Source organism: Dactylosporangium sp. CA-139114, from assembly GCF_050955725.1.
GTDB lineage: Bacteria > Actinomycetota > Actinomycetes > Mycobacteriales > Micromonosporaceae > Dactylosporangium.
In genome coordinates this window covers 8852071-8965302 of sequence record NZ_CP192080.1, presented here as the reverse complement: position 1 = coordinate 8965302, position 113232 = coordinate 8852071, and the positions used below count along the sequence as shown (strand labels likewise).

The following is a 113232-nucleotide window of genomic DNA, read 5'->3' as shown; positions in this document are numbered from 1 at the left end:
GGCCTGGAGCTGGCGCTCGTGGTCAAGGGCGTGCCGGAGGTGACCGCAGCGGTGGGCGACGCCATGGCCGGGCTCATGTGGCAGCTGGCCGGGGGGCGCGAGGTGCCCGACGTCGTGGTCTACGGCGAGCCCGAGGGCCACGCCCTCCCCGCCCGGGCCCGCCTCGCCATGAGCGACGACCCGGCCGTCAACGCGCGCAGCCTGCTGACGCTGCCGGGCCCGGCCGCCGTACCGCCGCCGCCCCCCGCCGCACCCGAGCCCCCCGCGCCGCGCGGCGGGATGCGCGGCACCTATATCGGCCGCGGCCGGATGCTCGTCGACGCCGTCTACGGCGCGATGCTGGTGGTCCCGTCCGACGACTACAGCCTCATGCCGTCGCTGGTGACCTGGGGTGCGATCGAGCCCCCGCTGACCCGGTTCCTCGCCGCCGAGATCGGCCCCGGGCAGACCTTCGTCGACGTCGGGGCCAACATCGGCTACTTCACCGTCCTGGCCGCCCAGCGCGTCGGCGGCACCGGCCGGGTCGTCGCGTTCGAGGCCAACCCGGTCACGGCCGGCCTCCTGCGCGACAACCTCGCCGTCAACTGGCTCACCGAGCACGACGTGACGGTGCGCGGCGAGGCCGCGTTCTCCTCGGACACGACCATCACCTTCAACGCTTCGGCGAAGTGGGTCGGCGACTCCTCGATCCACGTGCGCCCCGGCAACCCGCACCGCGACGACCGGATCACGACGATGGAGGTGCCGGCGGTACGGCTGGACGACGCCCTGCGCGACGCCGGCCCGATCGACATCCTGAAGATCGACATCGAGGGCGGCGAGTACCACGCGTTCCTGGGCATGATGGGCCTCATCCGCGGCCGGCGCATCCGCCGGATCGTGTTCGAGTGGAACGCGATCATGCTCGGCGAGGACCGCGAGCGCTTCGCCGACCTGCTGGCCACGATCCGCGACGAGTGCGGGGGCCGCTTCTTCGTCCTCGACGCCGCGGCCCGCCCGGCCCCGGTGGCGCTGGGCGACCTGACCCGGCTCGACTTCTACCCCTTCGCCGTCATCGGCCTGTAGGCCATGGGACTCCGACTCAAGTCGACCGACCCGTCCTCCGTCGCCGGCGGCCTGCGTCCGGACCTGCCGGCGGCGGTGACGGCGGCCCGGCGCCGCGAGTTCGAGGCGCGGCGGGCGCTGCCCGACGTCGTGCCCGCCCGGGCGGCGGCCTCCATCGCGGGCCCCGGCGGCGCGCTGCGGCTGTGCTACCTGGCCCCGCGCACCGACGTCGGGGGCGGGGCCCGGGTGCTGTTCGAGCACGCGAACCGCCTCGCGGCGCGCGGGCACGAGGTCACTGTCCTCAGCCACTTCCCGCGGCCGGACTGGTTCGACCTGCGGGCCGCGTTCACCCAGGTCCCGTTCGGGGTGGAGCTGGCCGCCGGGGTGCCCGCGTGCGACGTGATCGTGTGCGGGTACTGGGACCAGGTGCCGGCCGCGCGCACGCTCGGCACGGCCCCGGTGGTCCACTTCGAGCAGGGCGACTTCCACCTGTTCGAGGATGTCGACGCGGCCACGCTCGCGGTCGCCTCGCGGTTCGTGGGCGCGGCCGACGCCACGATCACCGTCTCCGGGACGGTCGCGGCGGTGCTGCGCTCGCGCTACGGGGTGCCGGCGACCGTGGTGCACAACGCCGTCGACCGCGCCGTCTTCACGCCCTCGGGCCCGCCCGCCGCGGCCGACCGGCCCTACCTGCTCTTCGTGGGCTGGGACGGCAACGCCTTCAAGGGCATGGACGAGATGCGCCGGGTGTACCGCGCCCTCGCCGACGCGGTGGACCTGGTGTGGGTCTCGCCGCGCCCGCCGCTGGAGCCGCTCGGCCACGTCGTGGTGGCCCCGCCCCAGCCTACGCTGAGCGCCCTATTCCGCGGCGCCGCGGCCTACGTGTGCTGCTCGCGGTACGAGTCGTTCTCCCTGCCCTGCCTGGAGGCGATGGCCTCGGGCACGCCGGTGGTGGCCACGCGCAACACGGGCGTGCTGGAGTACGCCCGCGACGGGGAGAACGCGCTGCTGGCCGACGTGGGCGACGTGGCCGCCCTGACCGCCGCGGTCCGCCGGGTCCTCGCCGACCCCGCGCTGGCCGCGCGCCTGCGGGAGGCCGGGCTCGCCACCGCGGCCGGCTACTCGTGGGACGTGATCACGCAGCGCCTGGAGGAGGTGTACCGCACCACGGCCGCCGCCTGGACCCGGCCCACCACCCCCGCGGACTGGACCTTCGACGTGGCCGGCCTGCGCTTCACGGCGCCTGACGCGCTGACCCGCCTGCGCGAGCACGCGGCCGCCACGACGGCCGGCGCGCTCGCGGTCCCGGTGTCGTTCCCGGCCTTCGAGGGCCACCGCGCGGTCCGCTGGCGCGTGGTCGCCCGCCGTGGCCCCGCCCCCGCCCCGGATGCGGTCCGGGCCTACCTTCCGGCCGACTCGGATTCGGTACCCGCGGACCTGCCGTACGCCCGAGCCCTGACCGACTTCGCGACGGGCCGTATCGCCGAGGCCCTGGAGGGCTTCCAGGCGGTCTTCCGCCACCCGGGCCATCGTGCGGCGACGGGCCGCTGGGTCGTCCTGTCCCTGCTGGAACTGGGGCGCGACGTGGAGGCGGCGGAGCTGGTCTCGGGGGCGGTACGGGAGTTCGCGGACAACAGCGACTACCACTACCTGCAGGCGGTGGTGGGCCGGCTGACGGGCCGGCGGGTGGACCGCGACGCCTACGCGACGGCGATCGCGATGCTGGGGCCGGCCACGCACTACGAGGAATGGTTCGCCGACCCGGCCGGGCTGCTGCACTGACGGCGACCGGGCATCGCCGGGCCTCGACGATGGGCGATAGTGTGCGGCGTGATGTCCTCGGCCGGCGTCGATGCGCCAGACCACCGCCGGGACCGCCGGTTCCGGACGTTGCGCGCCGTCACCGTGACGACCGTCGTGGTCGCAGTCGCCGGGTGCGTCGGCTTTCTCTGGGTGGTCGGACAGACCCCGACCGGCGGTTCGCCCTGGAATGTGCTTGGTTTCGGCTCGTTCCGCACGATCGGCGCGGTGATGCTCAACCCGGGTCAGTACGGCCCCCGCTGGACCCGGTGGCCGGGCCGGGGCTGGAACTCAAGGAGTGCGTGGGCGACGGAGCATTCGCCGACCTGCGCGGCGGCACGCGAGTCGCCGTGCTCGACGCGGGTGGCACCGTGCTGGCGATGACCCAGCTGGACGCGGGTCGGCTCACGTCCTCGACATGCATGCTGTACTTCGAGCTGAAGGCTGTACCGGCCGGGCACGGCCGGTACGAGCTCCAGGTCGGGGACAGGCCGCCGTACGAGTACACCGAGGACTCCATGCACCGCCCGAAGGGCATCGGGGTCGAGTGAGCTCGAGGCCGAGTGGGCGACGCGAGCTGGAGGTCAGGCGTCGGCCAGCTCGATGCTCGCCGAGACGCGCGGGGCGAGGATGCGGATCTCCTCCAGCACGCCGGCCGACAGCTCGTCCGGCACCGCGGTCAGGGCGTCGTTGAGCAGCGGCAGCGCGGCCTCGTCGTGGAACATCTCCAGCGCGATGGCGGCGGCCAGGGTGCGCTCGCGCGGGGTACGGCGCTCGTCCGCCGACAGCGCCAGCAGGGTGCACTGGTCCGGGAAGCCGTGCTGGCGCAGGCGGGCCGACCACTCCATCGCGCGGATCAGCGGGACCCGCCGCCCGACCCGCGCGGCCAGGGTCAGCAGGGTCGGCTCGCCCGGGTAGCGGCGCCAGAGGGCCTCCAGCAGCTCGTCGGCCGCCTCCGGCGGGGCCTCCGCGATCGAGAACAGCAGGCCGCGCCGGTTCTCGTTCGGGACCAGCTCCGCCACCTCGGCCAGGCTGCCGTCGGCGGCGCCCAGGACCTGCGCCATCCGGGCCACCGGGATCGGGACGTGGCCCTGCTTGAGGGCTTGGCGCAGGTGGTACGCGGCCTCCTGGTGGCGGTCCAGCCGGCTCAGCGCGTCGATGTGCAGGCCGGCGAAGCGGCCGCGGCCGACGCCGTAGAGCAGGTCGTTCGCGCCGGACTCGGGCAGCTCGGCGATGATCTCCAGGGTGCGCTCGTAGTCGCCCTCGGCGAAGCGGAGTTTGACCTCGTGCTCGCCGACCGTGAACGCGGTATTCGCGATCTTGCGCAGCTCTTCGATCGTCTCGTTCGCCTCGGCCAGGCGGCCCACCCTGATGTACGCGTCGGCCAGGATCTTCAGGAACAGCACCTTGTGCGTGTGCTCCTGCGCCTCCTGCAGGCCGCGCCGGGCCGTGGCGATGGACTCCTCGAAGTGGCCCGAGCCGAGCTGGGAGCGGGCCAGGTTGCCGACCGCGGTCAGGCCGCTCACGTCATCGGCCGCCAGCGTGGCCAGGCGCAGGTTGCGCTCCGCCTTGTTCTTGAGCGTGCCGCGCAGCCGCGTGTACCCCGAGTGGTCCAGCACCAGGTCCGGCAGCAGCGAGCCCTGCAGCGAGCGGCCGGTGATGCGGTCCATGACCTGCTCGTGCAGGCGGCCGTAGATGCGGCCGCGGACCCGGCGGAACATGCGCGGGAAGTAGATGGTGCTCGAGCCGGAGCCGCCCTCGTGGCCCTCATGGTTGTCGATGGTCGCGAAGAAGGCGCTGTTCTCGCTGTACCGCAACGAGTCCCGCACGATCCGCGCGTTGCCCGTGAACGTCTCGTCGGCGTCGACCCACAGCACCCAGCGGCCGGAGCAGTGCGTGAGGCAGCGGCTGCGAGCGTCGCCGAAGTGGTCGTTCCAGAAGCCCTCGACGACCTTCGCGCCGTACTCCCGCGCGATCTGCATGCTGCGGTCCGTCGAGCCGGTGTCGTAGACGACGATCTCGTCGGCGAGCTCGCGCAGCGCGGCGAGGCAGCGCGGCAGCACGTCCTCCTCGTCCTTGACGATCAGGCTCGCGGTGAGCAGCGGGGCGTCGTCGGCCGGGTCGGGCTGGCGCAGGCCGCAGGCGGGTGAGCCGACGTGGGCCACGAGCGCGGCGTGCGCGACCACGATGCGGCCCTGGGCGCTCAGCTCGTCGTACGGCAGGTCGATGCTCGGCCCCCCGGCGATCATGAGCGCGTCGCGGCGGATCGCCACGCACACCGGGCCGAGGCGGTCGACGTCCATGAACTCGTCGCGGTGCTGCTGGCGCCACTCGCGCGCGTACGCCTTGAAGGCCGCGGCGCTGGTCATCGCGGTCTCCGGCGGGTCGGCCTGCTGCGGGCCGTAGCTGTGCTGCACGCGCGGGCCGGCCGCGACCACGGCCGGGTCGCCGAAGGCCTCGAGCACCGGGTCGAGCCAGTGCGCGGAGAGCACGACGTCGCCGTCGAGGAAGACCACGATCGGGTGCCGGGTGGCGTCGAGCCCGTCGCTCCAGGGCAGCGCGCCGGTCGAGTCCACGACCCGCAGCCACGTCTGCCCGCGCAGCTCGGCGCGCAGTTCCGGGCGGTCGTCGGGCATCACGCACACGACCTCGTCGCGCATGCCGAGGGTGGGGCGCAGCGACTCGAGGCAGGCGTGGAAGTCGTCGGGGCTGCCGCCGGCGGCGATGATCACGGACACCGGGATGTGGGTCATGCTGCCCGAATCGGCGCGTTCGGGCGCTTTTCAAGAGTTTCCGTTCGGGCGCTTTTCAAGAGTTTCTCGAGAGCAACTACGTGCGGTTGTCCAGGTACACGGGGGGAGGCGCCCCCATGCCGCCCTCGCGCTGCATCCGGTTCACCAGCCGCGCCTGCTGCCGGTTGCCGGCGATCGCGATGGACAGCTCCCGGGACAGGTCGAGCTGCCGCTGCACGAGCCGGCGGGCCCGTTCGGTCAGCTCCAGCGGCAGCGGCCCGATCCCCTCGGGCGGGGTGAACACCATCTGGGGCGGCAGCTCGCGGTGGCGCAGGAGCTGCTCGACGGCGTCCGCCTCCAGCTCCATCGCGTCCAGGGCGGCGGCCCACGCCGCCGCCCAGCCGTCGGGTCCCGCGCCGGATCCCGTCGCCGTCATGGCCCGGCGGCGGTCACCTGCGCGGCCGCTTCCCGCCACGCGTCGCGCAGCTGCTCGGCGAAGCCCTGCACGGCCTCGATCCGTGCCGGGTCGTTGGCGACGTTGGCCTGCACCAGCTCGTTGATCATGTAGCTGTAGAGCGAGGCGAGGCCGGGGCCGCCGCTCCACACCGAGGTGTCGAGCGTCGCCCGCAGCTCCATGAGGATCTCCTGGGCGTGGTACACCCGGCTCGAGCCCGTCGCCGTGTCACCGGCGCCGAGGGCCTGGCCGGCGATCATCAGGTCGAGCACGAGCCGGTCGTACAGCATCACCAGCAGCTGCGCCGGGGGAGCGGTGGCCACGCTGTCGGTCACGTACCGGTTGCGCAGGGCTTGTGTCGTCATTCAGTCTCCCGGGGACCTTCGGTGATCAGCCCAGCGAGGACAGCTGGCCGGCCAGCCAGCTCGACTGGTTCTTGAGCGAGCCCAGCGCGGTCTCCATCGCGGTGAACTGCTTCTGCAGCGTCGCCTGCCGCGCCTGCAGCCGGACGTCCCAGTCGCTGATGCGGTCGTTGAGGTCGGTGATGGCGCTGTTGCCGCTGGTGATCAGCTGCGACAGCGTGCCGGTGTTGACCTGGGTGGCCTTGTCGGCCATCGCGGCCATCTTGTCGACGAGGCCGTCCTTGCCACCGGTGGCGTTGGTGGTGGTGGCGTTGAAGTACGACTGCGTCTTGGCCGGGTCGGCGTTGATCGCCGAGGTGAACTTGGTCTTGTCGAAGGTCAGCGTGCCGTCACGGGTCAGCTCGATGCCGACGTCCTTGAGGCTGCCCAGCGAGCCGGCGCCGCCGGAGACGGTCTGCATGATCGAGCTCGCGAGCTGCTGCATCGAGGAGTTGCCGGCCAGGGGCCCGCCGGGGACGCTGCCGTTCTGGTTGCGGGTCTGGGTGTTGATCTCGCTCAGCGCCGAGTTGGCCGCGTCGACCATCGCCTGGACCTTGGTGGCGATGCCGTCGGTGTCGCTGGAGACGTCGACCGTGATCGGGGGCTCGGTGTCGGCCGTCTTCGCCTTGGCGGTGATCGTGAGGCCCTCCATGACGCCCTTGAACGTGTTCGAGGAGGAGGAGATCTCGAACGCGTTCGTGGTGCCGACGGTGAGGATCGCGTCGGAGCCCTCGGTCGCGGCCACGTCGGTGCCCAGGCCGTCGATGCCGTCGATGGTGAACGCGGACGCGGCGCCGGTCTGGGCCGAGGTGACCTGGAGGGTGTACTTCCCGGGGGCGGTCTGGATCGCGCTGGCCTTGACGCCGAGGTCGCTGGAGCCGTTGATCGCGTCGACCACGCCCTTGAGCGAGATGTCGGTGATCGGCAGGTTCTTGACCTCGCCGGTGGCCGTGTTCGTGATGCTGATGTTCGACGCGCTGGTGATGCTGTCGCTGGTCTCGGCCACCGAGCCGCCGGAGAAGACGCGCGACTCCGACGCGGCGAGCTGCTTGACCCGGAAGGACACCGAGCCGCTCTGGTTGCCGCCCGTGGCGCTCGTCGTCGCCAGCACGGAGGAGGAGCTCGAGGTGGCCGTCGCGGCCTTCCACGCGGTCGGGTCGGCGAGCGCCTTCGCGGCGGTCAGGAGCGAGCCCATCTTCGTGTTGATCGACTGGTACGAGCTCACGACCTGCTGCTGGACGGAGACCTTCTTCTTCAGCGCGGTCTGGGGCGCGGCCTCGACCTGCATCAGTGACGCGATGACGGACGAGGTCTGCATACCCGAGACCAGGCCGTCGACGCTTCCGCCGGTGACCATGCGGTACCTCCTCGAGGAAGGCGAGCGGGGAGGAGAACGAGTCCCCTCCCCGGACGGTTTGGTGGATTACCGCAGCAGCGACAGCACGTTCTGGGGTGCCTGGTTGGCCTGGGCCAGCATGCTGGTGCCGGCCTGGGTCAGGATCTGCGAGCGGGTGAACGACACCATCTCCTGCGCCATGTCCGTGTCTCTGATGCGGGACTCGGACGCGGACAGGTTCTCGACGGCGACGTTGAGGTTGTTGATGGTGTGCTCGAAGCGGTTCTGGTACGCACCGAGCGTCGCCCGGGCGGTCGAGACCCCCTTGATCGCGGTGTCGATGGCGTCGATCGCCGTGGTGCCGGCGGTCGACAGGTCCAGCGACCCCACGCCGAGGCCGGCCGAGTCGAACCCGGTCACCGAGGTGATGCTGCCGAACGCGGCGGTGCCGAGGTCGACGGAGATCTGGTCGGAGGCCGAGCCGTTCGCGCCGACCTGGAACGTCCCGGTGAACGGGGCGGCCGCGTCGAGCAGCTTCTGCCCGCCGAACGCCGTGGTGTTGGCGATGCGGTCCAGCTCCTGGCCCAGCTGCGAGAACTCGGTCTGCGCGGCGGCCCGCGCGTCGGAGTCCTGCGAACCGGTGGAGGCGGCCTGCACCGACAGGTCACGCATGCGCTGCAGGATCGAGTGGGTCTCGGTCAGCGCACCTTCAGCGGTCTGCACGACGGAGATGCCGTCCTGGGCGTTGCGCACGGCGACCTTGAGGCCGCCGATCTGCGAGCGCAGGCCCTCCGAGATGGACAGACCGGCCGCGTCGTCCGCGGCCCGGTTGATCCGGTAGCCCGACGACAGCTTCTCCAGTGACTTGCTCATCTGGCTGTCGGTGACCGACAGGTTCCGGTACGCGTTCTGCGCGGCGATGTTGTTGTTGATCCGTAGACCCATGGCACTCCTCCCTGAGTCCTCAAACCGGCCTTCCGCGGCCTTGGTCGCGTCTTCTGACGGTCCCATCGGATCGTGCGGGCACTGCTTGAGAGGAAAGGTGCGGCCGGGTTGTCCTTACGGAGCAACGGTCGCCGCTGATGTGACAGGGCACGGCGCCCTGGCTGGATGCCGTGCCCTGTCGGTGTCCTCGTTCAGGTCAAGCCCTCAGGTCCTAGCGCAGCAGCGAGAGGACGTTCTGCGGCGCCTGGTTGGCCTGGGCCAGCATGCTGGTGCCGGCCTGGGTCAGGATCTGCGAGCGGGTGAACGACACCATCTCCTGAGCCATGTCGGTGTCACGGATCCGCGACTCCGACGCCGAGAGGTTCTCGACCGCGACGTTCAGGTTGTTGATGGTGTGCTCGAACCGGTTCTGGTACGCACCCAGGGTGGCCCGAGCGGTCGAAACACCCTTGATAGCGGTGTCGATCGCGTCGATCGCCGCGGTTCCGGCGGTCGTCAGGTCCAACGAGCCGACGCCGAGGCCGGCCGAGTCGAACCCGGTCAGCGCAGAGCCACTGCCGAAGGCGGCGGTGCTCAGGTCGACCGCGATCTGGTCGGACGACGAACCGTTCGCACCGACCTGGAACGTGCCCGTGTAGGCACTACCACTGACGTCGAGCAGCTTCTGGCCGCCGAACGCCGTGGTGTTGGCGATGCGATCGAGTTCCTGACCCAGCTGGGAGAACTCGGTCTGCGCCGCCGAGCGCGCATCGGAGTCCTGGGAACCAGTGCTGGAGGCCTGAACGGACAGGTCACGCATGCGCTGCAGGATCGAGTGCGTCTCGGTGAGCGCACCTTCAGCGGTCTGCACGACCGAGATGCCGTCCTGAGCGTTGCGAACCGCGACCTTCAGACCACCGATCTGGGACCGGAGACCCTCGCTGATGGAGAGGCCCGCGGCGTCGTCGGCCGCACGGTTGATCCGGTAGCCCGACGACAGCTTCTCCAGCGACTTGCTCATCTGGCTGTCCGTCGCCGACAGGTTCCGGTAAGCGTTCTGAGCAGCGATGTTGTTGTTAATGCGAAGACCCACGATCTTCCTCCTTGAGTCGGGTCAGGCCGGCCCATCCGTGGTCCGGTCGTTCATCACATCGGCGCGAGGTCTTGCCACTGAAGGGTTTTGAGCAGGAGTTTTCTCAAAAAATCGCCGAGCCCGGCCCCTGCGCGGGACCGGGCTCGGACGGGGCGCGGCGGCCCGCGCGCCGGAGCCCGCGAGCCGGTGGGGGAGGCCCGCACCGGCAGGGCACGCGTGCGCCGCAGCCGGGCCGTTGCCGGCGAATCCGGGCACTTGTCAGAAGGTTCGCGGCACGCCCAGCGGGTTGGTGAGGTTCAGCCGCGCGCTCAGGTCGCCCTGGGCGGCGATGTTCGCGTAGTACGCCTCGCGCCGGCGCGCCACGCAGCCCTTGTCGCGCGCGGCCGCCACGAGGTGCGGGTCGAGGTGGTTGTTGAGCCCGTCGCGCAGCAGCATCAGGGCCTCGGCGCGCAGCTGGCTGACGCGGGACTCGGTGACGCCGAGCTCGGCGGCGATGTCGGTCATCGGGCGCTCGTCGAAGAAGTACGCGGTGACGACCGTGCGCAGGCGCTCCGGCAGGGCGTTGACGGCGTGGTGGAGGTACCCGATGCGCTCCCGGTGCAGGATCAGCTCCTCGGGGCCGGCGGCCCGCTCGGGCACCAGGTCCTCGGCCGAGCCCGCGCTGAAGCCCTGCAACGACAGGACGACCGCGCGCTGCACGTCGTCGTCGATGCTCTTGAGCTCGTCGACGGCCACGCCGAGGGCCTGCGCCAGCTCGGACCGGGTCGGGGTGCGCCCGAGCGACGCGGTGAGCTCCTGCTGGGCGGTCTCGACCCTTCTGGCCCGGGTACGCACGGATCGGCTGGCCCAGTCCAGCCCGCGCAGCTCGTCCAGCAGCGCGCCGCGGATCCGGGTGGTCGCGAAGCTGCCGAACGGGATGCCGCGGGCGGGGTCGAACGAGCGCGCCGCGCCGGCGAGTGCGGCCATGCCGGCCGAGACGAGGTCCTCGCGCGAGACGTGCGCGGGCAGGCGGCCGAGCATCTCGCGCACGAGATGGCCGACGAGCGGGAGGTGGGTGCGCACGAGCGCCTCTCGCTCGGCGCTGGTCGTCTTGATGGCGGTGCTGGTCACGGCAACCTCTTCGTGGCAGGAGTCGGTACTCGTGGCGGGCTGTGGTGATGGCCCGGCAAGATCCAGCTTCTGTCACTTTGGGTACACAACCGGTCTCTCTCGGTTGCGAACGGGTTGTTCTCGGGAGCGGCCCGGCCTCATCGCCGAGCCGCTCCCGAGTCCCATGTGGGAACCTCCGTGTTCCCGCGTCGTTCCGGCGTCCGTGCCACGCGGTGTCGGGGGCGTCCGTGCCCGGTGCGGGCCTCCATGCCCCGATCCCTCGAACCAGCCGTGCGTCCGTGCCTTGGGCGTCCGTGCCCGGGTGGTGCTCCTACCGCCCCCGAGTCCGTTCGGGCCGCGGCTTTGCAGCGAGTTCGTCCGTCGCCTCCGGAGCATCCGTGGCGACTCGCTGCGGGTCTCGGTGTGCGCCTCACGCGGCGCGGGGCATCCCCAGCGGGGTCGTGACGGCCAGGCGGGCGTTGAGGTCGCCCTGCGCGGCGATGTTGGCGTAGTACGCCTCGCGGCGGCGGGCCACGCAGCCGGTGCCGCCCGGGCCGCCCAGCATCTCGGGGTCGAGGTGGTTGTTGAGGCCGTCGCGCAGCAGCACCAGGGCCTCGGCGCGCAGCTGGCTGATGCGCGACTCGGTGACGCCGAGCTCGGCGGCGATGTCGGTCATCGGGCGCTCGTCGAAGAAGTACGCGGTGACGACCGTGCGCAGGCGCTCCGGGAGGGCGTTGATCGCCTGGTGGAGGTACCCGATGCGCTCCCGGTGCAGAATGAGGTCCTCGGGGCCGGCGGCCCGCTCGGGGACCAGCTCCTCGGCCGAGCCGGCGGTGAAGCCCTGCAGGGACAGCACGACCGCGCGCTGCACGTCCTCGTCGATCGTCTTGAGCTGGTCGACCCCGACGCCCATGGCCTCGGCCAGCTCCGCCTGCGTCGGCGTGCGGCCCAGCCGGCCGGTCAGCTCCTGCTGCATCGTCTCCACCTTGCGGGCCCGGGCGCGCACCGAGCGGCTGGCCCAGTCCAGGCCGCGCAGCTCGTCGAGCAGCGCGCCGCGGATGCGGCTGGTGGCGAAGCTGCCGAACGGGATGCCGCGGCTCGGGTCGAAGGAGCGCCCGGCGCCGGCGAGGGCCGCCATGCCCGCGGAGATGAGGTCCTCGCGCGACACGTGGGCCGGCAGCCGGCCGAGCATCTCGCGGACCAGGTGCCCGACGAGCGGGAGGTGGGCGCGCACGTGGGCGTCCAGCTCCGCGGGGCTCAGGGCGGTGGCGGCGGGGGCTTCGGCGGTGGTGGTCACGGCAACCTCTTCGTGGCAGGAGTTGGTTGGTCGAGAACCAGATTCGCCAGCCCCGGGTGCGGGCCCGGGTGACGCGAAGTTGCGAACCGGGAGTGCTCAAGCCGGACATGGACATGCCGAACTACCGGGCGAACAACGACGCGGATGTGCGACGCGCCGGCCGCCCGGCCGACCCGCCGCGCGAGGGAGAGGCGGAACGGATGACGCTGGCGGATCTCGCGAGCATCCTGTGGCGGGAGCGCGAGATGCTGGAGCTGTTGCTGTTCAAGCTGGAGGAGGAGCAGCTCGTGCTCGCCTCCGGCCGGACGCGCTGGCTCGCGCACGCCACCCGCGAGGTCGAGGTGGTGCTGGAGGAGATCCGGCGCACCGAGGTCGTGCGGGCCGCCGAGGTCGAGGCGATCGGCGCCGAGTTCGGGCTGGGCCCGAACCCGAGCCTGAGCAAACTCGCCGAGGCCGCCCCGGCGCCGTGGTCCGACCTGCTCAACCAGCACCGCAAGGCGTTCCTGACGATCACCGCCGAGGTGAGCGCGATCGCCGAGGCGAATCGCGACCTGCTCACCACGGGGGCCCGCGCGGCGCGCGAGACGATGCTCGCCGTCGTCGGGTCCGTCGAGACCTACGGGCGCAAGGGCGAGACCGTCGCGGCCGCCCCCCGCACCCGGCTGATTGACGAGGCGATGTAGATGAGCACGTTCTCCGGCCTGAACACGGCCCTGTCCGCCCTCTACGCCCAGCGTCGCGCCCTCGACCTCACCGGGCAGAACATCGCCAACGCGAACACCGAGGGGTACTCCCGCCAGCGCGTCGAGCTCTCGCCGGTCGAGAACCTCTCCACGCCGGCCCGCTGGTCGACCAGCCAAGGCGTCGGCGACGGCGTGCGCATCACCGACGTCACCCGGCTGCACGACGAGTTCATGACGAACCGGACCCGGGCCGAGCGGGGGCTCAACGAGTACCTGCAAGCGCACACCATGGTCTTCGGCAACATCGAGCAGGCCCTCGGCGAGCCCAGCGACAACGGCCTGCAGGCCCAGCTGGCGGACTACTGGTCGGCGTGGTCGGACGTGGCCAACCGGCCCGGCGACACCTCCGCCCGCACCCAGCTGCTCTCGCGCGCCAACACCGTCGCCGCGACGATGGGCACGACCCGCCAGAACCTCGACAACCTCTTCGGCGCGACCCGCGAGGCCCTCGACGCCGACGTCGCCGTGGTCAACCAGACCTCGGCCGGCATCGCCGACCTCAACGACCGCATCGCCTTGGCCAAGACGGCCAACATGCCGACGAACGAGCTGTCCGACCAGCGCGACCGGCTGGTGCTGAAGATCTCCGAGCTCACCGGCGCGACCGGCCGGCTCAACGACAACGGCACCGTCGACGTCTCGCTGGGCGGCAACCTGCTGGTGCAGGGCGACACCGTGCGGGAGCTCAAGGCGGTCGGCAGCACGACGGTCGACGGGATCGCGGTCAACCCGGTGCGGGTGGTGTACGCCGACAACAACACCTCGGCCGGCATCACCACGGGCAAGATGGCCTCGGGTCTGGAGGCGCTGACGTCGACCATCCCGAACACGGTGGCGGGCCTGGACAGCGTGGCCAACACCCTCATCCAGAAGGTGAACGCGCAGCACGCCCAGGGCTACGACATCAGCACCACGCCGCCGTCGAGCACGCCGACCCCGCAGCCGGGCGGCGCGTTCTTCACGGGCACGAGCGCCAAGGACATCCGGGTGGCGATCACCGACCCGACGAAGGTCGCCGCGTCGAGCACGGCGACGACGCCGTACCAGGGCGACAACGCCAACGCGCTGGCCGCGATCGCCCAGGACCCCCAGGGGCCCGACACGCAGTACCGCAACTTCGTGGTCGACGTCGGCATCCAGGCCCAGACGATCAACCGGCGCGCCCAGGCGCAGCAGGTCATCGCCGACGACGCCACGTCCGCCGAGCAGGCGGAGTCCGGCGTCAGCCTCGACGAGGAGATGACCAACCTGCTGCAGTTCCAGCGGGCGTACGAGGCGGCCGCGAAGGTGATCAGCGTCGTGGACACCACGATGGACACGCTGATCAACATGAAGAGGTAACAGGAGGAGGGAACGGATGCCCGGCTTCCGCGTCACCGAACGGTCGGTGGCCACGAACACCCTGGCCAACCTGCAGGTCAACCTGCAGAAGAACCAGGACCTGCAGAACCAGCTCTCCAGCGGCAAGCTCATCACCAAGGCGTCGGACTCGCCCGGTGGCGCGGTCATCGCGATGCAGACCCGCAGCGACATGGCGACACTGCAGCAGTACTCACGCAACGGCGATGACGGGATGGGCTGGTTGAACCAGGCCGACACGGCGCTGACCAGCGCCTCGACTCAGCTCAACCGGGTCCGCGAGCTCGTGCTGACCGGCATGTCCAGCGGCTCCGGCGGCAACTCCGAGGCCCGCGAGGCGATCGCCCTGGAGGTCGACAACCTGCGCGGCTCGATGCTCGACCTGGCCAACACCACCTACCTCGACCGCCCGATCTTCGGCGGCACCACCGCCGGCAGCATCGCCTACGACCAGAACGGCAACTACGTGGGCGACAACGGCTCGGTGAACCGCACGGTCGGGGCCAACGCCTCGGTGCGCGTCGACACCGACGCCGCGTCGGTGTTCGGCTCCGGCTCCGGCAACGTCTTCAACATGCTCCAGAAGATCGCCGACGACCTGCGCAACAAGCCCAGCGCGCTGCAGGGGGACCTCGCCAGCGTCGACACGGCGCAGAAACAGGTGCAGACGGGGCTTTCGGGCGTTGGATCCCGATATAATCAGGTTTCACAAATGCAGCAGGCCGCGGAGAACCGGGTGCTCGACCTGAGGACCCAGCTGTCCGACGTCGAGGACATCGACCTGCCGAAGACCATCACCGAGCTGTCCCTGCAGCAGACCGCATATCAGGCGGCGCTGGCCGCGACCGCGAAGGTCATCCAGCCGTCGCTGGTGGACTTCCTGCGGTAGGCCGCGAGGCGGCTCCAGTCATCGTGAGGAATCTATGAGCGTCGCGACCGTTGACAGTCCGGAGACGACCACGCTGCCGGTGATCGACTTCGTCGCGCCGATCCCGGGCTTCCCCGAGGACCGCCGCTTCGTGCTCGTGCGTCTCGACGACGCCGGGGTGCTGTTCTCGCTGAAGTCCGTGGACACCGACGGGCTGCGGTTCCTGGTCGTTCCCCCGGCGCAGTTCTTCCCCGACTACGAGGCCGAGATCGACGACGAGACCCTCGCCGCGCTCGGCGTCGCCGACCAGAGCGACCTGCTGGTGCTGCTCGTGGTCACCGCGGGCGAGGCCGGCGCCGAGGACGCCACCGCCAACCTGATGGCCCCGATCGTCCTCGACCAGCGCAGCCGCCGGGCGGTGCAGCTGATCCTGAGCCACAGTGGGCTTCCGGTGCGCCAGAAGCTCATGGTCGCCTGAACGGGGTGACGCCGGGCATTCCCGCCCGGCGATGCCGACAATTCGGGTACCGTTCGCCTATCGCCCAGCGAAGGAGCGGCTTGTGCTCGTCCTGACCCGACGTCCCGGAGAAAGCGTGATGGTCGGCGACGACGTCGTCGTCACAGTGCTCGACGTGCGCGGCGACGTGGTGCGGCTGGGCATCAAGGCGCCCCGCAGCATCCAGGTCCACCGCGAAGAGGTGTACCGCGAGCTGCAGAAGGCCAACCGTGAAGCCGCCTCGCCGAGTGACGTGGCCGTGAAGGCCCTCAGCAAGATGCTGCGCACCGAGCAGTAGGCCGGACAGCGACACCGGAACCCGGCCGCGACGCGTCGCGGCCGGGTTCCGCGCTCGTTCCGCGCTCGTTCCGGGCCCGTCTGCGGGCCGCCGCTCGCCAGGCCTTGACGGGCCGGGGCTCAGCCGAACAGCGTGACCGCGGCGACCAGCGTGATGCCGAGCAGGATGGCGCCCAGGCCGATGTCGAGCGTCGCCGCGCCACGGTCGCCGCGGGCGGTGCGTGCGATCAGCTTCGCGATGGCCCTCATGTGCGTCCCCCTCAACTCGGTGTGACTCAAGAATGACCGAGGGTGACAGAGTTGGTCTGTCCAGCGGCCGCGCCGATGGCCGCCGCCGTTCACCCGACGGGCCGGTGCGGGGTGGGTGTCGAGCAGGCGCAGGTGGGCAGTCAGCGAGCCATGGCGTCCCGGGCGCGTTTGCCGAAAGTCACCCCTGCGAGGGGTTGTGCGGCTCAGAATGGATTCGTGCCGAAGATCGACACTGGTCTGGCGGCGGTACTGCGGGCTCTGCTCCCGCTCGTACTCTGCGCGGCCTGGCTCGTGGGCGAACCACCCATGACCCTGCAGACCGCCCGGTTCGCCATCGTGATCCCCGGACCGCCGACCGGGCAGCCCGCCGAGGCCGCCATGGACGGCGGGCGCTGCGCGGACCCGGCCGGGACCTGGCTGGGGATGCGCTGGCGCAGCGAGCTCAAGTGGCGGGTCAACGACAAGACGATCCCCGCCTATCTCGGTGACCGCACCGCCGTCGTGAACTCGTTGCGCAGCGCGGCCTACACGGTCGACACGGGGCGCAACGACTGCGGCCTGCCCCAGAACCTCGGGATCTCCGAGTCGTACGCGGGCAAGACCGACCGCACCGCGGGCGTCACCTCCACGGGCGGGTGCGGCCAGCGCGACGGCTACAACGCGGTCTCGTTCGGCCCGCTCAACCAGGGGCTGCTCGCGGTCACGTGCATCTGGTGGTACGGCGGCAAGGAGAACGGCCGCAGCGTCGAGGCCGACATCCTCATCGACGACACCGAGGGCCTGTTCTTCCTGAACACCCCGCCGTCGTGCAGCAACCGCTGGGACCTCGAGGGCACCATCACGCACGAGTTCGGCCACGCATTCGGGCTCGGCCACGTCTCCTACGCCCAGCACGCGGCGCTCACCATGACCGACGGGCTGCCGGACTGCTCGACCGCGTACCGGGGCCTCGGCCTCGGCGACTACCTGGCGCTCAAGCAGCAGTACGGGACCAACTGAGCCGGCTCGCGCGGCGCGCGTTCGCGCCGTCACGACCTGCGCCGGGCGCGCTGACGCTGCGTGCCGCAGGGCTCGGGAGCGCTCGAGCGCCCGCGCGCCGCGGGCGTCCCGGTGGGCCCGGCAACGGCCTGGCACCCCGCGGGGAACGAGGCCCGCAACGCCCGTTGACGATCTTTGAGGGGTCTCGCCCACCCCTGCACCGGAGATCGTCTGATGCTGCGTTCGTTCACGAAGTTCGTATTCGCTCCGGCGCTGGCCCTTGCCGCGACCGCCACGACGCTCGTCGTGGCCGCTGCACCGGCCGACGCCGCCGTGGTCAGTGTTCGCGTCAAGGGCTCGCTCGCCGCTCGCAGTGGCGCCGCCAACTGGTTCGGCCAGACCCGGACCGTCAAGAACAAGCAGAAGCTCACGGTCACCTGCCGCGTGAGCGGGCAGTACCTGCGGGGCAACGTGCGCAGGACCGCGCAGTGGGACCGCACCGCTATCGGCGACTACGTCTCGCACGCGTACGTCTCCGGCAACCCGAAGCTCCCGGTCTGCGCCCCGCCCGCGGCCCCCGCCGCGCCGGCCGCCCCCGCCCCGGCCTCGCCGGTGGCCGCGGTGCCGATGGGCCCGACCGGCACCATGACCAACGAGCAGTTCCTGGCCGCGTCCATCCCCGCCGCCCAGGCGAGCCAGCGCGACACGAAGGTGCCCGCGTCGGTGACCCTGGCCCAGGCGATCCTGGAGTCGGGCTGGGGGCGCAGCTCGCTGTCGGCGAACGACAACAACTTCTTCGGCATGAAGTGCTTCAACAACGCGCCGGGCTCCTACGCGGCGGGCTGCAAGGCGTACTCCACGCAGGAGTGCAACGCCGCGGGCGCCTGCGTCACGACGGTGGCGACGTTCCGCACCTACCGCACGTCGGTGGACTCGTTCCGCGACCACGGGGCGAGCCTGAAGTCGCTGGCCCGGTACGCGGCCGCGTTCAACTACACGACGGACCCGAACCAGTTCATCGCCGAGGTCCACAAGGGCGGCTACGCTACGGACCCGCTGTACACGACGAAGGTCGTCGCGCTGATGACGAAGTACAACCTGTACCAGTACGACCTGAAGATCTGACCCCACGGTCTCGGCGGCGGCCGGCGCTCGGTACACCCGGGCTCCGGCCGCCGCCGCTGCATGCGCGGGTCGCGGAGGGCTCGCGGCCGTGAGGGATGCGCAGCCGTGCGGACAGTAAACAAAGTTCAACAAATCGCTCTTGGGCATTGTTCTGTGGCGATTTAGTAGGACACACTGGGCGTTCCTGACCCCTCCGCCAGTGAGAGATGCCCATGTTTCGATTGCAGTTCAGGCCGCGGCCCAAGGTCCTTGCCATGGTGGCGGGGGCTTTGCTGGTCGTGGGGATCGGTACGGCGCCCGCGTGGGCGCAGCAGCAGCGGCAGGGGCCGCCGGACCCGACGATTCCGGCGAATGACCATGCGCGGGGTCTCGTGTACGACGGGTTCAAGGTCGGGACGGGGCGGTGCAAGGGGCTGTTCGAGCTCAAGAACGTCGCGGGGGCGTGTACGCACGGGCCGGATGCGGCGTTCGCGGGCACCGATGTGACGCGGTCGGTGGCGCCGCTCGCGGAGTCCAAGAGTGCGGTGCAGGCCGCGGGTGCGGCGAGCATCGTGTGTGACGGGGACGGGCAGTCGGGGAACCGGGTGCAGGTGCTCTACATCCACGGTTCGGGCAACGCGGATCGGTACAGCCAGTATGTGGCGTCGATCCGGACCTGGACGCAGGGTGTGGACGACATCTACAGTGCCAGCGCGGCGCAGACCGGCGGGGTGCGGCACATCCGGTTCGTGACCGACGGTTCGTGCAACATCTCGGTCACCGACGTGGCCATCGACAACGGGTCGCTGTCGGACTTCGGCAACTCCGTCAACGCGATCAAGGCGCAGGGGTACAACCGGGCCGACCGGAAGTACCTAATGTACGTCGACGCGACCGCGCTGTGCGGGGTGGCGTACGTGACGCTGGACGACCGGCCGGGGCAGGACAACGCCAACAACTCCGGGGCGAGTTTCAGCCGGGTCGACTCCGGGTGCTGGGGTTCGGGGCCGGCGGCGCACGAGCTCACGCACGCGATGGGTGCGGTGATGAGCAGTTCGCCGAACCACACCGCCTACGGCCACTGCACGGACGACTACGACATCATGTGCTACAACGACGGGCCGGGCACGGTCCTGCGGGTCGTGTGCGCGGACCAGGCCCAGGACAATCGGCTGGACTGCAACAAGGACGACTACTTCAACACCAACCCGCCGGCCGGGTCCTACCTGGCCACGCACTGGAACACGGCCAACAACCGCTTCCTGCTCACCACCGGCGGCTCGGGCGGAGGGTCGAAGACGGGCCCGGTGACGCTCGTGCAGCTCGGCAAGTGCGTGGACGTGAACAACTCGGGCACGGCCAACGGCACGAAGATCCAGGTCTGGGGCTGCAACGGCACGGGCGCCCAGCAGTGGACGCTTCCGGGTGACGGTACCGTGCGGGCGCTCGGCAAGTGCCTCGACGTGACGTCGGCCGGCACCGGCAACGGCACGAAGCTCCAGCTGTGGGACTGCAACGGCACGGGCGCCCAGCAGTGGACGTACGTGTCCGGCACGCAGGCGCTGCGCAACCCGGCTTCGGGCCGCTGCCTCGACGACCCGAACAGCAGCACCGCCGACGGCACCCAGGTGCAGATCTGGGACTGCAACGCCACCAACGCCCAGCGGGTCACGATTCCCGCGTGACGCGATGATGGCCCGGCTCCAGGGGGAGGAGCCGGGCCATCACGTTCAGGCGGCGTCGGCGGAGACCAGCAGGCCCTGGTTGACCGCGGCCATCAGCGCCTGCGAGCGGTTGTTCACGCGCAACTTGCTGTAGAGGCGCGACACGTAGGTCTTCACCGTCGCCTCGGACACGGCCAGGCGCTGGGCGATCGTGGGCAGCGAGAGCCCGTCGCGCATCAGCGACAGCACCTCCTGCTCGCGCTGGCTGAGCAGGCCCGACTGGCCCCGGCGGCGCGACAGCGCGGAGGACAGCCCCGGCGCGGTGAACGAGTGCGGGGCGACCGCGGCGTGGCGGATCGCGGCGAGGACCGACGGGATCGGGGCGGCCTTGGTGACGTACGCCGAGAGGCCGGCGTCCAGCGCCCGGTACAGCAGGTTGTCGTCGCTGACCGCGCTGAGCAGCACCACGCCGAGGTCCGGGCTCGCGGCGCGCAGCTTGCGGGCCAGGGAGATGCCGTCGGTGTCGGCGAGCGAGGCGTCGATCGTCACGACGTTCGCGGCGGTCTCGGCCACGACGCGCTCGGCCTCGGCCGCGCTGCCGGCCTCGCCGACGAGGGTGATGTCGGGAACCGTGGCCACGACCCGGTTGAGACCGAGACGGAGAAGGACGTGTTCGTCGACGGCGACCAGTCGGATCGTCATCAAGGGGCTCCTAAGCGAGGGTGTGGCCTGGGCGGTTGACCTTGCCCGACCAGCGTCGCAGCGGGAGCATCGGTGCAGCTAGAGGCTGCAATGCAGCTGCGCTCGTCGGCACCCGTGCTGCAACGGGGGACAATCGGACACCGGCCGACACTTGTCCTCAACCAGGCTGATTCGCGTGTCCAGGGCCGCCCGGACGGACCTCACCGGGGCCGGGTGGCGTGCTCACCGAGCCCGGCCGGCGGGGCGTGCGGGAGCGGATCGGCCCGGCGCACGAGTGCGCCGGCTGGGCCTCAGCTGACGAGCGCCAGGCGCACCTGGTCGGCCGGCTTGGGCAGGGTGATGCGCATCGTGGTCCCGCCGCCCGGGGTCTCGGCGATGACGAGCGTGGCGTCGTGCGCCTCGACGATGCGCTGGCACGTCGCCAGGCCGATGCCGGAGCCCTCGATGTCGGTGCGCAGCCGGGTGAACATCTCCAGCACCCGCGGGCGGTCCTGCGCCGGGATGCCGATGCCGTTGTCGGCGATGTTCAGCGTCCAGCCCGTCTCCGACTCGTCGGCGGTGAGCGAGATGCGGCAGTCGCGGCCGCGGTCGCGGAACTTCAGCGAGTTGCTCACCATGTTCTGGATCAGCACGCGCAGCTGGGTGGCGTCGCCGACGACGGTGGGCAGCGGGCCGACCTCGACCTCGGCCTGGGAGGCGGCGATCGCGGTGCCGATGTCCTCGACCACCTGGCGGGCGATCGCATCGAGCGACACCTCGGTGAACGACGGCCGGCCGCCGAGGGAGGCGTGGGAGAGGACGTCCTCGATCATGCGCCACATCCGGGTCGCCGAGGACAGCGCCCGGTCGACGCAGCGCTTGGCGTCGGGGTCGGCGGCGACCGCCGGGATCTCGGAGAGCATCGCCACGAAGCCGAGCACGCCGGTGAGCGGGTTCTTGAGGTCGTGGCTGACCTGGCCGGCGAAGTGCTGCAGCGAGGAGTTGGAGCGCTGCAGCTCGCGGCTCGTGCGGTGCACCTTGTCCAGGGCCTGCTCGAGCATCTGGCCGTGGCGGTGCAGCTCCATCACGTCCATGACCATCTTCGCCAGCTTGTCGAGACCCTCGCGCTGCTCGGCGCTGAGGTCGTGCGGCTCGCTGTCGAACACGCACAGCGTGCCCAGCACGTGCCCGTCGCGGTCGCGCAGCTGGGCCGAGGCGTAGAAGCGCACGTCGTCGATCTCGCCGGTGACGAACGGGTTGCCGGCGAAGCGCGGGTCCTGCGTCGCGTCGCGCACGACCACCGTCTCGGGCTCCACCATGCTGATCGCGCACATGGAGTCCTCGCGGGAGCACGTGTTCGCCTCGAAGCCGAACGCGGCCATCTGGATCTGCTGGGTCGCCGAGATGATGTTCACCACCGCGTTGGGCACGCCGCAGACGTACGCCGCCAGCTCCACCACCGAGGGCAGGTCGGGCAGCGGCGGGCCGCCGACGATGCCGTAGCCGGCCAGCGACCTGAGCCGCTCCTGCTCGTCGTCCGGGATCGGGAACGACTTCGGCTCGATGAACGCGGAGGTGCTCATGGGCCCGACCATAGGCGGGCAAAGTTGCAGCCGGTCGCAAACGCGGGGTCAGCGGGTGGGGAGGGAGATTCGCACGGTGACTCCCGGCCGGTCGACCGACGTGACCATGCTGCCGCCGTGCCGCGCGGCGATCTCGCGGCCGAGCATGAGGGCCAGGGCGCCGGTGCGGTGCTCGTCGGGCTGCTCGGGGTGCGGGATGCGCATGGACAGCAGCCGCTCGGGGGTCAGCGCGGCGCTCGTCGCCCCCGACACGACCACGCACCAGCGCCCGCCGGCGAACGAGGCCTCGATCTCGGCCGCGCCCATGAGCGTCACGATCTGCACGGCGGTGTGGAACAGCTCGCGCAGCAGCACGCGATCGCCGAGGAGGTCCGGCCCTTCGGCGCAATGCAGCGGTACACCCGGAAAATCCAGCAGCTCGTGGACCGGCAACGGGGCCCGGTCCAGCGGCGCCTCGGCCGTCTCCAGGCTGCTGAGCAGGAGCAGGTCGGCCACGATGACCTGCATGTGCTCCGCGTTGCGCCGGATCGCGCCGATCGCGGACCGGCGGTCCTCGGCGGTGAGCGGCAGCGCGTCGTCGGACGACTCGAGCATCGTGGCGAACGTGATGATCGAGGTCAGCGGGGTGCGCAGCTCGTGCGACGCGACCCGGATGAACTCCGTGCGCAGCTGGGCGAGGTCGGTGGCCGGTTCGTTGTCGGCCGGTTGGTCGTCCATCAGCACCCGCTCGGTCCTCCGGAAACGTTACAGGACATGTCATTACATTGCGTAGGATATGTGTGTACCGACAGTAAGCGACACATGTCGCGTTCGCTGCCGGCGAGGAGTGCTTTGCGAGGAGAGACCGACCGCCTGGTCGACACCGGCCTCATCGAGGGTGCGGTGGTCGATCTGGTGGTGCGTGCGGCGAACGCGGCCACCGTGGTGGACGCGCAGCGGCTCGTGTCCGAGTTCCGCGCCTTCTCCGGCGTGCGCTCCGCCGACATCGTCCCGGCGGTGCTGCCGGTCCTCGGCGAGCTCGACCTGCTGGAGCGGCTGCCGGTCGGGCCCGCGCAGTGGGGCCAGGAGCTGCGGGTCGAGTTCAGCGCCGCGCCCGCCCGCGCCGAGCTGCTCCCCGCGGCCGCCGAGATCGCCGCCGCCGCCGACCGCGCGCTCGCCCAGCCCTGCCGCGCGGTGCCGCCGCCGCCGATGCACGGCTCGCCGCTGGCCTGGGCGATCACCGCCGGCGCCCGCGCGATGATCCTGATCGTGGACCCGGGCCGCGGCTGGAGTGCCCTGTCGGAGTCGTTCACCACGGTGCTCGGCTACGACCGGCACCGCCCGCCCGAGTTCCGGCTGCTGGACATCGTGCACCCCGACGACCGCCCCGCCGCCGTGGGCCTGTTCCTGGCCTGCTGCGCCGGGCGGAACCCCGAGCGCGCGGTGGACCTGCGGGTGTGCACCGTCACCGGGCGCTTCCGCACCATCGAGGTCGGCGCGCGCAGCTTCGTCGAGGACGCCGACGTCGGCGTCGTGGTCTTCTTCGGCCTCGACGTCACCGCCCAGCGCGAGACCGAGCGCGCCGCGCGCATCGAGCAGCAGCGGCTGGCCCGGCTGGTCGAGACGATGGACGACGGGCTGCTCATGCTCGACGACGAGGGCAACGTGAGCCTGGCCAACCGGGCCGCGCACCGGCTGCTGGACACCGGCGCGCTCGACGTGAGCCCGGAGCACGATCCCGACGACGCCGAGCCGCTGGACTGGTCCCAGGTCATCGCGCGCACCATCGCCCGGCTCGGGCCGTCCGCGGCCCGCGTCGACCGGCTGCGCGCCGGATTCCGCGCGCGCCGCGCCGTGGTCGGCGAGGAGCTCGCGTTCGAGGACGGGCGGGTGCTGGAGCTGGACCTCGTGCCGGTGACGGGTCCGGCGGGCCCGGGTGGCACCGACGGCGGCACGCTCATCCACCTGCGCGACGTCACCGCCCGCGTGGCCGTGCGCCGCGGCCTGGAGGAGCGCAGCCGGGGCCTCGAGGAGCGCAACCAGGCGCTGGTGGAGGCGAGCGCGCTCAACAACGAGTTCATCGCCAGCGTCTCCCACGAGCTGCGCGGGCCCCTGTCGTCCGTGGTCGCGTTCTCGCACCTGCTCGGCGACAGCACGAGCGGGGAGCTGTCGGAGGACCAGCAGACGTACCTCTCCGTCATCGACCGCAACGCCAACCGCCTCCTGCGCCTCATCGAGGACCTGCTGCTGCTGTCCCGCCTGGAGGCGCGCACGCTGCAGCTCAAGCCGACGCCCACCCGGCTGCCGGAGCTGCTCGGCGTCGCCGTCACCGAGCGGATCCCCGCGGCCCGCGCGTCCGGTGTCGACCTGCTGCTCGAGTGCGAGGAGGGCCCGGACCTCGTCTGCGACGACACCCGCGTGCACCAGGTCGTGGACAACCTGGTCAGCAACGCCGTGAAGTTCACGCCCAGCGGGGGCCGCGTCACGGTGAAGGCCTGGCCCGGCGCGGACGGCGAGGGCTGGACCGTCTCCGTCGCCGACTCCGGGGTGGGCATCCCGGCCGCGGACCTGCCGCGGCTGTTCAGCGCGTTCTTCCGCGGTTCCAACGTGACCGCGGCGGTCGGGCGGCAGGTCATGCCCGGCACGGGACTCGGGCTGGTCGTCAGCCGGGCCATCGTCGAGTTACACGGCGGCAGCATCAGCGTCGCCAGCACTGAAGGGGTCGGCACGACGGTCACGCTGTCGTTGCCCCCGCGACCGGCACGAAATGGGGGATGATCGTGAGCCGACTGCTCGTCGTCGAGGACGACCCGGATATCGCCATGGCCCTGCGCCTGCTCCTGACGCGGGCGGGCCATCAGGTCGCGCACGCCAAGGACGGCCGGACCGGCCTGCGGGACGCGTACACCGAGCGCCCGGAACTGGTGATCCTCGACATCGGCCTGCCGGGGATGGACGGCTGGCAGGTCCTGGAGCGGCTGCGCGACGTCAGTGACGTGCCGGTGCTGCTGCTCACCGCGCACGGCCAGGAGTCCGACAAGGTCCGCGGCCTGCGCGGCGGCGCCGACGACTACCTGACCAAGCCGTTCACCAACGCCGAGCTCGTCGCGCGGGTCGAGGCCCTGCTGCGCCGCAGCGCCGGGCCGGCGTCGTGGGCCGACGAGGTGTACGACGACGGCGTCCTGCGCATCGACCCGGCCGCTCGGCGCACCTTCGTGGCCGGCGACGAGGTGCGCCTGACGCCGACCGAGTTCCGGCTGCTCAACGTGCTCGTCCGGCACGCCGGTGCGGTGCTGTCGCCCAACCAGCTGCTCGCCCAGGCCTGGGACGACCCGACGGGCATCGGCCCGGAGCGGGTGAAGTTCGCGGTGCTGCGGCTGCGGCGCAAGCTCGGCTGGACCGACCCGGACGCGTCGCCGATCGAGTCCGTGCGCGGGTTCGGGTACCGCTACCGCCGTCCCGTGATGGACCGGGCCGAGTAAGCGTGCAGGGGCGATGTGTCAGCGATTGCCCCGGGCGCACCGGGTGCGGCTCACGCGACGAACCGAGCCGCACCCCGCCGGGAACGGTCGCGGCGACCGGCCCCGGCGAACCTGAAATGGTTCCGCCCGACTCGTCCACGAAATGAGTGCCTGATGATCGACCTCTCCGCCGACGGTCACGTCCACACCGCGTTCTCGTCCGGACGCGACAGCGTCTCCGTGCTCGTCGCCGCGGCCGAGCAGGCCGGGCTGACGGAGCTGACCTTCGCCGACCGGGTGGGGCCGGACACGAGCTGGCTGCCGCCGTACCTCTCCTCGATCCAGCGGGCCCAGCAGCGCACCGACGTGACGCTGCGCCGCGGGGTCGAGGTGGAGGCGATCGGCATCGACGGATGGCTCGCCTTCCCGTCCGACCTCAGCGGGCTCGAGGTCATCTCGGTCGGGCTCAACCGGCTGCCGCTGCCGGCCGGGCTGCTCAGCCCCGACGCCGTGCGCACGCAGATCGACGCCGGCGCGATGCGGGCGCTGGACGTCATCGACCAGGTCGTCACCGTCACCGGGCTGGCCGTCGAGCGGGTGTCGCGCTACGCGCCGACGCGCCTGGCCCGCCCGCTGGACTTCCTGATCCGCGCCGGGATCGAGGAGTCCGCGGTGCCGGACTCGGCCCTCGCCGAGCTGGTCGAGGCCTGCCGGGTCAACGGCACCGTGGTGGAGATCAGCGAGCGGCACCGGCTGCCCGGGCTGCGCCTGGTCCAGGCGTGCGCCGAGGCCGGCGTTCGGCTCGTGGCCGCCAGCGACGCGGTGCGCGCCAGCGAGGTGGGCGGCTACCGCTACGTGCGGGAGATCGCCGCGGGCGTCGTGCCCGCGACCGCGGCCGCCTGAGCCGAAAGGTCTGCACAACATCGCAGCTGAGCAGGGCAAACGGACCCGCCGTCGATCGCTGGAAACGGGCTGATGGCGGCGGGTCCGGCATTTAGGATCAAGGTGTGCCGAAGGATCGCGAACTCGTCCTCGTCTCCCTCCTGCAGGAGGCGACGCGGATCGCGAACGAAGCCGACAACATCCGCGACGCCGGGCTCCCGGTCATCAACGCGGTGTGCGCGGCGACCGGCTGGCCGGTGGGGCACCTGTGCCTGCCGGAGGAGCGCGACCGCCGGGTCTTCGTCTCCACCGACGTGTGGCACGAGGACGTGCCGGGGGAGTTCGCCGAGCTGCGCAAGGCCAGCGAGGACGTGCGCTTCCCGCTGGGAGCCGGCATCATCGGGCGCGCCGCCAAGACCGGCCGCCCGCAGTGGGTCGCCGACCTGACCGCCGAGCCGACGCTGGTGCGACCGGCCGTCGACGGGGTCGGCTCCGCCATCGCCTTGCCCATCACCGGGCGCGGGATCGTCGCCGCGGTGCTGGAGTTCTTCACCCGCGAGCCGGTCGAGCCGGACCCGGGCCTGCTGGAGATCATGGCCGACGTCGGCATCCAGCTCGGCCGGGTCGCCGACCGCATGGCCGCCCGCCAGGCGCTGCTGTTCGGCGCCCAGCGCCTCGAACGCATCCTCGACAGCTGCGTCGAGGCGTTCGTGGCCATGGACGAGGGCGGCATGATCACCTCCTGGAACGCCGCCGCGGAGAAGGTGTTCGGCCTGTCCAAGGAGGAGGCGATCGGCCGGCGGCTGGCCGACACCATCGTGCCGCCGCAGTACCGCGAGGCCCACCACCTCGGCGTCGGGCGCTTCCTGACGACGGGGGAGAAGCGGGTCCTCGACAACCGCATCGAGATCACCGGCTGGCACGCCAACGGCTACGAGTTCCCGGTCGAGCTCGCCGTCTGGGCGGTGCGGGACCCGATGATGGGCTGGACGTTCAACGCGTTCGTGCACGACATCACCGACCGCAAGCGCACCGAGGACGCGCTGCGCCACGCCTACGAGCACGAGCGCGAGGCCGTCTCCCGGCTGCGCGAGCTCGACGTGGCCAAGAGCGACTTCGTGGCCACCGTGTCGCACGAGTTCCGCACGCCGCTGACCAACGTCATCGGCCACCTCGAGGTGCTCACGTCCGGCGACGCCGGCCCGCTCACCACGGCGCAGACGCGCATGCTCGGCGTCATCGGCCGCAACGCCGACCGGCTGCGCGCGCTCATCGAGGACCTGCTCACCATCTCCCGGGTGGAGGCCGGCGTCTTCGACCTCGAGCTGTGCGAGACCGACCTGCACGCGGTGCTCGCGGGCGCCTGCGCGGCGGTCGAGCCGCGGGCCAAGCGGCGCGGCCACCGGCTCGTGCTCGCCGTGGAGGGGCAGCTCGGCACCGTCGAGGCCGACCCCGAGCAGCTGCAGCGGGCGCTGGCCAACCTGCTCGTCAACGCCGTGAACTTCACCCCGGACGGCGGGCTGGTCGAGCTGACCGCCCGCGTCGACGGCGACCAGGTGGAGATCACGGTCCGCGACAACGGCGTGGGCATCGACGCCGACGAGCAGCCGCAGCTGTTCACGCGCTTCTTCCGCGGCACCTTCGCGGTGCGGGAGGCGGTGCAGGGCGCGGGGCTCGGGCTGGCGATCACCAAGACGATCGTGGAGGGCCACGGCGGCGAGATCTCCGTGCACAGCCTGGTCGGGCACGGCACGACGTTCACGATCCGGATTCCGCGCGAGCGTCCTCTCTGGCTCTGACCGGCTCCTGCGCCGCCGTGGCGAAGGGCTGCGTCCGCACGGTCTGGAAGCCGGTCCGCGTCATCTCGCCCCACACGTGCTTGCCGCCCCGCAGCGCCGACCACATGCCCATGACCCGCCACAGGGCGGTGAGCTGCCGGTAGCCCACGTTCTCGAGGACCGAGGCGAGCACCGAGGCGACCAGGTCCGTCCACCGGTGGTAGCGGTGGAACGAGTACTCCTCGACGGTCAGCGCGATGAGGTTCAGCAGCAGCGCGTAGCCGTAGGCCACGGCGATGAACACGAGCGCGAAGTGCGTGTCGACGGCGCCGACCCAGAGGCCGAGCGGGACGAGGATCACCCCGGCGAGCTCGATCACCGGGGCCAGCAGCTCGAACAGCACGTAGTACGGCATCGCGACGAGGCCGATGCGGCCGTACCGCGGATTCAGGATCATGCCCTTGTGCTTGCCGAGGATCTCGGCGATGCCGCGGTGCCAGCGGCGGCGCTGCTTGCCCAGCACCTTCAGCGTGCTGGGCGCCTCGCTCCAGGAGACCGGCTCGGCCACGAACACGATGCGGTAGTCCCGCTTCTGCCGGCGCAGGTGCCTGTGCAGCCGCACCACGAGCTCGGCGTCCTCGCCGATGCAGTCGTGCGCGAGGCCGCCCACCTCGACGAGCAGCTCGCGGCGGAAGATGCCGAACGCGCCCGAGATGATGAGCAGCCCGCCCAGGCGCGACCAGCCGGTGCGTCCGAGCAGGAACGCGCGCAGGTACTCGACCACCTGCACCCGCGGCAGCCAGCGCCGGGGCATCCGGACGTCGACGATGCGGCCCGCCACCACGGTGCAGCCGTTGGCGACGCGGATGACCCCGCCGGAGGCGACGGTGCGCACGGGGTCGTCGGAGAACGGCTTGGCCACCGAGAGCAGCGCCTGCGGGTCGAGGATCGAGTCCGCGTCGACCATGCACACCAGCGGGTGCTGGGCCACGTTGATGCCGGTGTTGAGCGCGTCGGTCTTGCCGCCGTTCTCCTTGCGCACGACCACGAGCGGGTCGGGCCGCTCCCCGGGCACGTGGATGGAGATGATGCCGCCGCGGGTCGGGGTCGCGTCGGGCACCACCCGGGGCACCTCGACGAGCCCGAACTCCTCCCGCAGCCGGTCGAAGGTGTCGTCGGACGAGCCGTCGTCGATGACGATGACCTCGAAGACCGGGTACCGCAGCGCGAGCATCGCCTGGACCGACTGCACGATGCCGGCCGACTCGTTGTACGCGGGCACGAGGACCGACACGGGCTCGGTCAGGGGGCTGCGGTACGTCTCCTCGTGCCCGGCGAAGGGCACCCGGCGCAGATGGTGCACGAACTCGGCGCCGGCCAGGACGATCAGCACCAGGTAGCTGCTGTTGATGACCAGGAAGTACGTGAGGATGAAGATGTCCGTCACGGTCAGCAGCTGCCGGACCCACTCGGCCGTCACGTCGCCTCGCTTCGCTGCGGACCGGTCACGTCGCCTCCTCGCTTCGCTCGTCGGCGCCGCTGACAGTCGACTGTGCTGGCTGGTGCCCGGCCCCTCCGCTTCGCTCCGGGCCGGTCACGTCGCCTCCTCGCTTCGCTCGTCGGCGCCGCTGACAGTCGACTGTGCTGGCTGGTGCCCGGCCCCTCCGCTTCGCTCCGGGCCGGTCACGTCGCCTCCTCGCTTCGCTCGTCGGCGCCGCTGACAGTCGACTGTGCTGGCTGGTGCCCGGCCCCTCCGCTTCGCTCCGGGCCGGTCACGTCGCCTCCTCGCTTCGCTCGTCGGCGCCGCTGACAGTCGACTGTGCTGGCTGGTGCCCGGCCCCTCCGCTTCGCTCCGGGCCGGTCACGGCACCGTCTGCTTCCGCCTGTCGTCGAGCTCCGCGGCGGCCAGGGCCTCGCGGGCGTGGGCGGCGCCGAGCAGCACCTCGGGGTCCGGCCCCTCGTCGGGGTCGGCGCTGTGCCGGGGGCGCACGTGCGCGCGGTGCTCGGCGGCCACGAGGGCGGCCCGGCCGGCGTTGCCCAGCCGCAGCAGGGAGCGGGCGGCGTTGTGGGCGACGGCGTACTCGGCGTCGGCGAGCAGCCCGGTCAGGGCCGGGGCCGCGCTCACCGCGCCGAGCTCGCCCAGCGCCTTGGCGGCTTCGGCGCGCAGTACGGCCGGATGCTGCGGCTCCAGGGCATCGACCAGGGGCGCGAGGGCCGTGCGGGTCCCGAGCCGGCCCAGCGTGCGCGCGGCGGCGACGCGGACCTCGACGACCGGGTCGGCCCGCAGCGCGCTCTCCACCCGCACGGTCGCGCCGACGGCCCCGATCAGCCCGAGGACCTCGGCGGCGCAGGCCCGCACGGGCGCCCGGGGATCGTCGAGTGCGGCGAGCAGGGCGCCCTGGGCGGCGGTACCGAGGCGGGTCAACGCGGTCGCCACGACGTGCGCGGGCACCGGGCGGCGGCTGGGCAGGGTGGCCAGCAACGGCTGGGTGGCCCCGGCGTCGCCGATGCGCCCGAGCGAGCGGGCGGCGACCACGCGCACGTCGGCGTCGGGGTCGCCGAGCAGGTCGCACAGCGGTAGCAGGGCGTCCTTGCGGCCCAGGTTGCCCAGCACCTCGGCGGCGAGCGCCCGGGCCACCGGGTCGCGCCGCTTGAGCCGGCTGCGGGCCCGCCAGGCGGCGCCGCGGCGCTCGAAGACGTCGACGAGCGCGGTGTGCGCCTCGCCGCGGACCTTGCCCAGCAGGGCGATGGCGTTGGTCTCGACCGCGAGCCACACGTCGTCGGGCAGCCGCACCAGTTCCTCGATCCGCTCGGGGTCGTCGTCGCCGGCGGCGATGGCGAGCAGCAGCCGGCGGGCCGGCTTGGCGAGACGGGCGCGCCGGGTCTCGCGGGTGCGCCGGACCGAGCGGCCGAGCACGATGAGCGCGCCGAAGACCAGCGCGGCGAAGATCAGGACGAACAGCGCCACCAGGGCGGCGCCGGCGAGGGTCACGTGCGCATGCGGGCCAGGACCGCCTCGACCCGGCTCACCAACTCCCGCGGGCTGAAGGGTTTGACGATGTAGTCGTCCGCGCCGGCGCCGAAGCCGACCTCGACGTCGCCCTCCTGGGCGCGGGCGGTGAGCAGGATGATCGGCAGCGCCTTGGTGCCCTGCTCCTGCCGCAGCTGCCGGCACACGTCGATGCCCGACATGCCCGGCATCATGACGTCGAGCACGACCAGGTCCGGCGGGTTCTCGGTGGCGGCGGTGAGCGCCGCGGGGCCGTTGTCCACCGCCACGACCTCGTAGCCCGCCTGTTCCAGCTTGAAGGCGACGAGGTCCCGGATGTCCATGTCGTCGTCGGCGACCAGGATCGCGGTCATGTCTCGATCTTATGCGGCAAATAGGAGTGAAATCCGAAATATGGCGAAAGGGCGCCGGCCCTTCGGCCGACGCCCTCGTGGGTCCGGAGTGCTCAGTCCGGAGTGCCCAATCCGGAGTGCTCAGACGGGCGGCTGCGGCGTGGGCCGCGTGCGCGACGCCCGCTCCGGGGCGTGGTGTGCGCCGAGGTTGCCGTGGCTCGGCATCGGCTGGGCGGGCCGCTCGTTGGCCGCGTGCGTGATGCCGGAGGCCGAGGCGATGCCGCGCGCGACGGACGCCGGGTTGGGCCGGGCGCCGGGCATGTCGGCCGGCGACGGCTTGATCTCGCGGGTCCGCGCGGTGCTCGACGCGCCGCCGGTGCTCGCGCCGCGGCCCTCGGTGTTCGCCGTGACGGTGGTGTTCCCCGTGGTGATGTGCTCTTCGCAGTGCCGCTTGAAGCCCTTGAGGTCGGCCTTGAGCCGGCGGTTGAGCACCTCGACCGCGTGCTCCTCGGCCGGCATCAGCTCGCGGGCGTCGATCTGCAGCTCGGCGATGATGCGGGTCATGTCCCCGGCCATGGGCTCCAGGCGCAGTGCCTCGATGACCTGCGGCCCGTCCATCGCCTCCCAGCACAGGAACTCGTCGGTGCGGCTCTCGGTGATCCGCGCGTCGAACTCGGCCCGGTTGCCGCCGATGTCGAGCACCATGTGCGCGGTGGACGCGTCGATCGGGGCCATGCTCATGACGCCGGACATGAACTGCGGATAGTTCTCGAAGTGAGCGAGCTGCTCGTAGGCCACTGCCACCGGTACGGCCACCTCGATCGATTCTCGGGCGGTGCTCATGGTGGTCCCCCTTGCCGTCGGAGCTGATGGTTGACCACACCGTACGGCCGATTCGCCCCTTTCGCGGGTGAATCATGGGATTACGCGAGAGGGGCCCTCGCCGAGTCGGCGAGGGCCCCTGCTTCGCTGGTGTCGCTGGTGTCGATGGTGTGGTGGGTCAGACGGTGAGCGTCCAGCCCTTGAGCGTGCCGGCGTCGCCCTTGAAGACGTCCCTGGCGACCAGCGTCCAGGTGCCGTTGCGCGGCTCCGAGGACAGGTCGATCGTCCAGGTCGCCTCGATATTGGCCACGTCGTCGGCGGAGGTCGAGCTCTTGAACTTGTAGTCGGTGCCGTCCGGCGCGATCAGGTCGAGGCGCAGGTCACCGCGGTCGGCGTGCTTGATCGAGACCTTGATGGTCGCGGTCTTGCTCGCGTTGCCGGCGCAGTTGGCCACGACGAGCTTGCTGGAGGCGGTGCCGAGGTCCGGGATCGCGACCGGCGTGGTGCTGGTGACCGGGGCGCAGGTGGCCGGGGTGCTCGGGGTGCTCGGCGTGGTGGGCGTGGTGACCGGCGTGGTGGGCGTGGTCGGGGTGGTGACCGGCGTCGTCGGGCCGGTGGTGGGCGTCGTCGGCGTGGTCGGGTCGGTGACCGGGGTCGTCGGCGCGGCGGCGAGGGTGCCGGTGAAGAGCAGCTTGTTCGGCGAGGCATTGCCCGCGTTCTTCACGACGCCGTTGGTCGCGGCGGCGACGAGCGCGTCACGGACCTGCGCCGGGGTGGCGGCCGGGTGGGCGGCCAGGTAGAGCGCGGCCGCACCGGTGACCTCGGGGGTCGCCATCGAGGTGCCGCTCATCTTCTGGGTCGCGGTGTCGGAGGAGTTCGAGCTGGAGGTGATGTTCACGCCCGGCGCGAAGATGTCGAGGCAGTTGCCGAAGTTCGAGAAGCTGGCGCGGGTGTCGTTGCTGTCGGTCGCGCCGACCGTGATCGCCTCCGGCAGGCGGGCCGGGGACTTGGTGCAGGCGTTGGCGGAGTCGTTGCCGCCGGCGACCGCGTAGGTCACCCCGGACGCGATCGACTTCTTCACCGCGTTGTCCAACGTCGTGCCCGCGGCACCACCGAGGCTCATATTCGCCACGGCCGGCTTCACCGCGTTCTTGGTGACCCAGTCGACGCCGGCGATGATCTGCGAGTACGACCCGCCGCCGGAGCAGTCGAGCACGCGCACCGCGACGAGCTTGACGTCCTTGGCCACGCCGTAGGTCTTGCCACCGACGGTGCCGGCGACGTGGGTGCCGTGGCCCTGGCAGTCGCTCGCGTTCGCGTCGTTGTCGACGAAGTCGTAGCCGGAGCGGACCCGGCCGGCGAACTCGGTCTGCGTCAGGCGGACGCCGGTGTCGATGATGTAGGCCGTGACGTTGCTCGCCGGGCCGTAGGTGTAGCTCTTGTCCAGCGGCAGCGCCTGCTGGTCGATGCGGTCCAGGCCCCAGGTGGCGGAGGTCTGCGTCGCCTCGATCTGCACGCGGCGGTCCTGCTCCACGTAGGCGACGGCCGGGTCGGCCGCCAGGCGGCGGGCGGCGTCGGCGCTCATGCGGCCGGAGAACCCGCGCACCGCGCTGTCGAACCGGTCCTCGATGCGGCCGCCGACCTTGCCGGCGAGCGCGTCCGAGGTCGTCGTGCCGCCGTCCTTCATGACCACGATGTACTGGTCCTTGAGCGCGCCCGGGGCGTCCACGTTCTGGATCGTGCCCTGGGCGGGGGCGGCGTAGGCGGCGGAGCCGAAGGTGAACGCGGTAGCGGCCGCGGCGGCGGTGCCGAAGACCATTCCGGTAATGGTGCGACGGGCGGTGTTCTTCGTCATTATGTCTGCATCCCTTGACGGTGAGCCGGCATATTCGGCGGTGCATTTCCTTGCTGCGACTAGATTGCGGGCCGCGGGTGGCCTCCCCGGGACCCCTCCGGTAGCGGGCCGGTTGTCCCGGCTGGATTCGTGCGCCGTTTCGCCGGTTGCCGCCGATTGCGAAACAGGTATCCGTCGTTCTTGAGCGGAAATGGCGAAGGCCGCCAGGACTTTTCGTCCTGACGGCCTTCACTCACCGGGGGGAACCGGGTGTTCAGAGCTTGACGTTGAAGCGCGGGTCGGCGGCGATCTTCTGGAAGCCGGCGAGCGCCTCCGGGGTGTCGTCCATGCGGATGTCGTGGCCGCTCTGGTCCTTGGCGGTCTCGAAGTACACGAGGCCCTTGATCTGCGGCATCTTGGCGAGCTGGGGCAGCACGGTGGCGTACACGGCGGCCTTGTTCTTGCCCTGGACGGTCTTCGACGAGTCGTACACGCCCCACTCGGCGACCATGATCGGCTTGCTCGGGTGCTTGGTGGTGGCCCAGGTGTAGAAGCCAGGGAACTTCGGGTCGTTGGTGCGGTTCATGAGGTAGTTGAAGTCGCCGTAGTGGAACGCGCCCGGCTCGGCGTTGTTGTACGTGTCCACGCCGACCCAGTCCACGACGTCGTCACCCGGGTACAGCTCGCCCCACCAGGAGGTGTTGTTCCACTTCTCGTAGTTCATGTACGCGACGGTGAACACGGCGTTGGTGACGCCGTCGGCCTTGAGGCGCAGCGCGGTGTGACGGAACATGGCCGCGAAGTCCTTGGCGGTCTGGCCCGAGCCGGCCGTGGGGTTCACGTCGTTCTCCGGCTCGTGGTGCAGCACCATGAAGAACGGCTTGGTGCCGAAGTTGGCCTTGATGTACGTGGCCAGGCGGTCGATGCGCGCGTCCTGGGCGCCGGCGGCGACCTTGGCCCACGTGGTGCCGTAGCCGACCTTCCAGTTCAGCATCAGGGTGCGCGGGTGCGCCGGGTCGTTGGTCATGGCGATCTCGTCCTTGGTCGGGAAGAGCTCGTCACCCTTGTGGTACGTGTGGTAGATCGTCGAGGTGCGGCCGGACTTGGCCTCGAAGGTCTTCAGGGCCTCGTCGCGCGGCACGTCGGAGAAGCCGCCCGCCGCCGCGCCCCACAGCACGCCACAGCTGGGGACGAGCTTGGCATCCACCTTGCAGTCGGCCGGCGGCGTCGCGGGCTGCGTGGTGACCGGCGTGGTCGGCTGCGTGGTGACCGGGGTCGTCGGCTGCGTCGTGACCGGCGTGGTCGGCGTCGGCGTGACCGGCTTCGTCGGCTTGGTGTCCTCGACCGGCTTGGTCGCGACCGGGCGGACGATGCTGACGTCCAGGGTGGGCTTGCCCGCGGCGGCCTGGGCCGAGCGGAAGCGCGCCGGGGTGTTGGCGACGGTCGAGGTGACGGCGAAGGTGTACGTCCCGGCGCCCTTGACCACCGAGCTCACGTCGAACGTCACCGCGCCGGCGGTGGCGGCCGGCTTCGCGGCGGCGACGACACCCGCGAGCTTCGGGGCGTTCTTCCCCGACAGTGCCTTCTCGGTCCAGGCGGTGTCCGCGACGCGGCTCAGCGACAGCGAGCCGGGCAGGTTCTTCGAGTCACGGGTCAGGGTCACCTTGGCGCCCTTGACCGTGCCGGCCCCGAGCGCGCCGACCTTGAACTTCACGAACGCGACCATGGTGTCGCCACCCTGGCGGCCCGCGACGAGCGTCGGGGCGGAGCCGAAGGTGTACGTCGGACGGGCGCTGGAACTGTAGGTGTCCTCCGCGGCGCCCGAGCGCACGACGTCGGTCGTCTCCGCAGCGGCGGCGGCACCGCTGTGGATCATGGTGCCGAATCCGGCACCGAGCGCAAGCGCGGCGATCGGCATGAATGTGCGGGTGCGGCGGCGAATCATCTATTCAAAGCCCTTCCGTGGCTGGCGAAATCCTGTGGAGCGGGTTTGTGTCCGGCGTTGTCATCCGGACCTCCACAAGATTCGGCAGCCGGGGTTACACCCCCGGTTCGCCGGAAGTTGCCGTTCGGGTGTCCACCCATCGGCCGCTATGTCCACTGTGGACTTGTCGCGCTCGGCCACGCTTGTCGCCGCAGTTCAGGGGGCCTGGTGTCGAAATGTTGCCGGGCGGGTATGTGATCTGCCCGCGTGATGCATCAGACGAACGGACAGGAGTGGCAACCGAGCGGCGACTGAATGCCAACGCTTCCGAACTAGGCGCTCAAAAGCGGCGAACGTAATGTTGGTCGAGTACGGCGCAACTCACTGATATGGAACAAATCGGGCGCACTGCCCCCATCGCGACCTCGAGGAGACTGAAATGACCCCGATGCTGATCTCGCGCCCGGCCGTTCACGTCGTCCCCGAGCTGTCGGGGGAGCGGTGCGACAGCTGCAACGCCGCGGCCAAGGCCGTCGTGACCTTCGGCAACGCCGGCGACCTGGCGTTCTGCGGGCACCACGCGAAGAAGTTCGCGGACCGCATCACCGCGACGGCCGACAAGGTCGTGGTGGAGGAGGGGTTCGACTGGCGGAGCTGAGCCCGCTTGCTGTTGGGCGTCCCGGCGTTGAGCCGGGGCGCCCTTTTGCTGCGATAAGTCGGGCGCGCTCTGGCTGCGATAAGTCGGGCGCGCTCTGGCTGCGATAAGTCGGGCGCTCCGCGCCGCGACTTATCGCATTTTTCGCCTGACAGGGGATAAGTCCGACATGTCGTGGCGCGAAGCGCCCGACATGTCGGGTTTTTGGGGGGTTCCCGGCTGCTCTTTGGCGCTGTCTCGCCGCGGGTTCAGGGGGCTCGGAAGGGGTCAGGTCTGCGAGGCGAGGCGTGGCCGGCACCGGGTAGGGCTGGTGCCGGTCTCGTCCTGCGCGTCGCGTTCGAGGTGTGGGCCGGGCTCGTCGCACGTGCCCGGCCCGGGGTGCGCGGGGGCCAGGAGTGGCAGGACCAGCTCCACGAGGCGCCCCCGCCAGTGCAGGGAGGTGCGGGCCGAGAGGGCCGGGTTCGTCACGGCAGGTTGCGGCCGAAGAAGGCGGCGATCCGGCGCTGCCACGCGGCCAGGACCCGCGGCGGTCGGCCGGTGTCGTGGTTGCGCGAGCGGTGGTGGGAGCGGTGGTGCGAGGGCCGGTTCCGCGGGTGGGGCCGGTGCTCGCCGTGCTCGGGGACGCCGGGGATGCGGTGTGTGAGGCGGTGCAGCAGGCTGTCGGGCATCTCGACCTCCGGACGTACGTCGTACCGCTAGGACGTATGGTGTACGTACAAGACGTTAGACGTACGCTGTACGTGGCGTCAACGGGCTTGGTGGGACACGTGCGGGAGCCGCGTCCGCGTGTTGGTGGTTAAGTCGGATATACCGGACATTTGCCGGATAGCATGCGAGGGTGCGTCGCAGGCCGAGCCCTCATCCGCGGCGGCCCGGGCTGACGGGTCGCGAAACGGGGCTGCTCGTGGCCGTCTGGGTGGCGGGGGCGGCGTTTCTGGCGGCGGTACCGGCGCTGCTGCGGCAATTCTCGTCCCTCCTGGCGGGCGTCGTCGCGGTGATCGCCGCCCTGGTGGCCCTCCTGCTGGTCCGGGCGCGGTCCCGGCGGCTCGCCTCCTCGCTGGCGCAGTCCTCGGCCCGGCGGCGCGGGCTGGAGCGGGCGCTCCGCGAGCGGGCCACCCGCGACCCGGTCACCGGGCTGGCGAACCGGGCCCTGCTCACGGCGATGCTCGACGGGGCCGCCTCCCTCCGCGCCGGCTCGGACGCCTCCGCCGGCTCGGACGCCTCCGCCGGTGCGGCCGACGGAACCGGCGCGGCTGACGGAACTGGCGCGGCCACGGGAACCGGCGCGGCCGACGGAACTGGCGCGGCCATGGGAGTCGGTGCGGCCAAGGGGGCCGGCATCGGGGCCGAGCGGTGGGCCGAGCTGCAGCGCGGGCCGGGGCCGACGGTGATCCTGCTCGACCTCGACGGGTTCCAGGCGATCAACGACGAGCTGGGGCACGCCGCCGGGGACGCGCTGCTGCACGAGGTCGCCCGGCGGCTGCGCTTGGCGCTGCCCTCGGCCGATCTCATCGCGCGGCACGGGGACGACGAGTTCGCGGCCGTGTGGCGCGGGGCCGCACCCCCGGACGCGGCGGAGCGGGCGCTGGGCCGGCTGCGTCCCGCGTACCGGGTGGGGGAGCGCACCGTGCACCTCACCGGCAGCGCGGGCGTCGTCGTGGCCGACGGGCGGCGCGGCTCGGCCGAGGTGCTGCGCGACGCCGGGCTGGCGCTGCAGGCGGCCAAGGAGGGCGGCAAGGACCGCATCGTCCGGTTCGAGGCCGGGCTGCGCACGGCCGCGGATCGGCAGCGCGAGCTCGCCACCGGGCTGCGGCGGGCGCTGCGCGAGGGGGAGCTGGAGGTGTACTACCAGCCGGTGGTACGCCTCGCCGACGGGCGCATCACCGCGGTCGAGGCGCTGCTGCGCTGGTTCCCGCCCGGCGCCGAGGCCATCCCGCCCGGCGTGTTCATCCCCGTCGCCGAGGCCACCGGGCTGATCGTGCCGCTGGGCTGGTGGGTGCTGGGCCGGGCGTGCGCGCAGGCGCGGGAGTGGCACGAGCGGGCCGGGATCAGCCTCACCGTGAACGTGGCCGCGCACCAGCTGCGCGAGCCGGACTTCGTGGAGCGCGTCCGGGCGGCGCTCGCCGAGGGCGGGCTGCCGCCGGGGGCGCTCGTGCTCGAGGTCACCGAGAGCACGCTCGTCGCCGACGCCGACTCCACGGCGCGCCTGGACGCGCTGCGCGCGGACGGGGTGCGGGTGGCGATCGACGACTTCGGCACCGGGTACTCCTCGCTCGCCTACCTCGTGCACCTACCGGTCGACGTGCTCAAGATCGACCGTACGTTCCTGGCCACCGCCGTGGACACCACGCTCATGCGCGCGATCCTGCAGCTGGCCGGCGGGCTGTCGCTGCAGACCGTCGCCGAGGGCGTGGAGACCGAGGACCAGGCTTCGGCCCTGCGGGCGCTCGGGTGCGAGCACGCCCAGGGGTTCCTGTACTCCCGGCCGGTACCGCCGGCTGACCTCGACGCGCTGCTGTCAGGCCGCCTCGAGCTCGGTGCGGCGCGGGCGCGGTAGCGGGGTGGGCCACTCGTCGGTGCCGGGCTCGCGCGGGGCCGCGTCCGCCGCCTGATCGCGCGGGCGTGAGGTCGTGGCGTTCGCGGCGGCCCAGTCGGCCCCGGCGGTCGTCCCCGCGCGCGGGGCGGTCGTGGCGCTGGTGCCCGGGTTCGCGGGCGACGTGGCGGCCCAGCCGGGCGCGGTGGTCGTGGTGCCCCGGTTCGCGGGCGACGTGGCGGCCCGGTCGGGCGCGGTGGTCGTGGTGCCCCGGTTCGCGGGCGACGTGGCGGCCCGGTCGGGCGCGGTGGTCGTGGTGCCCCGGTTCGCGGGCGACGTGGCGGCCCGGTCGGGCGCGGTGGTCGTGGTGCCCCGGTTCGCGGGCGACGTGGCGGCCACGACGCGGTCGCGGCCGGCTCGCTTGGCGGCGTAGAGGGCCCGGTCGGCCAGCGGGATGAGCTCGTCGGGCTTGCGGGTGTCGACGGGGAGCGCGGCGGTACCGGCGGAAATCGTGACGACGCGAACGGCTCCGCCGCCCAGGTCCACCGCGGTCGAGCCGATCGCCGAGCGCAGCCGGTCCGCCAGCTCGCTCGCGCGGGCGGCGTCGGCGCCGGGGATGAGCAGCGCGAACTCCTCGCCGCCGTAGCGCGCCACGGTCACGCCGGGGCCGGCCGTCTCCCGCAGCCGGCCCGCGACCGCGCACAGGACCCGGTCGCCGGCGGGGTGGCCGAACGCGTCGTTGATGCGCTTGAAGCGGTCGATGTCGAGCAGCACCACGGCGGCGGGTCGCCCGGGCGGCAGCCCGCGCAGGCGCGCCTCGAAGGCCCGGCGGGTGTTCAGGCCGGTCAGCGCGTCCGTGGCGGCGATACGGCGCGCGTCGGCCAGCAGCAGGGCGAGGCGCCCGAGCACCAGCAGGAAGACCAGCGCGCTCGCGGCCGCGGCCAGCGGGAGGTCGCGCGTCTGGCTGCGGGTGTACTGCACGAGCAGTACACCCGGAGCCAGCAGCGACACGAGGACCAGCGCGACCGGGCCGGCGGCTCGGTGGAGCGGGAGCCGGCGCAGCCACGGGTGCAGCATGATCACGGCGAGCAAGGTGGCGAGCGCGACCGGGAGGGCGCCGGGGCCGAGGACGTACACCCAGCTCAGCAGGCCCGTGGCGACGGCCGCGAGCCCAGCGTCGAGCAGTGCCGGACCGGGCCTCTGCTCACGGAACGTATTCACACCACTATTTTCCGTCATCGCGTCCACTTCGGCCAGGGTGTGTCGCCGGAGCGATACCACCCTGTCTGCAACCCGGCGGACACGGTCCTGCTCTGGCGGGGGCGTGGACTGGGTTGCGGCGAAGGGAGCAAGTCATGACGCCACAGCTGCTCGAACACGTCCGTGCCGAGGCGCTCTTCTGTTCGGACGTGCAGTCCTCGGACGCCCTCGACGAGGCGCGCATCCGCCGCGCGGTCATGCTCAGCGTGCGCCGCCACGGGCCCCGCGGCTGCGCGGCGCTGGTCGCCCACGAGTTCGGCGAGCACCCCGACACCGCCGTGAGCCGGATGGGCTGGGTGCTGGACTGCATCCGTCGCGCCTACGCCCGCGCGATGGTCTGAGGCGGTTTTTGTCGTACCCCTGCGCGAGAATCCCGGTATGCGATTCGAGCAGCTGGCGAAGGTCTCCGGGGCGGTGGCGGCCACCTCCGCCCGCAACGCCAAGATCGACCTTCTGGCCGCGGCCCTGCGCGAGCTGGCCGCGTCCGGCGACGAGCGCACGGTCTCGGCCGGGGCCGGCTACCTCGCCGGTGAGCTGCGCCAGCGCCAGACCGGGGTCGGCTACGCCGCCCTGCGCGACCTGCCGCCGCCCGCGACCGAGCCCTCCCTGAACGTCGCCGACGTCGATCTCGCCTTCGAGCGCATGGCCGGGCTCGCGGGCAAGGGATCCCAGGCCGCCCGCCGGGGCGAGGTCGCCGCCCTCTTCGGCGCCGCCACCGAGCCCGAGCGCCGGCTCCTCGTCGGGCTGCTCGGTGGCGAGCTGCGCCAGGGCGCCCAGGCCGGGCTCCTCGCCGACGCCGTCGCCCGGGCCGCCGGCATCCCCTCCACCGCCGTCCGGCGGGCGTTCCTGCTCGCCGGCGACCTCAAGGCCGTCGCCGCCGACGCGCTGCTGCACGGGCCCGGGGCCCTCGAGGCCTACGCGCTCACCGTCGGCCGTCCGCTCGCCCCGATGCTCGCCGCCAGCGCGCCGAATGCCACCGAGGCGCTCGCGGCCACCGGGTCGCCCGCCGCGGCCGACATCAAGATCGACGGGATCCGGATCCAGGTGCACCGGGCCGGGGAGAAGATCTCGGTGTTCAGCCGCAGCCTCGACGACATCACCGCCCGCCTGCCCGGGGTGGTCGCGGCCGTCGCCGGGCTCGGGGTGTCCTCGATCGTGCTCGACGGCGAGGTGGTGGGCGTCGACCCGGACAGCGGCCGGGCCATCCCGTTCCAGGAGACCTCCAGCCGGGCCGCCCGGCGCGACGGGGTGTCGATCCTGCAGCCGTTCTTCTTCGACGTGCTCCACCTCGACGGCGAGGACCTGCTCGACCGGCCGGCGGGGGAGCGCTGGGCGGCGCTCGAACGGGTCGTCCCCGAGCCGCTGCGGGCCGGGCGCACCGTGGTCGACACGCCCGAGGCGGCCGAGGCGGCGTTCGTGGCGGCGGTCGCGGCCGGGCACGAGGGGCTCGTGATCAAGTCGGCCGCGGCCCCCTACGACGTCGGGCGGCGCGGCTCGGCCTGGGTCAAGGTCAAGCCCCGCCACACGCTCGACCTGGTGGTGCTGGCCGTCGAGCGCGGGCACGGCCGCCGCCGCGGGTGGCTGTCCAACCTGCACCTGGGCGCGCGGGACCCGCAGACGGGCGGGTTCGTGATGCTCGGCAAGACGTTCAAGGGCATGACCGACGAGATGCTGCGGTGGCAGACCGAGAAGCTGCGGACGCTCGCCGTCGAGGAGTCGGAGTGGGTCGTGAAGGTGCGGCCCGAGCTGGTCGTGGAGATCGCGTTCGACGGGGTGCAGACCTCGCCGCGCTACCCGGGCGGGATGGCGCTGCGCTTCGCGCGGGTGCTGCGCTACCGGGAGGACAAGCGCCCCGACGAGGCCGACACCATCGACACGGTGCGGGCGATTCACCGGGGCGGCTCGTGAGCACGCTGCTCGCGGGCGGTTCACAGGGGGGCGTTGTGCACCCGCTGAGCGCCGGCCTCCTCGTCGTCCTCGTCGTCGTCCTCGTCCAGCAGGTTGTCCGGGCGCGGGCCTCTCGCCTCGCGGCGGGCCAGGTAGGCGAAGCCGTAGAGGGTCATTGCGGCGAAGAGCCACCACTGCAGGACGTAGCCGGCGTTCTGCAGCGCGTTCTGCTTCTCGGCCGGCACCGCGGTGAAGCCGGGCGCGGGCTCGTCCGCGCTCACGTAGGCGTCGAAGAGGGCGTAGGGCACGGCCGGGGCGATCGCCGAGGGCGTGATGCGGCGGATCTCCGCATGGCCGGAGACCTCCTGAGGCCGCCCGCCGCGGCTCTCCGGCGGGCGCAGCCGGCCGGAGACGGTCACGCTGCCGGCGGGGGCCGCGGGCACATCGGGCGCGGTCAGGGCGCCGGCCGCGGCCGGGCGCACCCAGCCCCGGTCGACGAGGACCGCGGTGCCGTCACGCAGGACGAGCGGGGTGAGCACCTCGAAGCCGACGGCGCCCTCGACCGTCCGGCCGCGCACGAGGATCTCGTGGGCCGGGTCGTAGGTGCCGGTCACGGTCACCCGCGTCCACTCCGTGTGCTCCGCCGGCGCCGGTCCGACCGTCCCGGCACCCCCGCCCGGCGCGCCGACGACTTCCGTCAGCGGCACCGGCGTCGCCGAGGTGCCGGCGTTGATCCGGGCGTTGATCTCCGCCCGCTGGTCGTAGCGGTCGAGCTGCCACAGGCCGAGCAGGACCATGACCGTCGCCGCGGCCAAGGTCAGCGCGGCGTAGCCGAGCCACCGGGGCGTCGCGAGAAACCGGTACACAACCATGCACGGTAGCCCGTCCTCTTCCGGACGGTCATGGTGGCGCCCGTTCGGTATCGTCCGGGACACACGTATGCCTCAGCGCCGGAGGAGCACATGAGCACGATCCCGCGGCTGGTGATCAGCGCCCCGTCGTCCGGTCACGGCAAGACGGCCGTGTCGGTCGGGCTGCTCGCCGCGCTGTCCGCCCGCGGCTACCGCGCCGCGGGCTTCAAGATCGGGCCGGACCACGTCGACGCCGCCTACCTCGGACTGGCCGGAGGGCGTCCGGGCCGCAACCTCGACCCGCGCATGGTCGGCGCCAAGCGCATGGGCCCCCTGTTCGCGCACGGGGCCGCGTCGCTGGACATCGCCGTGGTCGAGGGCACGATGGGCCTCTTCGACGGGCTCGCCGGGCGCACCGACAGCGAGTCGACCGCGCAGATCTCCGGCCTGCTGCGCGCTCCGGTGATCCTGGTCGTCGACGTCGGCGCCATGGGCCAGTCGGTGGCCGCCCTGGTGCACGGGTTCCGGGCCTACGACGAGCTGCTCTGGCTCGGCGGCGTGATCCTCAACCGGGTCGCCTCGACCCGCCACGAGCAGCTGCTGCGGGAGGCGCTCGACGACATCGGCGTGCCGGTCCTGGGCGCCCTGCGCCGCCACGCGCTCACCGACGCCGGTAACGCCGGGGCCCCGCTGCCCTCCCGCCACCACGGGGTCGCCCCGGTGGTGCACAACAACCTCGACGCCGTGCGGGCCGTTCGCCGCCTCGGCGAGGTCATCGCCGGCGCCGTCGACATCGACCGCACGATGGCCCTGGCCCGCTCCGCGCCCCGCCTGACCTCCGACCCGTGGAGCGCCGAGGCCGAGATCGCCGCGGCCGCCGACGGCCAGTCCTCGATCGCCGCCACCCGCATCGGCCGCCGCCCGGTCATCGGCGTCGCCTTCGCCTACCCGGAGACCGCCGAGCTGCTCACCGCGGCCGGCGCCGAGGTGGTCCCGTTCGACCCGCTGCGCGACGAGGTCCTCCCGCCGGGCGTCGACGGCCTGGTCATCGGGTCCGCGCTGCCGGAGTCCTACGCCGAGGAGCTGACCTTCAACGGCCGGCTGCGCACCGCCGTCGCCGCCCACGCCGCGGCCGGCAAGCCGATCGCCGCCGAGGGCACCGGTCTGGTGTGGCTCTGCCGCGACTACAACGGCCGCCCGATGTGCGGGGTCGTGGACGCCTCCGCGCGCGAGACCGACCTCGTCGTGCTCGGCTACCGCGAGGCCACCGCCCGCTCCTCCTCGGTCCTGCTGCCGGTCGGCGCCCAGGTGATCGGGCACAAGATGCACCGCACGAGCATCAGCCCGCGGGCCGGGCTGCAGGCCGCCTGGACCTGGGCCGGGGGTCCGGCCGAGGGCTTCGTCCAGCGCGGCGTGCACGCGTCCTACCTCGGCCTGCACTGGGCCGGCACGCCCGCGATCGCGTCCCGCTTCGTGGCGGCCGCGAGCGCCACGGCGGCGCCGGCGCCGGGGCAGTGGAGCACGCCGTCGACCGCCCCCTACGGCCGGCCCTCGGTTCCCGTCATGAACTTCCCGACCGCGCCGGTGCTGCCCGCCTCGCCGGTGACGGCGGTGCCGGCGGCCCCCGTGACCCCCGCGCCGGCCCCGTCGGCCGCGCCGGCCCCGTCGGCCGCGCCGGCCCTTCCGGCGGCGTCGGCCCTTCCGGCCGCACCGGTCACCGGGTCGCCCGCGCCCGCGCCCGCCGCTCTGGTGCCCGCGCCTTTCGCGCCTTCGGAGGACGAGGCGCTCAGCTACGTGTCGGACTACACGACGCCGGAGGCGCCGGCGCCCCGCCCGCCCGCCGCGATCCCCGGGTCGATCCTGGCCAGCCCGGGCGGGGCCGGGACGATCGCGGCTTCGGTGCCGGCCACGGGGTCGTATCCGGTGCGGGGGTCGTCGCTGGCGAGCCCGCCGCCGATGCCGGGGACCTATCGGTCGCAGGCTCCGGCCAGCGCGCCTACCTCGCCGGGGGCCTCCTCGCCGTTCGGGCCGGCGCTGGGGCCCGCCATGCCGACGCCGTGGACCTCGCCCTCGCCCTCGCCCTCGCCCTCGCCCTCGTCCTCGCCTTCGTCCTCGCCCTCGTCCTCGCCTGAGGCGTCGGGGTCCGCCCCGGTCGCCTCGTCGGTGTCGGCTGCGCCGGCGGTGGCGGCTTCGTCCGTGTCCGGGGCGCCTGACGCGCCGGGTGAGCCGGAGCCGGTCGGCGGGTCCGAGGCGACGACGGTGCTGGCGGTGTCTTCCGCTGGTGGTGCGGCGACGGCGACGGATGAGGCGAGCGTTGGGGTGCCTTCCGGGCCGAACGGACCCGCGGAGGCGCCGGGGCTGCCATCGTCTGGGGTTGTGCCCGTCCAGTCCTCTGCTCAGCCGGTGTCGTCGCCTTCGGTGACGGGGCCGATCACCGCGTACGGCCCGGGAGCCGTCACGCCGTCCGCCGCCCGGCTCGCACCGGGCGCCGCCGACTCGTACTCATCGCCCGTCCCCGCCCCGGTCTCCTCGCCGGTGTCGGCTCCCGTGCCGGCTTCGGTGTCGTCACCCGTCGGCGGTCAGGGCGCCTCGGCCGGGTCGCCGGTCGCGGGGCCGGTGTCGTCGCTTCCCGGTGGTCAGGATTCGCCGGCGGACGCCTCGCCGGTCTCCGCCTCGGTGTCCTCGCCGGTCGCCGGGCCGGTCTCGTCGGCGGCCGCCGGGGCGCCGGCGCCGGGTGACGGGGGGCCGGCGCTCTCGGCCGCGATGCCGGTGTCCTCGGCGCCGATGCCCGCCTTCTCCGAGGCGACGCCGGCGGCCTCCTCGGCGCCCGTGTCCGCGGCGCCCGGTGGGGTGACCGCGATGCCGGCGGGGGAGTCGGAGGCGGTGCAGTCGGGGGAGGCCGGGTCGTACCCGTCGCCGGGGATCGCCGGGGGTGAGATCGCGGAGCAGGCGCCGGTGTCGGCGCCGCCGGTCTCGGCCCCGCCGGCGGTCGGGCGTTCGGGCGGATCCGCGTCGATTCCCGCCGCGCCCGTGTCGGGGCCGGTCTCTGGTCCTCCCGGTTCGGTAATGTCCGGTTCTGTGCCTGCTTCGTCAGTTTCGGGAACATCGTCCGGTGCGGCCGCCGGTGCCGTCTCCGCCCCGCCGCTCGGGGGCGCCACGTCCGCCGCCGGGAGCGCGGGAGGCGTCGACGGGGGCGCCGGGCTCGGGAGTGCGCCGGGCGTCGGTTCGAGCGCAGCGTTCGCGGGTGCGCCGGGCGTCGGTTCGAGCGCAGCGTTCGCGGGTGCGCCGAGCGCCGGGGCGGGTGCCGTAGCGGCGGACTTGAGCGTGGGGGATGCCCGGCACGAGCCGAGCGCCGGGACGGGTGCCGTAGCGGCGGGCCTGAGCGTGGGGGATGCCCAGCACGAGGCGAACCGGGGCGTCGCCGAGCACGGTGCGCGGCCCGAGGGCGGCTCGGACGGTGACGGGGGCGGGAAGCCGCCCGCCGGTGGGTCCAGCGAGGCGGCCTAGTGTCGACCTGGTCGGTGGCGCTTCGGCGCTTTCCCTCACTGCTCGTCGAGACGCCGCGGCTCACGGTGCGGCCGCTCGGTGCCGACGACGACAAGCGGATCGCGGAGATCTTCGCCGACCGGCTCGTCCGGCGTTGGCTGCCCGTCGCGGCCGATGAGCTCGAGGAGTTCGACGGCTACGCGTGGTGCACGGAGCTCGCGGTCGAACGGCGGGACAGCGGGGCCGGGGACCATTACGGCATCGTGCGGCGCGAGGACGAGCGGCTCGTCGGGTGCCTCTGGACCAAGAACACCGACTGGCTGACGCGCTCCACGGAGATCGCCTACGCCGTGGCGGCTGATGCCCGCGGCTACGGGGTCGCGCCCGAAGCCGTCGACGTGCTCGCGTTGTCGCTGCTGCTCGAGCACCGGTTTCAGCGGATCGAGCTGCGGGTCGCGCCCGGGAATGTGGCGTCGCGCAGGGTGGCGGAGAAGGCCGGGTTCACCTACGAGGGGCTGCTGCGCAACGCCGGGTCGCTGGCCAGCGGGCGGGTCGATCTGGAGAGCTGGTCGCTGCTGCCGTCCGACATTCGCTGAACCGGCGGTTCACCAGGAGCCGCCGGTTCAGCAAGACATCGGCCGGCCGGGGAAAGGCCGACGGCCCGCGTCGGACTGGCTCGCGCGGATCGGCCTACGCGCGACCCGCGCCGAGCGTAGGCCGATCCGGCCTAGGCGCGGCCCGCGCCGAGCGTGCTGAGGGGGTTGCTGGAGGTTCGGAGCGGCCCGCGCGAGCGACGCCCGCGGGAATCGGGTCGCGATCCGGGACGCCGGCGGGAATCGGGTCGCGATCCGGGACGCCGGCGGGAATCGGGTCGCGATCCGGGACGCCGGCGGGAATCGGGTCGCGATCCGGGACGCCGGCGGGAATCGGGTCGCGATCCGGGACGCCGGCGGGAATCGGGTCGCGATCCGGGACGCCGGCGGGAATCGGGTCGCGATCCGGAAGCGGCGCGACGAGGCGTCAGGCGCGCGGCGGGGTCGTGGTCTTCGTGCGAGCCTTCGCGGCCGGGGGCTGCTTGCCGACGATCTGCGAGCTGGGGGGTGTGAAGCCGCGCACCGGGGTGCCGGCCAGGGCGTCCCGCAGCGTCTCCGCCACCGTCTCGCGAGGCTTCCCGGCGTTGCCGGACCCGACCCGGTGCAGCGGATTGTCCGGGTCGGCGATGAAGCCCGCCACCGTCAGGCCCGGCGTCATCCCCACGAACCAGGCCGCCCGGTCGTCGTCCGTGGTGCCCGACTTGCCGGCGACAGGGCGGCGTACCGTCGCGAACACGCGAGGCGCCGTCGACCACCCGCCGCAGTCGCCCGTCGCGGCCTTGTAACCCGTCACGCACCGGGCCGCGTCGACCGCCCCGCGGGCCACGTCGGCCGAGAGGACCTGGGCACAGCGCGGCTTGGCCACCTCCACGCCCTTGTCGTCCACGGCCGGTTTGCCGCTCGCGTCGGTGATGGAGCTGACCGGGATCGGCTCGCAGTGCACGCCGTCGGCGACGACCGTGGCGAACGCGCCCGCCATCTCCAGCGGGGTCGTGTCGGCCACGCCCAGGGTGAACGCGCCCCAGCCCTTCGCCTTGGCGGGGGAGGCCTGGGTCTTGTCGATGCCGGTGCGCCAGCGCAGCCCGAGGCGCTCGGCCATGCGCACGGCCGCGTCGGCGCCGACGCGCTGTTCGAGCTGGACGAAGTACGTGTTCACGGACTTGCCGAAGCCGGACCACATGGTCTGCCGGCCGGTCATCGAGTCCGAGGCGTTCGACGGGCACCAGAAGTCGTTGCCGCAGTGGGCGGGGCTGCTGCGGCCCGTCTTGTACTTGGTCTGCACCGTCTTCGGCGAGTAGATCGCGGTCGACAGCGGCAGCCCCTGCTCCAGCGCCGCGAGCATGGTGAACATCTTGAACGTCGAGCCCGCCTGGTAGCCGGCCATGTCGTCGCCGCCGCCCAGCAGCGGGTTGACCGTGTTCGGGTAGTTGCCGCGCAGCCGCTTGCGCTGCCGCGGGTCCGAGTGCGGGCCGTTGCTGGCGCGGTCGAGGGAGTACACCCGGTTGACCGCCATCGCCCGGATGAGGCCCGTGCCCGGCTCGATCGCGACCTGGCCGAGGGCGTAGGGGCTGCGCGCCTGCTCCCGCTTGAGGATCTGCGCCTGCGCCACGTCCTGCACGCGCGGGTCCAGCGACGTGACGATCCTGTACCCGCCGCGGCGCAACGCCTCCAGGCGCTCGGTCGAGTTCGCGCCGAACGCGGGCTGGTTCGCCCACCAGGAGCGGAACATCGCGCAGAAGAAGCCGTAGCCGGGTCTGGTCGCCAGGCAGTCGTTGGGCGGATCGGTGAGCTTCAGCGCGATGGGCTCGGCGCGGGCCGCGGTGGCGTCGGCCGCGCTGAGGTACCTGAGGTCGGCCATGCGGTCGATGACGTAGTTGCGCCGGGCGGTCGCGGCCTTCGCGTCGCCCACCGCGGGGTCGTAGGACGAGGGCGCCTGCACCAGGCCCGCGAGCAGGGCCGCCTCCGGCACGGTGAGGTCGGCGGGCTTCTTCGAGAAGTAGACCTCCGCGGCCGCCTGGACGCCGTAGGCGCGGTGGCCGAAGTAGGCGACGTTGAGGTACCGCTCCAGGATCTCCTGCTTGCTCATGTGCTTCTCGAGCTCGATCGCGAGCTTCATCTCCCGCACCTTGCGCGCCCCGGTCTGCTCGGTGGCCGCGTTGACCTCCGCCGGCGTGCGGGCGCTGTCGCGCAGGGCGTTGCGCACGTACTGCATCGTGATCGTCGACGCGCCCTGCGACACGCCGCCGGCCTTGTGGTTGGCCACGAACGCGCGGGCGACGCCCTTGAAGTCCACGCCGTGGTGCTCCCAGAACCGGGCGTCCTCGGCGGCGACGATCGCGTGCTGCACGTTGACGGACATCGCGTCCAGGGAGGTGTACGTGCGGTACTCCTCGTAGAACTGGGCGAGCATCGTGGTGCCGTCGGCCGCGTAGACGTGCGTGGTCTGGGCCGGCAGCGCCTGCCGCAGCGCCTCCGGGGGCATCGCGAGCTCGTCGGCGCCCTGCTTCACGCCCATGCCGCTGACCGCGGCCAGGGGGTAGACGAGCGCGGCTACGGCCAGCCCCACGATGAGCCCGGTCCGCAGGAGCGCGAGGAAGCCGCCGGCCACTCGCATCGTGCGCGCGATCACATTCTTAAGCTAGGACAAATCGGTTCGCCGTACGCGACGATCGCCTGATGCTGCGGTTCCACGGCGACGCTGAGATCGCGCCGGGCCTCGTCGACCTCGCCGTCAACGTCCGCACGGCGGCGCCGCCGTCGTGGCTCATGGGACCGGTGACGGCGTCGCTGGCCCACCTCGCGCGCTACCCGGACCCGGCCGAGGCCACCGCGGCGATCGCGGCGCGGCACGGGCGGCCCGCCGGGGAGGTGCTGCTCACGGCCGGGGCGGCCCAGGCGTTCGTGCTCATCGCGCAGGCCTTCCGGCCCGAGCGGGCGGTGGTGGTGCACCCGCAGTTCACCGAGCCCGAGGCGGCGCTGCTGGCCGCGGGCCACGCCGTCGAGCGGGTCGTGCTGCGCGAGGCGGACGGGTTCGTGCTGGGCGAGTCGGATGTCCCGGACACGTCCGACCTCGTGGTGGTGGGAAATCCGACAAACCCCACGTCGGTCCTGCACTGCGCCGAGACATTGGCGAGGCTGACGAAGCCGGGGCGGATCACCGTCGTCGACGAGGCGTTCGCCGACACGGTGCCCGGGGAGCCCGAGTCCCTGGCCGGCCGCCGCGACCGGCCCGGCCTGCTGGTCATCCGGAGCCTGACCAAGACCTGGGGGCTGGCCGGGCTGCGGATCGGCTACGTGCTCGGCCCCGAGCCGCTGCTCGACCGGATGCGCGAGCACGCCCCGCTGTGGAGCGTCTCCACCCCCGCGCTGGCCGCCGCGATCGCCTGCGCCTCGCCGCGCGCCGTGGACACGGAGCGTGAGATCGCCACCCGGCTCGCCGCCGACCGCGCCCACCTCCTCGACGCCCTCGCCCGGGCCGGCGTGGCCGTGGCCGGGCGCCCGGCGAGCTCGTTCGTGCTGGTCAGGGTCCCGGACGGCGAGCGGGTGCGCGGCGCGCTGCGCGAGCGCGGGTTCGCCGTGCGACGTGGCGAAACCTTCCCGGGACTGGGCCCGGACTGGTTACGTATTGCCGTGCGGGACACTGCCACGAGTGACGCCTTCGTCGCGGTGTTGTCCAACGTCCTGGGAGGATGAACATGCTGCACGAGACGATTGCCGCGATCCGGCCGCTCGACGACGAGGCCATCGCGGCCGCCCGGGCCCTGCAGGGCCGCCTCACGAAGCCGATGGGGTCGCTCGGGGCGCTGGAGACGCTGGCGGTACGGCTGGCGGGGCTCGCCGGCACCTGCCCGCCGCCGATTCCCGAGCCGGCCGCCCTGGCCGTCTTCGCCGGGGACCACGGCGTGCACGCGCAGGGCGTGACCCCCTGGCCGCAGGAGGTCACCGCGCAGATGGTGGCGAACTTCCTCGCCGGCGGCGCCGTGGTCAACGCCTTCGCGCGCCAGGCCGGGGTCTCGGTCACGGTCGTGGACGTGGGCGTGAAGGCCGCGCTCGACCCGGCCGAGGGCCTGCTGGACCGCAAGGTGCGGGCCGGGACCCGCGACCTGAGCACCGGGCCGGCGATGACCCGCGAGGAGGCCGTCCAGGCGCTGGAGACCGGCATGCGGGTCGCCGCGGACCTGGTCGACGGCGGCGCCCGGGCACTGCTCACCGGCGACATGGGCATCGCCAACACCACCCCGTCGGCGGCGCTCATCGCGGCGTTCACGCACGCCGACCCGGCCGCCGTGACCGGGCTCGGCACCGGCATCGACAGCGAGACGCACGCCCGCAAGGTCGCCGTGGTCACCTCCGCCGTCGTCGGGCTCGAGGCCGAGGACCCGATCGACGTGCTGGCCGCGGTCGGGGGCTACGAGCACGCGGCGCTGGCCGGCTACATCCTCAAGGCCGCGCAGCTGCGTGTGCCGGTCGTGCTCGACGGCGTGATCGCCGCCTCGGCCGCCCTGGCCGCCCACGCGCTCGCCCCGGCGGCGACCGCCGCGATGATCGCCGGGCACCGCTCGGCCGAGCCGGGCGCGGCCGTGGCCCTGGGCTATCTTGAGCTCGAACCGCTCGTCGACCTGGGCCTGCGCCTGGGCGAGGGCACCGGCGCCGTGCTGGCGCTGCCGATCGTGGCCAGTGCTGTCCGCGTGTTGCACGAGGTTGCCACTTTCGATTCCGCTGGAGTAGCCCACAAGTGAACCCCTACCCCCTCGGTTTACGGCTCGACGGGTTACGCGTCCTGGTGGTCGGCGGCGGTGCGGTCGCCACCAGGCGCGTGCCCGCACTGCTCGACGCGGGCGCGGACGTCGTGCTCGTCTCCCCGCACATCACCCCTGCCCTGCGCGCCCACCTCGACGCCGGCCGGCTCACCTGGCGCGAGCGCCGCTTCGAGCCCGCCGACGTCGAGGACGTGTGGCTCGTCCACGTCGCCGTCAGCGATCCGGAGGCGGCCCGCGCGATCAGCGAGGTGACCGCCGCGAAGCGGATCTTCACCGTGCGCGCCGACGACCGGCACGCCGCGACCGCGTGGACGCCCGCGGTGACCCGGCACGGCCCGCTGACCGTGGCCGTGCTGGCCGGCGGCGACCCGGCCCGCGCGGTGGCGGTGCGCGACGCGATCGGCGAGCAGCTGGCGACGACCGGCGTCGCGGCGGGCGCCGATCTGGCCGGGACCGTCGCGCTCGTCGGGTCCGGGCCGGGCGACCCGGAGCTGCTGACCGTGCGCGGGCGGCGGCTGCTGGCCGCGGCCGACGTGGTGGTGATCGACCGCCTCGCGTCCGGGCTCCTGCTGGACGAGCTGCGGCCGGAGGTCGAGCTCGTGGACGCCTCGAAGATCCCCTACGGGCCCTCGGCCGCGCAGGAGGAGATCAACCGGGTCCTCGTCACGCGGGCTCAGGCCGGGAAGTTCGTGGTGCGCCTCAAGGGCGGGGATCCGTACGTCTTCGGCCGCGGCGGCGAGGAGGTGCTCGCGTGCGCGGCGGCGGGAGTGCCGGTCGTCGTGGTGCCGGGGATCACGAGCTCGATCGCCGTGCCGGCCGCGGCCGGGATTCCGGTGACCCATCGCGGGGTCGCGCACGAGTTCACCGTGGTCTCCGGGCACCTCGCCCCGGGGCACGCGGAGTCGCTCGTGGACTGGGCGGCCCTGGCCCGGCTGCGGGGGACGGTGTGCGTGCTGATGGGGCTGAAGAACCTGCCCTCGATCGCCGCGGTCCTGCTGGAGCACGGGCGGTCTCCCGACACGCCCGTCGCCGTCGTGCAGGAGGGGACGACCCGGGATCAGCGGACGGTGCGGGCGACGCTGGCCACGATCGCCGACGCCGCGAAGTCGGCCGGCCTGCGCCCACCGGCCGTGATCGTGATCGGCCCGGTCGTCGACGCGCTCTCCGCCGCCCCGCCCGCGGAGGTGTGACGCCTGGAGAGTGCCGTACAACTGCCGTACAGTTGTGATCGGGAGGCGACCATGGCCAAGACCGAGCGCATCGAGATGCGAGCGACGCCCGAGGAGCACGAGCTGATCCTGCAGGCCGCGAGCCTGAGCCACACCAGCGCGTCGGCGTTCGTGCTCGAAGCCGCACGGGCCGCCGCGAACCGGGTGCTTGCCCGGGCGGACGTCACGCTCATGCCGGAAGATCAGTACGAGGAACTGCTGGCGGCGCTGGACCAGCCGACCGAGATCCCGAATCTCGCCGGCCTCGCGGCCAAGCCGCGGCGGTTCCGCCGGCGATGACGGTGTGGGAGTCCGGCCCGCTGCGACCGGAGCACGAGCTGGAGGGTTTCGACTGCACCGACGAGGCCCTGAACACCTGGCTCGTGCACGCAGCGAGGCGTGTCAACGATGACGGTCTGCTGAGGGTCCGCGTCTGGACGGCGCCGGGTTCTCACGTCGTCAAGGCCTACTACGCGGTCATGCCGCACGCCGTGGCGAAGGCGGATCTGACGAGCAGGCAGGCGAAGGGCTCGGACCCGGTGCCGGGCTACCTGATCGCGAAGCTCGCGCTGCACCGCGACCTGCACGGCGACGGTCTCGGCGGCGAGCTGCTTCTGGACGCTCTCGAGAACGTGGTGCAGGCGGCCGGAAAAGGCGGTGGTCGGCTGATCGTGGTCGACGCCGCCGGCGACAAGGCCGTGGAGTTCTACCGCCACTACGGCTTCAAGCCGGTCAAGCCGACCGAGCGGCGCCTGGTCATGACGATCGCCGACGCCCGGATGAGTCTGCGGATGTCCTCGCTGACCGTGTCGGGCGACCGTCGGCTCGCCTTGGCCACGGTCATGTACCGGGGCCCTGACGGCCGGGAGTTCCCGTTCGTCGGCGATGCCGACGATCTGCGCCGGATCGCCGACCGGATCGAGGAGATGGCCGGGGCGAACGGAGACGGGGAGCCGATCGATCTCGTCGCCGTCATGGTCGATGTGCTCGGTCGCGATCCGTTCAGGCCGTAGATCTCGGCGCATACGCGAGCGGGGCGCTCCTTCGGGTGAAGGGCGCCCCGGTTCGTCGTGTCCTACGCGCGGTCGAGCTCGAGCGCGCAGCGGATCAGGCCCAGGTGCGAGTACGCCTGCGGGTGGTTGCCCAGGGCGCGCTCGGTCATCGGGTCGTACTCCTCCGGGATGAGCCCCGTCGGGCCGGCGCACTCGATGAACTGGGCGAAGAGCTCCTCGGCGTCGGCGCGGCGGCCGGTGCGCAGGTAGGCCTCGATCATCCACGTCGTGCACAGGTGGAAGCCGCCCTCGACGCCGGGCAGGCCGTCGTCCCAGCGGTAGCGGTACACGGTCGGGCCCTCGCGCAGTTCGGCCTCGACGGCCAGGACCGTGGCCAGGAACCGCGGGTCGTCGTCGGTGAGCAGGCCGGACAGGCCGATCCACAGCACCGAGGCGTCCATCTCCTCGTAGCCGTAGGCGACCGTGTAGGCGCCGACCTTCTCGCTCCAGCCCTTGTCGAGCACGTTGTCGGCGATGGTCGCGCGCAGGGTGTGCCAGACCTCGGGGACCGGGCGGCCCTGGCGCTCGAAGAGCTGGATGCCGCGGTCGACGGTCATCCAGCACATGACCTTGGAGTAGACGTAGTGCCGCGGGCGCCGGCGGGCCTCCCAGATGCCGTGGTCCGGCTCGTGCCAGCGGCGCTCGACGGCCTCGACCATCGCGTTCATGAGTGCGAAGTCGCCCTCCTCGGGCGGGCGCACGTCGGCGAGGGCGCAGATGAGGTCGGCGACGGGGCCGAACACGTCCAGCTGCACCTGGCCGTTGGCCGCATTGCCGATGCGCACCGGGCGGGAGCCCGCGTAGCCGGGCAGCGCCTCGATCACGGCCTCGGGGCCGAGCTCGGTGCCGTCGAGGGTGTAGAGCGGGTGAAGCCGCTCCGGGTGCCCGTCGGTGTTGTCGGCCACGCGCAGCGTCCAGCGCACCAGGGACTCGGCCTCCTCGGTGGAGCCGAGGTCGACGAGGGCCTTGGCGGTCAGCGAGGCGTCGCGCAGCCAGCAGTACCGGTAGTCCCAGTTGCGGGAGCCGCCGATCTCCTCGGGCAGCGAGGAGGTCGCGGCGGCCAGGATCGCGCCGCTGGGCTTGTGCCACAGGCCGCGCAGGGTGAGCGCGCTGCGCCGGACCAGATCCTTGGCGACCGAGGGCAGCTTGAGCGACTCCGACCAGTCGCGCCAGGCGGCCTCGGCCGCGATCTGCCGCTCGGCCAGCTCGACCCGCGGCGCCTCGATCGAGTCGGTGCCGAGCCGCAGCTCCAGCATGGCCGTGCCGCCGACCGCGCTGAGGTCGACCGTCGCGCGGGCCATGTCGCTGTGGCCGTCGGAGCTGATCTCCCATTCGATGCCGGGGGAGTACAGCGCGATCGGCTCGTTGGAGCCCAGCACCAGCAGCCCGTCGCCGCCGAGCGGCTGCAGGCGGATGTGCACCTGGCCGAAGTCCGGGCGCGGAACGAAGTCGATGCGGGCCCGGGAGCTGCCCGACAGCACGCGGATCAGCGAGTTGCCGGTGCGGTGGTGGTCCAGCCAGTCGGTGACGGTCAGGCCCGACCAGCGGGTCTCCACCGTCATGGTGCCCGGCCGGTAGCGCTGCCCGAGCGGGGTGCCGCCCTTCTCCGGCTGCACCGTGAAGTGCCCGGCCGCCGTGTCGCCGAGCAGGTCGGCGAAGACCGCGCCCGAGTCCGGCTTCGGGTGGCACAGCCAGGTGACCCGGGCGGCCGGCGTGAGCAGGGCGACGGTGTGGGTGTTGGAGAGCATCGAGTGCCGCTCGATCGGCACCGCCTGCTCGCCGAAGAGCCAGCGCCGCCGGGTGAACAGCAGCAGCTCGAGCACGGCCACCGCCGCCTCCGCGCCGTCGATGCGGAAGCGGGCCTGTGTCTCCTCGTCGGCCGTCCCGACCTTGATGCCGAGGTCGGGGCCGTGCAGGTGGGCGAAGGCCTTCTCGTCGGTGGCGTCGTCGCCGAGGTACACCACCGCGCTCGCGGACACCTGCATGCGCAGCGCGTCGACGGCCAGGCCCTTGTCGGTCGGCACCACCGAGAGCTCGATGACCTCCCGGCCGGTGGTCACCTCGATGTCGGGCCACAGCGCCGCCCCGCTGCGCACGGCGTCGAAGACCCGCTGGGCCACGTCCCGCGGCGCCGCCCGGGTGTGCACCGCGATGCTCGCGGGCTTGCTCTCCAGCCGGACGCCCGGCTGGTCCCGGCAGATCGCGTTGAGCGCGGCCTGCAGCTCGCCGCGGCGCTGCTGGCGCTCGGGCGGCAGCTCGTCGACGAAGCCGACGTCGAACTCGGAGCCGTGGCTGCCGACGAGGCGCACCTCGGCGGGGAGGCGGGACAGGGCGGCTAGGTCACGCAGGGCCCGGCCGCTGATCACGCCCACCGTCGTCTGCGGCAGCGACGAGAGGGCGCGCACGGCGGCTACGGACTCGGCGGTCGGAGTCGCCTTGGTGGGGTCCGCGACGATCGGCGCGAGGGTGCCGTCGTAGTCACATGCCACCAAGAGGTTGGGCACGCGGGCGACGCGTAGCACCGCCGCGCGGAGGTCCGGGTCGAGCGAGAGGCCATTGCCTGTCGCCGAGATCTGGTTCATGTCCGGCCTGTTCGTGGAAGTCGGTTGTGCATTCAGGGTGTTCGACAGGGTGTTCGACAGGGTGTTCGTCTGGCTGCTCGACGAGATGTTCGTCAGGGTGCCGAGCGGTTGGGGCTGTGCGGTCGAGCAGGCGCCGAGCCGGCGGGCGGGTCACGATGCGGCGCCGAGCGCGTCCAGGAACGAGTCCGCCCAGGTTCGGACATCGTGGGCGCGCAGGTGGGAATGCATAGCATGCATTCGCTTGCGGCCCTCGACCGGGTCGACATGGATCGCACGCATGAGTGCGTCTTTCACCCCGTCGAGGTCGTGCGGATTGCACAGGAACGCCTGGCGCAGCTCGGCGGCCGCGCCCGCGAACTCCGAAAGCACGATGGCGCCCCGGCCGTCGGCGTGGGCACCGACATACTCCTTGGCCACCAGGTTCATGCCATCCCTCAGCGGAGTCACCATCATCACGTCGGCCGCAACATACAACGCGGCCAGCTCAGCCCGACTGTACGACTGATGGAGATAGTGCACGGCCGGTTGGCCAACTCGTCCGTACTCCCCATTGATCCGCCCGACCTCACGCTCGACGTTCACCCGCAGCGTCTGGTAGTGCTCCACCCGCTCCCGGCTCGGCGTAGCCACTTGTACCATCACCGTCTCGGGCGCCGTGAGTCGTCCATCCGACAGCAGTTCCCTGAATGCCTTGAGGCGCCTTTCGATGCCCTTGGTGTAGTCGAGCCGGTCCACGCCCAGAATGATCGTGCGCGGCTCTCCCAGCTCGGTGCGGATCGCGGCCGCCCTGGCCTGCACTTCCGGCGACGCGGCCAGGCGCCGCATCTCCTCGACGTCGATCGAGATCGGGAAAGCCTCGGCGCGCACCGTGCGACCCTCCCACTCCACGATTCCGCGGCGCACGCGGGTGCCGAGCAGATGTCGGGCCAGTTGGACGAAGTTCTGCGCGCCGAGTGGCCGCTGGAAACCAACCAGATCGGCACCGAGCAGACCCTTGAGAATGTCGGCGCGGCGCGGTAGTTGCATGAACAGTTCGACGGGGGGGAATGGGATGTGCAGAAAAAACCCGATCTTGAGATCGGGCCGGGACTCGCGCAGCAGGGCCGGCACCAGTTGCAACTGGTAATCCTGGACCCACACCGTGGCGCCCGGTGCGGCATCGTCGGCGACGGCCTTCGCGAATCGCTCGTTGACCAGACGGTACGACTCCCACCATCGACGTTTGAAGATCGGCGTCTCCACGGCGTCGTGATAGAGCGGCCAGAGGCTGGAATTGGAGAAGCCCTCGTAGTAGCGCTCGATCTCGCCCGCGCTGAGCGGCACGGTGTGCAGGTGAATTCCGCCGGCCTCGAACGTCTCCTCCTGGGTGTCGGTGTCCCCGGACCCGCCGGGCCAGCCGACCCAGGTCCCGTTGCGCTGCTCGAGCACGGGCTCGAGCGCGGTCACCAGCCCTCCCGGGCTCCTGCGATAGCTGACCTCGCCGTCCGGGCCGACCACCTTGTCGACGGGCAACCGGTTGGCGACCACTACGAATGCACTGTCTCCAGCCACGTGTCGAGTCCTCCCCCTGGGTGATCCACCCTCGTACTTTCAGCCTACTGATCCCCGGTGCGACCTGGCAGCATGCGGAGTGCTGGCTCACAGGTGCGATCCTGCTGTGCATGTCGCGCATCGATGTCGAACCCGCACGGGAGTCGAGCCGGACCGTCACCGTCGTCGGTCTCTCCTTGCTCATCCTCACCGTCATCGGCGCCCTCTTCGGGTACGTCCTCGGCCTACGTGACATTGATGAGAATAAGTCAGCGTCCGGTAACGGACCGTCGGCGGTGCCCTCCCGGGCCGCGACCAGCGCCGCCGGCGCGGCGCGGCCGCGCACCTGCCCGCAGTTCGTCAGCGCGGGCGCCCTCAAGCAGGACCCGGGCGCGTCGGTGCCGATGCAGCTGGTGCAGTACGTGCGGACCGGCAACAACAAGGAGGCCTGGATCTGCCGCGAGAAGGACGGCTCGGGGCTGTGGTACCAGGGGCACGACCGCCTCGCGGACTGGGCCGACGAGGAGGGGGGCGAGATCCCGGAGGAGGGCAAGAACGGGCTGCTGCGCCCCGGCGCCTCCGAGGACGCCAAGAGCCGTTCGTACTCCGTCACCAATGACGGGACCACGTACACGGTCACGCCGCGCAGCCTCGTCATCGGCTCGAAGTCCTACGGTGTGATCCAGGCCTACCCGCCCGCGTGAGGCCCGGGTTGGGCACTCGGCGCCGGGCCTGGAAAGATTGGGGCGATTCCCGTACGCGAAGCTGACCGGAGGTAGGGGCGCACCGTGGCGCAGTACATCTACGTGCTCGAGAAGGCGCGCAAGGCGCACGGCGACAAGGTCGTGCTCGACAACGTCACGCTGTCGTTCCTGCCCGGCGCGAAAATCGGTGTGGTCGGCCCGAACGGCGCCGGCAAGTCGAGCCTGCTCAAGATCATGGCGGGGCTGGACAAGCCGAGCAACGGCGAGGCCCGGCTCATGCCCGGCTACACCGTCGGCATGCTGCTGCAGGAGCCGCCGCTCAACGAGAGCAAGACGGTCCTGGGCAACATCGAGGAGGCCGTCGCCGACACCAAGACCAAGCTCGCGCGGTTCAACGAGGTCGCCGAGCTCATGGCGACCGACTACACCGACGAGCTGATGGAGGAGATGGGCCGCCTCCAGGAGGAGCTCGACCACGCCGACGCGTGGGACATCGACTCCAAGCTGCAGCTGGCCATGGACGCCCTGCGCTGCCCGGCCCCCGACGCCGACGTCACCCAGCTCTCCGGGGGTGAGCGCCGCCGCGTCGCGCTGTGCAAGCTGCTGCTCGAGGCGCCCGACCTGCTGCTGCTGGACGAGCCCACCAACCACCTGGACGCCGAGAGCGTGAACTGGCTGGAGCAGCACCTGCAGAAGTACGCGGGCGCCGTGCTGGCCGTCACCCACGACCGGTACTTCCTCGACCACGTGGCCGAGTGGATCGCCGAGGTCGACCGCGGCCAGGTGCACGGCTACCAGGGCAACTACTCGACCTACCTGGAGAAGAAGGCCCAGCGGCTCGCGGTGGCCGGACGCAAGGACCAGAAGCTGCAGAAGCGCCTCTCCGAGGAGCTCGAGTGGGTCCGCTCCAACGCCAAGGCCCGCCAGACCAAGTCCAAGGCCCGCCTCGAGCGCTACGAGGAGATGGCCAACGAGGCCGAGAAGACCCGCAAGCTGGACTTCGAGGAGATCCAGATCCCGCCGGGCCCGCGCCTGGGCAACGTGGTCATCGAGGCCAAGGACCTGGTCAAGGGCTTCGACGAGCGCGGCGTGCTGATCGACGGGCTGTCGTTCTCGCTGCCGCGCAACGGCATCGTCGGCATCATCGGCCCGAACGGTGTCGGGAAGACCACGCTGTTCAAGACCATCGTCGGGCTGGAGAAGCCGGACGAGGGACTGGTGCGGGTCGGCGAGACGGTCAAGCTGTCCTACGTCGACCAGAACCGGTCCGGCCTCGACGGCGACAAGACCGTCTGGGAGGTCGTCTCCGACGGCCTGGACCACCTCATGGTCGGCAAGGTCGAGATGCCCTCGCGGGCCTACGTGGCCGCGTTCGGCTTCAAGGGCCCCGACCAGCAGAAGCCGACCAAGGTGCTCTCCGGTGGCGAGCGCAACCGGCTCAACCTGGCGCTGACGCTCAAGATCGGCGGCAACGTGCTGCTGCTGGACGAGCCGACCAACGACCTCGACGTCGAGACGCTGTCGTCGCTGGAGAACGCGCTGCTGGAGTTCCCCGGCTGCGCCGTGGTCATCTCCCACGACCGGATGTTCCTGGACCGGGTGGCCACGCACATCCTGGCCTGGGAGGGCGACGACGAGAACCCGGCCAAGTGGTTCTGGTTCGAGGGCAACTTCGAGTCCTACGAGAAGAACAAGGCCGACCGGCTCGGCCCCGAGGCGACCCGGCCACACAGCGTCACCTACCGCAAGCTCACCCGCGACTGACGGCAACCGACCGTAGTGGCCCGCTTCGTTTACCACTGCGCCCTGCGCTGGTCCGATCTGGACGCGTACGGGCACGTCAACAACGCGCGCTTCCTCACGCTCTACGAGGAGGCGCGCGTTGCGCTGATGTTCACCGCCGCCCGGGCGGCCGGCCTGGAGTCCTTCGAGAACGGCATCGTCATCTCACGTCATGAGATCGACTATCTTCGGCCGGTCGACTACGGCGACCCGGTGCGCATCGAGCTGTGGATCGAGGAGATCAAGGCGTCGCGGCTGATCGTGGCGTACGAGCTCTTCGACGGCGACGAGCTGGCGTCCCGGGCGCGGACCGTCTGCGTGCCCTACGACCTCGAGGCCGGTCGCCCGCGCCGGGTCCGCGACATCGAGCGCGAGTTCCTCTCGCCCTGGCTCGGATAGTGGCCTGGCTGGCCGAATCCGGCCGCTCCGACGTCTGCGCGTTCGCCGCGCGGGTGGCCCGGCTCGACCCCGCCGCCGTCGTGCGGCTGCGACCCGCGGGGGAGCGGGTGGCGCTGTGGTCGCGACTGCCGTGGGGGGTGCTCGTGACCCGCGGCATCGCCGCCGCGGTGTCCCGGGATCGGACCGTCTCGGCCCGCGATCTGCTCGCGTCGGTCGATGGCGAGCTTCCCGCATCGCGGGACACGGATTGGCGCTGGTCGCTGCCGCCGGTCCCGGGGGCGGTGGTCGAGCGCATCCCGGCGGCCGACGTCCTGCGGGTCGGCGCGGCGGCGGCGCAGACGCTGCGGACCGCGGCCGCCGAGGGGGTCGGGGGCCGGCCGGTCGGCTCCCGCATCCTGCGCGACGCGCTGCTCGATCATGAGCCCATCGTGATCACGACGGAGACGGGCCGGCGTATACCCGTTACGCAGCGTCTCGTCCAGGCGGTCATCCGGATGGGGTTCGTCGGCGACGGCCCGCCGGACTTGGTCGATGTCCGGATTTCGGGCCCGTGGACGGCTCTGGCCTGCGCATATGGCTCTGCCTGGCATCGGGCCGGCGGATCACTGCTCATCGGATAGACGGCTGTAAGACCCTCACCCGAACGGGTGGTGCGAGGGTGAAATTGGGGGCTGCTGAAACTCGACCGAACGGGTACCGTCCTCTTTCGGGTCCACCGCCGAGCGAATCCGGTTGGCGACGGACCGCACATGCGGGTGGAGGCGCACGGGGGAGCAGGGAGCCGGGACGATGCCAAGGTGGCCATGGCGGGCCGAGCAGGCGAGCGGGTCGAAGACCGACTCGATCGTGGCTCAGCTGCCGCGGGAAGACGCAACCTCGACGATCGACGGAGCGTGCGAGAAGCCGCAGGAGGACGGCGCCGGCGGGATCGCGCCGGTGACACTGCCACGGGTCGCGGAGGCCCTCGAGAAGCTCGACATCCGCTACCTGACGGATGGAGACGGCAGCCTGCTCGCGCTCTGGGAGCGCCACGCGGTGCTGTTCGCGCTGGAGGGGCCGGCGGACGAGATCCTGGTCATGCGGGCGCGGCCGCATGCGACGGTGCCGCCGGACTGGGCCGACCGGGCCTACCGGGTGATCAACGAGTGGAACCACACCCGGCGCTTCTACAAGGCCTACGTCGGCGACGCGACCGACCGTGGCCAGCTGCCCATCTACGCCGAGATGCAGGTGCCGCTGCTGTCGGGCGCGCACGACGCGTTCGTCGCCGAGCTCGTCGACTGCGCGGCCGTGGTGGCCCTCGGCTTCGTGGACTGGCTCCATGACGAAGGCGCGCTGCTCTAGCACTGCCTGCGGTCGCAACACTGCCTATGGAGTTGGACCCGCTCCGGAGCGTGCCTCTATCGGTCCCAAGACGCGCCCGCTCGGCGAGGTCGGGTGCACAGCCTGTCTCGCCGACCCCCGTTCGGGACGTGATCGGGGGACCGCGGTCCAGTATTCAATGCAGCTCTCTCGATGTCCTCTCGGCCGGCTCTCACGAGTCTCCTGGTTGGGCATGACCCGCATCTGGTACCCCATGATGCCCGGTTTATGCGCCCAACGTCCGGACTTTCCGGAAAGGAGCCGGCCCGGGGAGGTCCCGCAGGGTACGGCCGTGAGCCGGTTTCGCGGCGGGCGTGGGACGATATATGAGATCCCCAGCCCGATGGAGAACGGACGCCTGTGCCACCGACGATCGACCCCGGCGCGAACCGCCCCGGCGCCACCGTGCCGGACCGGATCCGCAACTTCTGCATCATCGCCCACATCGACCACGGCAAGTCGACGCTGGCCGACCGGATGCTGCAGCTGACCGAGGTGGTCGAGGCGCGGCAGATGCGGGCCCAGTATCTCGACCGCATGGACATCGAGCGCGAACGCGGCATCACGATCAAGAGCCAGGCCGTGCGCATGCCGTGGAAGGTTCGCGAGGGCGACCTGGCCGGCGACGAGTTCGTGCTCAACATGATCGACACGCCGGGGCACGTCGACTTCACCTACGAGGTCTCGCGCAGCCTGGCCGCGTGCGAGGGAGCCGTCCTGCTCGTCGACGCCGCCCAGGGCATCGAGGCGCAGACGCTGGCCAACCTGTATCTCGCGCTCGAGAACGACATGCAGATCATCCCCGTGCTCAACAAGATCGACCTGCCGGCCGCGCAGCCGGAGAAGTACGCGGAGGAGCTGGCCCACCTCATCGGCTGCGAGCCGGACGACTGCCTGCGTGTCTCGGGCAAGACGGGCGCGGGCGTCTCGCACCTGCTGGACGAGATCGTGCGGCAGCTGCCGACGCCGGCCGGCGAGTCCGGCGGCGCCGCCCGGGCGATGATCTTCGACTCCGTGTACGACGTGTACCGGGGCGTGGTCACCTACGTCCGCGTGGTCGACGGGCGGATCGAGGCCCGCGACCGCATCCGCATGATGTCCACCGGCGCGGTGCACGAGCTGCTGGAGATCGGCGTCATCTCGCCCGAGCCGATCAAGAGCACGGGGCTCGGGGCGGGCGAGGTGGGGTACCTCATCACCGGCGTGAAGGACGTGCGCCAGTCGCGCGTGGGTGACACGGTCACCATCAACGCGAAGCCCGCGACCGAGCCGCTGGGGGGCTACAAGGACCCCAAGCCGATGGTGTATTCGGGCCTGTACCCGATCGACGGCTCGGACTACCCGCTGCTGCGCGACGCCCTCGACAAGCTCAAGCTCAACGACGCGGCCCTGGTCTACGAGCCCGAGACCAGTCTCGCGCTCGGCTTCGGCTTCCGCTGCGGCTTCCTCGGCCTGCTGCACCTGGAGATCATCCAGGAGCGGCTGGAGCGCGAGTTCAACCTCGACCTGATCTCCACGGCGCCCAACGTGGTGTACCGCGTGATCATGGACGACGGCTCCGAGCACATGGTCACGAACCCCAGCGAGTTCCCCGACGGCAAGACCGGCCAGATCTACGAGCCGACCGTCCGCGCCACGGTGCTGACCCCGAACGACTTCGTCGGCGCGGTCATGGAGCTCTGCCAGGGCCGCCGCGGCTCGCTGCTGGGCATGGACTACCTGTCGGCCGACCGCGTCGAGCTGCGCTACACGCTGCCCCTCGGCGAGATCATCTTCGACTTCTTCGACCAGCTCAAGAGCCGCACCAAGGGCTACGCGAGCCTCGACTACGAGCCCTCCGGCGAGCAGCAGGCCGACCTGGTCAAGGTCGACATCCTGCTGCACGGCGAGCCGGTCGACGCCTTCAGCGCCATCGTGCACAAGGACAAGGCGTACAACTACGGCGTCACCATCGCCGGCAAGCTGCAGAAGCTCATCCCGCGCCAGCAGTTCGAGGTGCCGATCCAGGCCGCCATCGGCAGCCGGATCATCGCCCGCGAGACGATCCGCGCCATCCGCAAGGACGTGCTCGCCAAGTGCTACGGCGGTGATATCAGCCGCAAGCGCAAGCTGCTGGAGAAGCAGAAGGAAGGCAAGAAGCGGATGAAGATGGTGGGCCGCGTCGAGGTGCCGCAGGAGGCGTTCATCGCCGCCCTGTCGACCTCGGACACGCCCGCGGCGGACAAGCCGAAGAAGTGACGGCCCCGGCAGACGTGCCGGCCCTCGGGGGCCGGCACTGCCCCCGGTGCGGCGCGCCCACGGGTGAGCCGCCCGCCAGGTGCGCCGCGTGCGGCTACGAGACCTACTGCAACCCGCGCCCCACCGGCACCGTCGTCATCCTGCGCGACGAGACGTTCCTGGCCATCCGGCGGGCCCGCGAGCCCCGCAAGGGCTACTGGGACCTGCCCGGCGGCTTCTGCGACGGCTTCGAGCACCCCGCCGAGGCGGCCGTGCGCGAGGCCCGGGAGGAGCTGGGCGTGACCGTCGAGCTCGGCGACTTCGCGGGGATGTTCATCGGGTCGTACGACTTCCAGGGCGAGCGGCTGCCGGTGCTGGACTGCTTCTGGCTCGCCACCATCACCGCGGGTGAGATCGTGCTCGATCCCAGCGAGGGCAGCGAGTTCACCTGGCTGCCCCTGGACGATCCGCCCGAGATGGCTTTTCCGTCAATGGACTCGGTATTGCGCGAACTGGTCGTTCGTCGATCTTCGGTACGTTTGGCTTCCTGAGCCCCCGGGCAATACAGGTTCAACCGCAAAGCAACGCCCCCTGGTTGAGCTTGGTACAAGGAGGAAGACCAGTGACTGTCACCGGAATCATTACCGCGCTGATCGTCGGTCTCATCATCGGCGCGCTCGGTCGGCTGGTCGTCCCCGGCCGCCAGAACATGCCGATCTGGCTGACGATCGTCGTCGGTATCATCGCCGCGTTCCTGGGCACCCTGATCGCGAACGCGATCGGCATCTCCACCGACACCCCGGGTGTCGACTGGGGCGAGCTGCTGGTCCAGGTCGTCGTGGCCGCCATCGGCGTGGCCCTGGTGGCCGGTTTCGCGGGCCGCGGTCGCCGCGCCCTGTAAGTTTCACCATCTGCAAAACGCGAATGGCCCCCGGTCTCGAACCGGGGGCCATTCGCGTGTGCGGCGATCTGATTATCGCAGCCAGGGAATAGAGCGGTCGAGCAGGCCGCGGGTCTTCAGCTCCTTGCGAAGCGGAATCTCCTCGTCAATGTAACCGTTCCAGTTGATGCCCCAGTAGTTCGCGGTGTGACTCGCCTCACCGAGCAGCTGGCGCTGCACCGGCGTGCGGTTGTTCCACCACTCGCCCTCGAAGTCGATCGGCATGTCGTCGAGGATGCGGATCCACCGGTAGGTGTAGCCCACGAACAGCATCTTGCGGGTGATGTCCGAGTAGTTGGGCGACCGCGAGTGCCAGAGGCGCCGATCGAAGATGAAGCAGTCACCGGGGTTCGCCGTGATCTCGACGGTGCCCTCGGGGTCGGGGTTGTGCACCGTGGTGTCGGCCGGGCGGGGCAGGGAGTTCCAGAGGTGGCTGCCCGGGATGACCTTCGTGGCGCCGCGGCCGGTCTCCGAGAGGTCGGAGATGACGTAGGCGACCTTCAGCGAGAACATGGGCCGGGGGACGTTCGGGTCCATGGTCTCCGGGTCGGAGTTCTGGCGGTAGCCGTCCTGGTGCCAGCCCCACGACGGCGGCTCCTCCTCGGCGGTGGGCGGCGTGACGTCCAGGTGGTTGTGGTGCGTGTAGATGTTCCATCCGGCCAGGCCCCACATGTAGGGGAAGATGGTCGGCTGCGTCAGCAGGTGCCCGAAGAGCTCGTCGCGGTTGAGGAAGCCCAGCAGGTGCAGCGTGCCGTCCTTCTTCATGCTCTTGGAGCCGGCCGCCTTCTCCTCCTCGTAGACCCGGTCCATCGCGGCCTCGAGCGCGGCCCGGTGGTCCTCCTTGAGGACGTTGCGGACCAGCAGGAATCCGTTGTCCAGGAACTCCTTGCGGTCGGCCTCACTGATCGGCTCGTAGCCGGTGAGATCGCCGTAGTCGGGTGCAGCGGACGTCATGTCCTCCCCTTACCTTGATCTTTTCGCTCGCGATGTCTCGAACGACCGATGGTAACGCGAGGTGCATGCGGGGCCGACTTGGGAGTTGGTCACCTGACAATGTCCGAAAGGGCGACAACCCGCTGCTCGAGAGCAACGTCAAGGTCCTCAGTAGACCTCGGCGACGACCCGCTCCCCACCGGGACCGGCGTCGATGCCACCACGCTCCGTCACGTGCGCCCACGCTCCGCTCGTGGCCGTCCACTGCATGTCGCCGTAGACGACGCGCTTCACCCCGCGCTCCTGGGCGTGGGCGACCAGCCAGTGCGCGTACTGCCAGCCGGTCTTCTTCTCGCCGACCTTCAGGGCCACCCCGACGAGGTTGTTCACGTCCGCGGTCTTGACGCTGCCCCAGTCCAGCTTCAGACCGGCGCTCAGCGAGCTGGCCGCCTCCGGGCCGTGGCTGGACTCCTCGGTGACCGTGCACGCCACCGCGCCCGGCACCTCGCCGCTGAGGGCGTTGACCATGGTCTCGGACTCGTCGGCCCACTTCTCGTAGGCCTCGGGGTGCGCGCTGCGCTGCACCTGCTGGGCCGCGTCCGTGACCCGCATCTGCTCCCAGCCCTTGACCTTGAGCAGCGCGGTGAAGAACTGCCCGGCCGCGTAGCGCGGGTCGGCGATCTGCTCGGGCTTGCCCCAGCCCTGGCTCGGCCGCTGCTGGAACAGCCCGATCGAGTCCCGGTCGCCGCCGGTCAGGTTCTCCAGCTTCGACTCCTGCCAGGCGGTGGCCAGCGCGACGACCAGGCCGCGGTGCGGGATCTTGCGGGTCAGCCCGACCGCGGTGATGGTGGCCGCGTTGGCCAGCTGCTCGGCGTCGAGCTCGACCTCGGAGGCGTCCCCGGTCGCCCCGACGGCCGCGCTGCCGGCGCTCACCACGCAGGCGCGGCCGGTGGCCACGGTCAGCGGGAGGTTCTCGCTGATGCGGTTGATGACGACGTACGCGCACAGCGCCACGGCCACGCCCGCCAGGGCCGCGATCGTCACCATTCGTCGCGCACGCACGTCCACCTCCCGGTCGTCAGGTCGAACAGCGTACGTGGCGAATGCCAGCCGGCCCGGTCAGGCGGCGCCGTCGGGTACCCAGTTCGGGTCCCTTTTCTCGCGGAACGCGGCGATTCCTTCGGCGCCCTCGGGCGAGCCGAAGTAGGCGACGGACAGCTCGGTCATCGCCCGGATCTCGTCGCGGAAGCTGCCCGATCTCGGCTTCCGCAGCAGCTCCTTGGTGCCGGCCAGGGCCCCGGGGGCGCCCCGGACCAGGTCGCGCACGTAGGCCTCCACCGCCGCGTCGAGCCCGTCGGGGTCCACCGCCGCGGTCACCAGCCCGATGCGCTCGGCCCGGGCCCCGTCGAACGTGGCGCCGGTGAGGAACAGCTCGGCCGCGGCCCGCCGGTCGAGTCGCGGCAGCACTGTGGCCGAGATCACCGCGGGGACCACCCCGATGCGCACCTCGGAGAACGCGAACGTGGCGGTGCTCGCGCACACCGCGATGTCGGCGGCGGCGATCAGCCCCAGGCCACCGGCCCGCGCCGGCCCCGCGACCCGCGCCACGACCGGCTTGCGGCCCTCCCAGATCGCGGCGAGCACGTCGCCGAGCCGGCTCACCGGCGGCCTGCCGGAGCCGACCGCGGCGGCCGTCTCCTTCAGGTCCGCGCCGGAGCAGAAGACCGGGCCGGTGTGGGTCAGCACGATCGCGCGGACCGACGGATCGGCGTCGGCCGCGGCCAGCGCCGCGAGCAGCTCCTCGATCAGGGCCGTGGACAGCGCGTTGCGGTTGGGCGGGCTGTCCAGGGTGAGCGTCGCCACGCCCCGTGCGGTTTCCGAGAGCACCAGAGACATGCGGGCACACTAGTGGGATGCCCGGATCACTGCCAGAAGGCGAGCCGATTCCCCGTGACGGAGCCCTGCCCGACGGGGTCGCGGACGGGGCCGGTCGCCAGGGTTTCGGGGTGTACGTCCACGTGCCCTTCTGCGCCACCCGGTGCGGGTACTGCGACTTCAACACCTACACCGCGAGCGAGGGCGTGCTCAGCGCCGGCTACGCCGAGCAGGTGCTCGACGAGCTGGCCCTCGCCGCCAAGGTCGTGCGCCCGCCCCGCGTCGACACCGTCTTCTTCGGCGGCGGCACCCCGACGCTGCTGCCCCCGGCCGAGCTCGGCCGCATCCTGGAGGGCATCGACCGCGCCTGGGGCCTGGCCGCCGGCGCCGAGGTGACCACCGAGGCCAACCCCGAGTCCGTCGACCTCGCCGGGCTGCGGCAGCTGCGCGCGGCCGGGTTCAACCGCATCTCCCTCGGCATGCAGTCGGCCGCGCCGCACGTGCTGGCCGTCCTGGACCGCCGGCACACGCCCGGCCGGCCCGCCGCGGCCGCCGCCGAGGCCCGGGCGGCCGGGTTCGAGCGGGTCAACCTGGACCTGATCTACGGCACGCCGGGGGAGCGGCCCGAGGACTTCGCGGGGTCCCTCGCGACCGTCATCGACGCCGGGGTCGACCACGTCAGCGCGTACGCGCTCATCGTCGAGGACGGCACGCGCATGGCCGCCCGGATGCGCCGCGGGGAGCTGCCGTACCCCGACGACGACGTGGCCGCGGACCGCTACCTCGCCGCCGACGAGGCGCTGCACGCCGCGGGCTTCACGTGGTACGAGGTCTCGAACTGGTCGAAGGACTCGCCGTGCCGGCACAACGAGCTGTACTGGCGCGGCGGGGACTGGTGGGGGCTCGGGCCGGGCGCGCACAGCCACGTCGGCGGGGTGCGCTGGTGGAACGTGAAGCACCCGCACACCTATGCCGCGCGGCTCGCGGACGCCGCGTCGCCGGGGCAGGCCCGGGAGGTCCTGACGCCGGACGAGCGGCACCTGGAGGACGTGCTGCTGCGCATCCGGCTCGCGGACGGCCTGCCGCTGGAGGTGCTCGACGCCGCCGGGCTCGCGGGGGCGCGCGAGTGCCTCGCCGACGGGCAGCTGGACCCGGACGCGTTCGCGGCGGGCCGCGCGGTGCTCACGCTGCGTGGACGTCTGCTGGCCGACGGCGTGGCCCGGGCGCTGACGTAAGCAGGGGCGGCCCGATGGGCCGCCCCTGCTGGAAAGCCGGGTCCTACTTGAGGAAGCGGAACGTCATCGGGTAGCGGTACAGCTCCCCGTTGTTCGCCTTCATGCCACCGAGGATGGCGAAGACGATGATGACGATCCACACCAGGAAGGGCAGGAAGAACAGGATCCCGAACGAGCAGATCGAGATGACCACCGCCACGATCATGGCGATGCCCCAGGTGATCTGGAAGTTCAGGGCCTCGTTCGCGTGGGCCTTGACGGTCGGCGACTCGTTGCCCTTCGCCAGGAGCGCGACGAGCGGGGCGATGAAGCCGACGACGAGTCCCCCGAAGTGGGCGATGAGCGCCCACGTCTTCTCGTCGCTGTTGGCGTAGCCGGCCGGCGCGCCGGGCTGCCCGTAGGCTCCGGGCTGCTGGTATCCGGGCTGCTGGTATCCACCGGGCTGCTGGTATCCGCCCGGCTGCTGATAGCCGCCGGACTGCTGCTGGTAGCCGGGCTGCTGGTAACCCGGCTGCTGGTAGCCGGACTGGTCATACCCGGCGCCCGAGGTGGGCGGGGTGCCATAGGCCCCGCCGCCGCTCGACGGCGGCGGAGCGTAGCCACCACCCGACACGGGCGGCTGGGGCGGGTACCCGGAGTTGGGGTCCGACGGCATGCCGTATTCCCCGGGGCGAGGTGGTTCACTCATGGGGCCACGGTAGGTGCACCGATCAAGTGGCGCCAGCGACACGACATGACGTCTTTTGGACAAGTTTTACCCAGTACAGCGGCCGTACCGTCTATCGTGCGCCAAACGATCATCGCGTGCCCCCGCGCGACTGACGTAGACTGGCACTCACCAGTTGGGAGTGCCAGTCCTCAAGGAGGTGTCATGGGCCTTGACGAGCGGAAGCTCGAAGTGCTTCGTGCCATCGTCGAGGACTACGTCGCCACCCAGGAACCGGTCGGGAGCAAGTCGCTCGTCGAACGGCACAACCTGCGGGTATCCCCGGCGACCGTCCGCAACGACATGGCGGTGCTGGAGGAGGAGGGATATATCCGACAGCCGCACACCAGTGCGGGCCGGGTGCCCACCGACGCCGGCTACCGCCTCTTCGTCGACAAGCTCTCCCGGGTCAAGCCGCTGAGCCAGGCCGAGCGCCGGGCCATCGAGCGGTTCCTGATCGGGGCGGTCGACCTCGACGACGTGGTCCACCGCACCGTGCGGCTGCTCGCGCAGCTCACCCGGCAGGTGGCCGTGGTGCAGTATCCCAGCCTGTCGCGGGCGAGCGTGCGGCACTTCGAGCTCGTGCCGATCTCCACCACACGGCTCATGGTGGTGATGATCGCCGAGACCGGCCGTGTCGAGCAGCGCCTGGTCGACCTCCCGGGGCCGATCCTGGCCGACGACGTCACCGAGCTGCGCCGCCTGATCAACGAGAAGCTCGTCGGCAAGCGGCTGGCGGAGACGCCTCCGCTCGTGGTCGCGCTCGTCGAGGAGACCGCGCCGAGTCTGCGGCCGCCGATGACGGCGCTGTCCACCGTCCTGCTGGAGACGCTGGTCGAGCGGTCCGAGGAGCGCATCGCGCTCGCCGGCACCGCCAACCTGGCCCGCGGCGGCCTGCTGGACTTCCAGGGCTCGCTGCGCCCGATCCTCGAGGCGCTCGAGGAGGAGGTCATTCTGCTCAAGCTCTTCGGCGAGGTCGAGCCCAGCATGACCCGGGTGCGCATCGGCGACGAGAACGAGATCGAGGACCTGCGGACCGCGTCGATCGTGGCCACCGGCTACGGACCCGGCACCATGGTGGTGGGCGGGATGGGCGTGCTCGGCCCGACCCGCATGGACTACCCCGCGAACATCGCGACCGTGCGGGCCGTGGCACGCTACGTCGGCGACCTGCTGGCACAGAGTTGACATCTATCTCAGGGGCATAGGACTCAGTGGCGAAGGACTATTACGGGATTCTCGGCGTCAAGCGGGACTCCACACCCGATGAGATCAAGCGGGCCTACCGGCGGTTGGCCCGCGAGTTCCACCCGGACGTCAATCCCGACCCGGCGGCGCAGGAGAAGTTCAAGGAGATCAACGCGGCCTACGAGGTCCTGTCCGACCCGCGCAAGCGGGAGATGGTCGACCTCGGCGGCGACCCGCTCGCGCCCAGCGGCGGCGGGGGCGGCCCCGCCGGCGGCGCGTTCGTCGGCTTCCAGGACATCATGGACGCGTTCTTCGGCACCCAGTCCGCCCGCGGGCCCCGCCCGCGCGTGCGCCCGGGCGCCGACGCGATCCTGCGCCTCGACCTCGACCTGCACGAGACCGCGTTCGGCGTCGAGGCCCCGATCCAGGTCGACACCGCGGTCGTCTGCGGCACCTGCCAGGGCGCCGGCACCGCGGCGGGCACCCACCCGCAGACCTGCGAGATCTGCCAGGGGCGCGGCGAGGTCCAGTCGGTCCAGCGCACCTTCCTCGGCCAGGTCGTCTCGGCCCGCCCCTGCTCGGCCTGCCAGGGCTTCGGCACCGTGATCCCGCACCCGTGCGCGACCTGCGGCGGCGACGGCCGGGTCCGCACCCGCCGCTCGCTCACCGTCAAGATCCCGTCGGGCGTCGAGGACGGCATGCGCATCCGCCTCGCCCAGCAGGGCGAGGTCGGCCCCGGCGGCGGCCCGCCCGGAGACCTCTACGTCGAGATCCACGAGCGCCCCCACGACGTGTACTCGCGCAAGGACGACGACCTGCACTGCCGCGTCACCGTGCCGATGACCGCCGCGGCGCTCGGCACCCGGCTGACCATCAAGACCCTCGACGGCGAGGAGACGGTCGACGTGAAGGCCGGCACCCAGCCGACCTCCACGCTGCGCATCCGCGGCAAGGGCGTGCCCCACCTGCGCGGCGCGGGCCGCGGCGATCTCTACGTCCACCTGGACGTGCGCACGCCGACGCGCCTCGAGCCGGAGCAGGAGCGCCTGCTGCGCGAGTTCGCGCGCAGCCGGGGCGAGGAGGTCGCCGAGCTGTCGAAGCAGGGCGGCTTCTTCTCCCGGATGCGCGACGCGTTCAACGGGCACGCGTGAGCGGTCCGGAGCGCAGCGGAGGGGCCGCTCACCAGGGGGCACAGTTTCGGCTCGCGTCGCCGGAGCGGAGCGGAGGCGGCGTGAGCGGTCCGGAGCGCAGCGGAGGGGCCGCTCACCAAGGGGTGCAGGGTTTGCTCGCGTCGCCGGAGCGGAGCGGAGGCGGCGTGAGCGGTCCGGAGCGCAGCGGAGGGGCCGCTCACCAGGGGGCGCAGTTTCGGCTCGCGTCGCCGGAGCGGAGCGGAGGCGGCGTGAGCGGTCCGCAGCGCAGCGGAGGCGGCGTGAGCGGTCCGCAGCGCAGCGGAGCGGGCGCTCACCAGTGAGCCTGCCGCTGTTCTTGGTAACCGCACTGCCTGAGGGGTCGTCGTTCGTGCTCGACGGCCCCGAAGGGCATCACGCGGCCGATGTGCAGAGGATCACGCCCGGCGAGGCGCTGCTGCTCGCCGACGGGCGCGGCGGCGTGGCCCGGGCCGTGGTCGTCGCGGCTCGCAAGGGTGCCCTGACGCTGGAGCTGGACGAGCCCACCTTCGAGCCCGCGCCCGACCCGGCCCTCACCGTGGTGCAGGGCATCGCCAAGGGGGAGCGGGCGGAGCTCGCCGTGCAACTGCTGACCGAGGTCGGCGTCGACCGCATCGTGCCGTGGCAGGCGGCGCGCAGCATCGCGCGCTGGAAGGACGAGCGGCCCCTCGAACGATGGCGCTCGACCGTGCGCGAGGCGGCCAAGCAGTCCCGCCGCTGCTGGGTTCCCGAGGTCGCGCCGGCGTGCACGACGCGGCAGCTGGCGCTGTCCGGCACCGTGCTGGTGTTGCACGAGGAGGCCGCGCTGCCGCTGTCGTCGGTGCCGCTGCCCGAGTCCGGGTCGATCACGCTGGTCGTCGGGCCGGAGGGCGGGGTGGCGCCGGAGGAGCTCGACGCGATCGGCGGGACCGCGGTCCGGCTCGGCCGGGAGGTGCTGCGGACCTCGACCGCCGGGGCGGCCGCGGTGGCCGCGCTGTCGGTGCGGCTCGGGCGCTGGTGAGCCGCCCGGCGTCCCGTGCCCCCGGCGGGCGGGCCGGTCAGCGGAAGTAGCTCGCGCCGTTGAGGTCCAGCACGGCGCCCGAGGACCACTCGGCCTGCGGCGACGCCAGGAACAGCACCGCCGCCGCGACCTCCTGCGGTGTCGCGACGCGTCCGAACGGGCTCTGGGCGCGGATCGCGTCGCCCTCCGGCGAGGCCAGCAGGTCCGCGACCAGGTCGGTGGCCACGAACCCCGGGGCGACCGCCGACACGGCGATGCCCCGCGGCGCGAGCGCCCTCGCGAGGCTCTGCGTCATCGAGTTGAGGGCCGCCTTCGCCGCGCCGTACGCGGGATGGTCCGGCTCCCCGCGGTAGGCGCCCCGCGAGCTGACGTTGACGATCCGCCCGCCCGGGGGCAGGTGCCGGGCCGCGCACCAGCACACGTTCGCGGGGGCCAGGAGGTCGACGGCCAGGGTGTCGCGCCAGGCCGCCTGCCACTGCTCGTACGAGGTCTCGGTGATCTTGTGCTCGAGGTACACGGCGGCGTTGTTGACCACCACGTCCAGGCCACCGAGGGCCTCGGCGGCGGCGTCGACCATCGCCCGTACGACATCCGGATCGGCCAGGTCGCCCGTCACCACGGCGTGACCGTCGCCGGGGAGGTCGAGCGGGGCGGGGGCGCGCCGGTGCACGGCGACCCGCGCGCCGGCGGACGCGAAGGCGTGCGCGATCGCGGCGCCGATGCCGCGCGCCGCGCCGGTGACGAGGACCCTCTGAGCAGCCATGCGCGCAGCCTAGGTCAGGGCCGGGGCCCCGGTGCGACGTGCCGGGTGGCGCCCTCGCGCTGAGCGGCCGTGGGCCCGGGCGGCGGACCCTAGGATGCACTGGTGACGATTGACTGCCTGTTCTGCCGCATCGTCGCGGGCGAGATTCCGGCGACGGTGGTGCACGAGAGCGCCACCACGCTGGCGTTCCGCGACATCGATCCCAAGGCGCCGGTCCACGTGCTGGTGATCCCGAAGGCGCACCACACCGACGTCTCCGCGCTGGCCGGGGCCGACCCGGGGCTGGCCGGCGAGGTGCTCGCCACGGTCGCGGCCGTGGTCGCGGCCGAGGGGGTCGCGGCGAGCGGGTACCGGCTGATCTTCAACAGTGGCGCCGACGGCGGCCAGGAGGTCTTCCACGCGCACGGGCACATCCTCGCGGGTGCGCCGATCGGGCCGATGGTGTCGCGGTGAGGGCGGCGCAGCGGTACGAGCGCATGACCCGGCAGGTGCAGGCGGACGCCCGGGTCCCGGCCCTCAGCGTCGCGGTCCACCGCGCCGACCGTCCGCTGTGGACGTTCCAGGTGGGCGAGGGCGTCGACGCCGGCAGCCAGCTGCGGATGGGCTCGATCACCAAGACCTTCACGGCCGTGATGGTCATGCAGTGCCGCGACGAGGGCCTGCTCGACCTCGACGACCAGATCGCCCGCCACCTGCCCGTGAAGGCCCACGGCGAGCTCACCGTCGGCCGGATGCTGTCGCACGTGTCGGGCCTGCAGCGCGAGCCGTACGGCGACGTCTGGGACACCATGCAGGCGCCCGACCTGGAGGGGCTGCTGGCCAAGCTGGACCGGGCCGAGCAGGTGCTGCGCCCCGGCCTGCGCTTCCACTACTCGAACCTGGCGATCGCGCTGCTCGGGCACCTGGTCGGGCGGCTGCGCGGCGGGACGTGGGCCGAGGTGCTGCAGGAGCGCATCCTCGACCCGTTCGGGCTGCACGACACCGCGGTCACCCCGCGGCGGCCGGTGACCGGATACCAGGTCGACGCCTGGTCCGACTACGCGCACCCCGAGCCCTCGACCGACTTCGGCGCCGTCGGGCCGGCCGCGCAGCTGTGGACCACCGCGGCCGACCTGGCGCGCTGGGCCGCCTTCCTCGCCGACCCGCGCGAGATGGACCCCAACGGCACCGTGCTGTCCGCGGCGACCGTGGAGGAGATGCGCGTGCCGCGGACGGTCACCGAGGAGGTGCTCTGGGCCCGCGGCTTCGGGCTCGGCCTGATCCTGCACCCGCGGCCGGGCGCCGAGCGGGTCGTGCACGTCGGGCACGACGGGGCCATGCCCGGGTTCCTCGCCGGCGCCTACGGACGCGTCGGCGGGGCCGGCACGCCGCGGGCGCTCGGGGCGGCGGCGCTGGGCTCGTCCGGCACGGCCAGGGACATCTGCGACCTGCCGCACGAGCTGCTCGCGGCCGTGGTCGAGGAGGACCCGGCGAGCATCGCGCCCTGGGTGCCCGGGCCGCCGGCGCCGCCGCAGTACCGCAGCGTGCTCGGACGGTGGTGGAGCGAGGGGTTCGAGTACGGCTTCAGCTGGCGCGACGGCACCCTGCACGCCCGCGCGGTCGACGCGCCCGGCAAGCTGCCGCCGGCGGTGTTCGCGGTCGTGGAGGGCTCACCGGACCTGTTCCGCACCGTGTCGGGCCGGGAGGCGGGCGAGCTGCTGCGGCTCACCCGCGACGCCGACGGGACCGTGGTGCGGATGCACTGGGCGACGTACCGTCTCAGCCGGGGCCAGGAGGCCTTCGACGGGCACCGGTTCTGATCAGCGGCTGATCATCGTGAACACGGCCCCGTTCGGGTCCTCGATCACGGCCAGGCGGCCGTGCGGGGAGTCGAACGGGCCGTGCTGCACACGCCCGCCCGCCGCCACGGCGCGCTCGGCCGCGGCGTCGGTGTCGTCGGTGGCGAAGAAGACGCTCCAGTGGGCCGGGACCCCGTCCCACTCCGAGGTCATCGTGAGGCGCCCCGCGACCGGGTCGGCGTCGCCGAGGCTCCACGACGAGTAGTCGAACGGCTCCTCCCCGGCGTCGGCGGCCCCGGCGATCCGGGTCTGGCTGTAGCCGAAGAGGCCGTGATAGAAGAAGTCCGTCACGGTGGGTTCCCGCGTCGTCACCTCGGCCCAGCACAGGGCGCCGGCCTCGTCGAACAGCTGCGAGCCGGTGTGCCGGCCCGGCTCCCAGGCGCCGAACGCGGCGCCGGAGGGGTCCATGGCGAAGAGCATCCGGCCGTTCTCCGGGATGTCCATGGGCGCGACGAGCAACTTGCCGCCGTGCTCCTCGATGCGTTTCGAGGTCTCGGCGAGGTCGTGCGACATGAGGTACAGGCTCCAGGCCGCCGGCAGCTGCTCCGAGCCGGGCATCGGCGGGCTCATCCCGGCCACGATCCGGCCGTCCTTCGTGCACATGACGTAGTTGCCGAACTCGGCGCCGGTGTCGGAGTACTCCCATCCGAAGACGGACGAGTAGAAGTGCTGCGCGGCCGGGACGTCCGCCGCCACGACGTCCGCCCAGCAGGGCTCGCCGTCGATGTATCCGGTGCGCTCGACCATGGCTCCCGCCCCCTGAAGTGAATCGGTCAACTGCCTCCCTACCAGCCCGGCCGGGTGGTTCGTGGGCGAATGGGCGCAGACGGGATGTTCGGCCGAACGCGTTCGGGGCAGCGCCGCGAGGCGGTTCCGGGCGCCCGGGCGTCGCCGCGCAGCGCGCCGGGGAAAAAATGAGGCCGGTCGCTCGCGCCCGCAGCCGATACCATGAAGAGCCTGGACATGAGCCCAGGCTGGAGCGAGCCCGGAAGCAGGTGCTGGAGGCCCAACGCGGCCAAGATATGACCGAGATCCCAAACCCCGTGCCGGCAGCATCGTCGGAACAGCCCGTGCGGGCCATCAGCAAGATCACCGTTCCCGACCCGCACGTCATGGTCAGGCTGCTCGGGGCCGGCGACGAGATTCTCAAGCTCGTCGAGCGGTCGGTCAGCAGCGACGTGCACGTCCGGGGCAACGAGATCACCATCACCGGCGCGGCCGCGGACAATGCCATGGCCGAACGCATCTTCAGCGAGCTCATCGAGCTGGTGCGCAAGGGCGAGACCCTGACCCCGGACACCGTCCGGCGCACCGTCGGCATGCTGCAGCAGAACACCACCGAGCGCCCGGCCGAGGTGCTGACCCTCAACATCCTCTCCCGGCGCGGCCGCACCATCCGGCCGAAGACGCTGGGCCAGAAGCGCTACGTCGACTCGATCGACCAGCACACGATCGTGTTCGGCATCGGCCCGGCCGGCACCGGCAAGACCTACCTGGCCATGGCGAAGGCCGTCCAGGCGCTGCAGGCCAAGCAGGTCAACCGGATCATCCTGACCCGGCCCGCGGTCGAGGCCGGCGAGCGGCTGGGCTTCCTGCCCGGCACGCTCTACGACAAGATCGACCCGTATCTGCGCCCGCTCTACGACGCCCTGCACGACATGATCGACCCGGAGTCCATCCCGAAGCTGATGGCCGCCGGGACGATCGAGGTGGCGCCGCTGGCGTACATGCGCGGCCGGACGCTCAACGATGCCTTCATCATCCTGGACGAGGCCCAGAACACCACGCCCGAGCAGATGAAGATGTTCCTGACCCGGCTCGGCTTCGGCTCGCGGATCGTCGTGACCGGTGACGTGACCCAGGTCGACCTGCCCGGGGGGACCCGCTCCGGTCTGCGGGTGGTCCGTGAGATCCTCGACGGCGTCGAGGATGTCCACTTCGCTCAGCTCGGCAGCGCCGACGTCGTGCGGCACCAGCTGGTCAGTGACATCGTCGACGCCTACGCCCGCTGGGACGAAGCGCAGGAGGCTCAGCAGCCGGTGCGCGCCGTCCCGGATCGCGCCGCACAGGGCGGCCGGCCCGGGCGACGCAGATAGCCACGGGAGCGCTGTTGTCCATCGAGATCGCCAACGAGTCCGGCGTCGACGTCAACTCCGACACCATTCTCGCGGTGGCGCGGCACGCCCTCGACGAGATGGGGGTCAACCCCCTCGCCGAGCTGTCGATCCTGTGCGTCGACGTGGAGTACATGACCGAGCTCAACCACCGCTGGATGGACGGCGACGGACCCACGGACGTGCTGGCCTTCCCGATGGACGAGGGCAGCGTCGACCACGGGCCCGGCGAGGGCGCGGGCGAGCCGGCGCTGCTCGGCGACATCGTGCTCTGCCCGGAGGTGGCCGCCAAGCAGGCCGCCGCCGCCGGGCACGCGGCGATCGACGAGCTGGCGCTGCTGACCGTGCACGGCATCCTGCACCTGCTCGGCTACGACCACGCCGAGCCCGAGGAGGAGGCCGAGATGTTCGGCCTCCAGGCGAGACTCCTGGAGAGCTGGCGAAAGTCGTGAATCCGTGAGCGATGTCACACTGCTGACAACTGCGGCCGGGCTCGTGGTCCTCGCGGGGCTCTTCGCGATGTCCGACGCAGCGCTGAACGTCGTCTCGCCCGCTCGCGCGCACGAACTGGCCCGGGAGAACAAGCCCGGCGCCAGGGCGCTCGAGGTGATCGCGGCTGATCCGGCGCGGTACATCAACCTGCTGTTGCTCCTGCGGCTCCTCTGTGAGCTGACCGCGACCACGCTCGTGGCGCTGGAGACCGCGGCGGCCGTCGGCGGGCACCGGGACTGGCTCGCCGCGCTGATCACGGCCGGCGTCATGACCGTCATCAGCTTCGTCGTCGTGGGTGTGGCCCCGCGGACGATGGGGCGCCAGCACGCTTACCACGTCGCCCGCTTCGCCGCCCCGGCGGTGCGCTGGCTCGGCACGGCCCTCGGCCCGCTCGCCCGGCTGCTGATCCTCATCGGCAACGCGGTGACGCCCGGCAAGGGCTACCGCGAGGGCCCGTTCGCCACCACCATCGAGCTGCGCGAGCTCGTGGACCTGGCCGAGCAGCGCGGCGTCGTCGAGCACGGCGAGCGCGACATGATCCACTCCGTCTTCGCGCTCGGCACGACCATCGCCCGCGAGGTCATGGTGCCGCGCACGGAGATGGTGTGGATCGAGGCGCACAAGACCGTGCGCCAGGGCCTCATGCTCGCGATGCGCAGCGGCTTCTCGCGCATCCCCGTGGTGGGCGAGAACGTCGACGACGTGCTCGGCATCGTGTACCTCAAGGACCTCGTGCGCCGGACCGCCGGCAACGAGACCGGCGCGGGCGAGATGCCCGTCGCGCAGGTCATGCGCGACGCGACCTTCGTGCCCGAGTCCAAGCCGGTCGACGACCTGCTCCGCGAGATGCAGGCGGCGCGCACGCACATGGCCGTGATCATCGACGAGTACGGTGGCACGGCCGGGCTCGTGACCATCGAGGACATCCTGGAAGAGATCGTCGGGGAGATCACCGACGAGTACGACGTCGCCGAGCGCCCGCCAATCGAGGAGCTGCCGGACGGGGCGGTCCGCGTCACGAGCCGCCTGCCGATCGAGGACCTCGGCGAGGTCTTCGACGTCGAGCTGCCCGCCGACGAGGTCGAGACCGTCGCCGGCCTGCTGGCCCAGGCCCTCGGCCGCGTGCCGATCCCGGGCGCGACCGCGGTGGTGGGCGGGCTGGTGCTCGTGGCCGAGGGGACCGCGGGGCGGCGCAACCGGATCGACACGCTGCTCGTACGCCGCGCCGACCCCGAGGACGAGGACCTGCTCGGCCACGAGGCCGAGCGGCAGCACGCGGATGCCTAGGCCCGCCCTTTCCCGGACCGTGCACGACACCATCGAGAGGCAGCACGCCGATGTCTGACCTGTCCGCCGAGGACGCCAAGCTGGTGACCCTGGCCCGCGCGGCCCGCGCCCGCATCGGGGCGGTCGAGGGGGCCGCCGTTCGCGATCAGGACGGGCGCACGTACAACGCCGCCTCCGTCGCGCTGCCGTCGGTCTCGCTCACGGCCCTGCAGCTGGCGGTGGCGTCGGCGGTCTCGTCGGGGGCGACGAAGGTGGAAGCGGCCGCGGTGGTGACGGAGGCGTCGACGGTGGACGCGCTCGGCCATGCGGCGGTGCGCGACGTCTCGCCGGCGGCGCCGATCCACCTGGCGGCACCGGACGCGACGGTCTTCGCCACCGTCACCGACTGAAGCCCGGCTGAGACAACCGAAATGTCCGGCGCGCCGGCGCCGGACATTTCGCGAGCGACGAGGTCGCGGGAGCGGCTCAGGTCGTCAGGGTCGGGGCTACCGGGTTCGGGATGGCGCCTCCGAAGCGGCGGTCGCGCTTCGCGTACACCTCGCAGGCGTACCAGAGGTGGCGGCGATCGAAGTCGGGCCACAGGGCGTCGACCGAGACGAACTCGGCGTACGCGGCCTGCCAGATCATGAAGTTCGACGTGCGCATCTCGCCCGAGCTGCGGATCATCAGGTCCACGTCCGGCAGGTCGGGCTCGTCCAGGTAGCGGGCGAACGTCTTCTCCGTGATGCGGTCGGCCTTCAGGCGCCCCGCCTTCACGTCCGCCGCGATGCGGGCCGCGGCGTCGGCGACCTCGGCGCGGCCGCCGTAGTTGACGCACATGGTGAACGTGAGCAGGTCGTTGTGGCGGGTGAGCTGCTCGGCGTACTCGAGCTCGCTGATCACCGAGCGCCACAGCCGCGGGCGGCGGCCGGCCCAGCGCACGCGGATGCCCATCTCGTGGAACTCGTCGCGGCGGCGGTGGATGACGTCGCGGTTGAAGTTCATGAGGAAGCGGACCTCGTCCGGGGAGCGCTTCCAGTTCTCGGTCGAGAAGGCGTACGCGCTGACGTACTTGACGCCGAGCTCCAGCGCGCCCTCGATCACGTCGAAGAGGGCGGCCTCGCCGGCGGTGTGGCCCGCGGTGCGGGCCAGGCCGCGCTCCTTGGCCCAGCGGCCGTTGCCGTCCATGATGATCGCCACGTGCTGCGGCACGGCCTCCTTCGGCAGCGCCGGCGGGCGGGCACCGGTGGGGTGCACGGACGGCGGGCGGAAGTTCCTGCTCACGGACGTTCCTTTCCAGCGTGACCAAGGGGTCCGGCCGAGCCGTCCAGCGGCTCCGCCGGGGCGAGCGATCCGGGCCCGTCGAGGGGTCCGGCTGGGGCGAGCGATCCGGCCGGCCCGTCGAGCGGCCCGGCCGGGGCGATGCGTCCGGCCGGCGGCGGGGGAAGCCGGGGGCGCTCCTCGCGATCGACCAGGGGTAGAGAGCGCAGGGAGCGTTCCAGGTGCCATTGCAGGTGCGCCGCCACCAGGCCGCTCGCCTCGCGCTGGTGGACCGGGGACGCGTTGTCCGCGACCGTCCAGTCGCCCTCGACCAGCGCCGTCATCAGGTCGACCGTCGCCGGGGCGGGGTGGGCCGCGCCCGGCGGGCGGCAGTCCGGGCAGACCGCGCCGCCCGCCGCGATCGAGAAGCCGCGGTGCGGGCCGGGCGTGCCGCAGACCGCGCACTCGCGCAGCGCGGGGGCCCAGCCGGCCGAGCTCATGGCCCGCAGCAGGTACGCGTCCAGCACGAGGCTGCACGCGTGCTCGGCCACGGCCAGGGCACGCAGGGCGCCGAGGGTCAGCTGGAACAGCCGCAGTGCCGGCTCCTGCTCGACGGGCGTGAGGCGCTCGGCGGTCTCGGCGATCGCGCTGGCCACCGTGTACCGCGAATAGTCGTCCAGGAACCGCCGCCCGAACAGGTCGACGCCCTCCACCTGGCTGATCACGTCGAGGGTTCGCCCCTCCAGCAGCTGGACGTCCACGTGCCCGAACGGCTCCAGCCGCCCCCCGAACTTCGAGGTGGTGCGGCGCACGCCCTTCGCGACGGCCCGGATGCGGCCGTGGTGCCGCGTGAACAGCGTGATGATGCGGTCCGACTCGCCCAGCTTCTGCACCCGCAGCACCACGGCGTCGTCGCGATAGAGCTTTCCCCGGAACCCCGAGCCGCCCCCGGACATCAGCGGCGCCCCTCGGGCACCGCCGCGCCGCCCGCCACCCGCGGTGCGGGGCCGGGCGCGACGCGGGCAGAGCACGCAGCCATCAGAAGCCCAGGCGGCGCAGCTGCTTCGGGTCGCGCTGCCAGTCCTTGGCCACGCGCACGTGCAGGTCGAGGTAGACCCGGCCGCCGATCAGGTCCTCGATCTCCCGCCGGGCGCGGGTGCCGACCTCCTTGAGGCGGCTCGCCCGGTGGCCGATGACGATCGCCTTCTGGCTGGAGCGCTCTACGTAGATGTCGGCGAAGATGCGGGTCAGGCCGTCCTCCGGCACGACCTCCTCGACGAGCACGGCGATCGAGTGCGGCAGCTCGTCGCGGACCCCGTCCAGGGCCGCCTCGCGGATGAGCTCGGCCATGAGGACCTGCTCGGGCTCGTCGGTGAGCATGCCGTCCGGGTACAGCTGGGGCGAGCGGGGCAGGTGCGAGATCATCACGTCGACCAGGGTCCCGACCTGCTCGCCGGAGACGGCGCTCACCGGGACGATGTCGGCGAACGCGCCGAGCTCCTGCACGGCCAGCAGGCGCTTGGCCAGCGTCGCGCGGTCCACCAGGTCGGTCTTCGTCACGACCGCGACGAGGGTCGCCTTGAGCTCGGCGATCTCGCCGCTGATGAACCGGTCGCCGCGGCCGATCTCCTCGTCCGCGGGCAGGCACAGGCCGATCACGTCCACCTCGCTCCAGGTGGAGCGCACGAGGTCGTTGAGGCGCTCGCCGAGCAGCGTGCGCGGGCGGTGCAGCCCGGGCGTGTCCACGAGCACGAGCTGGGAGTCGGGCCGGTGGACCACGCCGCGCACGGTGTGCCGGGTGGTCTGGGGCTTCGGCGACGTGATCGCGATCTTCTGACCGACGATGGCGTTGGTCAGCGTCGACTTGCCGGCGTTGGGACGGCCGACGAAGCAGGCGAAGCCCGCACGGTACTCACCAGGATTGTGCTGCACGATGCTTCAGCGTACTCAGACCTCCAGCTGCAACTGGCGGGGGCGTTGTGCAGGAGTTGTGGTTTTCGCGGCCCCACGGGTTTTCGCCCCGGCGTGCGCGGCCGGGGCCGGGGTGACGACGTCACCCGAACGGGCGGCCGGCCCCGCCGTGGCGATCTGCAGCTCCACGGTGCTCTCCACGACGCCGCGGCCCGCCGAGCGCAGCACGATCCGGCCCGGCATCAGCCGGGACAGGGACGTCGGGACGGCGCTGCGCTGCTCGGTCGCGAGCAGCAGATGCACGCCGACCGCCTTGCCGCCCGCCGCGACCGCCGTCAGCGCCTCGTTCAGCAGCGGGTCGTGGCCGTCGACGAGGACGAGAACGCGGGCGCCGTCCGGCTCGGCCAGCGCGGCCCGCTCGGCCACGAGGCCGCGGATCCTGTCCAGCACCTTCGCGGCCGCCGGGGCGTCGGTGCCGTCGACGCGGTACACCCGCAGCGCCGAGGCGTCGTAGCGCCGGGCGAACGCGGCCGCCACCGTGTCCAGCAGCGTCGTCTTGCCCGCCCCCGCCGGGCCGAAGACCAGCAGGTGGCCGAGCTCGTCGAGGTCCAGCGGCCAGACCTGCACCGCCTGGGCGTTGGGCAGGTCCACCATCCCGATCGGGGCGGCGAAGGCGTCGCGGCCGGTCTCGGGCGGCTCCGGCAGCGCGTCGAGGTCGTAGGTGGCCTCCAGCGGGGCGTGCCAGGCCTTGGGCTGGTCGGGCACCCGCGCCTCCCGGTGCGCCGCGCAGATGGCCGCGACCAGGCGCCGCAGGTCGGTGACCTCGCCGTCGTCGGCCGGCGCGGGCGGGGGGACCGAGGCGACCGGCTCCTCGAGGTCGGGCACCGGGGTGTGCAGGCCGGACTCGAAGCGCCACTCGGTGACCAGGGTCGGGCCGGCCGAGCGGTCGGCGGGGGAGCGGGCCCCGCCGTACGCGATCTGCACCGCGTCCGGGTCCGACGTCACCGTGCGCACGAACGCGCGGCCGGGCAGCAGCGGGGAGAGGTGGGCGGCGTCGGGGCGCTCCAGCACCTCCAGGCTGTCCTGCTCCTCCTCGACGCGCAGCGCGATGCGCAGCGGCGCCTCGGCGCGCAGGTCGTCGTCGACGGCGCCGTGCGGATACGCCGTGGACAGCAGCAGGTGTACTCCGGCCGAGCGCCCGCGCCGCGCCAGCTCCCGCAGCCCGGTGACGAACTCGGGCGGCGCGGTCGTGAACTCGGCGACGACGATGAGCAGGTTGGCCGGGGCCGCGGCCGGGTGTCTGCGCTCCATCTCGACGATGTCCTTGACCCCGTGCCGGCGCAGCACCCCCTCCCGCCGGCGCACCTCGGCGCCGAGCGAGACCAGGATCCGCCGGGCCATGTAGCCGTCGTCCCCGGTGAACAGCCCGACGGTGTGCGGCAGCTCGGTGCACTCGGCGAACGTGGTGCCGGCGGCGTCCACGAGCACGAAGGTGAGCCGGTTGGCCGGGTAGGTCGCGGCCAGCGCGGCCAGGTAGGAGCGCAGCAGCCAGGCCCGGCCCGAGCCCGGCGCGCCCACGATGATGCCGTTGGGGCCGTCGCGGCGCAGGTCGACCACGAGCGGGCCGGTGCCGCCGAAGCCGATGGGGGCGGCCAGGCCGCGGTCGCGGGTGGAGGGCACCCAGCGCTTCACGATCGCGCTCGGGGCCGGCTCCCCGCCGAGGCCGAGGACCTCGCCGAGCGGCGCGATCCGCGGCGCCGCGCCGCCGGCCGCGTCCCGGTTGGCGGCCAGGGCGTGCGCGACCCGGTCGGCGACCGCCGCGCCGATCCCGTCGCCCTCCAGCGCCACCACGCCGGCCGGCAGCGCGCGGGCGCTCCCGGCCGCCGTGAGCAGGCTGATCCCGCCCCGGGGGCCGTCCTCGACCAGGCGGGCGAGGGCCTCGGGCGGCACGGAATCGGCGTCCGGAAGCACCACCACCACGTGCGGGACGAACTGCTCGGCGATCGCGTGCCGGCCCAGCCGCCGCTGCCGCAGCAGCGCCTCGACCAGGGCGAGCACCCGCCGGCGGTCCTCCTCCTGGGCCGCGACCGTGCGGGCGCCGGGCGCGAAGGCCGCGGTCAGCGTGCGGGTGTGCGGCAGCCAGCCGGTCCAGCGCCAGTGCTCGGCCTCCTCGGGGGTGGCGAGCACGACGAGGGCCAGGTCGTTCGGGCCGGCGAGGGTGGCCAGCTGCACCACCCAGGAGCGCAGCACCGCCCGGCGGGTCTCCTCGTCGCCGTGCGCGCCGAGGGCCCCCAGGGTGCGCAGGTCGGCCTCCACGGGGACGTCGGGGTCGATCGCGTACCGCTGCCGCAGCTCGCCGATCCGTTCGGTGTGCGCGGGGTCGAAGTCCCCGGTGGTCGGCGCCTGCTCGAAGCGCAGCCGGCTCGGCTGGTCGGCGGTGGCGATCCGCAGCGTGAGGAAGTCCCGGTCGTCGGGGCGGCGGGCCGGCTTCTCCTGCCGGTCGGCGGCCCGGGCCAGGTGGGCCACGCTGGGCGCCTCGGCCCGGCGCGCCTGCACGACGGCCCGGTGCTTGATGGCCGCGTCCGCCTCGGCCCGGTCCATGGCGGCCTCGAACTCGGCGGCGGGATCGGCGGCCCGGCGGCGCAGCGTCAGACGACGACGCTTCGGCGGCTGCGGTACGACCGGCAGCCACACGGCGGGCGGGGGCCCCTTGGGCGCGGGCGCCTCCGCGGGGACCTCCTCGACCGTGACGAGCGTGGCCCCGAGCCGCAGCAGCTGCCCGGCGGTCAGCGTCGCCGTCCCGGTCAGCGGCTCCCCGTCCAGCCGGGTGCCGCCCGGCGAGCGTAGGTCCGTGGCCGCCACCTCGTGGCTGCCGATGCCCAGGTGCAGGTGGCGCCGCCCGGCCGTCGGGTCGGTGAGCACGAGGTCGCTCGCCGGGTCGGTGCCGAGGACGAACTCGCCCGGCGGCAGCGGCACCCAGATCCCGGCGTCCGGGCCGGCCAGGACCAGCAGCTCGAAGCGGTGCTCCTCGGCCCGCTGCGGCCGCTCGGGGCGCTGCTCGGGCGGGGCCAGCAGGACCATGTCACCGCAGCGCAGCCCCTGGTCGCCGAGCGGGCGGTTCGGGTCGAGGCGGCGGCCGGTGCGCGCGAGCCACGCCCACGTGGTCTGCTGCGGCCGCTCGGCCGGGTCGAGCAGGCCCAGCAGCGCGGCGATCAGGTCGGCCACCGCGCCACCCGGGTCGGCCCGCAGCCGGACCGTGCGGTCCAGCGTCGCGCCCGAGTCGCGCCGCGCCACTCGCACGTCGATCAGCAGGTCCATCGACCGGCCCCTTTCTCCCGCGCAGCATGGTTCGTCGTCGGTCTCCAAGAAAGCCTGGTGGCGGGGCGGGCGCTCGGTAAGGCTCCGTCCTCGACAGTAAGCGCCGCGACGCCGAGTGGATCGCATCGACGCGCGCCAGGATTTCGTGCTATTCGCGTGTAAAACGGGCGGAACGGCACGTGGGTTACCCTCGTGCACCATGACGGTGCGAGTCGCGATGTGGTCAGGCCCGCGCAACATCTCCACGGCGATGATGCGCAGCTTCGGCGCGCGGCCCGACGCCGTGGTCGTCGACGAGCCGCTGTACGCGCACTATCTGGCCGAGACCGGGCTCGACCATCCGGGCCGGGAGGAGATCCTGGGCTCCCAGCCCCGGCGCTGGCCGGACGCGGTCGCCGGGCTGCTCGCGCCGGTGGACGCCGCGGTGTTCTACCAGAAGCACATGACCCACCACCTGCTGCCGATGATCGGGCGGGACTGGCTGGCCGAGGTGAGCAACGCGTTCCTGATCCGCGACCCGGCCCACGTGGTCGCGTCCTACGCCAAGGTGCGGGGGGAGCCGACGCTCGAGGACCTCGGGTACCCGCAGCAGGTCGAGATCTTCCGGGCGTACGGCGGGCCGGTGCTCGACGCCGCCGACGTGCTGCGCGACCCGGCCGGCACGCTGGGCGCCCTGTGCGCGGCGCTCGGCCTGGCCTGGGACCCGGCGATGCTGGCCTGGCCGGCCGGGCGGCGCGACACGGACGGGGTGTGGGCGCCGTACTGGTACGCCGCCGTCGAACGCTCCACCGGCTTCGCGCCCTACGACCCGCGGCCCGCCGAGGTCCCCGCCCACCTGGAGCCGCTCGTGGCGCGGGCCCGGCCGCTCTACGAGGAGCTGGCGGCGGCGGCGCTGCGGGCAGACCGGACGCGGTGAGGCCGGCCTCGAGGCAGGACACGACCGGCGAGCGCCTCGAACTCAGAGGGCGACGGCATTGGCGCGGGCGTGGGCGCGGTACAGCTCGGCGATCTGCCGCGTCACCGGGCCGACCTTGCCGTCGCCGACGGGGCGGCCGTCGATGGCGACCACGCCGGCGATCTCGCCCATGGTGCCGGTGCAGAACACCTCGTCGGCGGTATACATCTCCACCTGGGCCAGGTCCCGCTCCCGCACCGGCAGCGGCGCGATGCGCAGGACGGTGTCGCGGGTGATGCCCTCCGGGCAGGCGACCGCGCGCGGGGTCAGCAGCTCGCCGCCGGCGACCGCGAACAGGTGGGTGGCGTTGGTCTCGGCGACGAAGCCGCGCGCGTCGAGCATCATCGCGTCGTCGGCCCCGGCCACGTTCGCCTCGAGCTTGGCGAGGATCGAGTTGAGCAGGTTGTTGTGGTGGATGCGCGGGTCGAGCACGTCCGGGGAAGGCCGGCGGACGCTGCTCGTGACGAGGGTGAGGCCGCCGGTGTCGTACACCGGGGCCTTGAACTCGGCGAGCACGATCAGCGTGCAGCCGGAGCGGTTGAGGCGCGGGTCCATGCCGCTGGTGACCTTCACGCCGCGGGTCAGGGTGAGCCGGACGTGCACCCCGTCGCGCATGTCGTTGGCGGCCAGGGTCTCGCGCAGGGCCGCGATGATCTCGGCGTCGGCGGGGACGCCCTCGAAGCCGAGCGAGACCGCCGAGCGCCGCAGCCGCGCCAGGTGCTCGTGCAGGCCGTAGATGCCGCCGTCGTACAGCCGCAGCCCCTCCCACACCGCGTCGCCGCCCTGCACGACGGAGTCGAACGGGGAGACGCCCGGCTCGTCCCGGTGCCGGAGCGTGCCGTTGACCCAGTACTTGAGCTCGGCGTTGCGTTCGTCGTACCGCTGCAGCATCTTCAGTCCTTCGCGATGTCCCCGAGGGCGTTGCGCACGGCCCCGAGACTAGCCGGGGCCCGCTGGAATCCCAGCGGGCCCCGGCAAAACCTCGGTTCAGTGGTCCGCGCAGCAGGGGCGGTTGTTCGGCGGCTCGAAGGGCACCAGCACGCCGTTGCGGGCGAACTGGGTGACCAGCGTGAGCGCGCCGTCGCGCCAGACCGGCCGCACGAAGTCGCGCGTGTCGACCAGCATCTGCGGCACCGCCGCCATGCCGCCCAGGATCACGACCTTCTCGATCGCCGAGCCGTCGAGGATCGCCGACACCGCGATGGTGCCCTTGAGCCCTTCGTGGCCCTCGAACACCACCTGGCGAGCACCCTCAGGGGGCTGCTCGGCCTCGGCGCCGACGAGGACCTCCCCGCCGGAGAAGTACGTGAACGCGGGGCGGCCGGCCGCCAGGATGTGATGGTCGGCCGCCTGGACGTCGGGGAACCGCATCACCGGGGGAGGACCCAGATCGGGTTCGCGTAGAACCAGAGGTCCTTCCACGGGTCGGCGTCGCCGAGCACGTCGATCGCCGGGCCGGCCGGGTCGATCGCCGCGCCCAGGTAGCCGGGGGCGGTGCGGTTGCCGTCGGTGCCGCGCACGCGCACGTAGAACGGCTGGTCGGCCACGCCCAGGTCGTAGGTGAACGACACGGTGCCCTTGGCCGGGGTCACCTCGAAGGACTTGACGACCTTGGTGTCGGGGGCCTTGAACGTGTCCCGGTCGGACACGGCGCCCTTGACGGCACCGCGGATGACGTCGACGCGGGCCAGCTTGGGCACGAAGTTCGCCCAGTTCGCCTTGGCGGCCAGCGCGACCTTGATGACCAGCTCGGCGCGCTGGCCGCGGCGCAGCTGCAGCGAGCCGCCCAGGGTGGTGCCGACCGGCGAGCCCTTGACGCGCACCTGCACGTCGAGGCCGTCGATCAGGTGGCCGTGGTCGACCCACACGCGACCGGCGCGCAGGCCGGCCATGACCGCCGCGTAGCTGAAGTTGCTCGAGCCGACGTGGGTGCGGCTGTAGTAGCCGGGCCAGAAGTCACCGGGGGTGAGGTTGGCCGGCTGGCCGTACACCGGGTCGAAGTGGTAGCCGTTGGTGGCGAAGTCCGTGTTGTCGGGGCGCTTCGCCGTCTCCTCGTAGACGACGTGCGAGTCCGAGTTCGCGGTGATCCACCACGCCTTGCCCTCGGCCAGGAGGCTGTCCCAGAGGCCGCCGACGGTGGAGGTCATCCAGTCGAAGCCGCCCCAGGTGCGGTAGCTCTCCGGCGGGTAGCCGGCGAACGAGTTCGCGTTGGGGGCGTTCTCGTAGAAGCCGCGGCCCGCGCCGCCGCCGAGCGGCTTGGCGATGCCGGCGGCCTGGTGGCCGGGGGCGCCCTCGAAGCCGATCGCGATCTGCGGGTTGGCGTCGCGCCAGCCGCGGATCTCGTGCGGCGAGTCGATGCCGTTGCGGGCCGGGTGGTTGGCCAGGAACAGCGCGTCCTGGACCCGCCGCTTGGCGACCTGGTCGCCGAGGAACTTGATGCCGGCGATCGCGAGGGCCTCGGTGACGTTGGCCGGGTTGACCGAGCCCTGCACCGAGCCGTCGAAGGTGCCCTCGAACTCCTTGAGGACCGCGACCTCGTTGGCGCCCGGGTGCACGAAGACCGTGCCGTGCTCGGCGGCCGGGATGTTCCACTCCAGGCCCTGGAAGACCAGCATGTCCTTGTAGTCGTCGCGGGCCCCGCGGATGAGCGGGTTGACCTTGTCGACGCCGATCTTCGAGTGCTGGACGGTGCCGTGGTCGGTGATGACCATCCAGTCCAGGCCGAACGCGGAGGCGTGCCGCACGTGGTCGTCGACCCGGTACATGCCGTCGCTGGAGAACTGGGTGTGGATGTGGTGGTCGCCCGCCAGCCACGTGAGGTTGTTGTTCGACGGGCGGCTGTGGCCGTGGCGGTCCCAGCCGTCGAAGTCGTGGCTGTGCTCGTCGCCGTGCGCGTGCGCGACGCCGGCGTTCGCCAGCGCGCCGCCCGCGGCGGCCGCCGCGCCGAGCAGACCCGCGCGGCGAAGGAACCCGCGGCGGGAGACGTCGCCGGGCGAGAGCTCGCTGTCCGGGATCGACGCGTCGAGCACCGCGGGGACGTCGCCGGCTGCCTGCGGCAGGTCCTCGTGGTGATGGTGGTGGCCGTGACCGTGGCCCATGAACGCTCCTCAGCTGGAATCCGGTGGTTCTCACCGCCGACCCTCGATGCCGTGGGCGAACAACAGGTAGCGATATGCCTATGTGCGTGCGAACTTCAGCGTGACCACCGCTAGCGCGAGGGCCAGGCCGAGGGCCACTACCAGGGCATCCATCCACCCGAATCGGGTATCCCGGGCGATCGTGCGCGGCTCGCCCCGGTCGAATCCGCGGGCCTCCATGGCGGTCGCCAGCCGGATGCCGCGCCGGATGGCCGCGACGAGCAGGCCGAAGAGCGTGGAGAAGGGCCCGGCCTTGGTACCGCGGGCGCGCCGCGCGAGCCGGATCAGCCGGTACTCCCCGGCGAGCAGCGGCGCCAGGCGAAGCGCGGCCAGGGCGCCGATCGCGAACCGGGGCGGGACCCGCAGGTGCGCGACGAGCGAGTCGGCGAGGTCGGTCGGGTCGATGGTCGCGAACACCACGAAGCCCGGCAGCCCGACGGCGAGCAGCCGCAGGGCGTAGCCGACCGCGTTCTCGCGCACGTCGAGCCCGGCGACGTGCGCGACGACCGGCGAGTCCTGGGCTCCCAGCAGCACCGTGAAGCCGAAGATGCCGGCCGCGGAGACCAGGATCGGCCAGCCCCGCCGCCACAGCGTGCCCAGGCCGAGTCCAGTGAACGGCAGCAGCACCAGCAGCGCGCCGATGACGGTCAGCGAGGCGACCGGGTCCAGGGTCGTGACGACGGCCGCGGTCACCAGCAGCGCGGCGAGCAGCTTGGCCACCGCGTCGCGCCGCCCGAGCCACGTCCCGTGCACCGGCGCGGGTCCGGTCGTCGGCGAGGATGCGGTCGTCGGCAAAGGTCCGGTCGTCGGCGAAGGCCCGGTCATCGGCGCAGCTCCAGCCGCCGGTCGCCGATCGCGGCCACGAGCTGCGGGTCGTGGGTGACCAGCACCAGCGCCCGGCCCTCGTCGCGCAGGTCGGCCAGCAGGGTCACCAGCTCCCGCCAGGTGCGCAGGTCCTGCCCGAACGTCGGCTCGTCCAGGACCAGCACCCGGGGCGCGGCGGCGAGCGCGGTCGCGACGCTGAGCCGGCGCTGTTCGCCGCCGGAGAGCGTGAAGGGGTTGGCGAGGGCCAGGCGGTCGAGGTACAGCCGCTGCAGCAGGCGATCGACCGTCGCCTCGGACGCGCCCCCGAGGGCCAGCTCGGCGCGGACGGTGTCGGTGACGAACTGGTGCTCGGGGTTCTGGAACACCGAGCCGATCCGCGTGGCCAGGCTCCGCGCCCGCCAGCGGTGCGGCGGGCGGCCCGCGTCCCGCCCGGCCAGCGCGGCCGAGGCCGTCACCCGCCCGCCCCGCGGCTTCGTCAGGCCGCCGAGCAGCAGCGCGAGGGTCGTCTTGCCGGCGCCGTTGGGGCCCTCGACCGCGAGGGCCTGCCCCGCGCGCACCTCCTCGTCGACGATCGCGGCGGTGTGCGGCAGGGCCAGGCGCTCGGCGGTGAGCAGCGCCTCGCCCGGGGCGGTGGCGGCCGGGCGGACCGGCAGCGGGGCGCCGGGGCTCCAGACCGCGTCGGGGTCGTCGCCGATCACGATCGTCCGGTCGACCAGGGGGAGGGCCTCGTCGACCCGGTGCTCGACCAGCACCAGGGTCGCGTCGAGGTCCTGGATGACCTTGGCGATGGCGGTACGGACGAGCTGCGCCCCCTCCGGATCGAGGTTCGCGGTCGGCTCGTCGAGCAGCAGCAGCCCGGGCCGCAGCGCGATCACGCCGGCGATGGCCAGCCGCTGCTGCTCGCCGCCGGAGAGCGCGGCGGTGCTGCGGGAGCGGTCGTACGGGAAGCCGACGGCGCTCAGCGCGGCGTCGACCCGCGGCCAGATCCCGGCCCGGGGCACGCCGCGGTTCTCCAGGCCGAAGGCGACGTCGTCGCCGGCCCGGCTCATCACGAGCTGGGTCTGCGGGTCCTGGAACACGATCCCCGTCGTGTTGCGCTGCCGGCGCGCGTCGCGGCCGTCGACCAGGACCTCGCCCTCCTGCTCGCCGGAGTCCTCGGCGAGCAGGCCGGCGAGGGCGGCGAGCAGCGTGGACTTGCCGGCCCCGGAGGCGCCGAGCAGCAGGACCCGCTCGCCGTGCTCGATGCGCAGGTCGAGGTGGCGGACCGCCCAGGCCTTGCGCCCGGCGTGCCGCCACCCGAACCCGCGGAATTCGACGGTGCTCAACGCTTAGACGGCAACCCGCTCCCGGCCGGACGGGAAGCGGTCCAGCACGCCCGTGCGCGACAGCGCCCGCTGCAGGGCCCAGCTGCCGCCGCCGGCGACGATCGCGCCGCTGGCCACGACGAGCGCCGCGTAGGTCCACTTCTGGCCGGCCGTGAACGTGTCGCCGTAGTAGACGCTCAGGTCGAACAGCGCGGCGCCCACGCCGGAGAGGGCGCCCGCGACCAGGGCGTTGACGAGTTTGTACCCGCGGTAGCCGGTCGCGGCGAAGCCGAACTCGCCGCCGATGCCCTGCACCAGGCCGGACACCACGACCGTGAGCCCCCACGCCGAGCCGAACAGCGCGGAGACGATCGCGGCGACGAGCTCGGTGTAGAGGCCGGCGCCGGGCTTGCGGATGACCAGCGGCCCGAGGACCGCGGGGACGAGCCACACGCCGTAGATCACCGCGCGCCAGGGCAGCGCGAAGCTCTCCAGGGCGTTCCACAGGTTGTTCCAGGCGTAGAACACCCCGGCGAAGGCCACGGCGATGATGGACGCGACGACGATGTCGACGGTCCGCCAACGGGTCTGCATGGTTGAACCTCCCAGTTCGTGCGAACCAGAAGGAGACGCGACGTCACGCCGGCCCTTGGACGGGCCGACGTGACGGCTGGCGTGAGGTGACCGAGCTCCCTGCGCTGGCATTACCCAGATCAGGTTCGAGGGTCTGCGACGCCGTCGGACGGCCGTCGCACTCTCAGCGCTGTGCGCTCCCCTGTCGGATGTGCAGTTGTTTCCCGACGGTAACAGTGATCGCCGCCGACTCGTAGTCTCTGGTCATGAAAATCACGGCGCGATCGCTCACGTTCGACGTGTTCGACGGCGGCCCTCCCGGCGGGGACCCGGTGCTGCTGCTGCACGGCTTCCCGCAGCACAGCGGCGAGTGGGCGGCGGTCACCCCGCTGCTGCACGCCGCGGGCCTGCGCACCTACGCCCTCGACCAGCGGGGCACCTCGCCGGGCGCCCGTCCGGCGACGGTCGAGGCCTACCGGATCACCGAGTGCGCGCTGGACGTCGTGGCGGTCCTCGACGCGCTGGAGATTCCGGCGGTACACCTGGTGGGGCACGACTGGGGAGCGATCTGCGCCTGGCACGTGGCGCTGCGGCACACCGACCGGGTGCGCACGCTCACGGCGGTTTCGGTGCCGCACCCGCACGCGTCGGCCTACGCCTACGCGCACGACCCGGACCAGCGGGAGCGCTCGGCGTACATCAAGCTCTTCCGGCAGCCGGGCAAGGCCGAGGAGGTGCTGCTGGCCGACTCCGCCCGACGGCTGCGCGGGCTGTTCGCGCCGCTGGAGGACGTCGAGGGGTACGTGCGGCCGCTGCTCGAGCCGGGGGCGCTGACGGCGGCGCTGAACTGGTACCGGGCGATGGGCTCGCGCGACCTCGTCGGGCTGGGGCCCTCGACGGTGCCGACGACGTACGTGTGGAGCGACGGGGACGTGGCGATCGGCCCGGCGGCGGCGCGCGCCTGTGCCGAGCACGTCGCGGCCGACTACCGGTTCGTGCCGCTGGCCGGGGTCAGCCACTGGATCCCCGACGAGGCGCCCGCCGCCGTCGCGGCCGCGATCGTTGGCATAGCCGACGCTACCCGCGGGTAATAACCTGGATGTTCGGGAGCGTCTACCTGGGGGTGTCCATGGTTGCGACGTCGGTGCGCGCGGAACGGGAGGCGCGCAAGGTCATCGAGGAGAACCGCGAGACCGAATGGCGCAAGCCGAGCTTCGGCAAGGAGCTGTTCCTCGGCCGGCTGCGCCTGGATCTCATCGACCCACTGCCGGAGCTCGATCCGGCCGCCGAGGCGCGCGGCGCCGAGTTCCGCGCCAAGCTCGCCGCCTACCTGAGCGCGGAGGTGGACGGCCAGCAGATCGAGCGCGACGCCCACATCCCGGACGAGGTGCTGCGCTCGCTCGGGGAACTGGGCGCCTTCGGGATGAAGATCGACGAGCGGTACGGCGGGCTGGGCCTGACCAATCTCGACTACTGCCGCGCGCTCATGCTCGTCGGCTCGGTCAACCCGTCCATCGGCGCGCTGCTGTCGGCGCACCAGTCGATCGGCGTGCCGCAGCCGCTCAAGCTGGTCGGCAACGACGAGCAGAAGCAGCGCTTCCTGCCCCGCCTGGCCGCCGGGGAGGTGTCCGCGTTCCTGCTCACCGAGCCGGAGGTCGGTTCGTTCCCGGCCGGGCTGCGCACCGCCGCGGTGCCCACCGAGGACGGCGACTACCTGCTCAACGGCGTCAAGCTGTGGGCCACCAACGGCACCCTGGCCACCCTGTTCGTGGTCATGGCGCTGGTGCCCAGGAGCGAGGGGCACAAGGGCGGGATCACCGCGTTCGTGGTCGAGGGCGACGCGCCCGGCGTGACCATCGAGCGGCGCAACGCGTTCATGGGCCTGCGCGGGCTGGAGAACAGCGTCACCCGCTTCCACGACGTGCGCGTGCCCAAGGAGAACGTCATCGGCGGCGAGGGCCAGGGCCTGCGCATCGCGCTGAGCACGCTCAACACCGGCCGGCTGTCGCTGCCGGCGATGTGCGTCGGGGCCGGCAAGTGGTGCCTCGGCGTGGCCCGCGAGTGGGCCGCGGAGCGGGTGCAGATGGGCCGGCCGATCGGCACGTACGAGGCGATCGCCAAGAAGATCGCGTTCATCGCCGGCTCCACCTACGGGATGGAGGCCATGATCGAGGTCTCCTGCCGCCTCGCCGACGACAACCGCAACGACATCCGCATCGAGGCCGCGCTGGTCAAGCTGTACGCCTCGGAGCTGGCCTGGAAGGTCGCCGACGAGCTCGTGCAGATCCGGGGCGGCCGCGGCTACGAGACCGCCGACTCCCTCGCCGCGCGCGGCGAGCGGGCCATCCCGGTCGAGCAGATCCTGCGCGACCTGCGCATCAACCGGATCTTCGAGGGCTCGACGGAGATCATGCACCTGGCCATCGCCCGGGAGGCCGTCGACGCGCACCTCTCGGTCGCGGGCGACATCATCGACCCCGACGCGGGCCTGGGCCGCAAGGCGAAGGCGGCGGGGAAGGCCGGCGGCTTCTACGCCAGGTGGCTGCCGACCCTGGTCGCGGGCAAGGGCCAGTTGCCGGGCGGCTTCGCCGAGTTCGGCGCCCTGGCCCCGCACCTGCGCTACGTCGAGCGGGCCTCGCGCCGGCTGGCCCGCGAGACCTTCTACGCGATGGCGCGCTGGCAGGGCAAGCTCGAGCACAAGCAGGGCTTCCTCGGCCGCGTGGTCGACATCGGGGCCGAGCTGTTCGCGATGTCCGCCGCGTGCGTGAAGGCGCGCACGGAGCTCGCCGAGCGCCCCGAGGGCCTGGAGCTGGCGGACCTGTTCTGCCGGCAGGCCACGCTGCGGGCCGAGGCGCTGTTCGCCGAGCTGTGGACCAACGCCGACTCGGTGGAGGTCTCGGCGGCCAAGCGGGTGCTGGCCGGGCGGTACCTCTCGCTCGAGGAGGGCATCGTGCCGGCCACCACCGACGGTCCCAGCACCGCGGACTGGTCGCCGGGCCCCTCCACGGCCGAGGACGTGCGGCGGCGCTTCTGACGGTTCGACTCGCGGGGCCCCGGTCCGATCGCCGGGGCCCCTTTCCCTGCGCCCGGGCCGGCGTTCAGCGCAGGCCGAGGGAGCGCAGCTCGAGCTCGGCCAGGGCCTCCACCGTCTCCGGGTCGCCGCGGCGCCACCGGGCGGCCACCTCGGGGTCGACCTTGATCAGGCGCTTGAGCGGCTGCGTCGCCAGCGCGCGCAGGGCCAGCAGGTCCCGGCCCGCCGTCACCGTGCGCAGCCTCGCGGCCGACGCCGCCCGCCGCGCCCAGCGCACGCGCAGCGGCAGCCAGACGCCGACGACGAGCAGCACCGGCACCAGCACGACGACCACGGACAGGATCCAGGCCAGGTCGTTGACGATCTCCTGCTGCTCCTTGCCGGCGTTGGCCAGCGAGGTCGCGGCGTTCGCGGCGTTGCGGAACGGGGTCGCGATCGAGTCGCCGACGCCGGGCACCTTGTCGATCTTGTCGCCCGCCGAGCTGAGGTTCGAGGCCAGCCCGTTGCCGGCGCCCTCGAGCTTCTGGCCGGGCACGGCGAGCTTCTGGACGAGGTCGAACAGGCTCATCCCGAGCCGGATCCAGGCGTACACCCACACGACGACGAGCGCGTCGGTCAGGAACTGCCGCAAGGCGACGGGGGCGCGGTCGGCATAGAGCTTCATGGCTCCCAGCGTCGCCTACGCCGCGGGTTATTGCAGTGTCTGGTAGAGGGAATCCGGCGCCTGCTCGACCGTGGCGGAGTCCGGGCGCTCGATCTTGATCGTCCCGCTGCCGAAGTTCGCGAACTTCGCCGTGGTGCTCGACGCGGGCGCGGTGCCGAGCGGCGGGGTGTGCGTGACGAGCTGCGTGACGTAGCCGTTCGCGTCGACCGTGGCCTCGAACGGCACGCTCTTGAGCGCCTCGGTCGCGCCGGCGCCGGCCGCGACCGGGGTCTTGCTCTTGTCCAGGGTGCCGCTGAACGCGCCCGGCCCCGTCCGGGTCACGGTGACGATCTCGCCGGGGAGGGCGCCCAGGCCGGTCGGGCTGCCGGTGGCGTCGAGCCCGAGCTTGGACAGCGACTTGACCTTGGTGACGTCCAGATGCGCCCAGCGGTCGGTGGTGATCCCGGTGACCTGCAGGTACAGGTCGGGGCTGACCAGGACCGCCGAAATGTCGATCTTCCGGTCGGGGGTGAGCAGCTCGGCCTTGTAGGCGGTCGCCTGCTTGGCGGGGTCGGACGCGCCGTCGCCCTGCATCTGCCCGAGCGTGCCGAGGTCCGAGTCGATCGTGAACGACAGCGCGACGCTGTTCGTCTTCGCGACGGCCGCCTTGAACACGGACGCGGGATCGGTCGCCACGGGCGCGGCGCTGCTCGTGGCCGGGGCACCGGACGAGGACGAGGGTTTCGCGCCATCGGAACAGCCGGTCACGGCCAGCGCCGCCACCAGGACCGCCGCCGCGAGGCGCTCAGCCCTCGCGCGCATGGCTGACGGCGTCGGCGACGATGTGCGCGATGTGTTCATCGATCAGAGCGTAGGCGATCTCGCGACCGCGCCGGGAGCCGCGCACGACGCCGGCGCCGCGCAGGACGCGCAGGTGCTGCGACACGAGCGGCTGCGGGGCGCCGAGGGTCTCGACCAGCTCGTGGACGCAGCGCGGCCCGCCGGCGAGCTCGGTCACGATGCGGATGCGCAGCGGCGCGGAGAGGGCCTTGAGCAGTTCGCCGGCGGCCTCGAAGCCGTCGTTCGGGTGCTGATGCGGGTGCTGGTGCTGGTGCTGGTGCGGGTGCCGGTCCGGCGGCTCAGGCGACGGCACTGGGCTCGACCTCCTCCGCCTCGGCGGAGCTGCTGCGATGGCGGGCGCGGCGGGCCGCCCGCAGCGCGGAGACGGCGACGGTCACGGCGAAGAAGCCGGCGATGGCGAGCAGGACGACCGTGGCGCCCGGCCCGGTGTCGATCGCCGTGGACAGCCACACGCCCAGGCCCGACACGAGCAGGCCGATGCCGATCGCGGTCAGCATCGTGGCGCGGAAGCCGCGGGTGATCTGCTGGGCCGTCGCCACCGGGACGACCATGAGCGCGCTGACCAGCAGCAGGCCGACGGCGCGCATGGCCACCGTGACGGTGACGGCCGTGGTGATGGCGAGGATCAGGTTCAGGGTGCGCACCGGCAGGCCGGACACGCGGGCGTACTCCTCGTCGTGGCACACCGCGAACAGCCAGGGCCGCAGCAGGATCGCCACCGCCAGCACGGCGACGCCCAGGATCAGCATGACCGTCAGGTCCTGGCGGTTCGTGGTGAGGGGGCTGCCGAAGAGGTACGTCACCAGACTCCGGCTGCTCTGCTCGTCCGACAGGTTCACGAGGACCACGCCGCCGGAGATGCCGCCGTAGAACAGCATGGACAGGGCGATGTCGCCCGAGGTGCGGCCGCGCTCGCGGACCAGCTCGATGACCACGGCGCCGGCCGCGGCGGCCAGGACCGCCATGATCACGGGGGAGCGGTGCAGCAGCAGGCCGAGGCCGACGCCCGTGAGCGCGACGTGACCGAGGCCGTCGCCGATCAGGGAGAGGCGCCGCTGCACCAGGTAGGTGCCGATCGCGGGCGCGGACGCGCCGGTGATGAGCGCGCCGAGCAGGGCGCGGATCATGAAGTCGTAGGCGAAGATGCTCACGCCGGCCCCGCTCAGGCCGCGGCGACGTTCGGGCGCACGTGCCCGTCGGCCGCGGTGTGGACGCCGGCCGCGACGTGGATGTCGGCCGTGGTGTGGACGCCGGCTGCGACGTGGACGTCGGCCGTGGTGTGGACGTGGCCGTCGGGCGCCGGGTGGGCGTGCACGTGCGGGTCGGCGGCGGCGCGGTGGCCGGCGTCGGCGTGGGGGTGCACGTGGTCGTTGTCGGTCTCCGGCGGGGCGCCGTCGTGCACGATCTCGCCGCGGCTCACCACGACCGCGCGGGTGATCAGGGGGCGCAGCGGGCCCAGCTCGTGCGCGACGAAGACGACCGTGCCGCCCTGGGTCACGAAGCGGCGCAGGCAGCCGGCGAACAGCTCCTGGCTCACCGCGTCCACGCCGGCCGTCGGCTCGTCCAGCACCAGCAGCTCCGGGCCGCCGGCCAGGGCGCGGGCGATGAGCACCCGCTGCTGCTGGCCGCCGGAGAGCACGGAGACCGGCTCGCGGACGCGGTCGGCCAGGCCGACCGCGTCGAGGGCCTCGGCGACGGCGCGCCGGTCGGCCGGGGACGCGGGGCGCAGGAAGCCGCGGCGGGCCAGCCGGCCCTCGGCCACCACCTCGCCGACGGTCGCGGGCACGCCCGAGCCGGCGCCGACGCGCTGGGGCACGTAGCCGATGCGGTGCCAGCCGCGGAAGCGCCGCAGCGGGGTGCCGAAGAGCCGCACCTCGCCGCCGGCCAGCGGGGCCAGCCCCATCGAGGCCTTCACGAGGGTGGACTTGCCCGAGCCGTTGGCGCCGAGGACGGCGACCACCTCGCCCGCGCGCACCGAGAGCGAGACCCCGTCGAGGACGGGCCGGCCATCGTAGGCGACGACCGCCCGTTCGACCTGGAGAACCACCCTTCGAGCCTGCCCGATAATGGGAATCGTTGTCAACTTGCCTTGTACGCCGCGGCGGCCAGGAGCAGTGCGAGGATGATCACGCGGGGGAACCGCATCTGGGGCGGGGTGACGGCCCACGTCTTCGTGAGCAGCCAGATCAGGGCGGCGGCGAACACCAGCAGCACCGCCGAGCCCACGATTCCCGGCAGCAGCAGCCCGAGGAAGACCAGCACCGCGGCGGCCAGGAACGCCACGGTCTTGTTCATCCGGTGCAGGCGGACGAGCACACGCTCGGTCATGGGGCCAGACGTCCTTTCCGTATGCTCGGCGGCATGCTCGTGATGACCAGGTTCGTCGTCGAGGGGGACGACGGCTTCGCCGGCCGTGCTCACACCGCGCTCGCCGCCCTCGCGGCCTGCCCAGGGTATCTTCGCGGCCGCCTCGGACGCGCGTTCGACGACCCGGCCCACTGGAGCATCGTCACCGAGTGGGCGTCGGTCGGGGCGTACCGCCGCGCGCTGTCGAACTTCGACGTCAAGATGTACGCCACGCCGCTGCTGGCCCAGGCCCTCGACGAGCCCTCCGCGTTCGAGGTGCTGGCCGAGGCCGCGCCGGGCGGCGAGCTGACCGTGACCACCAGTGACCGCGCCTGAGCGCAAGCGCTCGCCCGGCGCCCTTGGATAGGCTGAACGCCATGATGCCGCCGCAGGCCGGCCCGCCTCCCCTCTGGGAGCGGGCCGACGAGGTCCCGCCCCCGCCGCGCGGGCCGGGCGTGGCCGCGCCGTTCGCCGCGCCGCCGCGCGACCGCGACCTGCGCGGACTGTGGTGGGGACTGGGCATCGGCGGGCTGGTGCTCGTGCTGTGCTGCGTCGGCGGGGTCGTCGGCATCACGCTCCTGCTGCCCTACGCCGACTCGATCGGCAAGGGCCAGGTCGCCGCCGTGGTCGAGGACTACCTCACCGCCGTGCGGGACCAGGACTACGCCACCGCCCGCCGCCAGCTGTGCGCCGAGCAGCAGCGCACCCACTCGGTCGGCTGGTTCTCCGACCACTTCGGCGCCACGCCGGTCACCGACTTCAAGGTCAACGCGGACGACGTCACGATCAGCGACACGATCACCGTCCCGGCCCAGGTGCGCGAGCGCACGACCTGGGTCGATCACGAGTACACGATGGAGCAGGCCGGCACCCGCTACGTGATCTGCGGGGGCATCGACTAGACCGACCGCGGCGCGGAGCCGCCCGGCGCGCCCGTTAATCTGGTGCGGCTCGCCGCGGCGTAACCGTACCGTCGATGGTGACGTTTGACGGTTTGCCCGGGTAACGACCCAAGTCCGGACACCACACGACCAGCCTTGCCGACAGCCAGTCGCCGTGAGGCGTAGGAGGAACCATGGCCGCAGATCGCATCGATTCCGTCGTCAGCCTCGCGAAGCGCCGCGGCTTTGTCTTCCCGTCGAGCGAGATCTACGGAGGCACGCGCTCGGCCTGGGACTACGGCCCGCTCGGCGTGGAGCTCAAGGACAACGTCCGCCGGCAGTGGTGGCGCACGATGGTCCAGCAGCGCGACGACATCGTCGGCCTCGACTCCGCCGTGATCCTGGCCCGCGACGTCTGGGTCGCCTCCGGCCACGTCGACGCGTTCGTCGACCCGCTGACCGAGTGCGCCTCGTGCCACAAGCGCTTCCGGGCCGACCACCTCGAGGAGGCCTGGGTCGAGAAGAACGGCACCGAGAAGCCGTTCGTGCTCGGCGAGATCAACTGCCCGAACTGCGGCAACAAGGGCACCTTCAGCGAGCCGCGGATGTTCAACGGCCTCATGAAGACCTACCTGGGCGCCGTGGAGAACGACGAGGGCCTGCACTACCTGCGCCCCGAGACCGCGCAGGGCATCTTCGTCAACTTCAACAACGTGGCCGGTGCGGCGCGCAAGAAGCCGCCGTTCGGCATCGCGCAGATCGGCAAGAGCTTCCGCAACGAGATCACCCCGGGCAACTTCATCTTCCGCACGCGCGAGTTCGAGCAGATGGAGATGGAGTTCTTCGTCGAGCCGGGCAGCGACGAGCAGTGGCACGAGTACTGGCTGCAGGAGCGCTGGAACTGGTACATCGGCCTGGGCATCTCCGAGGCGAACCTGCGCTTCTACGAGCACCCGAAGGAGAAGCTCTCGCACTACTCGAAGCGCACGGTCGACATCGAGTACCGCTTCCGCTTCGGTGGCCAGGAGTTCTCCGAGCTCGAGGGCATCGCGAACCGCACGGACTTCGACCTCACCACGCACTCCAAGCACTCCGGCGTCGACCTGTCCTACTTCGACCAGGAGAAGAAGGAGCGGTGGGTGCCCTACGTCATCGAGCCCGCCGCCGGCCTCACCCGCGCCGTGCTGGCGTTCCTGCTCGAGGCCTACGACGAGGACGAGGCGCCGAACACCAGCGGCTCCGTCGACAAGCGCACGGTCATGCGCTTCGACAAGCGGCTCGCCCCGGTGAAGGCGGCCGTGCTCCCGCTGTCGCGCAACGCCGACCTCTCGCCCAAGGCCCGCGACCTCGCCGCCCAGCTGCGCAAGCGCTGGACGGTGGACTTCGACGACGCCCAGGGCATCGGCCGGCGGTACCGCCGCCAGGACGAGATCGGCACCCCGTACTGCCTGACGGTGGACTTCGACACGCTCAACGACAACGCGGTCACCGTGCGCGACCGCGACACGATGAGCCAGGAGCGGGTGTCGATCGACCAGGTCGAGTCGTACCTGATCGAGCGTCTCCCCGGCTGCTAGTCCGCCAGTCCGCTAGTCCGCGCTGGAAGGCGAACCCACCGGGCCGGTCGTTGCTTGTCGGCGACCAGCCCGGTGTCCGGGAGTTCACGCTGCGAAGTGTTCGTCGGCGCTTCATGCCGGCGGTACCGATCGACGGGGTAGCCTCCTGGTCGTGACGGTGACCGACGAGCACGTACCCCCCGCGGAGGCCGAGGCGCCCCCACGCAAGCGCCGGCGGCCCGGGTCCGTCGAGGTGCTCGCGGTCCTGCTCGTGCTCGTGGTGCTGCTGCGCGGCCCGATCACCCGCTCGCTGGCCACGCCGGCCCTGCAGACCTGGATGACGGTGTTCGTCTCGGTGCTCACCCAGGCGATCCCGTTCCTCGTCTTCGGCGTCGTGCTCTCCGCGATCATCGCCGTGTTCATCCCGCCGTCGTTCTTCGCCAAGGCGCTGCCGTCGCACCCGGCCCTGGCGGTGCCGACAGCGTCCGTGGCCGGCGTCGTGCTGCCCGGCTGCGAGTGCGCGTCGGTGCCCGTGGCCGGCGCGCTCGTGCAGCGCGGCGTCACCCCGGCCGCCGCGTTCGCGTTCCTGCTCGCCTCGCCGGCCGTCAACCCGGTCGTGCTGATCTCCACCGCGGTCGCCTTCCCGGGCCAGCCGCAGATGGTGGTGGGCCGGGCGGTGGCCAGTCTCGTGGTCGCCTGCCTCATGGGCTGGCTGTGGCAGGCGTTCGGCAAGGGCAGCTGGCTGCGGATGCCGTCGCGGGCGCACCTGGACGGCATGGCCAAGTGGCCGGCGTTCTGGGCCTCGGTGCGCCACGACGTGCTGCACGCCGGCGGGTTCCTCGTCATCGGGGCCGCGTCCGCGGCCGTCATCGCCGTCGTGGTGCCCAAGACCTGGCTGGAGCACGTCGCGTCCAACCCGGTCCTGGCGATCGTCGTGATGGGGCTGCTCGCCGTCCTGCTGTCGATCTGCTCGGAGGCCGACGCGTTCGTGGCCGCGTCGCTGACCCAGTTCTCGCTCACCGCCCGGCTGGCGTTCCTGGTCGTCGGGCCGATGATCGACCTGAAGCTCTTCGCGATGCAGGCGGGCATCTTCGGCCGCCGGTTCGCGCTGCGCTTCGCGCCCGCCACGTTCGTCATGGCGATCCTCGTCTCCGCGATCCTGGGACCGGTGCTGTTGTGAACAAGCAGGCGCAGGCCGTCATCCTGCTGCTCGTCGGCGGGGCGGTGCTGCGGGCGTCGCTGTCGGGGCAATACCTCAACTACGTCAAGGCGGGCCTGCAGCCGTATCTCATCGCCGCCGGCGCGATCCTGGTGGTCGCGGGGGCCTTCACGCTGTGGTACGAGCTGTGGGGCTCGAAGGCGGCGGCCGCCGGGCACGACGACGACGGGCACGGGCACGCCCACGGCGGGCCCAGAGTGGCGTGGCTGCTGCTCGCGCCGGTGCTGGGGCTGCTGCTGTTCGCGCCGCCCGCGCTCGGCTCCTACGCGGCGGGGCGCTCCGGCTCGGCGGTGACCGCCCGCTCGGAGTACGCGCCGCTGCCCGCCGGCGACCCGCTGAGCCTCACGATGCTCGACTATGCCTCGCGGGCCGTGTTCGACAAGGGCGCCTCGCTCGGCGAGCGCCGCATCCAGCTCACCGGCTTCGTGATGCGCGGGCCGCAGGACCAGTGGCTGCTGGCCCGGATGATGGTCAGCTGCTGCGCGGCCGACGCCCGGCCGGTCAAGGTCGCGCTCGACGGCGAGCTGCCCGACGGGCTGCAGGACCAGCAGTGGGTGCGCGTCACCGGCCGATACAGCGGGCGCGAGGTCACCGACAACGTCAACGGCGAGGCGATCCCGTTCATCTCGGTGTCGGATGTCATCTTGATCGCGGTGCCGCAGGAGCAGTACGAGTCGTAGATGGACTCTTCCCGACCCGCCCTCCTGGTGCTCGTCCGCCACGCCGAGTCGGCGCGCAACCTGGCCAAGAAGGGCAGTGTGTACTTCGCCGACGACGCCGCCCGCCAGGTGGTCCGCGGTGTGCCGGACCATCTCATCGACCTGACCGCCGACGGGCACAAGCAGGCCGAGCAGACCGGGCACGCCGTCCGGGACCGGTTCGGCTCCTTCGACTACGTGTTCACCAGCGGGTACGCCCGGACCGACCAGACCGCCGAGGGCGTGCTGAGCGCCTATCCCGCCGCGGAACGGGCCCGGATGCGGGTCAAGACCGACCTGTTCATCCGCGAGCGGGACCCCGGATTCGCCTACGACATGACGACCGCCGAGGCCGAGGCGGCGTTCCCGTGGCTGAACGAGTACTGGCAGACGTTCGGCGGGTTCATGGCCCGCCCGCCCGGCGGGGAGAGCCTCGCCGACGTCGTCGGGCGCGTGCACACGTTCCTCAACGCGCTGTTCCGCGACCACGCCGGCCAGAAGATCATGATCGTGACGCACGGCGGGACGCTGCGCTGCTTCCGGTTCCTGCTCGAGGGCTGGACCTACGCGCAGGCGCAGCGGTGGCCGTCCGGGCAGTCCCCGGCCAACTGCGGCATCACGACCTACCAGGACACCGGCGAGCGGCTCGAGCTGCTCGACTACAACCAGGTCTACTGGACGGTCGGCTCCGCCTGAGCCCGTCGCAGCTGCGCGACCTCCTCGCGCAGGGCCCGCACCTCGGCGAGGACCTGCGCGATGTCGCTCTTGGTGGCGTCCTGGGCGTCCTCGTCCCGCACCGAGATCCGGTCGACGATCCACGTGGCCAGCGAGCCCGTCACGAAGCCGATGAGCCCGATCCCGCCCATCATGAGCCCGATCGCGACGAGCCGGCCGTCCGTCGTGACCGGGAAGTGGTCGCCGTACCCGACCGTCGTGATCGTCACGCACGCCCACCACAGGGCCTCGCCGTAGCTGGTGATGTTCGCGTCCGCGTTGGCGCGCTCGGCGTCGAGCACGGCCAGCGCGCCGACGAAGATCAGCAGGATGCTCGTGGCGCCGACGTACAGGGCCAGGCGCCCGCGGGCCCAGGCTTCCGTGCGCCGGGTCAGCACCAGGACGGCCGTGAACAGCCGCAGCACCCGCAGGGGGCGAAGGACCGGCAGCAGCAGTACCGCCAGATCGAACAGATGCCCGCGAACGAACCGCACCCGCTGGACGTGCAGCAGGAACCTGATCGCGTAGTCGGCGACGAACACGGCCCAGATGACGAGGTTCGCCGTCTCGCAGGCGCCGTGCCAGCCCCGGGGCAGGCCGGGGCGCAGGATCGGCACCGCGTACGCCACCAGGAACACCACGGCCAGCGCGGTGAGCGGCCCGGCGGTGCGCCGTTCCCAGGCGTCGGCGCGCCGGTCACTGCGGATGTTCATGGGCTCAGCATGCACCCTCGCGATGGTCGTGGTGACGAGAAATTTTCGCGTGGGGGCCGCGTCGCGGCCCGGGCCGGATGGCGTACCCTACGGCAGCAATCGATGAAGGGGACTGATGCTGATCACGCTGACGGTCCAGCCGGATCGCGGCCGGACGCGCAGGTCGGTGCGGGCGCGCATGCGGGGCAGCCTGCGCTCGTGGAACCTGGTCGGCGGCGGTCTGTCGGTGGCCGGCCTCAGCGCGCTCGTGCTCGGTCTGCCCATCGGCGCCGGCGTGCTGCTCACCCCCGGCGTGATCATCCTCGTCGGCCCGTGGCTGCTGACCCGGGCCGCGGCGAAGGCGCGCACCGGCGTCTTCGCGGAGACGGCGACCTATGAGATCACCGACGAGGGCGTGCGGGTCTTCACGCCGAGCCTGCGGGCGGGGTACTCGTGGTCGGCGGTCGAGCGGGTCGAGGACAACGGGGAGTTCTGGATCGTCATGGTGGGCGGGGCCGGGATGCTGGTGGTGCCGTTCACGTTGTTGCCGGAGCCTGAGGAGCGGAAGGTTCGCGATTTCCTCTCCGAGCAGGGGCTGCTCGTTCCCGTGTAGGGGGCTCGCTTTCGCCGCGGGGTTTTCGCTTCCGCTGTGGGTTTGTCGCGAAATATCCGGCGCTTCGCTAGCCGGATATTTCGGACTTATCAGCATTTTTGCGTATCTCGGGTTCCGTAATCCCTTGGCCGCGACGGGCCGGTGCGTCACCGGGCCGGCGGGTTCCGGGTGATTTCCTTGGGCAGATACCAACTTCCGGACCGGTGCGGGCCCGCAACTGCGAGGTATAGGCTTTCCGCCATGACCACCTTCCGGATCGGCGAGGCCGCCGAGCTGCTCGGCATCAGCGCCGACACGCTGCGGCGGTGGATCGATGCCGGGCGGCTCCCCGCCGGGCGCGACGACAACGGCCACCGCATGATCGACGGCGTCGACCTGGCCGCGTTCGCGCGTTCGCAGGCCGCCGAGGCGGACGCGGGCACCGAGGGCTCCTCCGCCCGCAACCGGCTGCGCGGCATCGTCACCGCCGTGGTCAAGGACACCGTGATGGCCCAGGTCGACATCCAGGCCGGGCCGTTCCGGGTGGTGTCACTCATGAGCCGCGAGGCGGCCGACGAGCTCGACCTCAGGGTCGGGTCGCTGGCCGTCGCCGTGATCAAGTCGACCACCGTCGTGGTGGAGCGTGCTGACAAAGGGAGGAGCCACACATGAGGCGTGCCGTTCTGGCCGGGCTCGTGGCCATCACCGCCGGTCTGGCCGGTCTGACCGGCTGCGGCGCCGGCAAGACCGGCACCGGCTCGGCACCGGCCACACCGTCGCCGGGCGCCGCGACGGGTGTCACCGGCACCGTCAACGTCTTCGCCGCCGCGTCGCTGACGGAGTCCTTCACCAAGATCGGCCAGGCGTTCGAGGCGGCCAACCCGGGCAGCAAGGTGACCTTCAACTACGCGGGCAGCTCGGCGCTGGCGACCCAGATCAACCAGGGCGCCCCGGCCGACGTGTTCGCCTCCGCCGCGCCCGCGAACATGAAGGCGGTCACCGACGCCGGCAACGCCGCCGGCGAGCCGGCCACGTTCGTGAAGAACCAGCTCGTGATCGCGGTGCAGAGCGGCAACCCGAAGGGCATCAAAAGCCTCGCCGACCTGACCAAGCCCGGAACGAAGGTGGCCCTGTGCGCCGAGCAGGTGCCGTGCGGCGCGGCCGCGAAGACGGCGCTGGCGGCGGCGAACGTGAAGCTCACCCCGGTGACGCTGGAGCAGGACGTGAAGGCGGCGCTGTCGAAGGTGACGCTCGGCGAGGTCGACGCGGCCCTCGTGTACCGCACGGACGCCCGCGCCGCCGCGCGGGACGTGGACGACGTCGAGTTCCCCGAGTCGGCGGTGGCCATCAACAGCTACCCGATCGTCGTGCTGAAGCACGCGCCGAACGCCGCGGGGGCGAAGGCATTCGTCGCGTACGTCCTGTCGGACAAGGGCAAGGCCGTCCTCTCGGACGCGGGCTTCCAGGCTCCGTGACCCGGCACCGGATCGGCGGGGGAGCACGGCCGGCCCGCCGGGTCGGGCGCGCTCCCGGTGCCGCTCGGCATGGACTGGCTGCTTGTGTACCGTCCCGCGACGCGGGTCGCGGCGCGTCAGGGCGCGTTCGGGCTGCGGTCCGGCGGCTTCGGGCCGTGTCTCGGCGGCGGGCATCGGCCTGTGGTTCGGCGGTGGCTTCGGGCCGGGGTCCCGGCGGCGGGCATCGGCCTGTGGTTCGGCGGTGGCTTCGGGCCCGGGTCCCGGCGGCGGGCATCGGCCTGTGGTCCGGCGGTGTGAGGTGAGATCGTTTGCGCAGGCGTGACGGGGGCCGCCGGGTGCCGATCGGGCTGCTCGTTCCGGCCGGGCTCGGGCTGGTGTTCCTGGTGCTGCCGCTCGCGGGGCTGCTGATCCGGGCGCCCTGGACGACGTTGCCCGAGCGGATCGCGCAGCCGGGGGTGCTCACGGCGCTGCGGCTGTCGTTGCAGAGCGCGACGATCGCGACGGTGCTGTGTCTGGTGCTCGGGGTACCGCTGGCGTGGTTGCTTGCGCGAGTGGACTTTCCGGGGCGGCGGTTCGTGCGCGCGCTCGTCACGGTGCCGCTCGTGCTGCCGCCCGTCGTCGGGGGTGTCGCGCTGCTGCTCGTGTTCGGGCGGCGGGGGCTCGTGGGGGCGTGGCTGGACAGTACGTTCGGGATCACGCTGCCGTTCACGACCAGCGCGGTCGTGCTCGCCGAGGCGTTCGTGGCGATGCCGTTCCTCATCATCGCCGTGGAGGGGGCGCTGCGCGGGGCGGACAGCCGCTACGAGGAGGCGGCGGCGACGCTCGGGGCCGGGCGGTGGACGACCTTTACGCACGTGACGCTGCCGCTCGTGGCCCCGGGGATCGCGGCCGGGGGCGTGCTGTGCTGGGCGCGGGCGCTGGGGGAGTTCGGGGCGACCATCACGTTCGCCGGGAGCTTCCCGGGCACGACTCGGACGATGCCCCTCGAGGTGTACCTCGCGCTGGAGACCGACCTGCAGGCCGCGATCGTGCTGAGCCTGATTCTGCTGGCCGTCTCGGTCGCGATCCTGGCCTCGCTGCGCGACAAGTGGATCACCGCGTGAGTTCGCCGGTGCGTTGCGGCGGGCTGGCGGCCGCACGTGCTGAGCTTGATCCTGCTGGCTGTTTCGGTCGTGGTCCTGGCCTCGCTGCGCGACAAGTGGATCACCGCGTGAGCGCGCTGGTGCGTTGCGGTGGGCTGGCGGCCGCACGAGCTGAGCCTGATTCTGCTGGCTGTTTCGGTCGTGGTCCTGGCCTCGCTGCGCGACAAGTGGATCACCGCGTGAGCGCGCTGGTGCCTTGCGGTGGGCTGGCGGCCGCACGAGCGCGCACGGCTGCGCGAACGGTGCGCGATCCGCTTGCGGGTCGGCGGACGGACGGCGGCGAGCGCGGTGCCGCCGATCTGCTCGGGGCTGCGCGGGCGGTGGGCGTTTGTGTTCGGATGGTGGGCGTTTGGCTCGCGGGCGTGCGTGTTCGGGTGCTCGGCGGTGGCGTGGTAGTGGGGGCGCCGTGAGCGCGGGGGACGTGGCCGACGGCGCCGGGGCCTATCTCGATGCGCGGATCGTGGTCGCGCGCGGGTCGTTCCGGCTTGATGCGCACTTGCGCATCGCGGCGGGCGAAGTCGTCGCGCTGCTCGGGCCCAACGGGGCCGGGAAGACGACGGCGCTGCGGGCGCTCGCCGGCCTCGCGTCGCTCACCGACGGGCACATCGTGCTCGACGGAAAGGACCTCGACCGGCCGGCTCGGCGAGTGTGGATTCCGCCGGAGCGGCGGGCCATTGGCGTGGTGTTCCAGGAGTACCTGCTGTTTCCGCATCTGACCGCCCTCGACAACGTGGCCTTCGGGCCGCGGCGGCATGGCCGGGATCGCAGAACGGCCCGGGCCGAGGCAACAGCCTGGCTCGGCCGTGTCGGATTGACCGATCTCGTTCGGCGAAAGCCGCGGCAATTGTCGGGCGGGCAGGCGCAGCGGGTGGCTTTGGCGAGGGCATTGGCAGTACGACCGCGGCTTTTGCTGTTGGATGAACCGCTCGCCGCGCTTGACGCGGGCACGCGGGCCGACACGCGGGCCGAGCTGCAGCGGCACCTCGCCGGCCACCCGGGCGCGACGCTCATCGTCACGCACGATCCGCTCGACGCGCTCGTGCTCGCGGACCGGCTCGTGATTCTCGAAAACGGGTCCGTAGTGCAGCAGGGAGACGCGGCGGAAATCACGGCGCGGCCCCGCACCGAATATGTGGCCCGGCTGGTGGGCCTGAACCTGTATCGCGGGCGCGCCGACGGACGCTCAATCGACGTCGGGGGCATCGTGCTGACGGCGGCCGATTCGCTCGACGGCGACGCGTTCGTGGCGTTTCCGCCCTCGGCCGTCGCGCTGCATGCGACGCGGCCGGATGGGAGTCCGCGCAATACGTGGCCGGCGACGATCGCGGGAATTCAGCGGCACGGGGACAATTTGCGGATTCGGCTGGAAGGGGCGCTTGCCGCGGCCGCGGACGTGACGCCTGCGGCGGCGGCGCATTTGGAGCTGACGCCTGGCCGCGAGGTTTGGGCAGCGGTGAAGGCGGCCGAGACGCGGGCGTATCCGGCCTGAGCCACCGTCTGCGCCGTGTCGCCGAATGCTGTCGCGGCGCCGAGTGGTCGACTGTTCCTGGTCCCGTCTACTGTTCCTGGTCCTGTCTGCGCGCTCGGACGGTCGTTGGTGCGCGTCGTGCGCATTGCCGTCGCCGGGTCTCGTTCGCATGCGCGCGGTGGCGCTGGCGCGAGTGCGCGAGTGCGCGGTGGCGAGTGCGCGAGTGCGCGAGTGCGCGGTGGCTCTGGTGTGAGTGCGCGGTGGCGTTCGCGTGTGCGCGAGTGCGCGGTGGCGTGTGCGAGTGCGCGGTGGCGTGTGCGAGTGCGCGGTGGCGCTGGCGTGAGTGCGCGGTGGCGCTGGCGTGAGTGCGTGAGTGCGCGGTGGCGTGTGCGCGAGTGCGCGGTGGCGCGAGTGCGCGGTGGCGTTGGCGCGAACGCGCGGTGGCGCTGGTGTGAGTGCGCGGGGGCGCCGGTGCGAGGCGGTCGCCACCCGCGCCTGGGGTGTCTGCCGCGCGCACTTACGATGGGCGGCATGCGCAAGGTGTTGATCATCGGGGTCGGTGCCGGTGACCCGGAGCACGTCACCGTCCAGGCGATCAACGCCATGAACGCCGTCGACGTGTTCTTCGTGCTCGACAAGGGCGAGGCGGCGGCGGAGCTGACCGACGCGCGCAAGGCGCTCGTGGCGCGGTACGTCGAACGGACAGATTCGCGCACCGTGGTGATCGCCGATCCGCCGCGCGATCGGGCCGCGGCCGACTACGCGGGCGCGGTCAAGGACTGGCGGGACGAACGCGCGCGGCTGCTCGGCGAGGCGATCGAGCGCGAGCTCGGGCCGGACGGCGTCGGGGGCATCCTGGCGTGGGGGGACCCCGCGCTGTACGACGGCACCATCCGCATTCTCGAGGGCATCGGCGGCGTCGAGTACGACGTCATTCCGGGCATCAGCAGCGTGCAGATTCTGACGGCCCGGCATCGCGTAACGCTCAATCGGGTGGCCGGATCCGTGCACATCACGACAGGACGGCGGCTTGCGGCGGAGTGGCCGGCCGGGTGCGACGACGTCGTCGTGATGCTCGACGCGAATCTCGCCTGCCGCCGGTATCGCGACGAGCCCGTCGACATCTACTGGGGCGCGTACCTGGGCACGCCCGACGAAATCCTCCGCAGCGGCCGCCTCGCCGATGTCCTCGACGACATCGAGTCCGTGCGCGCCGACGCGCGAGCGCGCAAGGGCTGGATCATGGATACGTATCTGTTGCGTCGGCGCACGGAGAGCGTGTAGGCCGAACGCGTTCAGTCGGCTGTTCGTGTTTGGCGTTATGGCGCCGGGCTGGTGCGCGAACGCGCAACGCCAGTGATGGACGCGCCCGTGGAGATCTGACCCGTGCGCGGAGATGCGGAGCCCGCCGGCGCCGCGCTGCCCTTGGCCGGGGTGTGCACGAGCACGGAGCAGGGAGTACCGGAGCCCGCACGCGGGGTCGACCACATATGGCCTCACGTGCAGTTACCTGGCCTCGGCTGGAACTAACCCGGCGTGTGCGGCGACAATCCAACCGTGGAGTGTGAGCGGTACCGAGAGGCGCTGTCGGCCCGGCTCGACGGCGAGGACGAACCGATCGAGCCGGCGCTGGTCGACGCACACCTGGCGGGGTGCGCGGCGTGCCGCCAGTGGGAGCGCGAGGCCCAGGCCGTGACGCGACTGGTGCGGCTGCAGCCCGTGCCCGGCACCCCGCCGCCCGTGGAATCCCTGCTCACGGGCTTCAAGCCCGGGAAGCGACGGGTGTTCGGCAAGCGCCAACTCGTACTGACACTGAGAGTCCTTCTCGGCCTGTTCGGTCTCGCGCAGTTCATGCTCGGCATCGCCCAGGCCGCGACCGCCGCGAACACGAATCACGTGCACGGATCCGGCCACGTCTTCCACGAGTCCGCGGCCTGGAACGTGGCCATCGGCGCCGGCTTCGCCTGGATCGCGACCCGCCGCGCCACGCCGGCCGGGGCGCTGCCCATGCTGACCGCGTTCGTGGCACTGCTGGCCCTG

At 72.4% G+C, this 113232-nt stretch carries 107 protein-coding genes, 1 pseudogene and 1 riboswitch (2 of these 109 cut by a window edge); of the genes and pseudogenes, 60 read left to right on the top strand and 48 right to left on the bottom strand.

All coding sequences use genetic code 11. From position 1 onward, the window contains the following. From ACQP2P_RS40190 to ACQP2P_RS40180, 3 genes are all read left to right on the top strand, one after another. On the top strand, positions 1-1065 hold the 3' portion of the coding sequence (locus tag ACQP2P_RS40190; RefSeq protein ID WP_433610095.1) for an FkbM family methyltransferase. It extends 789 nt beyond the left edge of the window; 1065 of the gene's 1854 nt are visible here — the last part of the coding sequence; its start codon lies beyond the left edge, outside the window; the stop codon is at positions 1063-1065. Between the two features lie 3 nt (positions 1066-1068). Beyond that, positions 1069-2826: a glycosyltransferase family 4 protein gene (locus ACQP2P_RS40185; RefSeq protein WP_433610093.1), complete on the top strand. Its 1758-nt coding sequence runs from the start codon at positions 1069-1071 to the stop codon at positions 2824-2826. Between the two features lie 320 nt (positions 2827-3146). Continuing rightward, positions 3147-3395 (top strand): hypothetical protein, encoded by a 249-nt coding sequence (locus ACQP2P_RS40180; RefSeq protein WP_433610091.1) that lies wholly within the window; start codon positions 3147-3149, stop codon positions 3393-3395. A 33-nt stretch (positions 3396-3428) separates the two neighbouring features. On the opposite strand, the gene ACQP2P_RS40175 is transcribed toward ACQP2P_RS40180, so the two are convergent. From ACQP2P_RS40175 to ACQP2P_RS40140, 8 genes are all read right to left on the bottom strand, one after another. After that, a complete protein-coding gene (locus ACQP2P_RS40175; RefSeq protein ID WP_433610089.1) occupies positions 3429-5597 on the bottom strand; it encodes a glycosyltransferase in 2169 nt (722 codons plus the stop codon). 76 nt (positions 5598-5673) lie between these two features. Continuing rightward, entirely contained in the window at positions 5674-6012 is a 339-nt protein-coding gene (locus tag ACQP2P_RS40170; RefSeq protein WP_433610088.1) for a hypothetical protein, read from the bottom strand. Continuing rightward, entirely contained in the window at positions 6009-6395 is a 387-nt protein-coding gene (gene fliS / locus ACQP2P_RS40165; protein WP_433610086.1) for a flagellar export chaperone FliS, read from the bottom strand. The genes ACQP2P_RS40170 and fliS overlap by 4 nt, the downstream gene beginning before the upstream one ends. Before the next feature lie 25 nt (positions 6396-6420). Further along, positions 6421-7788 (bottom strand): flagellar filament capping protein FliD, encoded by a 1368-nt coding sequence (gene fliD, locus ACQP2P_RS40160; protein ID WP_433610084.1) that lies wholly within the window; start codon positions 7786-7788, stop codon positions 6421-6423. A 66-nt stretch (positions 7789-7854) separates the two neighbouring features. Next, the gene (locus ACQP2P_RS40155) at positions 7855-8712 is read right to left on the bottom strand and encodes a flagellin (protein WP_433610082.1); all 858 of its coding nucleotides are present in this window, start codon (positions 8710-8712) and stop codon (positions 7855-7857) included. Positions 8713-8923: 211 nt separating this feature from the next. After that, a complete protein-coding gene (locus ACQP2P_RS40150; RefSeq protein ID WP_433610080.1) occupies positions 8924-9784 on the bottom strand; it encodes a flagellin in 861 nt (286 codons plus the stop codon). Between the two features lie 258 nt (positions 9785-10042). Further along, a complete protein-coding gene (locus ACQP2P_RS40145) occupies positions 10043-10894 on the bottom strand; it encodes a sigma-70 family RNA polymerase sigma factor (RefSeq protein WP_433610078.1) in 852 nt (283 codons plus the stop codon). 409 nt (positions 10895-11303) lie between these two features. Beyond that, on the bottom strand, positions 11304-12170 hold the full coding sequence (locus tag ACQP2P_RS40140; RefSeq protein WP_433610076.1) for a sigma-70 family RNA polymerase sigma factor: 867 nt from the start codon (positions 12168-12170) through the stop codon (positions 11304-11306). A gap of 92 nt (positions 12171-12262) precedes the next feature. On the opposite strand from ACQP2P_RS40140, the gene flgN reads away from it, so the two are divergent. The 5 genes from flgN to ACQP2P_RS40115 all read left to right on the top strand — a co-directional run bounded on the left by flgN (position 12263) and on the right by ACQP2P_RS40115 (position 15934). Further along, complete coding sequence (flgN, locus tag ACQP2P_RS40135; RefSeq protein ID WP_433610074.1) at positions 12263-12853, top strand: flagellar export chaperone FlgN; 591 nt, start codon at positions 12263-12265, stop codon at positions 12851-12853. Continuing rightward, the gene (gene flgK / locus ACQP2P_RS40130; RefSeq protein WP_433610072.1) at positions 12854-14254 is read left to right on the top strand and encodes a flagellar hook-associated protein FlgK; all 1401 of its coding nucleotides are present in this window, start codon (positions 12854-12856) and stop codon (positions 14252-14254) included. 16 nt (positions 14255-14270) lie between these two features. Next, the gene (locus ACQP2P_RS40125; protein WP_433610070.1) at positions 14271-15161 is read left to right on the top strand and encodes a flagellin; all 891 of its coding nucleotides are present in this window, start codon (positions 14271-14273) and stop codon (positions 15159-15161) included. A 34-nt stretch (positions 15162-15195) separates the two neighbouring features. Then, positions 15196-15618 carry a flagellar assembly protein FliW gene (fliW, locus tag ACQP2P_RS40120; RefSeq protein ID WP_433610068.1) on the top strand — a complete coding sequence of 141 codons (423 nt, stop codon included), beginning with the start codon at positions 15196-15198 and terminating at the stop codon, positions 15616-15618. A 118-nt stretch (positions 15619-15736) separates the two neighbouring features. Continuing rightward, the gene (locus ACQP2P_RS40115) at positions 15737-15934 is read left to right on the top strand and encodes a carbon storage regulator (RefSeq protein ID WP_433619469.1); all 198 of its coding nucleotides are present in this window, start codon (positions 15737-15739) and stop codon (positions 15932-15934) included. Positions 15935-16053: 119 nt separating this feature from the next. On the opposite strand, the gene ACQP2P_RS40110 is transcribed toward ACQP2P_RS40115, so the two are convergent. Next, complete coding sequence (locus tag ACQP2P_RS40110; RefSeq protein WP_433610066.1) at positions 16054-16182, bottom strand: hypothetical protein; 129 nt, start codon at positions 16180-16182, stop codon at positions 16054-16056. Between the two features lie 216 nt (positions 16183-16398). On the opposite strand from ACQP2P_RS40110, the gene ACQP2P_RS40105 reads away from it, so the two are divergent. The 3 genes from ACQP2P_RS40105 (at position 16399) to ACQP2P_RS40095 (ending at position 19949) form a co-directional block, all read left to right on the top strand. Beyond that, entirely contained in the window at positions 16399-17181 is a 783-nt protein-coding gene (locus tag ACQP2P_RS40105; protein ID WP_433610064.1) for a hypothetical protein, read from the top strand. A gap of 213 nt (positions 17182-17394) precedes the next feature. Next, a complete protein-coding gene (gsmA, locus tag ACQP2P_RS40100; RefSeq protein ID WP_433610062.1) occupies positions 17395-18285 on the top strand; it encodes a sporangiospore maturation cell wall hydrolase GsmA in 891 nt (296 codons plus the stop codon). Between the two features lie 254 nt (positions 18286-18539). Beyond that, a complete protein-coding gene (locus tag ACQP2P_RS40095) occupies positions 18540-19949 on the top strand; it encodes an RICIN domain-containing protein (RefSeq protein WP_433610060.1) in 1410 nt (469 codons plus the stop codon). A gap of 45 nt (positions 19950-19994) precedes the next feature. Here ACQP2P_RS40095 and ACQP2P_RS40090 read toward each other — a convergent pair whose 3' ends face one another. From ACQP2P_RS40090 to ACQP2P_RS40080, 3 genes are all read right to left on the bottom strand, one after another. Next, entirely contained in the window at positions 19995-20630 is a 636-nt protein-coding gene (locus tag ACQP2P_RS40090) for a response regulator transcription factor (RefSeq protein ID WP_433610058.1), read from the bottom strand. Between the two features lie 290 nt (positions 20631-20920). Then, positions 20921-22192 (bottom strand): sensor histidine kinase, encoded by a 1272-nt coding sequence (locus ACQP2P_RS40085; RefSeq protein ID WP_433610056.1) that lies wholly within the window; start codon positions 22190-22192, stop codon positions 20921-20923. 48 nt (positions 22193-22240) lie between these two features. After that, positions 22241-22909, bottom strand: a complete 669-nt coding sequence (locus ACQP2P_RS40080) for a sensor histidine kinase (RefSeq protein WP_433610054.1) — start codon at positions 22907-22909, stop codon at positions 22241-22243. Positions 22910-23023: 114 nt separating this feature from the next. On the opposite strand from ACQP2P_RS40080, the gene ACQP2P_RS40075 reads away from it, so the two are divergent. From ACQP2P_RS40075 to ACQP2P_RS40060, 4 genes are all read left to right on the top strand, one after another. After that, complete coding sequence (locus ACQP2P_RS40075) at positions 23024-24949, top strand: PAS domain-containing sensor histidine kinase (RefSeq protein ID WP_433610052.1); 1926 nt, start codon at positions 23024-23026, stop codon at positions 24947-24949. Further along, complete coding sequence (locus ACQP2P_RS40070; protein ID WP_246655778.1) at positions 24946-25653, top strand: response regulator transcription factor; 708 nt, start codon at positions 24946-24948, stop codon at positions 25651-25653. Before ACQP2P_RS40075 ends, ACQP2P_RS40070 begins: the two co-directional genes overlap by 4 nt. 153 nt (positions 25654-25806) lie before the next feature. Then, complete coding sequence (locus ACQP2P_RS40065; protein WP_433610049.1) at positions 25807-26535, top strand: hydrolase; 729 nt, start codon at positions 25807-25809, stop codon at positions 26533-26535. 104 nt (positions 26536-26639) lie between these two features. Further along, positions 26640-28313: an ATP-binding protein gene (locus ACQP2P_RS40060; RefSeq protein ID WP_433610047.1), complete on the top strand. Its 1674-nt coding sequence runs from the start codon at positions 26640-26642 to the stop codon at positions 28311-28313. On the opposite strand, the gene ACQP2P_RS40055 is transcribed toward ACQP2P_RS40060, so the two are convergent. The 6 genes from ACQP2P_RS40055 to ACQP2P_RS40030 all read right to left on the bottom strand — a co-directional run bounded on the left by ACQP2P_RS40055 (position 28273) and on the right by ACQP2P_RS40030 (position 36208). Then, positions 28273-29772 carry a glycosyltransferase gene (locus tag ACQP2P_RS40055; protein WP_433610045.1) on the bottom strand — a complete coding sequence of 500 codons (1500 nt, stop codon included), beginning with the start codon at positions 29770-29772 and terminating at the stop codon, positions 28273-28275. The genes ACQP2P_RS40060 and ACQP2P_RS40055 overlap by 41 nt on opposite strands. A gap of 381 nt (positions 29773-30153) precedes the next feature. After that, the gene (locus ACQP2P_RS40050; protein ID WP_433610043.1) at positions 30154-31284 is read right to left on the bottom strand and encodes a HEAT repeat domain-containing protein; all 1131 of its coding nucleotides are present in this window, start codon (positions 31282-31284) and stop codon (positions 30154-30156) included. Beyond that, complete coding sequence (locus ACQP2P_RS40045; RefSeq protein ID WP_433610041.1) at positions 31281-31655, bottom strand: response regulator transcription factor; 375 nt, start codon at positions 31653-31655, stop codon at positions 31281-31283. The genes ACQP2P_RS40050 and ACQP2P_RS40045 overlap by 4 nt, the downstream gene beginning before the upstream one ends. Positions 31656-31775: 120 nt before the next feature. Next, on the bottom strand, positions 31776-32477 hold the full coding sequence (locus ACQP2P_RS40040) for an SRPBCC family protein (RefSeq protein WP_433610039.1): 702 nt from the start codon (positions 32475-32477) through the stop codon (positions 31776-31778). 157 nt (positions 32478-32634) lie between these two features. Beyond that, positions 32635-34311 (bottom strand): S8 family serine peptidase, encoded by a 1677-nt coding sequence (locus ACQP2P_RS40035; RefSeq protein ID WP_433610037.1) that lies wholly within the window; start codon positions 34309-34311, stop codon positions 32635-32637. Between the two features lie 253 nt (positions 34312-34564). Next, on the bottom strand, positions 34565-36208 hold the full coding sequence (locus tag ACQP2P_RS40030; protein ID WP_433610035.1) for a CBM96 family carbohydrate-binding protein: 1644 nt from the start codon (positions 36206-36208) through the stop codon (positions 34565-34567). A 445-nt stretch (positions 36209-36653) separates the two neighbouring features. Between ACQP2P_RS40030 and ACQP2P_RS40025 the strand changes: the two genes are divergently transcribed. Then, complete coding sequence (locus tag ACQP2P_RS40025) at positions 36654-36872, top strand: DUF7455 domain-containing protein (RefSeq protein ID WP_433610033.1); 219 nt, start codon at positions 36654-36656, stop codon at positions 36870-36872. A gap of 264 nt (positions 36873-37136) precedes the next feature. Here ACQP2P_RS40025 and ACQP2P_RS40020 read toward each other — a convergent pair whose 3' ends face one another. Then, a complete protein-coding gene (locus ACQP2P_RS40020; protein WP_433610031.1) occupies positions 37137-37337 on the bottom strand; it encodes a hypothetical protein in 201 nt (66 codons plus the stop codon). Beyond that, a complete protein-coding gene (locus ACQP2P_RS40015; RefSeq protein WP_433610029.1) occupies positions 37334-37537 on the bottom strand; it encodes a hypothetical protein in 204 nt (67 codons plus the stop codon). The genes ACQP2P_RS40020 and ACQP2P_RS40015 overlap by 4 nt, the downstream gene beginning before the upstream one ends. A 170-nt stretch (positions 37538-37707) precedes the next feature. Here ACQP2P_RS40015 and ACQP2P_RS40010 point away from each other — a divergent pair, with 170 nt between their 5' ends. Continuing rightward, positions 37708-39426 carry a putative bifunctional diguanylate cyclase/phosphodiesterase gene (locus ACQP2P_RS40010; protein WP_433610027.1) on the top strand — a complete coding sequence of 573 codons (1719 nt, stop codon included), beginning with the start codon at positions 37708-37710 and terminating at the stop codon, positions 39424-39426. Here the strand turns inward: ACQP2P_RS40010 and ACQP2P_RS40005 are convergent. Beyond that, complete coding sequence (locus ACQP2P_RS40005; protein WP_433610025.1) at positions 39388-40623, bottom strand: diguanylate cyclase; 1236 nt, start codon at positions 40621-40623, stop codon at positions 39388-39390. The two genes, ACQP2P_RS40010 and ACQP2P_RS40005, sit on opposite strands and share 39 nt — an antisense overlap. 134 nt (positions 40624-40757) lie before the next feature. Between ACQP2P_RS40005 and ACQP2P_RS40000 the strand changes: the two genes are divergently transcribed. Next, the gene (locus ACQP2P_RS40000; RefSeq protein WP_433610023.1) at positions 40758-41003 is read left to right on the top strand and encodes a hypothetical protein; all 246 of its coding nucleotides are present in this window, start codon (positions 40758-40760) and stop codon (positions 41001-41003) included. 37 nt (positions 41004-41040) lie between these two features. Then, positions 41041-42570 (top strand): ATP-dependent DNA ligase, encoded by a 1530-nt coding sequence (locus ACQP2P_RS39995; RefSeq protein WP_433610021.1) that lies wholly within the window; start codon positions 41041-41043, stop codon positions 42568-42570. 20 nt (positions 42571-42590) lie between these two features. Here ACQP2P_RS39995 and ACQP2P_RS39990 read toward each other — a convergent pair whose 3' ends face one another. Beyond that, the gene (locus ACQP2P_RS39990) at positions 42591-43421 is read right to left on the bottom strand and encodes an SURF1 family cytochrome oxidase biogenesis protein (protein WP_433610019.1); all 831 of its coding nucleotides are present in this window, start codon (positions 43419-43421) and stop codon (positions 42591-42593) included. Between the two features lie 90 nt (positions 43422-43511). Between ACQP2P_RS39990 and ACQP2P_RS39985 the strand changes: the two genes are divergently transcribed. Both ACQP2P_RS39985 and ACQP2P_RS39980 read left to right on the top strand, forming a co-directional pair. After that, a complete protein-coding gene (locus tag ACQP2P_RS39985) occupies positions 43512-46907 on the top strand; it encodes a cobyrinate a,c-diamide synthase (RefSeq protein ID WP_433610017.1) in 3396 nt (1131 codons plus the stop codon). Positions 46908-46921: 14 nt separating this feature from the next. Continuing rightward, positions 46922-47482 carry a GNAT family N-acetyltransferase gene (locus tag ACQP2P_RS39980; protein WP_433610015.1) on the top strand — a complete coding sequence of 187 codons (561 nt, stop codon included), beginning with the start codon at positions 46922-46924 and terminating at the stop codon, positions 47480-47482. Between the two features lie 424 nt (positions 47483-47906). Here the strand turns inward: ACQP2P_RS39980 and ACQP2P_RS39975 are convergent, their stop codons facing one another. After that, the gene (locus ACQP2P_RS39975; RefSeq protein ID WP_433610013.1) at positions 47907-50108 is read right to left on the bottom strand and encodes a transglycosylase domain-containing protein; all 2202 of its coding nucleotides are present in this window, start codon (positions 50106-50108) and stop codon (positions 47907-47909) included. A gap of 47 nt (positions 50109-50155) precedes the next feature. Here ACQP2P_RS39975 and cobC point away from each other — a divergent pair, with 47 nt between their 5' ends. The 5 genes from cobC to ACQP2P_RS39950 are packed head-to-tail and all read left to right on the top strand — an operon-like array spanning position 50156 to position 54460. Then, positions 50156-51172, top strand: coding sequence for an Rv2231c family pyridoxal phosphate-dependent protein CobC (cobC, locus tag ACQP2P_RS39970; RefSeq protein WP_433610011.1), 1017 nt, complete (start codon positions 50156-50158; stop codon positions 51170-51172). 2 nt (positions 51173-51174) lie between these two features. Next, positions 51175-52218: a nicotinate-nucleotide--dimethylbenzimidazole phosphoribosyltransferase gene (gene cobT / locus ACQP2P_RS39965; protein WP_433610009.1), complete on the top strand. Its 1044-nt coding sequence runs from the start codon at positions 51175-51177 to the stop codon at positions 52216-52218. Next, entirely contained in the window at positions 52215-53429 is a 1215-nt protein-coding gene (gene cobA, locus ACQP2P_RS39960; RefSeq protein WP_433610007.1) for a uroporphyrinogen-III C-methyltransferase, read from the top strand. The genes cobT and cobA overlap by 4 nt, the downstream gene beginning before the upstream one ends. A 51-nt stretch (positions 53430-53480) precedes the next feature. Then, positions 53481-53747 (top strand): DUF1778 domain-containing protein, encoded by a 267-nt coding sequence (locus tag ACQP2P_RS39955; RefSeq protein ID WP_433610005.1) that lies wholly within the window; start codon positions 53481-53483, stop codon positions 53745-53747. Then, a complete protein-coding gene (locus ACQP2P_RS39950) occupies positions 53744-54460 on the top strand; it encodes a GNAT family N-acetyltransferase (protein WP_433610003.1) in 717 nt (238 codons plus the stop codon). Before ACQP2P_RS39955 ends, ACQP2P_RS39950 begins: the two co-directional genes overlap by 4 nt. A gap of 62 nt (positions 54461-54522) precedes the next feature. Here ACQP2P_RS39950 and otsB read toward each other — a convergent pair whose 3' ends face one another. Together otsB and ACQP2P_RS39940 are read right to left on the bottom strand one after the other, a co-directional pair. Beyond that, the gene (gene otsB, locus ACQP2P_RS39945; RefSeq protein WP_433610001.1) at positions 54523-57081 is read right to left on the bottom strand and encodes a trehalose-phosphatase; all 2559 of its coding nucleotides are present in this window, start codon (positions 57079-57081) and stop codon (positions 54523-54525) included. 150 nt (positions 57082-57231) lie between these two features. Next, entirely contained in the window at positions 57232-58632 is a 1401-nt protein-coding gene (locus tag ACQP2P_RS39940) for an alpha,alpha-trehalose-phosphate synthase (UDP-forming) (protein ID WP_433609999.1), read from the bottom strand. Positions 58633-58742: 110 nt separating this feature from the next. On the opposite strand from ACQP2P_RS39940, the gene ACQP2P_RS39935 reads away from it, so the two are divergent. The 8 genes from ACQP2P_RS39935 to ACQP2P_RS39900 all read left to right on the top strand — a co-directional run bounded on the left by ACQP2P_RS39935 (position 58743) and on the right by ACQP2P_RS39900 (position 65976). Further along, positions 58743-59315, top strand: coding sequence for a hypothetical protein (locus tag ACQP2P_RS39935; protein WP_433609997.1), 573 nt, complete (start codon positions 58743-58745; stop codon positions 59313-59315). A gap of 84 nt (positions 59316-59399) precedes the next feature. Further along, positions 59400-61079, top strand: coding sequence for an energy-dependent translational throttle protein EttA (gene ettA / locus ACQP2P_RS39930; protein ID WP_433609995.1), 1680 nt, complete (start codon positions 59400-59402; stop codon positions 61077-61079). 15 nt (positions 61080-61094) lie between these two features. Continuing rightward, entirely contained in the window at positions 61095-61496 is a 402-nt protein-coding gene (locus ACQP2P_RS39925) for an acyl-CoA thioesterase (RefSeq protein ID WP_433609993.1), read from the top strand. Continuing rightward, positions 61493-62116 carry a hypothetical protein gene (locus tag ACQP2P_RS39920; RefSeq protein WP_433619467.1) on the top strand — a complete coding sequence of 208 codons (624 nt, stop codon included), beginning with the start codon at positions 61493-61495 and terminating at the stop codon, positions 62114-62116. The genes ACQP2P_RS39925 and ACQP2P_RS39920 overlap by 4 nt, the downstream gene beginning before the upstream one ends. Before the next feature lie 169 nt (positions 62117-62285). Beyond that, positions 62286-62840 carry a YbjN domain-containing protein gene (locus ACQP2P_RS39915; protein ID WP_433079829.1) on the top strand — a complete coding sequence of 185 codons (555 nt, stop codon included), beginning with the start codon at positions 62286-62288 and terminating at the stop codon, positions 62838-62840. Positions 62841-63218: 378 nt separating this feature from the next. After that, on the top strand, positions 63219-65096 hold the full coding sequence (lepA, locus tag ACQP2P_RS39910; protein WP_433609991.1) for a translation elongation factor 4: 1878 nt from the start codon (positions 63219-63221) through the stop codon (positions 65094-65096). Continuing rightward, positions 65093-65626: an NUDIX domain-containing protein gene (locus ACQP2P_RS39905; protein ID WP_433609989.1), complete on the top strand. Its 534-nt coding sequence runs from the start codon at positions 65093-65095 to the stop codon at positions 65624-65626. Before lepA ends, ACQP2P_RS39905 begins: the two co-directional genes overlap by 4 nt. 71 nt (positions 65627-65697) lie before the next feature. Then, positions 65698-65976: a GlsB/YeaQ/YmgE family stress response membrane protein gene (locus tag ACQP2P_RS39900; RefSeq protein ID WP_433609987.1), complete on the top strand. Its 279-nt coding sequence runs from the start codon at positions 65698-65700 to the stop codon at positions 65974-65976. 72 nt (positions 65977-66048) lie between these two features. On the opposite strand, the gene ACQP2P_RS39895 is transcribed toward ACQP2P_RS39900, so the two are convergent. The 3 genes from ACQP2P_RS39895 to ACQP2P_RS39885 form a co-directional block, all read right to left on the bottom strand. Further along, positions 66049-66969, bottom strand: a complete 921-nt coding sequence (locus ACQP2P_RS39895) for a phytanoyl-CoA dioxygenase family protein (RefSeq protein ID WP_433609985.1) — start codon at positions 66967-66969, stop codon at positions 66049-66051. Positions 66970-67116: 147 nt separating this feature from the next. Then, a complete protein-coding gene (locus tag ACQP2P_RS39890; protein ID WP_433609983.1) occupies positions 67117-68016 on the bottom strand; it encodes a hypothetical protein in 900 nt (299 codons plus the stop codon). Positions 68017-68067: 51 nt separating this feature from the next. Beyond that, positions 68068-68844: an enoyl-CoA hydratase-related protein gene (locus tag ACQP2P_RS39885; protein WP_433609981.1), complete on the bottom strand. Its 777-nt coding sequence runs from the start codon at positions 68842-68844 to the stop codon at positions 68068-68070. Positions 68845-68861: 17 nt separating this feature from the next. Between ACQP2P_RS39885 and hemW the strand changes: the two genes are divergently transcribed. Continuing rightward, positions 68862-70058 carry a radical SAM family heme chaperone HemW gene (gene hemW / locus ACQP2P_RS39880; protein ID WP_433609979.1) on the top strand — a complete coding sequence of 399 codons (1197 nt, stop codon included), beginning with the start codon at positions 68862-68864 and terminating at the stop codon, positions 70056-70058. A 43-nt stretch (positions 70059-70101) separates the two neighbouring features. Here hemW and ACQP2P_RS39875 read toward each other — a convergent pair whose 3' ends face one another. Beyond that, entirely contained in the window at positions 70102-70746 is a 645-nt protein-coding gene (locus ACQP2P_RS39875) for a DUF4870 domain-containing protein (protein WP_433609977.1), read from the bottom strand. A gap of 183 nt (positions 70747-70929) precedes the next feature. Here ACQP2P_RS39875 and hrcA point away from each other — a divergent pair, with 183 nt between their 5' ends. From hrcA to ACQP2P_RS39860, 3 genes are all read left to right on the top strand, one after another. Further along, the gene (hrcA, locus tag ACQP2P_RS39870; RefSeq protein WP_433609975.1) at positions 70930-71952 is read left to right on the top strand and encodes a heat-inducible transcriptional repressor HrcA; all 1023 of its coding nucleotides are present in this window, start codon (positions 70930-70932) and stop codon (positions 71950-71952) included. Positions 71953-71978: 26 nt separating this feature from the next. Further along, positions 71979-73103, top strand: a complete 1125-nt coding sequence (gene dnaJ, locus ACQP2P_RS39865; protein ID WP_433609973.1) for a molecular chaperone DnaJ — start codon at positions 71979-71981, stop codon at positions 73101-73103. Between the two features lie 316 nt (positions 73104-73419). Continuing rightward, complete coding sequence (locus ACQP2P_RS39860; RefSeq protein WP_433609971.1) at positions 73420-74118, top strand: 16S rRNA (uracil(1498)-N(3))-methyltransferase; 699 nt, start codon at positions 73420-73422, stop codon at positions 74116-74118. A 37-nt stretch (positions 74119-74155) separates the two neighbouring features. On the opposite strand, the gene ACQP2P_RS39855 is transcribed toward ACQP2P_RS39860, so the two are convergent. Further along, on the bottom strand, positions 74156-74881 hold the full coding sequence (locus ACQP2P_RS39855) for an SDR family NAD(P)-dependent oxidoreductase (protein WP_433609969.1): 726 nt from the start codon (positions 74879-74881) through the stop codon (positions 74156-74158). 99 nt (positions 74882-74980) lie between these two features. On the opposite strand from ACQP2P_RS39855, the gene ACQP2P_RS39850 reads away from it, so the two are divergent. Both ACQP2P_RS39850 and ACQP2P_RS39845 read left to right on the top strand, forming a co-directional pair. Further along, a complete protein-coding gene (locus ACQP2P_RS39850) occupies positions 74981-75334 on the top strand; it encodes an HIT domain-containing protein (RefSeq protein ID WP_433619465.1) in 354 nt (117 codons plus the stop codon). A gap of 23 nt (positions 75335-75357) precedes the next feature. Next, positions 75358-76680 carry a serine hydrolase domain-containing protein gene (locus ACQP2P_RS39845; protein WP_433619463.1) on the top strand — a complete coding sequence of 441 codons (1323 nt, stop codon included), beginning with the start codon at positions 75358-75360 and terminating at the stop codon, positions 76678-76680. Here ACQP2P_RS39845 and ACQP2P_RS39840 read toward each other — a convergent pair whose 3' ends face one another. Continuing rightward, positions 76681-77496: a VOC family protein gene (locus tag ACQP2P_RS39840; protein WP_433609967.1), complete on the bottom strand. Its 816-nt coding sequence runs from the start codon at positions 77494-77496 to the stop codon at positions 76681-76683. Positions 77497-77741: 245 nt separating this feature from the next. On the opposite strand from ACQP2P_RS39840, the gene ACQP2P_RS39835 reads away from it, so the two are divergent. The 4 genes from ACQP2P_RS39835 to ACQP2P_RS39820 are packed head-to-tail and all read left to right on the top strand — an operon-like array spanning position 77742 to position 81001. After that, positions 77742-78815 (top strand): PhoH family protein, encoded by a 1074-nt coding sequence (locus tag ACQP2P_RS39835; protein WP_433609965.1) that lies wholly within the window; start codon positions 77742-77744, stop codon positions 78813-78815. Between the two features lie 14 nt (positions 78816-78829). Further along, positions 78830-79285, top strand: coding sequence for an rRNA maturation RNAse YbeY (gene ybeY, locus ACQP2P_RS39830; protein WP_433079801.1), 456 nt, complete (start codon positions 78830-78832; stop codon positions 79283-79285). Between the two features lie 4 nt (positions 79286-79289). Further along, positions 79290-80612 (top strand): hemolysin family protein, encoded by a 1323-nt coding sequence (locus ACQP2P_RS39825; protein ID WP_433609963.1) that lies wholly within the window; start codon positions 79290-79292, stop codon positions 80610-80612. Positions 80613-80662: 50 nt separating this feature from the next. Then, positions 80663-81001: a cytidine deaminase gene (locus tag ACQP2P_RS39820; protein ID WP_433609961.1), complete on the top strand. Its 339-nt coding sequence runs from the start codon at positions 80663-80665 to the stop codon at positions 80999-81001. Positions 81002-81077: 76 nt separating this feature from the next. On the opposite strand, the gene ACQP2P_RS39815 is transcribed toward ACQP2P_RS39820, so the two are convergent. From ACQP2P_RS39815 to ACQP2P_RS39800, 4 genes are all read right to left on the bottom strand, one after another. Then, positions 81078-81875 carry an isoprenyl transferase gene (locus tag ACQP2P_RS39815; protein ID WP_433609959.1) on the bottom strand — a complete coding sequence of 266 codons (798 nt, stop codon included), beginning with the start codon at positions 81873-81875 and terminating at the stop codon, positions 81078-81080. After that, a complete protein-coding gene (gene recO, locus ACQP2P_RS39810; RefSeq protein WP_433609957.1) occupies positions 81872-82807 on the bottom strand; it encodes a DNA repair protein RecO in 936 nt (311 codons plus the stop codon). Before recO ends, ACQP2P_RS39815 begins: the two co-directional genes overlap by 4 nt. 82 nt (positions 82808-82889) lie before the next feature. Beyond that, complete coding sequence (era, locus tag ACQP2P_RS39805) at positions 82890-83783, bottom strand: GTPase Era (protein WP_433609955.1); 894 nt, start codon at positions 83781-83783, stop codon at positions 82890-82892. Between the two features lie 15 nt (positions 83784-83798). Further along, positions 83799-87080: an FtsK/SpoIIIE domain-containing protein gene (locus ACQP2P_RS39800; protein ID WP_433609953.1), complete on the bottom strand. Its 3282-nt coding sequence runs from the start codon at positions 87078-87080 to the stop codon at positions 83799-83801. 199 nt (positions 87081-87279) lie between these two features. Between ACQP2P_RS39800 and ACQP2P_RS39795 the strand changes: the two genes are divergently transcribed. Beyond that, the gene (locus tag ACQP2P_RS39795; RefSeq protein ID WP_433609951.1) at positions 87280-87996 is read left to right on the top strand and encodes an HAD family hydrolase; all 717 of its coding nucleotides are present in this window, start codon (positions 87280-87282) and stop codon (positions 87994-87996) included. Positions 87997-88038: 42 nt separating this feature from the next. Here ACQP2P_RS39795 and ACQP2P_RS39790 read toward each other — a convergent pair whose 3' ends face one another. From ACQP2P_RS39790 to ACQP2P_RS39765, 6 genes are all read right to left on the bottom strand, one after another. After that, complete coding sequence (locus ACQP2P_RS39790; RefSeq protein ID WP_433609949.1) at positions 88039-88926, bottom strand: aminotransferase class IV; 888 nt, start codon at positions 88924-88926, stop codon at positions 88039-88041. Positions 88927-89022: 96 nt separating this feature from the next. Continuing rightward, positions 89023-89409 carry a hypothetical protein gene (locus tag ACQP2P_RS39785; protein ID WP_433609947.1) on the bottom strand — a complete coding sequence of 129 codons (387 nt, stop codon included), beginning with the start codon at positions 89407-89409 and terminating at the stop codon, positions 89023-89025. Beyond that, entirely contained in the window at positions 89406-91133 is a 1728-nt protein-coding gene (locus tag ACQP2P_RS39780) for a PHP domain-containing protein (protein ID WP_433609945.1), read from the bottom strand. Before ACQP2P_RS39780 ends, ACQP2P_RS39785 begins: the two co-directional genes overlap by 4 nt. A 78-nt stretch (positions 91134-91211) precedes the next feature. Next, positions 91212-91967 (bottom strand): energy-coupling factor transporter transmembrane component T family protein, encoded by a 756-nt coding sequence (locus tag ACQP2P_RS39775; RefSeq protein ID WP_433609943.1) that lies wholly within the window; start codon positions 91965-91967, stop codon positions 91212-91214. A gap of 26 nt (positions 91968-91993) precedes the next feature. Then, positions 91994-93322 (bottom strand): ABC transporter ATP-binding protein, encoded by a 1329-nt coding sequence (locus tag ACQP2P_RS39770; protein WP_433609941.1) that lies wholly within the window; start codon positions 93320-93322, stop codon positions 91994-91996. A 3-nt stretch (positions 93323-93325) separates the two neighbouring features. Continuing rightward, positions 93326-93895, bottom strand: coding sequence for an ECF transporter S component (locus tag ACQP2P_RS39765; RefSeq protein ID WP_433609939.1), 570 nt, complete (start codon positions 93893-93895; stop codon positions 93326-93328). A 78-nt stretch (positions 93896-93973) separates the two neighbouring features. Then, positions 93974-94088, bottom strand: a riboswitch (TPP riboswitch). 52 nt (positions 94089-94140) lie between these two features. On the opposite strand from ACQP2P_RS39765, the gene ACQP2P_RS39760 reads away from it, so the two are divergent. Together ACQP2P_RS39760 and ACQP2P_RS39755 are read left to right on the top strand one after the other, a co-directional pair. After that, a complete protein-coding gene (locus ACQP2P_RS39760) occupies positions 94141-94965 on the top strand; it encodes an alpha/beta fold hydrolase (RefSeq protein WP_433609937.1) in 825 nt (274 codons plus the stop codon). 38 nt (positions 94966-95003) lie between these two features. Beyond that, entirely contained in the window at positions 95004-96908 is a 1905-nt protein-coding gene (locus ACQP2P_RS39755; protein WP_433609935.1) for an acyl-CoA dehydrogenase family protein, read from the top strand. Positions 96909-96972: 64 nt separating this feature from the next. Here the strand turns inward: ACQP2P_RS39755 and ACQP2P_RS39750 are convergent, their stop codons facing one another. The 6 genes and pseudogenes from ACQP2P_RS39750 to ACQP2P_RS39725 form a co-directional block, all read right to left on the bottom strand. Then, complete coding sequence (locus ACQP2P_RS39750) at positions 96973-97569, bottom strand: hypothetical protein (protein WP_433609933.1); 597 nt, start codon at positions 97567-97569, stop codon at positions 96973-96975. 27 nt (positions 97570-97596) lie between these two features. Further along, entirely contained in the window at positions 97597-98370 is a 774-nt protein-coding gene (locus ACQP2P_RS39745; RefSeq protein WP_433609931.1) for a hypothetical protein, read from the bottom strand. Beyond that, positions 98354-98605 carry an ArsR/SmtB family transcription factor gene (locus ACQP2P_RS39740; protein WP_433619461.1) on the bottom strand — a complete coding sequence of 84 codons (252 nt, stop codon included), beginning with the start codon at positions 98603-98605 and terminating at the stop codon, positions 98354-98356. Before ACQP2P_RS39740 ends, ACQP2P_RS39745 begins: the two co-directional genes overlap by 17 nt. An 82-nt stretch (positions 98606-98687) precedes the next feature. After that, the gene (locus tag ACQP2P_RS39735) at positions 98688-99560 is read right to left on the bottom strand and encodes a metal ABC transporter permease (RefSeq protein WP_433609929.1); all 873 of its coding nucleotides are present in this window, start codon (positions 99558-99560) and stop codon (positions 98688-98690) included. A 200-nt stretch (positions 99561-99760) separates the two neighbouring features. Further along, positions 99761-100456: pseudogene (locus ACQP2P_RS39730) on the bottom strand (metal ABC transporter ATP-binding protein); the annotation flags it as partial. A 32-nt stretch (positions 100457-100488) separates the two neighbouring features. After that, positions 100489-100737: a DUF6703 family protein gene (locus ACQP2P_RS39725; RefSeq protein WP_433609927.1), complete on the bottom strand. Its 249-nt coding sequence runs from the start codon at positions 100735-100737 to the stop codon at positions 100489-100491. A 33-nt stretch (positions 100738-100770) separates the two neighbouring features. Here ACQP2P_RS39725 and ACQP2P_RS39720 point away from each other — a divergent pair, with 33 nt between their 5' ends. The 6 genes from ACQP2P_RS39720 (at position 100771) to ACQP2P_RS39695 (ending at position 105805) form a co-directional block, all read left to right on the top strand. Continuing rightward, the gene (locus ACQP2P_RS39720) at positions 100771-101091 is read left to right on the top strand and encodes an antibiotic biosynthesis monooxygenase family protein (protein WP_433609925.1); all 321 of its coding nucleotides are present in this window, start codon (positions 100771-100773) and stop codon (positions 101089-101091) included. 41 nt (positions 101092-101132) lie between these two features. Further along, positions 101133-101657 carry an Rv0361 family membrane protein gene (locus ACQP2P_RS39715; protein ID WP_433609923.1) on the top strand — a complete coding sequence of 175 codons (525 nt, stop codon included), beginning with the start codon at positions 101133-101135 and terminating at the stop codon, positions 101655-101657. A gap of 173 nt (positions 101658-101830) precedes the next feature. Continuing rightward, on the top strand, positions 101831-103213 hold the full coding sequence (locus ACQP2P_RS39710) for a glycine--tRNA ligase (protein WP_350620761.1): 1383 nt from the start codon (positions 101831-101833) through the stop codon (positions 103211-103213). A 151-nt stretch (positions 103214-103364) separates the two neighbouring features. Then, a complete protein-coding gene (locus tag ACQP2P_RS39705) occupies positions 103365-104372 on the top strand; it encodes a permease (RefSeq protein WP_433609921.1) in 1008 nt (335 codons plus the stop codon). Beyond that, positions 104369-105091: a TIGR03943 family putative permease subunit gene (locus ACQP2P_RS39700; protein ID WP_433609919.1), complete on the top strand. Its 723-nt coding sequence runs from the start codon at positions 104369-104371 to the stop codon at positions 105089-105091. The genes ACQP2P_RS39705 and ACQP2P_RS39700 overlap by 4 nt, the downstream gene beginning before the upstream one ends. Next, complete coding sequence (locus ACQP2P_RS39695; protein ID WP_433609917.1) at positions 105092-105805, top strand: histidine phosphatase family protein; 714 nt, start codon at positions 105092-105094, stop codon at positions 105803-105805. On the opposite strand, the gene ACQP2P_RS39690 is transcribed toward ACQP2P_RS39695, so the two are convergent. Continuing rightward, positions 105781-106536: a potassium channel family protein gene (locus ACQP2P_RS39690; protein WP_433609915.1), complete on the bottom strand. Its 756-nt coding sequence runs from the start codon at positions 106534-106536 to the stop codon at positions 105781-105783. The two genes, ACQP2P_RS39695 and ACQP2P_RS39690, sit on opposite strands and share 25 nt — an antisense overlap. Before the next feature lie 115 nt (positions 106537-106651). On the opposite strand from ACQP2P_RS39690, the gene ACQP2P_RS39685 reads away from it, so the two are divergent. From ACQP2P_RS39685 to ACQP2P_RS39655, 7 genes are all read left to right on the top strand, one after another. Further along, the gene (locus ACQP2P_RS39685) at positions 106652-107128 is read left to right on the top strand and encodes a YcxB family protein (protein WP_433609913.1); all 477 of its coding nucleotides are present in this window, start codon (positions 106652-106654) and stop codon (positions 107126-107128) included. Positions 107129-107368: 240 nt separating this feature from the next. After that, positions 107369-107779: a TOBE domain-containing protein gene (locus ACQP2P_RS39680; protein ID WP_433609911.1), complete on the top strand. Its 411-nt coding sequence runs from the start codon at positions 107369-107371 to the stop codon at positions 107777-107779. Further along, positions 107776-108582, top strand: coding sequence for a molybdate ABC transporter substrate-binding protein (gene modA, locus ACQP2P_RS39675; RefSeq protein WP_433609909.1), 807 nt, complete (start codon positions 107776-107778; stop codon positions 108580-108582). Before ACQP2P_RS39680 ends, modA begins: the two co-directional genes overlap by 4 nt. 308 nt (positions 108583-108890) lie before the next feature. Then, entirely contained in the window at positions 108891-109685 is a 795-nt protein-coding gene (locus ACQP2P_RS39670) for an ABC transporter permease (RefSeq protein WP_433609907.1), read from the top strand. Positions 109686-110130: 445 nt separating this feature from the next. After that, positions 110131-111213 carry an ABC transporter ATP-binding protein gene (locus ACQP2P_RS39665; protein WP_433609905.1) on the top strand — a complete coding sequence of 361 codons (1083 nt, stop codon included), beginning with the start codon at positions 110131-110133 and terminating at the stop codon, positions 111211-111213. 501 nt (positions 111214-111714) lie between these two features. Next, on the top strand, positions 111715-112476 hold the full coding sequence (gene cobF / locus ACQP2P_RS39660) for a precorrin-6A synthase (deacetylating) (protein ID WP_433609903.1): 762 nt from the start codon (positions 111715-111717) through the stop codon (positions 112474-112476). Between the two features lie 273 nt (positions 112477-112749). Next, a protein-coding gene (locus ACQP2P_RS39655) for a zf-HC2 domain-containing protein (protein WP_433609901.1) crosses the window boundary here: on the top strand, positions 112750-113232 show its 5' portion. 273 nt of this gene lie beyond the right edge of the window; only the first 483 of its 756 coding nucleotides appear in the window; the start codon lies at positions 112750-112752; the stop codon falls past the right edge of the window.

Coding starts and splice junctions, on each gene's coding strand:
- ACQP2P_RS40185 (WP_433610093.1), top strand. CDS start 1,069: ATGGGACTCCGACTCAAGTCGACCGACCCGTCCTCCGTCGCCGGCGGC.
- ACQP2P_RS40175 (WP_433610089.1), bottom strand. CDS start 5,597: ATGACCCACATCCCGGTGTCCGTGATCATCGCCGCCGGCGGCAGCCCC.
- ACQP2P_RS40170 (WP_433610088.1), bottom strand. CDS start 6,012: ATGACGGCGACGGGATCCGGCGCGGGACCCGACGGCTGGGCGGCGGCG.
- fliS (WP_433610086.1), bottom strand. CDS start 6,395: ATGACGACACAAGCCCTGCGCAACCGGTACGTGACCGACAGCGTGGCC.
- fliD (WP_433610084.1), bottom strand. CDS start 7,788: ATGGTCACCGGCGGAAGCGTCGACGGCCTGGTCTCGGGTATGCAGACC.
- ACQP2P_RS40155 (WP_433610082.1), bottom strand. CDS start 8,712: ATGGGTCTACGGATCAACAACAACATCGCCGCGCAGAACGCGTACCGG.
- flgK (WP_433610072.1), top strand. CDS start 12,854: ATGAGCACGTTCTCCGGCCTGAACACGGCCCTGTCCGCCCTCTACGCC.
- ACQP2P_RS40125 (WP_433610070.1), top strand. CDS start 14,271: ATGCCCGGCTTCCGCGTCACCGAACGGTCGGTGGCCACGAACACCCTG.
- fliW (WP_433610068.1), top strand. CDS start 15,196: ATGAGCGTCGCGACCGTTGACAGTCCGGAGACGACCACGCTGCCGGTG.
- ACQP2P_RS40115 (WP_433619469.1), top strand. CDS start 15,737: ATGGTCGGCGACGACGTCGTCGTCACAGTGCTCGACGTGCGCGGCGAC.
- ACQP2P_RS40110 (WP_433610066.1), bottom strand. CDS start 16,182: ATGAGGGCCATCGCGAAGCTGATCGCACGCACCGCCCGCGGCGACCGT.
- gsmA (WP_433610062.1), top strand. CDS start 17,395: ATGCTGCGTTCGTTCACGAAGTTCGTATTCGCTCCGGCGCTGGCCCTT.
- ACQP2P_RS40095 (WP_433610060.1), top strand. CDS start 18,540: ATGGTGGCGGGGGCTTTGCTGGTCGTGGGGATCGGTACGGCGCCCGCG.
- ACQP2P_RS40090 (WP_433610058.1), bottom strand. CDS start 20,630: ATGACGATCCGACTGGTCGCCGTCGACGAACACGTCCTTCTCCGTCTC.
- ACQP2P_RS40085 (WP_433610056.1), bottom strand. CDS start 22,192: ATGAGCACCTCCGCGTTCATCGAGCCGAAGTCGTTCCCGATCCCGGAC.
- ACQP2P_RS40080 (WP_433610054.1), bottom strand. CDS start 22,909: ATGGACGACCAACCGGCCGACAACGAACCGGCCACCGACCTCGCCCAG.
- ACQP2P_RS40070 (WP_246655778.1), top strand. CDS start 24,946: ATGATCGTGAGCCGACTGCTCGTCGTCGAGGACGACCCGGATATCGCC.
- ACQP2P_RS40065 (WP_433610049.1), top strand. CDS start 25,807: ATGATCGACCTCTCCGCCGACGGTCACGTCCACACCGCGTTCTCGTCC.
- ACQP2P_RS40045 (WP_433610041.1), bottom strand. CDS start 31,655: ATGACCGCGATCCTGGTCGCCGACGACGACATGGACATCCGGGACCTC.
- ACQP2P_RS40040 (WP_433610039.1), bottom strand. CDS start 32,477: ATGAGCACCGCCCGAGAATCGATCGAGGTGGCCGTACCGGTGGCAGTG.
- ACQP2P_RS40035 (WP_433610037.1), bottom strand. CDS start 34,311: ATGACGAAGAACACCGCCCGTCGCACCATTACCGGAATGGTCTTCGGC.
- ACQP2P_RS40030 (WP_433610035.1), bottom strand. CDS start 36,208: ATGCCGATCGCCGCGCTTGCGCTCGGTGCCGGATTCGGCACCATGATC.
- ACQP2P_RS40025 (WP_433610033.1), top strand. CDS start 36,654: ATGACCCCGATGCTGATCTCGCGCCCGGCCGTTCACGTCGTCCCCGAG.
- ACQP2P_RS40015 (WP_433610029.1), bottom strand. CDS start 37,537: ATGCCCGACAGCCTGCTGCACCGCCTCACACACCGCATCCCCGGCGTC.
- ACQP2P_RS40000 (WP_433610023.1), top strand. CDS start 40,758: ATGACGCCACAGCTGCTCGAACACGTCCGTGCCGAGGCGCTCTTCTGT.
- ACQP2P_RS39995 (WP_433610021.1), top strand. CDS start 41,041: ATGCGATTCGAGCAGCTGGCGAAGGTCTCCGGGGCGGTGGCGGCCACC.
- ACQP2P_RS39990 (WP_433610019.1), bottom strand. CDS start 43,421: ATGGTTGTGTACCGGTTTCTCGCGACGCCCCGGTGGCTCGGCTACGCC.
- ACQP2P_RS39985 (WP_433610017.1), top strand. CDS start 43,512: ATGAGCACGATCCCGCGGCTGGTGATCAGCGCCCCGTCGTCCGGTCAC.
- cobC (WP_433610011.1), top strand. CDS start 50,156: ATGCTGCGGTTCCACGGCGACGCTGAGATCGCGCCGGGCCTCGTCGAC.
- cobT (WP_433610009.1), top strand. CDS start 51,175: ATGCTGCACGAGACGATTGCCGCGATCCGGCCGCTCGACGACGAGGCC.
- ACQP2P_RS39955 (WP_433610005.1), top strand. CDS start 53,481: ATGGCCAAGACCGAGCGCATCGAGATGCGAGCGACGCCCGAGGAGCAC.
- ACQP2P_RS39950 (WP_433610003.1), top strand. CDS start 53,744: ATGACGGTGTGGGAGTCCGGCCCGCTGCGACCGGAGCACGAGCTGGAG.
- otsB (WP_433610001.1), bottom strand. CDS start 57,081: ATGAACCAGATCTCGGCGACAGGCAATGGCCTCTCGCTCGACCCGGAC.
- ACQP2P_RS39935 (WP_433609997.1), top strand. CDS start 58,743: ATGTCGCGCATCGATGTCGAACCCGCACGGGAGTCGAGCCGGACCGTC.
- ACQP2P_RS39915 (WP_433079829.1), top strand. CDS start 62,286: ATGCCAAGGTGGCCATGGCGGGCCGAGCAGGCGAGCGGGTCGAAGACC.
- ACQP2P_RS39895 (WP_433609985.1), bottom strand. CDS start 66,969: ATGACGTCCGCTGCACCCGACTACGGCGATCTCACCGGCTACGAGCCG.
- ACQP2P_RS39885 (WP_433609981.1), bottom strand. CDS start 68,844: ATGTCTCTGGTGCTCTCGGAAACCGCACGGGGCGTGGCGACGCTCACC.
- hemW (WP_433609979.1), top strand. CDS start 68,862: ATGCCCGGATCACTGCCAGAAGGCGAGCCGATTCCCCGTGACGGAGCC.
- ACQP2P_RS39875 (WP_433609977.1), bottom strand. CDS start 70,746: ATGAGTGAACCACCTCGCCCCGGGGAATACGGCATGCCGTCGGACCCC.
- hrcA (WP_433609975.1), top strand. CDS start 70,930: ATGGGCCTTGACGAGCGGAAGCTCGAAGTGCTTCGTGCCATCGTCGAG.
- ACQP2P_RS39855 (WP_433609969.1), bottom strand. CDS start 74,881: ATGGCTGCTCAGAGGGTCCTCGTCACCGGCGCGGCGCGCGGCATCGGC.
- ACQP2P_RS39845 (WP_433619463.1), top strand. CDS start 75,358: ATGACCCGGCAGGTGCAGGCGGACGCCCGGGTCCCGGCCCTCAGCGTC.
- ACQP2P_RS39835 (WP_433609965.1), top strand. CDS start 77,742: ATGACCGAGATCCCAAACCCCGTGCCGGCAGCATCGTCGGAACAGCCC.
- ACQP2P_RS39820 (WP_433609961.1), top strand. CDS start 80,663: ATGTCTGACCTGTCCGCCGAGGACGCCAAGCTGGTGACCCTGGCCCGC.
- recO (WP_433609957.1), bottom strand. CDS start 82,807: ATGTCCGGGGGCGGCTCGGGGTTCCGGGGAAAGCTCTATCGCGACGAC.
- ACQP2P_RS39800 (WP_433609953.1), bottom strand. CDS start 87,080: ATGGACCTGCTGATCGACGTGCGAGTGGCGCGGCGCGACTCGGGCGCG.
- ACQP2P_RS39795 (WP_433609951.1), top strand. CDS start 87,280: ATGACGGTGCGAGTCGCGATGTGGTCAGGCCCGCGCAACATCTCCACG.
- ACQP2P_RS39790 (WP_433609949.1), bottom strand. CDS start 88,926: ATGCTGCAGCGGTACGACGAACGCAACGCCGAGCTCAAGTACTGGGTC.
- ACQP2P_RS39780 (WP_433609945.1), bottom strand. CDS start 91,133: ATGGGCCACGGTCACGGCCACCACCATCACCACGAGGACCTGCCGCAG.
- ACQP2P_RS39765 (WP_433609939.1), bottom strand. CDS start 93,895: ATGCAGACCCGTTGGCGGACCGTCGACATCGTCGTCGCGTCCATCATC.
- ACQP2P_RS39760 (WP_433609937.1), top strand. CDS start 94,141: ATGAAAATCACGGCGCGATCGCTCACGTTCGACGTGTTCGACGGCGGC.
- ACQP2P_RS39755 (WP_433609935.1), top strand. CDS start 95,004: ATGGTTGCGACGTCGGTGCGCGCGGAACGGGAGGCGCGCAAGGTCATC.
- ACQP2P_RS39750 (WP_433609933.1), bottom strand. CDS start 97,569: ATGAAGCTCTATGCCGACCGCGCCCCCGTCGCCTTGCGGCAGTTCCTG.
- ACQP2P_RS39745 (WP_433609931.1), bottom strand. CDS start 98,370: ATGCGCGCGAGGGCTGAGCGCCTCGCGGCGGCGGTCCTGGTGGCGGCG.
- ACQP2P_RS39725 (WP_433609927.1), bottom strand. CDS start 100,737: ATGACCGAGCGTGTGCTCGTCCGCCTGCACCGGATGAACAAGACCGTG.
- ACQP2P_RS39720 (WP_433609925.1), top strand. CDS start 100,771: ATGCTCGTGATGACCAGGTTCGTCGTCGAGGGGGACGACGGCTTCGCC.
- ACQP2P_RS39715 (WP_433609923.1), top strand. CDS start 101,133: ATGATGCCGCCGCAGGCCGGCCCGCCTCCCCTCTGGGAGCGGGCCGAC.
- ACQP2P_RS39710 (WP_350620761.1), top strand. CDS start 101,831: ATGGCCGCAGATCGCATCGATTCCGTCGTCAGCCTCGCGAAGCGCCGC.
- ACQP2P_RS39695 (WP_433609917.1), top strand. CDS start 105,092: ATGGACTCTTCCCGACCCGCCCTCCTGGTGCTCGTCCGCCACGCCGAG.
- ACQP2P_RS39690 (WP_433609915.1), bottom strand. CDS start 106,536: ATGAACATCCGCAGTGACCGGCGCGCCGACGCCTGGGAACGGCGCACC.
- ACQP2P_RS39685 (WP_433609913.1), top strand. CDS start 106,652: ATGCTGATCACGCTGACGGTCCAGCCGGATCGCGGCCGGACGCGCAGG.
- ACQP2P_RS39680 (WP_433609911.1), top strand. CDS start 107,369: ATGACCACCTTCCGGATCGGCGAGGCCGCCGAGCTGCTCGGCATCAGC.
- modA (WP_433609909.1), top strand. CDS start 107,776: ATGAGGCGTGCCGTTCTGGCCGGGCTCGTGGCCATCACCGCCGGTCTG.
- cobF (WP_433609903.1), top strand. CDS start 111,715: ATGGGCGGCATGCGCAAGGTGTTGATCATCGGGGTCGGTGCCGGTGAC.